At 73.5% G+C, this 111355-nt stretch carries 105 protein-coding genes, 6 tRNA genes and 1 pseudogene (1 of these 112 cut by a window edge); 43 read left to right on the top strand and 69 right to left on the bottom strand.

The genetic code is table 11. The features are described 5' to 3' along the window. The 5 genes from ACFWP2_RS00560 to ACFWP2_RS00540 all read right to left on the bottom strand — a co-directional run. Positions 1 to 149, bottom strand: the beginning of a protein-coding gene (locus tag ACFWP2_RS00560) for a 1-aminocyclopropane-1-carboxylate deaminase/D-cysteine desulfhydrase (RefSeq protein ID WP_380446737.1). Its footprint begins 763 nt before the window's first position; 149 of the gene's 912 nt are visible here — the first part of the coding sequence; its start codon is at positions 147 to 149; the stop codon falls past the left edge of the window. Positions 150 to 255: 106 nt separating this feature from the next. Continuing rightward, a complete protein-coding gene (locus ACFWP2_RS00555; protein ID WP_380446735.1) occupies positions 256 to 948 on the bottom strand; it encodes a GPP34 family phosphoprotein in 693 nt (230 codons plus the stop codon). 40 nt (positions 949 to 988) lie between these two features. Continuing rightward, complete coding sequence (locus ACFWP2_RS00550) at positions 989 to 1261, bottom strand: hypothetical protein (RefSeq protein ID WP_380446732.1); 273 nt, start codon at positions 1259 to 1261, stop codon at positions 989 to 991. Between the two features lie 9 nt (positions 1262 to 1270). After that, complete coding sequence (locus tag ACFWP2_RS00545) at positions 1271 to 2218, bottom strand: SPFH domain-containing protein (RefSeq protein WP_380446729.1); 948 nt, start codon at positions 2216 to 2218, stop codon at positions 1271 to 1273. Positions 2219 to 2521: 303 nt separating this feature from the next. After that, positions 2522 to 2595 (bottom strand) — tRNA-Ile (locus ACFWP2_RS00540). Between the two features lie 352 nt (positions 2596 to 2947). Between ACFWP2_RS00540 and ACFWP2_RS00535 the strand changes: the two genes are divergently transcribed. Further along, positions 2948 to 3697, top strand: coding sequence for a trypsin-like serine peptidase (locus ACFWP2_RS00535; RefSeq protein ID WP_380446726.1), 750 nt, complete (start codon positions 2948 to 2950; stop codon positions 3695 to 3697). Between the two features lie 195 nt (positions 3698 to 3892). On the opposite strand, the gene ACFWP2_RS00530 is transcribed toward ACFWP2_RS00535, so the two are convergent. After that, positions 3893 to 3965 (bottom strand) — tRNA-Asn (locus ACFWP2_RS00530). Between the two features lie 61 nt (positions 3966 to 4026). Next, positions 4027 to 4099 (bottom strand) — tRNA-Asn (locus tag ACFWP2_RS00525). Positions 4100 to 4340: 241 nt separating this feature from the next. Between ACFWP2_RS00525 and ACFWP2_RS00520 the strand changes: the two genes are divergently transcribed. The 4 genes from ACFWP2_RS00520 to ACFWP2_RS00505 all read left to right on the top strand — a co-directional run bounded on the left by ACFWP2_RS00520 (position 4341) and on the right by ACFWP2_RS00505 (position 9434). Further along, complete coding sequence (locus tag ACFWP2_RS00520) at positions 4341 to 4646, top strand: hypothetical protein (protein WP_380446723.1); 306 nt, start codon at positions 4341 to 4343, stop codon at positions 4644 to 4646. Positions 4647 to 4858: 212 nt separating this feature from the next. After that, positions 4859 to 6289: an FGGY family carbohydrate kinase gene (locus tag ACFWP2_RS00515; protein ID WP_380446721.1), complete on the top strand. Its 1431-nt coding sequence runs from the start codon at positions 4859 to 4861 to the stop codon at positions 6287 to 6289. A gap of 100 nt (positions 6290 to 6389) precedes the next feature. Further along, complete coding sequence (locus ACFWP2_RS00510; protein ID WP_380446718.1) at positions 6390 to 7793, top strand: glutamate decarboxylase; 1404 nt, start codon at positions 6390 to 6392, stop codon at positions 7791 to 7793. Between the two features lie 435 nt (positions 7794 to 8228). Beyond that, complete coding sequence (locus tag ACFWP2_RS00505) at positions 8229 to 9434, top strand: DUF2690 domain-containing protein (protein ID WP_380446716.1); 1206 nt, start codon at positions 8229 to 8231, stop codon at positions 9432 to 9434. A 26-nt stretch (positions 9435 to 9460) separates the two neighbouring features. Here ACFWP2_RS00505 and ACFWP2_RS00500 read toward each other — a convergent pair whose 3' ends face one another. The 5 genes from ACFWP2_RS00500 to ACFWP2_RS00480 form a co-directional block, all read right to left on the bottom strand. Beyond that, complete coding sequence (locus ACFWP2_RS00500; RefSeq protein WP_380446713.1) at positions 9461 to 10672, bottom strand: RNA polymerase sigma factor; 1212 nt, start codon at positions 10670 to 10672, stop codon at positions 9461 to 9463. Between the two features lie 144 nt (positions 10673 to 10816). Continuing rightward, positions 10817 to 12724, bottom strand: coding sequence for a DNA primase (gene dnaG, locus ACFWP2_RS00495; RefSeq protein WP_380446711.1), 1908 nt, complete (start codon positions 12722 to 12724; stop codon positions 10817 to 10819). A 70-nt stretch (positions 12725 to 12794) separates the two neighbouring features. Further along, the gene (locus ACFWP2_RS00490; protein ID WP_380446709.1) at positions 12795 to 14105 is read right to left on the bottom strand and encodes a deoxyguanosinetriphosphate triphosphohydrolase; all 1311 of its coding nucleotides are present in this window, start codon (positions 14103 to 14105) and stop codon (positions 12795 to 12797) included. Between the two features lie 208 nt (positions 14106 to 14313). Further along, the gene (locus ACFWP2_RS00485; protein WP_380446707.1) at positions 14314 to 15321 is read right to left on the bottom strand and encodes an SGNH/GDSL hydrolase family protein; all 1008 of its coding nucleotides are present in this window, start codon (positions 15319 to 15321) and stop codon (positions 14314 to 14316) included. A gap of 223 nt (positions 15322 to 15544) precedes the next feature. Then, positions 15545 to 16489, bottom strand: coding sequence for a PAC2 family protein (locus ACFWP2_RS00480; protein ID WP_380446705.1), 945 nt, complete (start codon positions 16487 to 16489; stop codon positions 15545 to 15547). Between the two features lie 737 nt (positions 16490 to 17226). On the opposite strand from ACFWP2_RS00480, the gene ACFWP2_RS00475 reads away from it, so the two are divergent. After that, positions 17227 to 17961 carry a GNAT family protein gene (locus tag ACFWP2_RS00475; RefSeq protein WP_355251450.1) on the top strand — a complete coding sequence of 245 codons (735 nt, stop codon included), beginning with the start codon at positions 17227 to 17229 and terminating at the stop codon, positions 17959 to 17961. A 7-nt stretch (positions 17962 to 17968) separates the two neighbouring features. On the opposite strand, the gene ACFWP2_RS00470 is transcribed toward ACFWP2_RS00475, so the two are convergent. Continuing rightward, positions 17969 to 19222 (bottom strand): ADP-ribosylglycohydrolase family protein, encoded by a 1254-nt coding sequence (locus ACFWP2_RS00470; RefSeq protein ID WP_380446702.1) that lies wholly within the window; start codon positions 19220 to 19222, stop codon positions 17969 to 17971. Between the two features lie 111 nt (positions 19223 to 19333). Here ACFWP2_RS00470 and ACFWP2_RS00465 point away from each other — a divergent pair, with 111 nt between their 5' ends. Next, on the top strand, positions 19334 to 20329 hold the full coding sequence (locus tag ACFWP2_RS00465) for a hypothetical protein (RefSeq protein ID WP_380446699.1): 996 nt from the start codon (positions 19334 to 19336) through the stop codon (positions 20327 to 20329). 57 nt (positions 20330 to 20386) lie between these two features. On the opposite strand, the gene ACFWP2_RS00460 is transcribed toward ACFWP2_RS00465, so the two are convergent. From ACFWP2_RS00460 to ACFWP2_RS00435, 6 genes are all read right to left on the bottom strand, one after another. After that, a complete protein-coding gene (locus tag ACFWP2_RS00460; protein ID WP_380446697.1) occupies positions 20387 to 20926 on the bottom strand; it encodes a ribonuclease in 540 nt (179 codons plus the stop codon). Positions 20927 to 21207: 281 nt separating this feature from the next. Beyond that, positions 21208 to 23916, bottom strand: a complete 2709-nt coding sequence (gene ppdK, locus ACFWP2_RS00455) for a pyruvate, phosphate dikinase (RefSeq protein WP_380446695.1) — start codon at positions 23914 to 23916, stop codon at positions 21208 to 21210. Between the two features lie 564 nt (positions 23917 to 24480). After that, entirely contained in the window at positions 24481 to 25650 is a 1170-nt protein-coding gene (gene dusB, locus ACFWP2_RS00450) for a tRNA dihydrouridine synthase DusB (protein WP_380446692.1), read from the bottom strand. Positions 25651 to 25773: 123 nt separating this feature from the next. Further along, positions 25774 to 26622, bottom strand: a complete 849-nt coding sequence (locus tag ACFWP2_RS00445) for a DUF4097 family beta strand repeat-containing protein (RefSeq protein ID WP_380446689.1) — start codon at positions 26620 to 26622, stop codon at positions 25774 to 25776. Beyond that, complete coding sequence (locus tag ACFWP2_RS00440) at positions 26619 to 27263, bottom strand: response regulator (protein WP_380446686.1); 645 nt, start codon at positions 27261 to 27263, stop codon at positions 26619 to 26621. Before ACFWP2_RS00440 ends, ACFWP2_RS00445 begins: the two co-directional genes overlap by 4 nt. Beyond that, a complete protein-coding gene (locus ACFWP2_RS00435; RefSeq protein WP_380446684.1) occupies positions 27251 to 28465 on the bottom strand; it encodes a sensor histidine kinase in 1215 nt (404 codons plus the stop codon). Before ACFWP2_RS00435 ends, ACFWP2_RS00440 begins: the two co-directional genes overlap by 13 nt. A 135-nt stretch (positions 28466 to 28600) precedes the next feature. Here ACFWP2_RS00435 and ACFWP2_RS00430 point away from each other — a divergent pair, with 135 nt between their 5' ends. Together ACFWP2_RS00430 and ACFWP2_RS00425 are read left to right on the top strand one after the other, a co-directional pair. Beyond that, positions 28601 to 29191 (top strand): hypothetical protein, encoded by a 591-nt coding sequence (locus ACFWP2_RS00430; protein ID WP_380446681.1) that lies wholly within the window; start codon positions 28601 to 28603, stop codon positions 29189 to 29191. After that, complete coding sequence (locus ACFWP2_RS00425; RefSeq protein ID WP_380446679.1) at positions 29188 to 29577, top strand: hypothetical protein; 390 nt, start codon at positions 29188 to 29190, stop codon at positions 29575 to 29577. The genes ACFWP2_RS00430 and ACFWP2_RS00425 overlap by 4 nt, the downstream gene beginning before the upstream one ends. Here the strand turns inward: ACFWP2_RS00425 and ACFWP2_RS00420 are convergent. Beyond that, positions 29574 to 30479, bottom strand: a complete 906-nt coding sequence (locus ACFWP2_RS00420; protein ID WP_380446676.1) for a helix-turn-helix transcriptional regulator — start codon at positions 30477 to 30479, stop codon at positions 29574 to 29576. The genes ACFWP2_RS00425 and ACFWP2_RS00420 overlap by 4 nt on opposite strands. 102 nt (positions 30480 to 30581) lie before the next feature. Between ACFWP2_RS00420 and ACFWP2_RS00415 the strand changes: the two genes are divergently transcribed. Continuing rightward, complete coding sequence (locus tag ACFWP2_RS00415; protein ID WP_380446674.1) at positions 30582 to 32087, top strand: MFS transporter; 1506 nt, start codon at positions 30582 to 30584, stop codon at positions 32085 to 32087. Between the two features lie 158 nt (positions 32088 to 32245). Here ACFWP2_RS00415 and ACFWP2_RS00410 read toward each other — a convergent pair whose 3' ends face one another. Both ACFWP2_RS00410 and ACFWP2_RS00405 read right to left on the bottom strand, forming a co-directional pair. Then, positions 32246 to 33043 (bottom strand): alpha/beta fold hydrolase, encoded by a 798-nt coding sequence (locus ACFWP2_RS00410; RefSeq protein ID WP_380446671.1) that lies wholly within the window; start codon positions 33041 to 33043, stop codon positions 32246 to 32248. A 93-nt stretch (positions 33044 to 33136) separates the two neighbouring features. Next, positions 33137 to 33523, bottom strand: a complete 387-nt coding sequence (locus ACFWP2_RS00405) for a MerR family transcriptional regulator (protein WP_380446669.1) — start codon at positions 33521 to 33523, stop codon at positions 33137 to 33139. Between the two features lie 78 nt (positions 33524 to 33601). Here ACFWP2_RS00405 and ACFWP2_RS00400 point away from each other — a divergent pair, with 78 nt between their 5' ends. From ACFWP2_RS00400 to ACFWP2_RS00390, 3 genes are all read left to right on the top strand, one after another. Next, positions 33602 to 34807 (top strand): MFS transporter, encoded by a 1206-nt coding sequence (locus tag ACFWP2_RS00400; protein WP_380446665.1) that lies wholly within the window; start codon positions 33602 to 33604, stop codon positions 34805 to 34807. A gap of 69 nt (positions 34808 to 34876) precedes the next feature. Next, positions 34877 to 35170, top strand: a complete 294-nt coding sequence (locus ACFWP2_RS00395) for a type II toxin-antitoxin system Phd/YefM family antitoxin (protein ID WP_380446662.1) — start codon at positions 34877 to 34879, stop codon at positions 35168 to 35170. Beyond that, a complete protein-coding gene (locus tag ACFWP2_RS00390) occupies positions 35167 to 35583 on the top strand; it encodes a type II toxin-antitoxin system VapC family toxin (RefSeq protein ID WP_380446659.1) in 417 nt (138 codons plus the stop codon). Before ACFWP2_RS00395 ends, ACFWP2_RS00390 begins: the two co-directional genes overlap by 4 nt. 32 nt (positions 35584 to 35615) lie before the next feature. Here ACFWP2_RS00390 and ACFWP2_RS00385 read toward each other — a convergent pair whose 3' ends face one another. Next, on the bottom strand, positions 35616 to 35867 hold the full coding sequence (locus ACFWP2_RS00385) for a hypothetical protein (RefSeq protein WP_380446657.1): 252 nt from the start codon (positions 35865 to 35867) through the stop codon (positions 35616 to 35618). Between the two features lie 300 nt (positions 35868 to 36167). Next, on the bottom strand, positions 36168 to 36347 hold the full coding sequence (locus ACFWP2_RS00380; RefSeq protein ID WP_380447520.1) for a hypothetical protein: 180 nt from the start codon (positions 36345 to 36347) through the stop codon (positions 36168 to 36170). Here ACFWP2_RS00380 and ACFWP2_RS00375 point away from each other — a divergent pair. After that, positions 36313 to 36606 (top strand): annotated as a pseudogene (locus ACFWP2_RS00375) (phosphatase PAP2 family protein); the annotation flags it as partial. The gene ACFWP2_RS00380 and the pseudogene ACFWP2_RS00375 overlap by 35 nt on opposite strands. A 207-nt stretch (positions 36607 to 36813) precedes the next feature. On the opposite strand, the gene ACFWP2_RS00370 reads toward ACFWP2_RS00375, so the two are convergent. Beyond that, positions 36814 to 37518, bottom strand: coding sequence for a response regulator (locus tag ACFWP2_RS00370; RefSeq protein ID WP_380446655.1), 705 nt, complete (start codon positions 37516 to 37518; stop codon positions 36814 to 36816). Positions 37519 to 37625: 107 nt separating this feature from the next. Then, complete coding sequence (locus ACFWP2_RS00365) at positions 37626 to 39119, bottom strand: sensor histidine kinase (RefSeq protein WP_380446653.1); 1494 nt, start codon at positions 39117 to 39119, stop codon at positions 37626 to 37628. Positions 39120 to 39167: 48 nt separating this feature from the next. Between ACFWP2_RS00365 and ACFWP2_RS00360 the strand changes: the two genes are divergently transcribed. After that, the gene (locus ACFWP2_RS00360) at positions 39168 to 39290 is read left to right on the top strand and encodes a hypothetical protein (RefSeq protein WP_380446651.1); all 123 of its coding nucleotides are present in this window, start codon (positions 39168 to 39170) and stop codon (positions 39288 to 39290) included. A gap of 97 nt (positions 39291 to 39387) precedes the next feature. After that, positions 39388 to 39621: a hypothetical protein gene (locus ACFWP2_RS00355; RefSeq protein WP_380446648.1), complete on the top strand. Its 234-nt coding sequence runs from the start codon at positions 39388 to 39390 to the stop codon at positions 39619 to 39621. A 33-nt stretch (positions 39622 to 39654) separates the two neighbouring features. Here the strand turns inward: ACFWP2_RS00355 and ACFWP2_RS00350 are convergent, their stop codons facing one another. Together ACFWP2_RS00350 and ACFWP2_RS00345 are read right to left on the bottom strand one after the other, a co-directional pair. After that, the gene (locus tag ACFWP2_RS00350) at positions 39655 to 40791 is read right to left on the bottom strand and encodes a serine hydrolase domain-containing protein (protein WP_380446645.1); all 1137 of its coding nucleotides are present in this window, start codon (positions 40789 to 40791) and stop codon (positions 39655 to 39657) included. A 170-nt stretch (positions 40792 to 40961) separates the two neighbouring features. Next, positions 40962 to 41408, bottom strand: coding sequence for an Lrp/AsnC family transcriptional regulator (locus tag ACFWP2_RS00345; RefSeq protein WP_380446642.1), 447 nt, complete (start codon positions 41406 to 41408; stop codon positions 40962 to 40964). A 93-nt stretch (positions 41409 to 41501) separates the two neighbouring features. Here ACFWP2_RS00345 and ACFWP2_RS00340 point away from each other — a divergent pair, with 93 nt between their 5' ends. Then, positions 41502 to 42311 (top strand): LLM class flavin-dependent oxidoreductase, encoded by an 810-nt coding sequence (locus tag ACFWP2_RS00340; RefSeq protein WP_380446639.1) that lies wholly within the window; start codon positions 41502 to 41504, stop codon positions 42309 to 42311. Then, the gene (locus ACFWP2_RS00335) at positions 42308 to 42745 is read left to right on the top strand and encodes a nucleoside deaminase (RefSeq protein ID WP_380446636.1); all 438 of its coding nucleotides are present in this window, start codon (positions 42308 to 42310) and stop codon (positions 42743 to 42745) included. The genes ACFWP2_RS00340 and ACFWP2_RS00335 overlap by 4 nt, the downstream gene beginning before the upstream one ends. Positions 42746 to 42842: 97 nt before the next feature. On the opposite strand, the gene ACFWP2_RS00330 is transcribed toward ACFWP2_RS00335, so the two are convergent. After that, positions 42843 to 43283: a hypothetical protein gene (locus tag ACFWP2_RS00330; RefSeq protein WP_380446633.1), complete on the bottom strand. Its 441-nt coding sequence runs from the start codon at positions 43281 to 43283 to the stop codon at positions 42843 to 42845. A 170-nt stretch (positions 43284 to 43453) separates the two neighbouring features. On the opposite strand from ACFWP2_RS00330, the gene ACFWP2_RS00325 reads away from it, so the two are divergent. From ACFWP2_RS00325 to ACFWP2_RS00305, 5 genes are all read left to right on the top strand, one after another. Continuing rightward, the gene (locus ACFWP2_RS00325) at positions 43454 to 44023 is read left to right on the top strand and encodes a DUF6939 family protein (protein WP_380446630.1); all 570 of its coding nucleotides are present in this window, start codon (positions 43454 to 43456) and stop codon (positions 44021 to 44023) included. A gap of 215 nt (positions 44024 to 44238) precedes the next feature. Continuing rightward, the gene (locus ACFWP2_RS00320) at positions 44239 to 45348 is read left to right on the top strand and encodes a threonine aldolase family protein (RefSeq protein ID WP_380446627.1); all 1110 of its coding nucleotides are present in this window, start codon (positions 44239 to 44241) and stop codon (positions 45346 to 45348) included. A 114-nt stretch (positions 45349 to 45462) separates the two neighbouring features. Further along, complete coding sequence (locus tag ACFWP2_RS00315) at positions 45463 to 46041, top strand: NADAR family protein (protein ID WP_380446624.1); 579 nt, start codon at positions 45463 to 45465, stop codon at positions 46039 to 46041. Then, positions 46038 to 47162 (top strand): hypothetical protein, encoded by a 1125-nt coding sequence (locus ACFWP2_RS00310; RefSeq protein WP_380446622.1) that lies wholly within the window; start codon positions 46038 to 46040, stop codon positions 47160 to 47162. Before ACFWP2_RS00315 ends, ACFWP2_RS00310 begins: the two co-directional genes overlap by 4 nt. Positions 47163 to 47230: 68 nt before the next feature. Further along, on the top strand, positions 47231 to 48391 hold the full coding sequence (locus tag ACFWP2_RS00305) for a hypothetical protein (RefSeq protein ID WP_380446620.1): 1161 nt from the start codon (positions 47231 to 47233) through the stop codon (positions 48389 to 48391). A gap of 155 nt (positions 48392 to 48546) precedes the next feature. Here the strand turns inward: ACFWP2_RS00305 and ACFWP2_RS00300 are convergent, their stop codons facing one another. Next, positions 48547 to 49929 (bottom strand): glycine--tRNA ligase, encoded by a 1383-nt coding sequence (locus ACFWP2_RS00300; protein ID WP_030233601.1) that lies wholly within the window; start codon positions 49927 to 49929, stop codon positions 48547 to 48549. A 191-nt stretch (positions 49930 to 50120) separates the two neighbouring features. Between ACFWP2_RS00300 and ACFWP2_RS00295 the strand changes: the two genes are divergently transcribed. From ACFWP2_RS00295 to ACFWP2_RS00280, 4 genes are read left to right on the top strand one after another with little or no spacing between them, the layout of a single operon-like run. Beyond that, positions 50121 to 51227 (top strand): metal ABC transporter substrate-binding protein, encoded by a 1107-nt coding sequence (locus tag ACFWP2_RS00295; protein ID WP_380446619.1) that lies wholly within the window; start codon positions 50121 to 50123, stop codon positions 51225 to 51227. 14 nt (positions 51228 to 51241) lie between these two features. After that, positions 51242 to 52006 carry a metal ABC transporter ATP-binding protein gene (locus tag ACFWP2_RS00290; RefSeq protein ID WP_224279480.1) on the top strand — a complete coding sequence of 255 codons (765 nt, stop codon included), beginning with the start codon at positions 51242 to 51244 and terminating at the stop codon, positions 52004 to 52006. Next, positions 52003 to 52932 (top strand): metal ABC transporter permease, encoded by a 930-nt coding sequence (locus ACFWP2_RS00285; protein WP_380446615.1) that lies wholly within the window; start codon positions 52003 to 52005, stop codon positions 52930 to 52932. Before ACFWP2_RS00290 ends, ACFWP2_RS00285 begins: the two co-directional genes overlap by 4 nt. A gap of 35 nt (positions 52933 to 52967) precedes the next feature. Next, the gene (locus ACFWP2_RS00280; RefSeq protein ID WP_189918013.1) at positions 52968 to 53378 is read left to right on the top strand and encodes a Fur family transcriptional regulator; all 411 of its coding nucleotides are present in this window, start codon (positions 52968 to 52970) and stop codon (positions 53376 to 53378) included. A gap of 82 nt (positions 53379 to 53460) precedes the next feature. Here the strand turns inward: ACFWP2_RS00280 and ACFWP2_RS00275 are convergent, their stop codons facing one another. From ACFWP2_RS00275 to leuA, 4 genes are all read right to left on the bottom strand, one after another. Beyond that, positions 53461 to 54294 (bottom strand): isoprenyl transferase, encoded by an 834-nt coding sequence (locus tag ACFWP2_RS00275; protein ID WP_380446612.1) that lies wholly within the window; start codon positions 54292 to 54294, stop codon positions 53461 to 53463. Between the two features lie 4 nt (positions 54295 to 54298). After that, positions 54299 to 55045 (bottom strand): DNA repair protein RecO, encoded by a 747-nt coding sequence (recO, locus tag ACFWP2_RS00270; RefSeq protein WP_380446610.1) that lies wholly within the window; start codon positions 55043 to 55045, stop codon positions 54299 to 54301. Between the two features lie 260 nt (positions 55046 to 55305). After that, a complete protein-coding gene (locus ACFWP2_RS00265; RefSeq protein WP_380446607.1) occupies positions 55306 to 55971 on the bottom strand; it encodes a TerB family tellurite resistance protein in 666 nt (221 codons plus the stop codon). Positions 55972 to 56210: 239 nt separating this feature from the next. Next, entirely contained in the window at positions 56211 to 58007 is a 1797-nt protein-coding gene (leuA, locus tag ACFWP2_RS00260; protein ID WP_380446604.1) for a 2-isopropylmalate synthase, read from the bottom strand. A gap of 340 nt (positions 58008 to 58347) precedes the next feature. Here leuA and ACFWP2_RS00255 point away from each other — a divergent pair, with 340 nt between their 5' ends. Together ACFWP2_RS00255 and ACFWP2_RS00250 are read left to right on the top strand one after the other, a co-directional pair. Next, a complete protein-coding gene (locus ACFWP2_RS00255) occupies positions 58348 to 59370 on the top strand; it encodes a M4 family metallopeptidase (protein WP_380446602.1) in 1023 nt (340 codons plus the stop codon). Positions 59371 to 59539: 169 nt separating this feature from the next. Continuing rightward, positions 59540 to 59806, top strand: coding sequence for a protealysin inhibitor emfourin (locus ACFWP2_RS00250; RefSeq protein WP_360340422.1), 267 nt, complete (start codon positions 59540 to 59542; stop codon positions 59804 to 59806). A 104-nt stretch (positions 59807 to 59910) separates the two neighbouring features. Here the strand turns inward: ACFWP2_RS00250 and era are convergent, their stop codons facing one another. The 15 genes from era to hrcA form a co-directional block, all read right to left on the bottom strand. Next, positions 59911 to 60840 (bottom strand): GTPase Era, encoded by a 930-nt coding sequence (gene era / locus ACFWP2_RS00245; protein ID WP_380446599.1) that lies wholly within the window; start codon positions 60838 to 60840, stop codon positions 59911 to 59913. Between the two features lie 70 nt (positions 60841 to 60910). Then, positions 60911 to 61096 carry a hypothetical protein gene (locus tag ACFWP2_RS00240; RefSeq protein WP_380446596.1) on the bottom strand — a complete coding sequence of 62 codons (186 nt, stop codon included), beginning with the start codon at positions 61094 to 61096 and terminating at the stop codon, positions 60911 to 60913. Between the two features lie 159 nt (positions 61097 to 61255). Further along, complete coding sequence (locus ACFWP2_RS00235) at positions 61256 to 61609, bottom strand: cytidine deaminase (RefSeq protein WP_380446594.1); 354 nt, start codon at positions 61607 to 61609, stop codon at positions 61256 to 61258. A 28-nt stretch (positions 61610 to 61637) separates the two neighbouring features. Then, complete coding sequence (locus ACFWP2_RS00230) at positions 61638 to 62183, bottom strand: DUF4383 domain-containing protein (protein WP_380446591.1); 546 nt, start codon at positions 62181 to 62183, stop codon at positions 61638 to 61640. A 39-nt stretch (positions 62184 to 62222) separates the two neighbouring features. Next, positions 62223 to 62459, bottom strand: a complete 237-nt coding sequence (locus ACFWP2_RS00225) for a hypothetical protein (protein ID WP_360340407.1) — start codon at positions 62457 to 62459, stop codon at positions 62223 to 62225. A 33-nt stretch (positions 62460 to 62492) separates the two neighbouring features. Beyond that, on the bottom strand, positions 62493 to 63818 hold the full coding sequence (locus ACFWP2_RS00220; protein WP_380446588.1) for a hemolysin family protein: 1326 nt from the start codon (positions 63816 to 63818) through the stop codon (positions 62493 to 62495). Between the two features lie 19 nt (positions 63819 to 63837). Beyond that, positions 63838 to 64332 carry an rRNA maturation RNase YbeY gene (gene ybeY, locus ACFWP2_RS00215; RefSeq protein ID WP_380446585.1) on the bottom strand — a complete coding sequence of 165 codons (495 nt, stop codon included), beginning with the start codon at positions 64330 to 64332 and terminating at the stop codon, positions 63838 to 63840. A gap of 14 nt (positions 64333 to 64346) precedes the next feature. Beyond that, complete coding sequence (locus ACFWP2_RS00210) at positions 64347 to 65378, bottom strand: PhoH family protein (RefSeq protein ID WP_380447471.1); 1032 nt, start codon at positions 65376 to 65378, stop codon at positions 64347 to 64349. 297 nt (positions 65379 to 65675) lie between these two features. After that, a complete protein-coding gene (locus ACFWP2_RS00205; RefSeq protein WP_380446582.1) occupies positions 65676 to 66599 on the bottom strand; it encodes a ribonuclease Z in 924 nt (307 codons plus the stop codon). A gap of 6 nt (positions 66600 to 66605) precedes the next feature. Beyond that, complete coding sequence (locus tag ACFWP2_RS00200; RefSeq protein WP_224279444.1) at positions 66606 to 66959, bottom strand: histidine triad nucleotide-binding protein; 354 nt, start codon at positions 66957 to 66959, stop codon at positions 66606 to 66608. 53 nt (positions 66960 to 67012) lie between these two features. Then, entirely contained in the window at positions 67013 to 67741 is a 729-nt protein-coding gene (locus ACFWP2_RS00195; protein WP_380446579.1) for an RDD family protein, read from the bottom strand. Between the two features lie 140 nt (positions 67742 to 67881). Further along, positions 67882 to 71145 carry a PDZ domain-containing protein gene (locus ACFWP2_RS00190; protein WP_380446576.1) on the bottom strand — a complete coding sequence of 1088 codons (3264 nt, stop codon included), beginning with the start codon at positions 71143 to 71145 and terminating at the stop codon, positions 67882 to 67884. 131 nt (positions 71146 to 71276) lie between these two features. Further along, positions 71277 to 72026, bottom strand: coding sequence for a 16S rRNA (uracil(1498)-N(3))-methyltransferase (locus tag ACFWP2_RS00185; protein ID WP_380446573.1), 750 nt, complete (start codon positions 72024 to 72026; stop codon positions 71277 to 71279). Between the two features lie 79 nt (positions 72027 to 72105). Beyond that, complete coding sequence (gene dnaJ / locus ACFWP2_RS00180; protein WP_380446571.1) at positions 72106 to 73245, bottom strand: molecular chaperone DnaJ; 1140 nt, start codon at positions 73243 to 73245, stop codon at positions 72106 to 72108. A 76-nt stretch (positions 73246 to 73321) separates the two neighbouring features. Continuing rightward, positions 73322 to 74356 (bottom strand): heat-inducible transcriptional repressor HrcA, encoded by a 1035-nt coding sequence (gene hrcA, locus ACFWP2_RS00175; RefSeq protein ID WP_380446569.1) that lies wholly within the window; start codon positions 74354 to 74356, stop codon positions 73322 to 73324. Between the two features lie 289 nt (positions 74357 to 74645). On the opposite strand from hrcA, the gene htpX reads away from it, so the two are divergent. The 3 genes from htpX to ACFWP2_RS00160 are packed head-to-tail and all read left to right on the top strand — an operon-like array spanning position 74646 to position 77039. Then, a complete protein-coding gene (gene htpX / locus ACFWP2_RS00170; protein ID WP_380446567.1) occupies positions 74646 to 75566 on the top strand; it encodes a zinc metalloprotease HtpX in 921 nt (306 codons plus the stop codon). A gap of 23 nt (positions 75567 to 75589) precedes the next feature. Beyond that, complete coding sequence (locus tag ACFWP2_RS00165; RefSeq protein WP_380446564.1) at positions 75590 to 76174, top strand: hypothetical protein; 585 nt, start codon at positions 75590 to 75592, stop codon at positions 76172 to 76174. 31 nt (positions 76175 to 76205) lie between these two features. Further along, positions 76206 to 77039, top strand: coding sequence for a DUF3097 domain-containing protein (locus tag ACFWP2_RS00160; RefSeq protein WP_380446562.1), 834 nt, complete (start codon positions 76206 to 76208; stop codon positions 77037 to 77039). On the opposite strand, the gene ACFWP2_RS00155 is transcribed toward ACFWP2_RS00160, so the two are convergent. The 3 genes from ACFWP2_RS00155 to ACFWP2_RS00145 all read right to left on the bottom strand — a co-directional run bounded on the left by ACFWP2_RS00155 (position 77030) and on the right by ACFWP2_RS00145 (position 80850). Next, a complete protein-coding gene (locus tag ACFWP2_RS00155) occupies positions 77030 to 77587 on the bottom strand; it encodes a Uma2 family endonuclease (RefSeq protein WP_380446559.1) in 558 nt (185 codons plus the stop codon). The two genes, ACFWP2_RS00160 and ACFWP2_RS00155, sit on opposite strands and share 10 nt — an antisense overlap. A gap of 40 nt (positions 77588 to 77627) precedes the next feature. Continuing rightward, on the bottom strand, positions 77628 to 78857 hold the full coding sequence (gene hemW / locus ACFWP2_RS00150; RefSeq protein WP_380446556.1) for a radical SAM family heme chaperone HemW: 1230 nt from the start codon (positions 78855 to 78857) through the stop codon (positions 77628 to 77630). Positions 78858 to 78927: 70 nt separating this feature from the next. After that, entirely contained in the window at positions 78928 to 80850 is a 1923-nt protein-coding gene (locus tag ACFWP2_RS00145; protein ID WP_380446554.1) for an AMP-dependent synthetase/ligase, read from the bottom strand. A 309-nt stretch (positions 80851 to 81159) separates the two neighbouring features. Between ACFWP2_RS00145 and ACFWP2_RS00140 the strand changes: the two genes are divergently transcribed. The 4 genes from ACFWP2_RS00140 to ACFWP2_RS00125 all read left to right on the top strand — a co-directional run bounded on the left by ACFWP2_RS00140 (position 81160) and on the right by ACFWP2_RS00125 (position 87308). Then, positions 81160 to 82893, top strand: a complete 1734-nt coding sequence (locus tag ACFWP2_RS00140) for an ABC transporter ATP-binding protein (RefSeq protein ID WP_380446551.1) — start codon at positions 81160 to 81162, stop codon at positions 82891 to 82893. A 185-nt stretch (positions 82894 to 83078) separates the two neighbouring features. Next, positions 83079 to 84977: an ABC transporter ATP-binding protein gene (locus tag ACFWP2_RS00135; protein ID WP_380447469.1), complete on the top strand. Its 1899-nt coding sequence runs from the start codon at positions 83079 to 83081 to the stop codon at positions 84975 to 84977. Positions 84978 to 85123: 146 nt separating this feature from the next. After that, positions 85124 to 86140 carry an RNA polymerase sigma factor SigJ gene (sigJ, locus tag ACFWP2_RS00130; RefSeq protein WP_380446548.1) on the top strand — a complete coding sequence of 339 codons (1017 nt, stop codon included), beginning with the start codon at positions 85124 to 85126 and terminating at the stop codon, positions 86138 to 86140. Positions 86141 to 86228: 88 nt separating this feature from the next. Continuing rightward, positions 86229 to 87308, top strand: a complete 1080-nt coding sequence (locus ACFWP2_RS00125; protein WP_380446545.1) for an NAD(P)/FAD-dependent oxidoreductase — start codon at positions 86229 to 86231, stop codon at positions 87306 to 87308. Positions 87309 to 87376: 68 nt separating this feature from the next. On the opposite strand, the gene lepA is transcribed toward ACFWP2_RS00125, so the two are convergent. Then, positions 87377 to 89245 carry a translation elongation factor 4 gene (gene lepA / locus ACFWP2_RS00120; protein ID WP_380446543.1) on the bottom strand — a complete coding sequence of 623 codons (1869 nt, stop codon included), beginning with the start codon at positions 89243 to 89245 and terminating at the stop codon, positions 87377 to 87379. A 371-nt stretch (positions 89246 to 89616) separates the two neighbouring features. Here lepA and rpsT point away from each other — a divergent pair, with 371 nt between their 5' ends. Continuing rightward, entirely contained in the window at positions 89617 to 89886 is a 270-nt protein-coding gene (rpsT, locus tag ACFWP2_RS00115) for a 30S ribosomal protein S20 (protein ID WP_030309778.1), read from the top strand. A 266-nt stretch (positions 89887 to 90152) separates the two neighbouring features. Then, positions 90153 to 91001 carry a hypothetical protein gene (locus ACFWP2_RS00110; protein ID WP_380446540.1) on the top strand — a complete coding sequence of 283 codons (849 nt, stop codon included), beginning with the start codon at positions 90153 to 90155 and terminating at the stop codon, positions 90999 to 91001. 137 nt (positions 91002 to 91138) lie between these two features. Here the strand turns inward: ACFWP2_RS00110 and holA are convergent, their stop codons facing one another. Then, entirely contained in the window at positions 91139 to 92137 is a 999-nt protein-coding gene (gene holA / locus ACFWP2_RS00105; protein WP_380446538.1) for a DNA polymerase III subunit delta, read from the bottom strand. A 74-nt stretch (positions 92138 to 92211) separates the two neighbouring features. Here holA and ACFWP2_RS00100 point away from each other — a divergent pair, with 74 nt between their 5' ends. Then, entirely contained in the window at positions 92212 to 92505 is a 294-nt protein-coding gene (locus ACFWP2_RS00100; RefSeq protein ID WP_380446535.1) for a hypothetical protein, read from the top strand. A 265-nt stretch (positions 92506 to 92770) separates the two neighbouring features. Here the strand turns inward: ACFWP2_RS00100 and ACFWP2_RS00095 are convergent, their stop codons facing one another. Further along, positions 92771 to 93238, bottom strand: a complete 468-nt coding sequence (locus ACFWP2_RS00095) for an ArsI/CadI family heavy metal resistance metalloenzyme (protein ID WP_380446532.1) — start codon at positions 93236 to 93238, stop codon at positions 92771 to 92773. Between the two features lie 90 nt (positions 93239 to 93328). Between ACFWP2_RS00095 and ACFWP2_RS00090 the strand changes: the two genes are divergently transcribed. From ACFWP2_RS00090 to ACFWP2_RS00080, 3 genes are read left to right on the top strand one after another with little or no spacing between them, the layout of a single operon-like run. Next, complete coding sequence (locus ACFWP2_RS00090; protein WP_380446529.1) at positions 93329 to 93700, top strand: ArsR/SmtB family transcription factor; 372 nt, start codon at positions 93329 to 93331, stop codon at positions 93698 to 93700. Next, positions 93697 to 94443 carry an aquaporin gene (locus ACFWP2_RS00085; protein WP_380446526.1) on the top strand — a complete coding sequence of 249 codons (747 nt, stop codon included), beginning with the start codon at positions 93697 to 93699 and terminating at the stop codon, positions 94441 to 94443. Before ACFWP2_RS00090 ends, ACFWP2_RS00085 begins: the two co-directional genes overlap by 4 nt. A gap of 48 nt (positions 94444 to 94491) precedes the next feature. Next, positions 94492 to 94911 carry an arsenate reductase ArsC gene (locus tag ACFWP2_RS00080; protein WP_380446523.1) on the top strand — a complete coding sequence of 140 codons (420 nt, stop codon included), beginning with the start codon at positions 94492 to 94494 and terminating at the stop codon, positions 94909 to 94911. Between the two features lie 305 nt (positions 94912 to 95216). Here ACFWP2_RS00080 and ACFWP2_RS00075 read toward each other — a convergent pair whose 3' ends face one another. From ACFWP2_RS00075 to ACFWP2_RS00035, 9 genes are all read right to left on the bottom strand, one after another. Then, positions 95217 to 97877 carry a ComEC/Rec2 family competence protein gene (locus ACFWP2_RS00075; protein WP_380446520.1) on the bottom strand — a complete coding sequence of 887 codons (2661 nt, stop codon included), beginning with the start codon at positions 97875 to 97877 and terminating at the stop codon, positions 95217 to 95219. Positions 97878 to 97938: 61 nt separating this feature from the next. Then, entirely contained in the window at positions 97939 to 98958 is a 1020-nt protein-coding gene (locus tag ACFWP2_RS00070; RefSeq protein ID WP_380446517.1) for a helix-hairpin-helix domain-containing protein, read from the bottom strand. Positions 98959 to 99204: 246 nt separating this feature from the next. After that, a complete protein-coding gene (locus ACFWP2_RS00065; RefSeq protein WP_380446514.1) occupies positions 99205 to 100050 on the bottom strand; it encodes a DegV family protein in 846 nt (281 codons plus the stop codon). Positions 100051 to 100207: 157 nt separating this feature from the next. Then, complete coding sequence (locus ACFWP2_RS00060) at positions 100208 to 101017, bottom strand: hypothetical protein (RefSeq protein WP_380446511.1); 810 nt, start codon at positions 101015 to 101017, stop codon at positions 100208 to 100210. Positions 101018 to 101438: 421 nt separating this feature from the next. Beyond that, entirely contained in the window at positions 101439 to 104327 is a 2889-nt protein-coding gene (gene leuS / locus ACFWP2_RS00055) for a leucine--tRNA ligase (protein WP_380446508.1), read from the bottom strand. Between the two features lie 371 nt (positions 104328 to 104698). Then, entirely contained in the window at positions 104699 to 105994 is a 1296-nt protein-coding gene (locus ACFWP2_RS00050; protein WP_380446505.1) for a hypothetical protein, read from the bottom strand. A 98-nt stretch (positions 105995 to 106092) separates the two neighbouring features. Further along, positions 106093 to 106165, bottom strand: a tRNA-Ala gene (locus ACFWP2_RS00045). Positions 106166 to 106417: 252 nt separating this feature from the next. Then, positions 106418 to 106972, bottom strand: coding sequence for a hypothetical protein (locus ACFWP2_RS00040; protein ID WP_380446502.1), 555 nt, complete (start codon positions 106970 to 106972; stop codon positions 106418 to 106420). Continuing rightward, a complete protein-coding gene (locus ACFWP2_RS00035; RefSeq protein WP_380446500.1) occupies positions 106900 to 107883 on the bottom strand; it encodes an MFS transporter in 984 nt (327 codons plus the stop codon). The genes ACFWP2_RS00040 and ACFWP2_RS00035 overlap by 73 nt, the downstream gene beginning before the upstream one ends. A gap of 121 nt (positions 107884 to 108004) precedes the next feature. On the opposite strand from ACFWP2_RS00035, the gene ACFWP2_RS00030 reads away from it, so the two are divergent. Beyond that, a complete protein-coding gene (locus tag ACFWP2_RS00030) occupies positions 108005 to 108256 on the top strand; it encodes a hypothetical protein (RefSeq protein WP_380446497.1) in 252 nt (83 codons plus the stop codon). Between the two features lie 54 nt (positions 108257 to 108310). Here the strand turns inward: ACFWP2_RS00030 and ACFWP2_RS00025 are convergent. From ACFWP2_RS00025 to ACFWP2_RS00005, 5 genes are all read right to left on the bottom strand, one after another. Next, positions 108311 to 108383: transfer RNA gene (locus tag ACFWP2_RS00025), tRNA-Ala, on the bottom strand. Positions 108384 to 108426: 43 nt separating this feature from the next. Then, a tRNA-Ala gene (locus tag ACFWP2_RS00020) sits at positions 108427 to 108499 on the bottom strand. Between the two features lie 175 nt (positions 108500 to 108674). Further along, on the bottom strand, positions 108675 to 109325 hold the full coding sequence (locus tag ACFWP2_RS00015) for a histidine phosphatase family protein (RefSeq protein WP_380447467.1): 651 nt from the start codon (positions 109323 to 109325) through the stop codon (positions 108675 to 108677). Further along, a complete protein-coding gene (gene rsfS / locus ACFWP2_RS00010) occupies positions 109322 to 109780 on the bottom strand; it encodes a ribosome silencing factor (protein WP_224284631.1) in 459 nt (152 codons plus the stop codon). The genes ACFWP2_RS00015 and rsfS overlap by 4 nt, the downstream gene beginning before the upstream one ends. A 155-nt stretch (positions 109781 to 109935) precedes the next feature. Beyond that, positions 109936 to 111355 (bottom strand): LytR C-terminal domain-containing protein (locus tag ACFWP2_RS00005; RefSeq protein WP_380446494.1); only part of this gene is annotated, 1420 nt, incomplete at its 5' end.

The following is a 111355-nucleotide window of genomic DNA, read 5'->3' as shown; positions in this document are numbered from 1 at the left end:
AGGTTGGGCGCCAGCTTGCGCCACTTGTTGCCGGGGACGGTCGGGTGCAGCAGGTCGTCCCGCTTCAGTCGCAGCTCCACCCCGGCCCGGGCGAAGGCCTCGTCGGTGCAGTCCACCAGGGGGGTCGGCAGCAGGGCGGGTTCGAGCATCCGGCCAGCTTACGGGCCCCGGACGGCCGGGAGCCCGGACGGCCGACCGGCGTCCGGGCTCCGGGCTACGTCTCCCAGGACTGAGCCACCCCCCGTGGACGGTCCGTCAGCCCAGGGCCGCGCTCTCCGCCGCGTGGCCCGCCATCCGCCAGGCCAGGGCCGTGCCGAGCGCCTTCGGGACGGGGCCGGCCGCCGGGCTCAGCTTCTCGATCCGGCCGCGGTGCTCCCTGCGCTGCCTGGGGGTCAGCACCGTGCGCAGCCTCCCGGCGGCGGCCAGGGCCACCAGCGCCGCGTCCGCCGGGTCCACCCGGCTGAGGGGGCTCTTCAGCGCGGCGGTGACGGAGGCCGCCAGTGCCTGGCGCACCCCGGGGTCGCCCAGGGTGACCCGGGTGACCGGGAACACCCCGGCCGCCCGGCCCTGGTCGAGGCCGATCCAGCCCGCCTCCGCCAGGCCGTCCCGGACCCGCCGGGCCGGCTGGTCGCGCCCGACGGAGTGGGCGCGACCGACCCACCAGTTCCAGCTGTGCGGCCGCTTCTCCTGGATCCGGCCCAGCAGGTGGGCGCTGTACGGGTCGAGGCCGGCCGAGGCGGCGGCGTCACGGACCCGGGCGACGGCCGTCCGGCCCTCCTCGCGCACCAGTCCGCGGCGCAGCAGTTCGGTCAGCGCCGCCGCCTGCAGCAGCAGGTGGAGGCTGGACTGCCGGGTGACCCGCCCGCGCCGCGGATCGTAGGCGAGCAGGTACAGCCGCTCGGGCAGGTTGGCCGGCAGTTCGGCGGGCAGCTTGGTGAGCAGGTCCATCTCGTTCTCCGGTCCTTCTGTGCGTGCCCGGCCGCCGCGGTCAGTCCTGGTCGGGACTTCCGCTCTCCGGGTTCTCCGTGGGCGGGTTCTCCGTGGGCGGGCTCTCCTTGGGAGGGCTCTCCTTGGGCGGGCGCCCGCGCCGGGGAAGCCGGGCCGCGCCGCCGGGCATCCGGCCCGCGTCGGTCAGGGCGCGGCGGAGCAGGAACTCGATCTGCGCGTTGGTGCTGCGCAGGTCGTCCGCGGCCCATCGGGCGAGTGCGTCGTGAACCGAAGGATCCAGTCGCAACAGGAGCTTCTTCCGTTCCGTCGCCAAGGCCTCGCCTTACTGGTAGAGGGAGCCCGTGTTCACGACGGGCTGGGTGCCGCGGTCGCCGCAGAGCACCACCAGGAGGTTGCTCACCATGGCGGCCTTGCGCTCCTCGTCCAGCTCCACGACATCGCGTTCGGCGAGCCGTTCCAGCGCCTCCTCGACCATACCGACGGCGCCCTCGACGATCAGCCTGCGCGCCGCGACCACGGCCCCGGCCTGCTGGCGCTGGAGCATCACCTGGGCGACCTCCGGAGCGTACGCGAGTCTGGTGATCCGGGACTCGACGACCCGCACACCGGCCGAGGCGACCCGGGCGGCGATCTCGGCGGAGAGCTTGCGGGCGATCTCGTCGGCCCCGTCGCGCAGCGACAACTGGCCCTCGTGGTGGGCGTCGTACGGGTAGCTGGTGGCGATGTGCCGCACGGCCGTCTCGGTCTGGATGGCGACGAAGTCGGCGTAGTCGTCCACCTCGAAGACCGCCATCGCGGTGTCCTCGACCTGCCAGACCACCACGGCGGCCATCTCGATCGGGTTGCCGTCCGCGTCGTTGACCTTGGCGGTCTCGGTCTCGTGGTTGCGGATCCGGGTGGATATCCGGCGCCGGCTGGTGAACGGGTTCAGCCAGGTCAGGCCCTCGGCGCGGACGGTGCCCCGGTAGCGCCCGAGCAGCTGGACCACCCGGGCCTGGCCGGGCGAGACCACGGTCAGCCCGAACGTCGTGAGCAGCGAGGCGAGCGCCAGCAGCGGCCCGGCGACCGCCAGTGCGATGCCCAACCCGCTGGTCTTGGAGGCCAGTTGGGTCGCGCCGGCGATGGTCGCGCCGACCCCGGCGAGCAGCCCGAGCAGCGCGCCGGCGAGCACCGGCAGGCCGGCCGCCCCGGTGATGGCCCGTTCGGTGATCCGGGGGACCGGGAGGTCCAGCGCGGGGCTGTCCTCGACGGTGGAACGCGGTGTGGTCATGGGGGCGACTCCTTCGGCGAGCATGCGCATCCGATGGCAAAGTGATATCACTTTTTCGACGCACCGCGCCAGGGACCGGCAAACGGGAACGAGGGGACGGCGGCCGCCGGGCGGCAGGGGACAGCCACCGGGGACGGCTCGGGCCGATGGCCACGGGTGGGTGAATTCCGGCGCGCCACACGGGGAAGGGAGGTGGCCGCGGCCTAGACTCTGCGACGTCGCAGGCGGTGGGAAGGCGGCGGGCGCCGACTCGGCGGCCCGCCCGCGAAGGGGTCGTACGACACTCGTCGCACATCGAGAAGGTGGGGCGGGTGGGACTCGAACCCACGACCAAGGGATTATGAGTCCCCTGCTCTAACCGGCTGAGCTACCGCCCCGGTTCACCGCACGCGCCGGTCGTCGGCACGGCAGCAGCAGACGGCCCCAGCGAGGCCGTCCCGGGCAGCATAGCCGGTCGATCACCCGTGGTGCGCGCCGGGGGCGCACCTGGGTGCGCGACGATGCCCACCTCCCGGGCGGCGCAGCCCCGGTGGCGCCCGGACACCCGTACGGGCAGCCTGGCCGGATGACGACGCGGCGTCAGCCGCGGCTGCGACCGCGCCGCCGGCCGACCGCGCGGCGGACCGGCACCCGGCGGTGGCGTCGCCGGGCACGGCCTGGTAGATCTTCCTCACGAACGGCGGAACGCACGGCCCCGGTGCCCGCCCCGAGGAACGAGACGGAGCCCCGATGGCCCCCCGCCCGGCACGGCCCTCGCGCACGGCACGAACGGCCGCGCTGGCCGCCCTGCTGCTGGCCGCCGGCACCGCGTGCGGCGGGCAGGGCGGGGCACCGACCGCCGAGGTCGCGCAGCCGAGCCCCGCCCGGGACCGGATCGGCACCCTCTCCATCCACACCGCCCAGGGGCCGCGGGCCTGCACCGCGAGCGTGGTGAACAGTCCCCGGCGCAACCTGCTGGTCACCGCGGCGCACTGCGTGCAGAGCCGCCGGATCGGCCTGCTGGACGGCCTGGTGTTCACCCCCGGCTACCGCAACGGGTCCACGCCGTACGGGACTTGGCCGGTCCAGGCGATCACCGTGGACCCGCGCTGGGCGGCCGACGACGACCCCGAGTACGACGTGGCGTTCGTCACGGTGGGCCCGGTGGGCGGCCGGCAGGTCGAGGACGCCGTCGGCGGCAACCCGGTCGGCACCGGCCAGGGCTTCGGGCTGCCCGTCTCGGTCACCGGCTACCCGAACGAGAGCGACGAGCCGATCACCTGCGCGGCCCGGACCAGCTCGCAGAGCGCCACCCAGGAGCGCTTCGACTGCGGCGGCTACACCGACGGCACCAGCGGCAGCCCGTGGGTCGCCGCGGACGGCGGCGCGGTGATCGGCGTGATCGGCGGCTACCAGGAGGGCGGGAACACCCCCGGCACCTCGTACAGCATCGCCTTCGACCAGCGGGTCGCCGACCTCTACCGGAAGGCGACCGCCTGACCCGGGAGCCGGGAACCGGGAACCGGCGCGGATCCGGGAACGGGCACGGTCCGGGCACGGATCCGGAGAGGACGGGCGGGCGGGCGGGCGGTGTCGCGTACGTCACGTCACCGAACCCGGCGGGGACAACACGAAGGCCCCCCGGTCGACCGAGGGGCCTTCGCTCTGAGCAGTCACCGGGCAGGCCCGGTGCAGCTCCCGCAATTGGACTCGAACCAATAACCTGCCGATTAACAGTCGGCTGCTCTGCCAATTGAGCTATGCGGGATCGCGGTACAGAACTTCCGCACCACGGACGGGATCGGGGACCCGAAGGACCTCCTCCCGAGCTCCCCCAATTGGACTCGAACCAATAACCTGCCGATTAACAGTCGGCTGCTCTGCCAATTGAGCTATGGGGGATCGGCTTCCGCCTCGGGCCCCGGTTTCCCCGGGCTCCTCGGCGCTCGCTGCGGGACATACATTAGCGCACTCGGGGGGGTGGTCCGCCAATCGCTTTCCCCGGTTGCCCCCCGGTTGCCGCCCGACTGCCGCCCGGCGTGCCCGGCGCGCGCCCGGCGACGAGGCCGGGGATGCTGGGGCGCGGACGGTTCGCCGTCCCGACGGACGGGTAGGGCAATGCGGCAGAAGCCGCCAGGAGAGGGTGGATCCGACCATGTGGAAGCTGTCGTTGGCCGCGGGTTTCGCGGCCGGCTACGTCCTGGGCTCGCGGGCCGGGCGCCGGCGCTACGAACAGATCGCCAAGGTCACCCGGCAGATCGCCCGGAACCCCACGGTCCAGGGCGCGACCGACCGGGCCCGGCAGCAGGCCGGGGCGGTGGCCGGGAAGGCGGCCGGCGCGGTCGCGGACCGGGTCGGCGACCGACTGCCGAACGCCGTCACCGACCGGGTGCCGTACTTCAACCGCTCCCGGACCGGGGACGACGGCTGGGGCACCTTCCGGCCGTGACGGGCGGAAACCGGCCTGCCGGTGGCGCTCCCGCCGCCACGCCGGTCCGGGCCGCGTGACACGTGGCACGTGACACGCGGCCCGGCGGTTACCCCCCGTCCGTGACGGGACGGTGACGCCGGAGCCAAGCGCACCCCAACCCGGGGTCGCGAACCGGCAACGCCCCACCCGGCCCGGACGCGTCCCGGGCCGGGCTGAGGCATGATCTCGGCATGGCCATCGTCGCGGGGATAGACAGCTCGACCAACCGCACCCGGATCGTCGCGTGCGACGCCGACACCGGCGCCGTCCTGCGCTCCGGCAAGGCGCCCCATCCCGTCCCCGAGGACCAGGACCTGCGCCCGGGCGAGGCCGACCCCCAGGTCTGGCTGCACTCGCTCGGCGACGCCGCGACCGGCGGCCTGCTGGAGGGCGTCCGGGCGATCGGGGTCAGCGCCCAGCAGCACGGGATGATCGGCCTGGACGCCGGCGGGGTGCAGGTCCGCCCGGCGATCCTGTGGAACGACCCGCGCTCCAGCGGGGCCGCCGCCAAGCTGCTGGACGCCTTCGGCGGCCCGGCCGCCTGGACCGCCGCGATCGGCGCCGTGCCCGCCGCCACGTACACCATCGCCAAGCTGCGCTGGCTGGCCGAGTTCGAGCCGGCCAACGCCCGGCGGATCGCCGAGGTGCTGCTGCCGCACGACTGGCTGGTCTGGCAGCTGCTCGGCCACCCCAAGCGCCGCACCACCGACCGCGGCGACGCCTCCGGCACCGGCTACTGGTCGCCGATCACCGGCGAGTACCGGCAGGACCTGGTCGAGCTGGCGATCGGCCACCGGCTCAGGCTGCCCGACGTCCTGCCCCCGGCCGAGCCCGCCGGGCACACCCCCGAGGGCCTGCTGATCTCCGCCGGCACCGGGGACAACATGGCCGCCGCGCTGGGCCTGGGCCTCGGCCCGGGCGACGCGGTGGTCTCGCTCGGCAGCGCCGGAACGATCTTCGCCGTGCACGAGGAGGCCGTGGTGGACGCCTCCGGCCTGGTCTCCTCCTTCGCCGACGCCACCGGCCGGCACCTGCCGATGGTCGCCACCCTCAACGCCGCCCAGGTGCTGCGCTCCACCGCCGCCCTGCTCGGCCGGGACCTGGAGGGCCTGAGCGACCTCGCCCTGCACTCCTCCCCCGGCGCCTACGGCCTGGTGCTGCTGCCCTACCTGGACGGCGAGCGCACCCCCGCGCTGCCGCACGCGGCCGGCACCCTGACCGGACTGCGGGCCGAGGCGATGACCCCTCAGCACCTGGCCCGGGCCGCCGTCGAGGGCATGCTGTGCAACATCGCCGACGCCCTCGACGTGCTGCGCGCCCAGGGCGTCGCGGTGAAGCGGGTGTTCCTGCTCGGCACGGCCGGGCGGCTGCCCGCCGTCCGGCACATCGCGCCGATGCTGTTCGGCGTCCCCGTCGTGGTGCCGCCGCCGGGCGCCCACGCCGCCCGCGGGGCCGCCCGGCAGGCCGCCTGGGCCCTGGCCGGCACTCCGGCGCCGCCGGAGTGGGAGCTGCCGGACGCCGAGACCGTCGAACCCGACGGGGAGCAGGACCTGGCGATCGGCTCGGCGGTGCGCCAGCAGTACCGGGCCGCCCGCGACCAGATCCACCCGGAGGTGGCCTGACCCCGGCCCGGACGTGACGGACCGTGCGGATGCGTCGCCCGGCACCCGGTGGCAGCGTGGAACGGGACACGGCCACCGACGCGAAGGGCGGCAGGACGCCATGGCGCTGCACAAGGGGGCCGGCGGCGACCGCCGGCTGAGCATCAGCCCGTACCCGACCGTCGCCGACCCGCTGGGCGCGATGAAGCTGGCCCCGCCGCTGCACCGGCTCGGCGAAAGCCCCGTCGCGGCCGACACCACGTACCAGCTGATCCACGACGAGCTGATGCTGGACGGCAACGCGAAGCTCAACCTGGCGACCTTCGTCACCACCTCGATGGAGGCCCAGGCCACCCGGCTGATGACCGAGTGCCTCGACAAGAACATGATCGACAAGGACGAGTACCCGCAGACCGCCGAACTGGAGCGGCGCTGCGTGGCGATCCTCGCCGACCTCTGGCACGCCCCCGACCCGGACGCCGCGGTCGGCTGCTCCACCACCGGCTCCAGCGAGGCCTGCATGCTGGCCGGCATGGCGCTCAAGCGCCGCTGGATGCGCCGCAACCCCGACCGCTATGCCGCCGGGGCCCGGCCGAACCTGGTGATGGGCGTCAACGTCCAGGTGTGCTGGGAGAAGTTCTGCAACTTCTGGGAGATCGAGGCGCGCACCGCGCCGATGGAGGGCACCCGCTTCCACCTGGACGCCGAGCGGGCGGTCGCGCTGTGCGACGAGAACACCATCGGTGTGGTCGCCGTGCTCGGCTCCACCTTCGACGGCTCGTACGAGCCGGTCGCGGAGATCTGCGCCGCCCTGGACGCCTTCCAGGAGCGCACCGGCACCGACGTCCCGGTCCACGTGGACGGCGCCTCCGGCGGCATGGTGGCGCCCTTCCTCGACCCGGACCTGCTCTGGGACTTCCGGCTGCCCCGGGTCGCCTCGATCAACACCTCCGGCCACAAGTACGGCCTGGTGTACCCGGGCGTCGGCTGGGCGCTCTGGCGCGACAAGGAGGCGCTGCCGGAGGAGCTGGTCTTCCGGGTCAACTACCTGGGCGGCGAGATGCCGACCTTCGCCCTCAACTTCTCCCGGCCCGGCGCCGAGGTGGTGGCCCAGTACTACGTCTTCGTGCGGCTCGGCCGGGAGGGCTTCCGGGCCGTCCAGGGTGCCTGCCGCGAGGTGGCCACCTACCTGGCGGAACGGATCGGCGCGCTGGACTGCTTCCGGCTGCTGACCCGGGGCGACCAGCTCCCGGTGTTCGCCTTCACCACCGAGGGGGACGTCCCGTTCGACGTGTTCGACGTCTCACGGCGGCTGCGCGAGCGCGGCTGGCAGGTGCCCGCGTACACCTTCCCGGCGAACCGGGAGGACCTGTCGGTGCTCCGGATGGTCTGCCGCAACGGCTTCTCCCGGGACCTCGCCGACCTGCTGCTGGCCGACCTCGACCGGCTGCTGCCGGAACTGCGGCGCCAGCCCGTCCCGCTGCGGGAACTGGGGATCGCCGCCCGGCCGGGCTTCCACCACTGACCGACCCGTTCCGACCGACCCGTTCCTGCCGTCCCCTTCGCGGGCCCGGGAAAGCCTCACGGCGGGGAGGGCGCAGTGAAGCGCCCTCCCCGCCGGAGCATCCCGGGCGGACCGGGGCAGCCTCCCCCCGCGAGGCTGCCCCGGTCCGGTGGGGGGCCGGGAGCGGGTGCGGACCGACGACGGGTGATCGATCGGTGTCCGAACGGTTCCACCGACGGGTGGACCGCACCGGCCAGAGAACTCTGCACGATGACCACGTGAATGTTCGAGCGTCTCCGGGGGTTGTGAGACACTTCCGTCCGTCTCAGGCCCGGGACCTGGGGTTTGGGATGCCAGGCCGCTCAGGTTGGAGAAGCGCGGACACCGAACGGCCCGGGCCGGGACCTGCCGCTCACCCGTTCCCCGTCCCCCGTTTCTCGAGTTTGGAGCGCCGCATTGGGTTCCGCCTGGAAGCCACTGCCCGAGGAGCTGTCCGAGCCCGCCAGACGCCTGGCGGAGGAGCTCCGGGCCATCAAGGACACCGCCGGGCTGTCGCTGTCCGAACTGGCGGCCCGGACGCACTACAGCCGGGCCTCCTGGGAGCGCTGGCTCAACGGCAAGCGGGTCGTCACCGAGCAGGCGCTGGACGCGCTGGCCGGGACGGTCGACTGCGACGGGGCCGCGCTGCGGGCGCTGTGGCGGCGGGCGGTGGCCGGGCCGGAGGCCGCCGGGGCGCCGGGCGTGGGCGCGGGCGCGGGCGGTCACGACGGCGACGGCGAGGGTGTGAAGCGGTCGGCCATCGCCGCCGAGCCCTCGGGCCCCGAGGAGCCCGAGGAACCCGAGGAACCCGTGGAGCCCGAGGAACCCCTGGCCGGGAATCCCGCCCCCGAGGAGGACCCCGTCCCGGAAGCGGGCGCCGACCAGGCGCTGGTGCCCGGGCACGCCCCCGCCGCCTGGTGGCGGCGCCGGGCGGCGCCGGTCTCCGTCGCCGCCGTGCTGGCACTGCTGCTGGTGCTGGTGGGCCTGCGGATCAGCCGGCACGACGGGCAGGCCTCGGCGGCCGAGCCCACCGCGACGCCCGGCGTCTCCGCCGGTGCCAAGTCCGCCCCGGGCACCCCGGCCTGCCAGGCCGTCGGCTGCGCCCACAAGGACCCGAAGACCACCGGCTGCGGCAAGGACGCCCGGACCCTGCAGACCCAGGTGATCGGCAAGGTGGTCGTCTACCTCCGGTACAGCCAGACCTGCCGGGCCGCCTGGGCGGCCATCACCGAGGGCCAGCCGAAGGACTACGCGACGATCACCGACAGCAACGGCGACAGCGAGACGGCACTCATCCACTGGGGCTACGACAACTACTCGTCGATGCTGAACGCGGCGGACCCGACCCTCACCTTCCAGGTCTGCGGCTACCAGTCGGCCGGCCACGACTGCACCGGGGTGGTCTCCGACCTGGCCATGGTGGTGGCCTCCACCCCGATCCCGATCGGGCCCGCCTCTCCCCCGCCGGGCACCGGCGCGGGAGCGCCCACGACCCCCGCCCCGGCCACACCCGCCGCTCCGGCGCCGACCGACCCGGCGCCGACCGACCCGGCGGCGGCCCCGACGGAGCCGGCGCCACCGACCGGTCCGGTCGGTCCGACCGCGTCGCCGGGGCCGTCCTGACCACGGCCGGCCGCTGACCGGTCCGGCTAGTCCAGGTAGCCGCGCAGCTGCTCGGCGCCGGCGTGGTCGCGGAGTTTGACCAGGGTCTTCGACTCGATCTGGCGGATCCGCTCCCGCGTCACGCCGAACACCGCGCCGATCTCCTCCAGCGTGCGCGGGCGGCCGTCGTCCAGCCCGTAGCGGAGCTGGACGACCTGGCGCTCCCGCTCCCCCAGGGTCGCCAGGACGGCCTCCAGGTGCTGGCGCAGCAGCAGGAAGGCCGCGGACTCGGCGGGCGAGGCGGCGTCGGCGTCCTCGATCAGGTCCCCGAGCGCGACGTCCTCCTCCTCGCCGACCGGGGTGTGCAGCGAGATCGGCTCCTGGGCCAGCCGCAGCAGCTCGCGCACCCGCTCCTCGGTCAGCTCCAGGGCGGCGGCGATCTCGGCCGCCGTCGGTTCCAGGCCGCGCTCCTGGAGCAGGACGCGCTTGGCCCGGACCACCCGGTTGATCAGCTCGACCACGTGCACCGGCACCCGGATCGTCCGGGCCTGGTCGGCCAGCGCCCGGCTCATCGCCTGCCGGATCCACCAGGTCGCGTACGTGGAGAACTTGAAGCCGCGGGTGTAGTCGAACTTCTCCACCGCCCGGATCAGTCCCAGGTTGCCCTCCTGGACCAGGTCCAGCAGGGTCAGCCCGCGGCCGACGTAGCGCTTGGCGACGGAGACCACCAGCCGCAGGTTCGCCTCGATCAGCCGGCGCTTGGCGATCCGGCCGCGCACCACCAGGGCGTCCAGCTCCCCGGCCAGCGGGTCGGGCGGCGGCGGGTCCGCGTTCAGCCGCTCCTCGGCGAAGATGCCGGCCTCCACCCGGCGGGCCAGCTCGACCTCCTCCTCCGCGGTGAGCAGGCGGATCCGGCCGATCTCGCGCAGGTACTGGCGCAGCAGGTCGGCGGCCGGCCCTGTGTCCTCGGCGGGGCCCCGGCGCTCCCCCCGCGCCCCGGCCCCGGCCCGCGCACCGGGTCCGGGTCCGGGTCCGAACCCGCGCTCGGGTGCCGGCTCGGGGGGCGGGCCGTCCGGGCCGTCCGGGTGCCCTTCCGGCAGGCCCTGGGCGGGAACCCGGGCACCGTCCGGGGGCGCGGCCCGGGCCCGGCCGTGGTGGGTCTCCTGCTCTCCGGTCTCCTGCTGCCCGGCCGGTCCGGCGGGCTTCACTCTCGTACTGGTGGTGGTGGTCGCTGCGGCGAGGCCTTGCTCCACGGGCATCCCCTCGGGGCGGGCGCGACTCTGGCGGACCCGCGCTGTACGGAGGTGGGACGCCCTCCAGTGTGCGGTACGCCACACTCCGTGGCCGAGACTCGTGCGCCGACTTTCTGCGTGCGGTTCCCGCGGCGGGTGGCGCGGGAGGCGCTACAGCGCCGCGGCGCCCCGGCTGCGCAGCTGCTGCCCGTACTGCTGGAGCTGCCAGAGCTCGGTCTGCACCGCGTGCAGCTGCTCGGCCCCGGCCCGGGGGCCGAGCCGCTGGAGGTAGCCGCGGACCTCGGTGATCCGCCGCTCCACCGCCAGCAGGCGCAGCTTGACCAGGAACTCCCCGGCGTAGATCGCGTCCGCCTTGCGGCGCGAGCGCACCGGCTCGACGGTCAGCTCGGTGACCAGCGAGCGCACCTGGTCGTCCGGGGACGCCTCGCGCACCGCGCTGGTGAAGTCGGGCAGGCCCGCCCCGTACGCGGCGCCGCCGGCCTTGGCGATGGCCTGCCGGACGGCGGTGTACGGCGGGGTCGGGAACTCGTCCTCGCCGTAGTGGTCGAAGGCCGGGCTGACCAGGTCCGGGTGCTGGAGCGCCAGCTTGAGCAGCTCGCGCTCGACGAACTGGGCCGGGTCGCGCGGGTTGAGCCGGAAGGAGGGCTGCGCGGGGCGCTGCGGCTGGGCCGGCTCCGGGCGGCGCTGGGCGGCCGCGCCGCGCGGGTTCTGCTGGCGCTCGCGGTCCCAGCGGGCCAGCTGGGAGATCCGGCGGACGACGAACTGCTCGTCCAGGATGCCGAGCATGCCGGCCAGGCGGACGGCGTACTCGTGCTGGATCGAGCGGTCCTTGATCTTGGCGACGATCGGGGCCGCCTCCTCCAGCGCCGCCGAACGCCCCTCCGGGGTGTCCACCCGGTGCCGGGCCACCACCGAGTTCAGCGCGAACTCGAACAGCGGGACCGGGTTGTCGATCAGGTGCTTGACCGCCTCGTCGCCCTGGGCCAGGCGCAGCTCGCACGGGTCCATGCCGCCGGGGCTGACCGCGATGGAGGTCTTGGCGGCGAACTTCTGGTCGTCCTCGAAGGCGCGCAGGGCGGCCTTCTGGCCGGCCGCGTCGCCGTCGAAGGTGAAGACGGTCTCGCCGCGGTACTGCGAGGTGTCCATCAGCAGCCGGCGGATGATCTTGATGTGGTCCTCGGCGAAGGCGGTGCCGCAGGTGGCCACCGCCGATGTGACCCCGGCCAGGTGGCAGGCCATCACGTCGGTGTAGCCCTCGACCACCACCGCGCGGCCCGACTTGGCGATCTCCTTCTTCGCCAGGTCGATGCCGTACAGCACGTGGGACTTCTTGTAGATCGGGGTCTCGGGGGTGTTGAGGTACTTCGGGCCGTTGTCGTCCTCGCGCAGGCGGCGGGCGCCGAACCCGACCACCTCGCCGGCGATGTCCCGGATCGGCCAGACCAGCCGGCCCCGGAAGCGGTCGATCAGGCCGCCGCGCTGGCCCTGCGAGGCGAGGCCGCCCAGCAGGATCTCCTTGTCGGTGAAGCCCTTGCCGCGCAGGTAGCGGACCAGGTGCTCCCACCCCGCGGGGGCGTAGCCGACGCCGAAGGCCGCGGCGGCCTCCTCGTCGAAGCCGCGCTCGGCCAGGAAGCGGCGGCCGATCTCCGCCTCCGGCGAGGTCAGCTGCTCCCGGTAGTAGGCGGCGGCCACCTTGTGCGCCTCGACCAGCCGGGTGCGCTCACCCTGCTGGTGGCGGGGGCTGTAGCCGCCCTCCTCGTAGCGCAGGGTGATGCCGGCCTGGGCGGCCATCCGCTCGACGGCCTCGGCGAAGGTGAAGTGCTCGATCTTCATCAGGAAGGCGATGGTGTCGCCGTTCTCCTGGCAGCCGAAGCAGTGGAAGACGCCCTTGGCGGGGTTCACGTAGAAGGAGGCGGACTTCTCGTCGTGGAAGGGGCAGACGCCCTTGTACTCGCCACCGCCACCGTTGGTCAGCTGTACGTAGTCGCCGACCACGGCGTCGATCGGCAGTGCGCTGCGCACCGCCTGCACGTCTTCGTCCCTGATCCGCCCGGCCACCCCGGAAGTCTACTGGGGCGGCCGGGCATTCGAGCCGCGGCGGCCGCGGCCGGGCGGCACCGGACGGGCGCTACGCCCAGGCGGCGCCGACGAGCTTGGCGTGCAGGGCCAGGGCCGAGGCGTCCGTGAGGGTGGCGATCTGGTCGATGACCGTGCGCAGGGCGGCGCGGTCGTCCTCGGCCTCGCGGTACATGGCGGCGAACACCGGGTCCAGCCCCTCGGGGGCGCGCTGGGTGAGCACGTACGCCAGCTCGGCGATCACGATCCGCTGGCGGGCCCGCAGCTGGGCCTGCTCGTCGCGCTGCATGACGTAGCGGACGGCGACCGCCTTGAGCACCGCGCACTCCAGCCGGACGTCCCTCGGCACCACCAGCTCGGCGGCGTAGCGGCTGAGCCGGCCGGGCCCGTAGCGGGCACGGGTGGCCTGCTCGGCGGCCAGGCAGAAGCGGCCGATCAGCTGGCTGGTGAGGTCCTTGAGCCCGGCCCGGGCGCGGGCGGTGCCGTCGTAGGAGCTGGGCCACCACTCCTGGGCGAGCAGCCGGTCCAGGGCGGCGGACAGCTCCTCCGGCTCGGCGTCCCGGGCGTAGCGCTCGGCGACCTTGAACAGCTCGGCGCGCTCACCGGGCGCGCGCAGGGCGGCCGGGTCGATGTGGCCGGCCTGGAGGCCGTCCTCGACGTCGTGGGTGGAGTACGCCACGTCGTCGGACCAGTCCATCACGGTGGCCTCGAAGCACTTGCGGCCGGCCGGGGAGCCGGCCCGCAGCCAGCGGAAGACCGCCAGGTCGTCGGCGTAGACGCCGTACTTGGGCGAGGCCGGGTCGGTGGGGTGGGCGCCCTTGGTCCACGGGTACTTGGTGGCGGCGTCAAGGGCGGCCCGGCTCAGGTTGAGGCCGACGCTGCGGCCGGGCCAGGGGGCGAGCCGGGCGGCGGGCTGCTCCTCCTGGGGTGCGAAGCGCTTGGGTTCGAGCCGGGTCAGGATGCGCAGCGACTGGGCGTTGCCCTCGAAGCCGCCGCAGGCCTCGGCGGCCTGGTCGAGGGCCTCCTCGCCGGTGTGGCCGAACGGCGGGTGGCCGATGTCGTGGGCCAGGCAGCCGGTCTCCACGAGGTCCGGGTCGCAGCCCAGGGCGGCGCCCAACTCCCGCCCGACCTGGGCGCATTCGAGGGAGTGGGTGAGCCGGGTGCGCGGGAAGTCGCTGCGCATCGGGGCGACCACCTGGGTGGTGCCTGCCAGCCGGCGCAGTGCGGCCGAGTGCAGCACCCGGGCGCGGTCGCGCTGGAAGGCGGTGCGGCCCGGGCGCTTGTCGGGTTCGGGGACCCAGCGGGCCTCGGCAGCGTGGTCGTACGGGATCGGGGCGGCGAGGCGGTGCGTGGTGTCGTCCATATGCCCTTCACCGTACGCCGGGCCCCCGACACGCGGGGTGTGCCGCGCACGAAGGAGTGCGGGCCGGGGCGTGAACGGTGCGCGGCGCGCGGGTGCCCGCCCCGGCGAGTCGGCCCCACCCGGACGGCGCAGCCCCGCGCGCCCCCTGCGTCCCGTACGTCCCCAGCCCCGGCCCCATCACCGGTACCGCCACCGGCCCCGGCGTCCGTCAGCCCCTGATCGCCTTCAGGACCACGCCGGACACCGCCTCCTGCCCCCTGGCGTTGGGGTGGATCGGCGCCAGCCCCTGGGCCGGCAGGGGCGGCTCCACCCAGCGCCGGTCCTCCCCCGCGCACATGTCGTGCCCGGCCGAGGGCCCGGCGAGGTCCACGAACAGCGCGCCGGCGGCCTCCGCGCGCTTCTTGAGCATGCCGTTGAGCTGCTGCTGCTTCTCCACCAGGAAGCTCAGGTCGGAGGCGGCCACGGCGTTGCCGAGCACCGGCAGGCAGCTCGCCGGGTCGGCCGGGAGCAGGCCCGGGTACCCGATCACGTACACCTCGGCCTTCGGGGAGCGCTTCTTGACGTCCTGGAGCACCTGGCCGATCCGGTCACCGGCCGCGTCCACCTTGCGCTGGACCTCGTCGGTGCCGTTGCCCGCGGCGTAGTGGTCCCGGCAGGGCGAGTCGCTGATCCGGTCCTCGCTGTCGGTGATCACGCCCTTGACGATGTCCACCAGGTTCTCCTTGGCGCACTCCGTCACGACCTCCATGAAGCCGGCGTCGTTGCCGCCGATCCCGAGGGTGACCAGCCGGGTGTCCGCGGTCAGCGCGTCCAGCTGGGCCGGGTTGGTGCCGTCCGCGACCTTCTGCGGGCCGGTGAGGTCCCCGGTACGGGCGCCGCTGCAGCTGACGTCCTTGAACTGCCCGGCGGCGAGCGAGAGCGCCTTCGCCACCAGGGACGGGTAGTTGGCCCCGGAGCGGTAGCAGGCGCCCGGCTCGCCGACCTGCGGGGCGATCTTCATTCCGGCGGTGTACGAGTCGCCGAGCGCGACGTACGGGCCGGTGGGCGGCGCGGCGGCGGTCGGCGACGAGGTCGTCCCGGCCTGCGCGCGGGCGGGCGTCGCGCCCGCGGCGCCGCTCCCCCGGCTGTCCGAACCGGCGTCGTCGGTGCAGCCGGCCAGCAGCGCTGCGGCCAGTCCGACGGTCAGGGCGATGGTCGGGCGTGCGGTCCTCGGCATGGTCTCCCCCCGGGGATACGGGTCACGGTCGGCTCCTTACGGCGGCCCGTCCCCCGGGCACATCAGGGGCCAACGAACGGTCGCGGCCGATGACTCCCGCCCGGGCCCGATCGTCTCCCGGCGCATCGTAACCGGCCGGAATCCGACCCTCGGACCCCGCCCGGCCGACCTGTTCCGGCCGGTTCCGCCCGCTCGAGCGATTCCGCCCGCCGCGCCCGCTCGGCTACTCCGCGCCGCGCTCGTGCTCGGCCAGGAACTGCTCGAAGCGCCGCCCCAGTTCGTCCGCCGAGGGCAGGTCCACCGGCTCGGCCAGCAGGCTCTCCCGGCCCTCCGCGCCCGCCACGGCGTCGTACTGGCCCTCCATGCCGCGGATCGCCGAGCGCAACTCGCCGTCCCCCTGGGCCAGCTGCTCCTCGATGTCGGCGTAGACCTCGGAGACCCGCTCGCGCAGCCCGGTGCCCGGCAGCACCAGCCCGGTGGCGGACTGCACGGACTCCAGGATCTGCACGGCCGCCGCCGGGTAGGCGGAGCGGGCCACGTAGTGCGGGACGTGCACGGCGAAGCCCAGGACGTCGTGCCCGGCCTCGCCCAGGCGGTACTCCACCAGCGCCTGGGCACTGCCCGGGACCTGCGCCTGCTCGAACCACTGCGGGTAGCCCGGGGCGAGGTCCAGCCGGTTGCCGTGCGGCGTCAGGCCGACCGGGCGGGTGTGCGGCACGCCCATCGGGATGCCGTGGAAGTCGATCGAGAGCCGCACCTCGAAGCGCTCCACCAGCGCGCGGACGGCCCGCGCGAAGCGCTCCCACTCGACGTCCGGCTCGGGGCCGGTGAGCAGCAGGAACGGCGCGCCGGCGGCGTCGTGGAGGAGCTGGAGCAGGATCTCCGGCGGGTCGTAGGACGTCCAGCGGTCGTGGTCGAAGACCATCGCCGGGCGGCGGGCCCGGTAGTCCACTAGGCGGTCGTGGTCGAAGCGGGCCACCACCTGCGGCGCGCCCGTCTCCAGCAGGTGGGCCACCACCTGGCCGCCGGCCTCCCCGGCGTCCATGAAGCCCTCGAAGTGCTGCAGCAGCACGAGGCCGGCACCGGTGTCGCGCAACTGCTCGTTGGCCGCGGCAACGGCGGCCACGCCCCGCTGATCCAGCTCGTACAACGCCTGGAAGTCACGCACCGCGCACCCAACCCCGTCCTCAGCTCGTCCCGGTCGACTCCGGCTCGTCCCGGCCGACCGGCTTCTCGTCCTCTCCAGCGTGTCGGGAGCCGCCGGAATTCCCGGCCCCGGCCCCGTCCTGCCCGCATCCCGCCGCGGACCGCCGCGGGACCCGTCCGGCGGCTCCCCCGAGGGCTCGCCCGACGGCCCCGGGAGACCGCTCCGGACCATGATCGCACCCGGCACGAGACCCCCTGGTCACGGCCCTGTCCACGGCCCCGGACGGGGGCCGTCCACGGGGCACGCGAACGGCCCGCGCGGCCATTCGCGTGCCGCGAAGTGACGCACCGCCTTCTGGCGGGTATCGTCCTCTCGCTGCCTCGCATCGTCGCGTCGTCGCCACGTCGTCCGTAACGCCGTCGGCCACGTCCCGGTCCGCTGCTCGGCCAGCCACCCACGACGCATCTTGCCTTCACCTGGCCGCCTGCTTCCCTTCGCGCTCTCGTACCCTTCTCGGCCATCTCGCGGACGCACACTGTCCCCTCGCTCTTCCCGCCGGACCGGTCCGAGGACCCGTGTCCGTTCCGGCACCCCGCGCCGCCCGTTCCGGGCCGCCGCCCCCACCCCGCACGACCGGACCTCCGGCGTGCGCGGGCAACCGGCCGGCGGACCCGGGCCCAGGCGTACCCACCCCAGCGCACCCCGTGCCGTACCCCGGCCCGGGAGGCACCCTCCGACCGATGAAGGACCAAGGTTCCGTGCCCGTACCTGTCATCCTCACCGGCCGCACCGTGCGGCTGGAGCCACTCGCCGCGCACCATGCCGAGGCCATCGCCGAGGCCGGCGCCGAGGACCGTACGACCTACGCCTTCACCCCCGTCCCGCACGGCCTGGAAGCCGCCCGCGACTACGTCGCGCGGGCGCTCGCCGACCAGGCCGCGGGCCGGTCGCTGCCGTTCGCGACGGTGAACGTCGCCGACGGCCGGGTGGTGGGCTCCACCCGGTTCCTGGAACTCGACTACTGGCAGGGCCCGCTGGTCTGGCCGCCCGCGCCCGGGGTCCCGTTCGGCGATCCGGCCACCGCCGTCCCGGACGCGGCCGAGATCGGCAACACCTGGCTCTCGCCGCGCGCCCAGGGCACCGGCATCAACACCGAGGCCAAGCTGCTGATGCTGCGCCACGCCTTCGAGACCTGGGGCGTGCAGCGGATCTCGCTGCGCGCGGACGCCCGCAACCTGCGCTCGCGCACCGCCATCGAGCGGCTCGGCGCGACCTCCGAGGGCGTCCGCCGGGCGCACTCGCGCGGGCTGGACGGCGTGGTGCGCTCCACCGCGTTCTACTCGATCCTGGACGACGAGTGGCCGGCCGTCCGGGACATCATCGAGCTGCGGATCGCCGCCGCCACCTCGCCGAGCGCCCCGGATCCGGCGATCAACCAGGAGTGCCTTAGACAGGGCGGCAGCGGCGCCGGGCAGCTGATGATCACGGCCTGAGGCCGGGCTACGACGGGTCGCACCCCCCGGACACCAGGCGCAGGACGCCCACGAGCGATGCGTGGTCGCCGGTGAAGTGTCCGGGGTGGGCCTCGACCGACGCCGACACCGGCCGCCAGCCGCCACCCGGCGCCGGAGCCACCCGGACGTTCCAGATCGCGGAGCCGGGCCGGCCGCGGTGCAGGTACAGGACTCCGTCGGCGGTGTGGAAGTCCCACCGGCCGTCAGTGTCCCCGGGGATCCGCCCGGACCTGATCCGCTGCCACTGCCCGTCCGTCCAGACCACGTCCGGCACCCGGCACGGACGAGGCAGCACGAGCGGCTCCAGGTGCGGCCCGCCGGCGCGCCGGACTCCGCCCGGCTCGGGGAACGCCCAGCCCGGCAGCGGCTCGCGGGCCGCCAGCCAGGCGGCCGGGATGCCCTCGGTGCCGGTGTGCGCGGCGACCACCCCGCCGGTGATGGCGGCGACGGTGTCCATGTCGCCGCCGGCCGCGACCGCCTCCCACACCGCGGCCCGGTAGTCGGTGAGGTTCCGGGCGGCGCACCAGAGGGCGTACGGGACGGTGTCGACGGCGGAGGTCCGGCTGCCGTTGCCGAGCACCCGCGCGACGGCCCGGAGGTCCGGTGCGGCGAGCAGGTCGACCGCCTCGGTGAGGGCGCTGCGGACGGCGCCGTACGGGGTGAAGCCTGCCACCGCCCGCAGGAAGCCCTTCGGCGCCATCGGCTCGGTCCGCGCCCGGACCGCGAACGCGGCCGCCACCGCGACCGCGACCGCGCCGTCCACCGCCTGCGGGTGGGTGTGCGTGATGACCGCCGTGCGCGCGGCCTGCCGGACCACCTCGTCCAGGTCGTCGGCGAGTGCCGCCCCCAGCGGGGCGACCCGCATCGCGGCGCCGTTGCCGTACGAGCCCTGGCCGTCGAAGAGTTCGGCGGCCGGCCGCTTCGCGTCGCCGCCCTCGCGGACCAGCCGGAGCAGCCGGTTGGCGGCCGGGCCGTAGCCGCGGTCGAAGTCGTGGCGCCGGGCGAAGGCGTGGGTGAGGTCGAAGGTGTCGATCGCGCCGCGCTCGGCGTGGGCGGCGTACACCGAGCAGGCCATCTCGGTGTCGTCGGTCCACGGCCAGGGTCCGGGCGGTTCGGTGCGGGCGGCGAGGTGGGTCCGGGCGGTCTCCGGGACGAAGACCTGGGCGCCGAGGGCGTCGCCCACGGAGAGGCCGTTCAGCGCGTCCAGCGCGGGGCCTGCGTGGGTGGATGGAATGGTCATATGGCATCCAGCTCAGCGGTTCTACCGCCGCCGCGTCAACACCCGTGACCACCGGCCCCACCGACGGGGGATGTTCCGCATACCTCCGATCGCGGCGGGCAGTCACCGGGCATGACCCGCGCTTATCCCCTCGACCCGGTCGCCCTGCTCGGTGCCGACCAGCAGCACATCGCCACCCGGGCGCAACTGCGCCGCCTCGGGGTGCCCTCCGGCACCATCGCCCACCGGCTGCGGCCGGGCGGGCCCTGGCAGCAGGTGCTGCCCCGGGTGATCTGCCTCCAGAGCGGGAGACTGACGATCCATCAGAAGCTGCGGGCCGCCCTGGCGTACGCGACGCCGAAGGGGCGCGAACCACGGTCCGGGGAGGTGCTGCTGACCGGCTTGGCGGTCCTGGCCGAAGCCGGGTTGCCGAGCGCCGGCCACCCGTCCGACCTGAACGCCGTCGACATCCTGATCCCAGGTCAACGGCGGGTCGGCGACAGGGAGTTCGTCCGGATCCACCGGGCCTCCGGGGCGATGCCGGGCGGCTTCGAGCGGCGCGACGGGCTGTGGAGCGCCACGGTCGCCCGGGCGCTGGCGGACCTCGCGCCGAAGGAGACCGGGCAGCGCCGATTCCGGGCGCTGTGCGCGGAGGCCGTCCAGCGGCGCCACTGCGAACTCGGCGAACTGCTCGACCAGTTGCTGTCCCGGCCGGGTGCGCTCGGGCTGCCCCAGGTGGCCAGGGTGGTGGAGGACCTGACGGTCGGGGTGCGCTCGGTGGTGGAGGGCGAGGCCCGTGAACTGCTGGCGCACGCCGGGCTTCCGGACCCGTTGTGGAACCCGGTGCTCTTCCTGGACGGCCGGTTCCTCGCCGTCCCGGACGCCTACTGGCCGCACGCCTGCGTGGCCCTGGAGATCGACTCCCGCGCCTGGCACCTGCGCCCGGCCGAGCACGAACGGGGCCTGGCCCGCGCCAACCGCCTGACCGCCGCCGGCCTCCCGGTGGTCCGCACCACCCCGGCCCAGCTCCGCCGCGATCCGGCCCCGGTGCTCCACGAGCTGACCGCCCTGGTCACCACCGGTCCGCACGCACCGCACCCCCGGATCACCTGGCGGCGGGCGCGGTGAGGGGCGCCGGCGCGGCGCGGGCCGTCCGTGGGGTGCGGGCGGCCCGCGCGGCCGTGCTCAGCAGCGGGAGTCGATCTCCAGGAAGGTGGCGTAGTGGTCGGCGGACCAGTACTGCTCGCCGGAGTCGCCGGTCACCACCCGGCGGGCGCCGCGGTCGTTGGAGCCCGGGGTGACCACGGTGTACTCGTGGTAGTAGCCGTCGGCCTTCTTGGGGAGGCGGCTCTCCCGGTTCTCGAAGACGATGCCGTCGCGGCTGTACGGGTAGGGCCCGCCCTTGGCGATCAGGCCGAGGGTGTCCTGGGCCTGGCCGGGGAGCTTGGTGCGGCAGACGTCGGCCAGGGAGGAGTCGCTGGGGACCCAGGTGCCGGCCGGGGCCGGAGCGGTGCCGGCGCCCCCGGCGGGCGGGGTCGGCTTGGGGGCCGAGGGCTTGGGCGCCGTGGACCCGGCCGCCGCGGGGCCGGCGGTGGCGCTCGCGGCGGGGCTCGCGGCGGCCTTGGGGTGGCTGCTCCCCTTGTCGGTGAGGAGGTAGCCGACCCCGGCCAGGACCGCCAGGATCAGCACGGCCACGACGACGAGCGGGTTTCTGCGGTTGGTCATGCGATCCAGCTTGGCAGGCGGCCGGGCCGTACCGGGCGAGCTACACACGTGGCCGCCGCCACACGGCCCGCCACCCGGGTCCGGGCGCGAGTCCGGGTCCGGGTCAGCGATGTGGCCGGGCGCAGACGTGCGGCCGGGCGGGAACGGACGCCGTTGTCCGTTCCCGCCCGGCCGTGTCACGTACGCCGGTTCTCCTGCGCCGAGCTCCGGTGTACGCCCTCCCGACGGGAGGGTGAGCGGTCAGTCGTACCCGCGCGTGCGGAGGGGATGCCTTCCCTCACTCAGCGCGAGTCGCTGCCCGCCGACTCGATGGCGGCGCGGCCGGCCTCCAGGCGCGCCACCGGGATCCGGAAGGGGGAGCAGGAGACGTAGTCCAGCCCCACCTCGTGGAAGAAGTGGACCGAGTCCGGGTCGCCGCCGTGCTCGCCGCAGACGCCGAGCTTGAGGTCGGGGCGGGTGGCCCGGCCGGCCTCGACGGCGTGCTTGACCAGCGAGCCGACGCCGTCGCGGTCGATGGTCTCGAACGGGGAGACCCCGAAGATGCCCTTCTCCAGGTAGGCGGTGAAGAACGAGGCCTCCACGTCGTCCCGGGAGAAGCCCCAGACCGTCTGGGTCAGGTCGTTGGTGCCGAAGGAGAAGAACTCGGCGGCCTCGGCGATCTGCCCGGCGGTCACCGCGGCGCGCGGCAGCTCGATCATGGTGCCGAGCTTGATGTCCAGCTGGACGCCGGTGGTCTGGGCGACCTCGGCGAGCACCCGCTCGCACTCGTCGCGGACCAGCTCCAGCTCCTGGACGGTGCCGACCAGCGGGATCATCACCTCGGGGCGCGGGTCCCCGCCGGCCAGCTTGCGCTCGGCGGCGGCCTCGGCGATGGCCCGGACCTGCATGCCGAACAGGCCGGGGATGACCAGGCCGAGCCGGACGCCGCGCAGACCCAGCATCGGGTTCTGCTCGTGCAGCTTGTGCACCGCCTGGAGCAGGCGCAGGTCGTTCTCGTTCGGGTCCTTGCGGGCCTCGGCGAGGGCGACGCGCACCGACAGCTCGGTGATGTCCGGCAGGAACTCGTGCAGCGGCGGGTCCAGCAGGCGGACGGTGACGGGCAGGCCGTCCATCGCCTGGAAGAGCTCCAGGAAGTCGCCCTTCTGGAGCGGCAGCAGGGTGGAGAGGGCGAGCTCGCGGTCCTTGTCGTTGTCCGCCAGGATCAGGTGCTCGACCTCCTTGCGGCGCTCCTCGCCGAGGAACATGTGCTCGGTGCGGCACAGACCGATGCCCTGGGCGCCGTAGCGGCGGGCGCGCGAGCCGTCCTCGGCGTTGTCGGCGTTGGCGCGCACGGCCAGCCGGCGGCGGCCGTCGGCGTGCGACATCAGCCGGTGCACGGCCTGGACCAGCCCGCCCTGGACGTCGGCGCCGGCGTGCAGGGTGCCCTCGAAGTACTCGACCACGGGGGACGGCAGGACGGGCACCTCGCCGAGGTAGACCTTGCCGGTGGCGCCGTCGATGGAGACGACGTCGCCCTCGTGGATCACCTGGCCGTCGGCGGTGGTGAACTTGCGGGCCTTGGTGTCGACCTCCAGCTCCTCGGCGCCGCAGACACAGGTCTTGCCCATGCCGCGGGCGACGACGGCGGCGTGCGAGGTCTTGCCGCCGCGCGAGGTGAGGATGCCCTCGGCGGCGATCATGCCGTCCAGGTCGTCCGGGTTGGTCTCGCGGCGGACGAGGATGACCTTCTCGCCGGAGCGGGACCACTTGACGGCGGTGTACGAGTCGAAGACGACCTTGCCGATCGCGGCGCCCGGCGAGGCGGCCAGGCCCCAGGCGATCTGCTGCGACTCGGTGTTGGGGGCGAAGCGGGGGAACATCAGCTGCGAGAGCTGGCCGCCGGTGACCCGCATCAGGGCCTCGTCCAGGTCGATCAGGCCCTGGTCGACCAGCTGGACGGCGATCCGGAAGGCGGCCGCGGCGGTGCGCTTGCCCACGCGGGTCTGGAGCATCCAGAGCTTGCCGCGCTCGATGGTGAACTCGATGTCGCAGAGGTCGCGGTAGTGGTTCTCGAGCTTCTGCATGATCGCCATGAGCTCGTCGTACGACTTCTTGTCGAGCTTCTCCAGCTCGGCCAGCGGCAGGGTGTTGCGGATGCCGGCGACGACGTCCTCGCCCTGGGCGTTGGACAGGTAGTCGCCGTAGACGCCCTGGGTGCCGGTGGAGGGGTCGCGGGTGAAGGCGACGCCGGTGCCGGAGTCCTCGCCGAGGTTGCCGAAGACCATGGTGCAGACGTTGACCGCGGTGCCCAGGTCGTTCGGGATGCGCTCCTGGCGGCGGTACAGCCGGGCGCGGTCGCCGTTCCAGGAGTGGAAGACGGCGTGGATCGCGAGGTCCATCTGCTCGCGCGGGTCCTGCGGGAAGGCCCGGCCGGTCTCGCGCTCGACGATGCCCTTGAACACCTCGACCAGTTCCCGGAGGTCGGAGGCGTCCAGGTCCAGGTCGTTGGTGGTGCCCTTGGCGTGCTTGGCCTCGTCCAGGGCCTCCTCGAACAGCTCGCCGTCGACGCCCAGCACGGTCTTGCCGAACATCTGGACCAGGCGGCGGTAGGAGTCCCAGGCGAAGCGCTCGTTGCCGGACTGGGCGACGAGGCCGGTCACCGAGACGTCGGAGAGGCCGATGTTGAGGACGGTGTCCATCATGCCGGGCATGGAGAACTTGGCACCGGAGCGCACCGAGACCAGGAGGGGGTTGTCGGCCTGGCCGAGCTTCTTGCCCATCTCCTGCTCGAGGGCGTCCAGGTGGGCGCTGATCTCCTCGTGGAGGGAGGACGGCTCGCTACCGGTCTCCAGGAAGACCTTGCAGGCCTCGGTGGTGATGGTGAACCCCGGAGGGACGGGGAGGCCCAGGTTGGTCATCTCGGCCAGGTTCGCGCCCTTGCCGCCGAGAAGGTCCTTGAGGTCCTTGTTTCCTTCGGTGAAGGAGTAAACAAACTTCTGCTGGGACGTCACGGGATGGTCTCCTCGTAAGCGGTTGCCCTGACGCCGGAGAACATACCCATTTCGAAGGCACTTCTCTGCCCTGAATAGGCCACCCGAGGCTGGTACCCAGCGGTAACCCGCTAGATCGAATGCGCATAAAGGCGTTCACCTCTGTTGGTGAAATCGTCCGCCTGACGCGAGCAAGTGTTCAACTCTTGAACGCAAGCCACTCCGAAGATCGTACGATCCGGACGCACCGTAACGATTGCGAGTCCATGGCGTTGCCCCGGCTTGATTTCCTGCACCCGGATCGCCCGATCACCGGCCGACCGACTTCGGGAAGCGTTTCACAGCCGACCTGTCCATTTCGTCCACTGACCGGCCGTCAGCCCCCACCCTATGTGGCAAGCGTCACCAGCGCATCTCACGGGTCGAACGTAGAGCGCCTCCGCCGATCGTCGCACATCGTCCAGAAATGTGCTCTCTCCGTGACATTCGAGCGCCGAAAAGGAGCCCTCTTGTCCAGGATGGACAAGAGGGCTGGGACTTGGTGGCAGTCGGTCCCTCAGGGGCGTTTTTGCCGGTCCGTATAGATCATCCGCCGGAGGTGTCCGATTCGGCGTCCGCGCCCGGTCGGGCGCAGTCGTACGGATCGTCCAACCAGCCCTCGGGCAGGACCACCCGGTTGTTGCCGCTGGTCCGCCCGCGCGGGCCGTCCGCACCGTCCGGCCAGCCCTGGGACTGCTCCACCTGGGAGAGGGTTTCGGCCAGTTCGGCCAACGAGGAGGAGCCGGCCAGCCTCACCCGCAGCTCGGAGCCGACCGAGAAGCCCTTGGTGTACCAGGCGACGTGCTTGCGGAAGTCGATCACGCCGCGCGTCTCGTCGCCCAGCCACTCCCCGAGCAGCTGCGCGTGCCGCACCATCGCCTCGGCCACGTAGCCGAAGTCGGGGCGGGCGTAGTCCACGTCGCCCTCGAAGATCGCGACCAGGTCCTTGAACAGCCACGGCCGGCCCAGGCAGCCGCGGCCCACCACCACGCCGTCGCAGCCGGTCTCGCGCATCATCCGCACCGCGTCGTCGGCCGACCAGATGTCCCCGTTGCCCAGCACCGGGATGTGCGCCGGGACGGACTCGCGCAGCCGGGCGATCGCCGACCAGTCGGCCGTCCCGCCGTAGTGCTGGGCGGCGGTGCGCCCGTGCAGGGCGATCGCCGCCACGCCCTCCTCGGCGCCGATCCGGCCGGCGTCCAGGTAGGTGAGGTGGTCGTCGTCGATGCCCTTGCGCATCTTCATGGTCACCGGCAGGTCGCCCGCGTTGGCGACGGCCTCGCGCAGGATCTCGCGCAGCAGGTTGCGCTTGTACGGCAGGGCCGAGCCGCCGCCCTTGCGGGTGACCTTGGGGACGGGGCAGCCGAAGTTGAGGTCGATGTGGTCGGCCAGGCCCTCCTCGGAGATCATCCGGGCGGCCTTGCCGACGGTCACCGGGTCCACCCCGTACAGCTGGATCGAGCGCGGCTTCTCGCTCGGGTCGAACTTGATCAGCTGCATGGTCTTGGCGTTGCGCTCGACCAGCGCCCGGGTGGTGATCATCTCCGAGACGTACAGGCCCCGGCCGCCGCTCTGCTCACGGCACAGGGTGCGGAACGGCGCGTTGGTGATGCCGGCCATCGGCGCCAGCACGACGGGCGGCCACACCTGGATCGGGCCGATGTCGAGCGGCGCGAAGTCGGTGTCGGACGCGGTGGGTGCGGGCGTGGCTGTCATGCGCGGCTGACCTCGGGTGATGGGGACGGGACTCTCCATTGTCCCCCACCCGTCCCCCGCCCGGACGAGCGGCCGCCGCCCGCACCACTCCCGCCACGGAGCCGACGGCGGCACGGGCGCCGACTACTGCGCGGGCTGCTCCGTCGGAACCGGCCTCACCGGCTGCTCCTGCGGCTCCGACGCCGACGCCGACGGGACGACGGTGATCGATCCGGAGGTGACCGCGGCGTGCACCCGGTTCGGGCCGGCCGGGTCCGCCAGCTGCGGGTCGATCCGGCCGTTGCCGCTGCCGATCTCGCTGGAGACGACGTACCGGCTGCCCTTGGGCACGGTCAGCTCCACCGAACCGGAGGTGGCCGTGGCGTCCACGTCGCGCGGGGCCTTCGCGAAGCCCAGGTTCACCGAGCCCGAGCCGACCTTCGCCGTCACCCGCCGCATGCTCAGGCCGGTCCCCCGCACCTGGCCGGAGGTGGCGTGCGCGGACACGTCTCCGGAGGTGTCGAACAGCAGCAGCTGCCCGGAGGTCAACTCCATCCGCACGTCCCCGCTCAGGCCCTCCACCTGGACGGAGCCGGAGCCCACCGAGCCGGACAGCTCCGTCGCGGCCGGCACCTCCAGCTCGATCTCGGCGCCGCAGCCGAAGTCCGCGAACGGCAGGACCTGCCGGCAGCGCATGGAGACGTTGAGCACCCCGTCGACGACGATGGCGGACACCACCGGCTTGCGCACCAGCCAGTCCAGACTCTGGTGGACCACCACAGGGCCGTCCCGGCCGGCCCGCACCCTGACCGAGGCGCTGCCCGTCTCCAGGTGGACCCCGTGGATCGCCACGTCGTACGGCCGGGTGGTGCTGGTGCGCTGCTGCACCGCCATCGCCCAGGTCTGCAGTCCGGCCCCCAGCATGACCAGCACGATCACGACCGTCCCGGTGAGCCGCCAGCCCTTCACCCCCGTCGCCCCCTTCACCGTCACCCGACCTCCAGGAAGCGCAGCACCGCCATCACCCGGCGGTGGCTGTCCTCGGCCGGCGGCAGGTCGAGCTTGGTGAAGATCGAGTTGATGTGCTTGGCCACCGCGCTGTCGCTGACCACCAGCGAGCCCGCGATCGCGGCGTTGGACCGGCCCTCCGCCATCAGGGAGAGCACGTCGCGCTCGCGCGGGGTCAGCTTCTCCAGCGGGTCCCGGTGGCGGCGCACCAGCAGCTGGGCGACCACCTCGGGGTCCAGCGCGGTGCCGCCCTCGGCGACCCGCTGGAGCGCGTCCACGAAGTCGTCGACATTGGCCACCCGCTGCTTGAGCAGGTAGCCGACGCCGCTGGTGTTGGTCGCCAGCAGGTCCGCGGCGTAGCGCTCCTCCACGTACTGGGAGAGCAGCAGGACGGCGGTGTCCGGCCACTGCCGGCGGATCACCATCGCCGCCTTCACCCCCTCGTCGCTGAAATCCGGGGGCATCCGGACGTCGGCCACCACCACCTTCGGACGGTGCTCCTCGACGGCGGCCAGCAGTTCGGTGGCGTCCCCGACGGCGGCCACGACCTCGAAGCCCACCGCCTCCAGGACCTTGACCAGACCGACCCTCAGCAGGACCGAGTCCTCGGCGATCACAGCGCGCACGGCAACTCCACGGTGATGGTGGTGGGGCCCCCGAGGGGGCTGAGAACGGACAGCGTGCCGTCGACCGAGGCGGCGCGCTTGCGCAGACCGGTGAGCCCGGTACCGCGCGAGGGGTCCGCGCCGCCGACGCCGTCGTCGCTGATGACCAGGCGCAGCCGGCCGCCGGACGTCCGCACCGAGAGGTCGACCCGGCCGGCCCTGGCGTGCTTGGCCACGTTGGTGAGCGCCTCGGAGACGGTGAAGTAGGCCACCGCCTCCACGGTCGGGGCGACCCGCTCGGAGAGGTCGACGTCCAGGCGCACCGGCAGCGGGGCGCGGGCGGCGACGCCGGACAGCGCCGCGTCCAGGCCGCGGTCCTCCAGGACGGCCGGGTGCAGACCGCGGACCAGGTCGCGCAGCTCGTCGATGGCCGCCTGGGCCTCCTCGTGCGCGTCGACGATCACCTGCATCACCTCGGGCCGCACGTCCTTGAGGGTGCGCCGGGCCAGGCCGAGGTTCATCGCGAGGGAGGTGAGCCGCTGCTGGGCGCCGTCGTGCAGGTCGCGTTCGATCCGGCGGCGCTCGGCGTCCACCGCGTCGACCAGCCCGGCCCGGCTCTCGGCGATCTCCTCGACCCGCCGCTCCAGCGCCTCCGCCCGGTCCGGGCCGAGCAACCGCCGGGCCACCCACACCTCCAGCCGGGCCAGCTGGGTGCCCGCCGGCGGGAGGGCCACCAGCAGCAGCAACCCGCCGAGGGTGAGCAGCACGTCCTCCCCGGCCAAGCCGGAGCGCGGCGCCGTGCCGGCGGGCAGCAGCCACATCCAGCCGTACACGGTGGCCAGCACCACGGCGGCCGCCCAGGCGTACAGCACCGCCAACGCGCCCGCGGCCAGCAGCGGGCCGGCCACCAGGTGGTGGAGCACCTGGCGCCAGGTCATCCCCAGCCACCAGACCTGGCGCCCCGTAGGCGGACGCAGCGGCGGCACCTCCACCCCGTGCAGGGCGCGCAGCCGGCCGCGCTGGACGGCGGTCAGCGGGCGGGCGCAGAGCAGGACGGCGACGAGCACCGGGAGGAGCAGCGTCGAATCGGTGACGGCCAGCCAGACCGGCAGCGCCATGGGTATTCCGGCGGCGAGGAAGCGGACGTCCCGCCAGACCCCGGGCGACCACGGTGGGCGCCGGAGGCTCCTGACGAGCGCTCGGCGCAACGTGGTGGAGGACATGGCCGACAGCGTAGGGCCCGGTGATCACGAGCCGCCATGAAGGGGGGTTCCGGGTGGGGGTGTAGCTAGATACACCCCCGATTCGGTGTGGGGCACCACCGACAGGAAGGGGGTCCCGACGGAAGGCTTGGGGGCATGACGAGCACTGCATCGCACTCCGCCACTCCGCCGCACGGGCGGCCCGGCCCCGGGAGTGCTTCCGGAGAGCCGGCGGGGGCGCCGGCGCTGTTCGAGGGCGCGATGTCCGAGGGCGCGATGTCCGGGGGCGCGATGTCCGGGGCGACGCTGTTCGACGGAGCGCTGCCGGAGGACGCGCTGCCGGCCGGGGCCGGGCCGTGGTCGGTCCGCAGCGTCGGGTCCGGCCGTGGCCGGGCCGCCCTGGAGCTCTACCAGTACGGGGAGTTGGCCGACGTCGTGGTCGCCTCCCGGCTCACCCCGTACCTGCTGCGCGGGGCCCGGCGCTGTCCGTCCACCGGGCGGAGCCGGCACGTGCTGGCCTGGGGCCGGCTGGCGGCCGACGGCGGCGCGCCCACGGTGGTGTTCACCGGGCGGCGGCCGTTGCGCCGGGTGCGGTCGACGGCCGAGGTGGTCCCGGTGGTCGGCCGGTTCTGGATCGCCTGGGCCGAGGGCCCCTTCGACGCGGTACGGGTCGAACACCCGGCGGGCGGGACGGCCGAACGGCTGCCGCTGGAGCGGGTGCGCGACCGGAACCGGGGTGCCGCATGAGCACCGCCGTCCTCGCCGCCCGTCCCGCCTCCACCTACGTCCCGCCCCCGCGCCTCGCCCGGCTCCCGCTCCTGGCCGCGATCGCGCTGCTGCCCTGGCTGGCGGTCCTCGCCGTCTGCCACGAGACCCCCTGGGTCGTGCTCGACCTCACCGAGTTCGCCGCCCTGCTCTCGCTGGACGCGCTGCTGCGCCGGCGCAGCCCCGCCGCCCTCTGGGCCGGCGCGGCGGTGGCCCTGCTGCTCACCGGGGACGCGCTGGCCGACATCGCCTGCGCCGGGCCCGGCGTCGCGATGCTCGCCGCGCTGGTCATGGCCTCCTGCATCGAACTGCCGCTCGCCGTGGTGTGCCTGTGGCTCGGCCGGGACGCGGCGGTTCGGGCCGCCTAGGCCGTTTCCGAGAGGTCCCGCCGCGTCGGCAGCCGGTCCATCAGCGCGCGGGTCTCGTCGTCCAGCGGGGTGTACGTGATCAACCGGGTCCCCAGCCGCGGGCTGAGCCAGAAGTTGGTGTACTCGCAGCGCAACAGCCCGACGCCCGGCACCTGGAAGCGCTTGATCCCGTTGCCCGGCCGCATCACGTCGTGCCGCTGCCAGAGCTCCGCGAAGTCCGGCGAGGCCTTGAGCATCCGGGCCAGCAGCGCCTTCCGGGCCGGATCCGAGCTGTGGTCGGCCATCCCCGAGCGGAACCGGGCCACGATGCCGAGGCGCTCGGTGCGGTGGTCGACCAGCACGTCCCGGAAGCGCGAGGGCGTGAACGCCATCCACATCAGGTTCCGGTCCTCGGGCGCCATGCGGTCGAGGTCGCCGACGATCGCGGCGTACTGGTCGTTGTACGCCAGCACGTCATAGCGGGAGTTGAGCACCAGGGCGGGGAACGGCGCCAGGTGGTCCAGCAGCAGCCGCACGCTCGGGGTCACCGAGGGGCACTCCTTCAGCGGCGCCGGGTCGTCCGCGCCGGCCAGGGTGAACAGGTGGGCGCGCTCGCTCGGGTCCAGCAGCAGCGCCCGGGCCACCGAGTCCAGCACCTGGGTGGACACCTGGATGTCCCGCCCCTGCTCCAGCCACGTGTACCAGGTCACCCCGACCGCGGCGAGCTGCGCGACCTCCTCCCGGCGCAGCCCCGGCGTCCGGCGGCGGCCGGTCATCGGCAGGCCCACCTGCTCGGGCGTCAGACGCTCGCGGCGGCTGCGCAGGAACGCGGCCAGCTCGTGCCGGCGGGCGTCGTCGGGAGTGGCCGGACGCGGACCGGTCGAACCGGTGCGGGCTTGCGCGGGGGGCGTGGCGAGACTCATGCTCCCCAGCATGCGTCAGCCGTCAGCCTGTTGCCAGGTACTTCTTATACCCGGATAACCACACTCTGGTACCAGGGTAAAGCGCGGCGGATCGTAGGACCCGTGACCCAACAACTCGCCGTCGCCCCCGCATCGGGCCGCACCGCCACCACCCCGGGCACCGCGGCCGCCCCTACGACCGCCCCCGGACCGGCCGGCCCCACCGGTCCCGCCGCCCCCCTCGGCACCGCCACCCTCGGTACCGCCGGGCTGGTCACCGTCCTGCTCGGCGCCTTCCTGCCGATGCTCGACTTCTTCATCGTCAACGTCGCCCTGCCCACCGTCGGCCACGACCTGGCCGCCGGGCCCGCCGTCCTGGAACTGATCGCCGCCGGCTACGGCATCGCCTTCGCCGTACTGCTCGTCCTCGGCGGGCGCCTCGGCGACAGCTACGGCCGCCGACGGCTCTTCGTCACCGGCGCCGTCGCCTTCGCCCTCACCTCGCTGGCCTGCGGCCTCGCCCCCGACGCCTGGTCACTGGTCGCCGCCCGGGCCGCCCAGGGCGCCTCGGCCGCGCTGCTGATCCCCCAGGTGCTCGGCACCATCACCGCCGCCACCGAGGGCGCCCGGCGCGGCCGCGCGCTCAGCGTCTACGGCGCGGTCGGCGGGATCGCGGTGGTGATCGGGCAGGTGCTCGGCGGCATGCTGGTCGCCGCCGACCTGTTCGGCACCGGCTGGCGCTCGGTGTTCCTGCTGAACACGCCGTTCGCCCTGCTCGCCGTGGTGCTCGCGGCCCGCTACGTCCCGGAAAGCAGGGCCACCACGGCCGCCCGGGTCGACGTCCCCGGCACCGCCCTGCTCACCGCCACGCTGCTCTCCCTGCTCATCCCGCTGATGGAGGGCCGGGCCGCCGGCTGGCCGCTCTGGTCCTGGGTGCTGCTCGCGCTGTTCCCCGTCCTCGCCATCGCCTTCACCGCCGTCGAGCGCCGGGCCGAGCGGCGCGGGGACACCCCGCTGCTACCACCGTCCCTGCTGCGCATCCCCGAGATGCGCCGCGGTCTCGGCATCGCCCTCCCCTACTTCGCGGGCTTCGGCGGCTTCATGTTCGTCATCGCGGTCGCCCTCCAGCAGGGCCTGCGGCTCGGCCCGGTCGCGGCCGGCTGGGCGCTCGTCCCGATGGCGGTCGGCTACTTCTCCGCCTCGCTCTCCGGCCCCCGGCTGATCGGCCGCTGGGGCAGCCGGGTGCTCAGCGCGGGCGCCGTCGTCCAGGCCACCGGCCTCGCCACCCTCGCCCTGACCGTCCTGGCCGACTGGTCGCACCTGTCTCCGCTGCGGATGGCCCCGGGCGTCGCCCTCGCCGGCATCGGGCAGGGCCTGATCGGCACCCCGCTGTTCCGGGTCGTCCTCTCCAAGGTGCCCGCCGCCCGGGCCGGCGTCGGCAGCGGCGTCCTGGCCACCGGCCAGCAGTCCAGCCTCGCCCTCGGCGTCGCCACCCTCGGCACTCTCTACCTCTCGCTCTCCCCCGTGCTCGGCATGGACCGCGCCCTCGCCCTGTGCCTGGGCGTCCAGCTCCTCGGCTCCTTCACCGTCCTCTACCTGACCACCCGTCTTCCCCGGTCCATCGGCTGAGCCCGGGTCCGCCGGGGCCGGGTCCGGGGCCCCGGGTCGGCGGCGACCTCGGCGGCGCCTACCGCTGCGACGGCGGCGACCGCTGCGACGGCGGGTGGTGAACGGCCCCGCGACCGGAACGACCGGTCGCGGGGCCGTCGGCCTTCCCGGGCCGGGCGTCAGCTTCGGAGTGCGTCGAGCCAGTGGCCGAACAGGGTGCGGACGGTCCCGGCGGCCTCGACCTGGGGGTTGTGGCCGACACCGTCCAGGACGGCGGCGGCCATCCGGGGGTAGTGGTCGAGCAGGGCGAGCTGGTCGCGCCAGCCGACCAGGGCGTCCTGCCGGGTGGTGACCAGCAGGTGGTGGCCGCGGTGCGGCGGTGCGGCCCGGTGCTCGGGCCACTGCGGCAACAGGAAGTCGCCTTCGAGCTCGGCGGCGGCCGCCCGGTCGTGCGCCTGCCAGCCCGGCCGGACGTAGCGCTCGAAGAGCTCCCAACTCTCCGTGGTGTGGCGGGCCATGACGTACCGGAACAGCTCGCGGTCGGCCGCCGGGAGGCGGGCGAGGAGGTCCTCGTCGCGTTCGACCACGGACTCCTCGGGCAGGGACCGGTCGGCTCCCCAGCGCACCACCGGCACCAGCAGCGCCGAGCCCAGCACCTGCTCGCCGAACCGCGCGGTCACCGCCCGGGCCAGCTGGCCGCCGAAGGACTGCCCGACCACGGCGAAGGGCCGCCGGCCGACCCGCTCCCCGATCCATCCGGAGACGGCCTCGGCGAGCGCGCCGGCCGAGGCCCGGCCCGGCAGCCGGGGGCTGGCGCCGTGGCCGGGGAGGTCGAGGTAGAGGCGCTGCCAGCCGGGGCGGTCGGCGAAGGCGGGTTCGAGCGGGAGCAGCACGCGGTGGTCGACGGTGTAGCCGTGGATCAGGACGATCGGGGTGCCGTCACCGAAGGCGGTGTGGCGGATCGGGGATTCGTTCATGACGACAGGGTCCGACCATGACACCGATGGCAAGGTCAAGCGGCGGCTTCCGGGCGGGCGGTCAACCGGTCGGCTGCCCAGCTGCCCAGCCCGTCAGCCCGTCAGTTGATCAGCCGGGCAGGAGAGGCCCCTGACCACGTCCAGGTACTCCCGGATGGCATCCCGGTTGCGCGTCAGGCACTGGATCCGGCGGGTCATCCGGTCCGTCTCGGACTCCAGGGTTTCGAGCATGTCCGGTGTGGCGTCGGCGAAGTGGATCGTCCGCGGGGTGTCCAGACAGGGCAGGACCTGCTTGATGATCCGGGTCGGCAGCCCCGCGTCCAGCAGCCCGCGGATCTGCAGCACCCGGTCCACGAGGTACTCCTCGTACTCGCGGTAGCCGTTGGCCTCCCGGCGCGGCGTGATCAGCCCCTGCTGCTCGTAGTAGCGCAGCAGGCGCGGAGTGGTCTCCGCCCGCCGGGCGAGTTCGCCGATGCGCATGTGTGACCACCCTCACCCCGGGCCGGTGCCGTCCCGGCTAGACCTTGACACGTATGTCAACGATAGACGATCGGGCCCATGCCCACCTCTGAACTCCGCACCCCCGACCGGCCGGCGGCCGCCACAGCGAGGCTGCCCTGGCCCGCACTCCTGGCCATGAGCACCGGCGGATTCGTCACGATCATGACCGAGGCCCTCCCCGCGGGGGTGCTGCCCGCGATGAGCGCCGACCTCGGCGTCAGCCAGTCCGCCGCCGGGCAGTCCGTCACCGTCTACGCGGTCGGCTCCATCGCGGCCGCCATCCCACTGACCGCCGTCACCAGCCGCCTGCCGCGCAAGCGCCTGCTGCTCGTCGCCGTCGGCGGCTTCGCCGCGGCGAACGCCGTCACCGCCGTCTCGCCGAGCTACCCGCTCACCATGGCCGCCCGGTTCGCGGCCGGTCTGGTCGCGGGGCTGCTCTGGGCACTGCTGGCCGGGTACGCGCGGGGCATCGTCGCACCGGAGCAGCGCGGACGGGCGATGGCCGTCGCCATGGCCGGCTCGACGGTGGCCCTGTCGGTGGGCGTGCCCGCCGGCACCCTGCTCGCCGACCTGGTGGGCTGGCGGGTCACCTTCGGGCTGATGAGCCTGATCGCCGCGGCACTGACCGGCTGGATGCTGCTCGTGCTCCCGCAACTGCCCGGCCCGGCCGACCAGGCCCGCACCCCCGTCCTGCGGGTGCTGCGGATGCCCGGCGTGACCGCCGTCCTGGCCGTCACGGCGACCTTCGTCCTCGCCCACAACGTCCTCTACACGTACGTCGCCGCGCTGCTCGAACCGCTGGGGCTCGACGGCCGGACGGACACCGTCCTGCTCGTCATCGGGCTGTCCTCGCTGCTGAGCATCCTCGGCACCGGCGTCCTGATCGACCGGCACCTGCGGCCCCTGACCATCACCGCCTCCGTCCTGCTCGCCGTCGCGGCCCTGCTGCTCGCCGCCGCCCTGCTCGGCTCGACCGGCCGGCCCGTCTACGCCGCCGCCGCGCTCTGGGGCCTCGGCTTCGGCGGCGCCGCCACCCTCCTCCAGACCGCCGTCGCCGACGCGGCCGGCCCGGCCGGGGACATCGCCCAGTCGCTGCTCGTCACCTGCTGGAACCTCGGCATCGCCGCCGGCGGCCTGGCCGGCGGCCTCCTCCTCGACCACGCCGGCCCGACCGCCCTGCCCTGGTCCGCCCTCGTCCTCCTGGCCGCCTCCCTGGCCGCCACCCTCGGCGGGCGGCGCCACGGGTTCCCGCGGCGGGGATGACCACTCTTCCGCGTGAACCCGCCGCACGTTCCTCGCAATCGCCGCACAGTCCGCTCTACCGTGAGTCGTATGACAGCCAGAGTCCCCATCCGACAGCTCCAGCAACACGCCAGCGAGTTGATCGACCGGGTCGCGGCCGGCGAGCGCGTGGAGATCACCCGCAACGGCCGACTGATCGCCGTCCTCGCGCCGCCCGACCCCGAGCAGCGAGTGCTGGAGGACCTCGTCCGCGACGGCACCATCGACCCGGAGAATGCCGCCACCGCGCGCGGTCTGGCCGACTGGACGTTGCCCGAGTCCGGCGTCGGACTCGAGTCGGCCGCTGACGCCCTGCACGCCATGCGGGAGGAGGAGGACCGTTGATCTACCTCGACTCATGCGCGATCCTCAAGCTCCTGATCCCTGAGAACGAATCCACCGCTCTACGCACATTTCTCTCCTCGCACGGGTCCGAGGGGCATGCGACCAGCGCACTGGCCCAGGTCGAGGTGCCACGCGCATTGATCCGGGTCGGCGCACCGCAGGATTTGCTGGACACGTCGACCGATCTGCTCGACCGGTTGCTTCGCGTCCGGCTCTCCGATGCCGTCCTCCGAGCCGCCTGCCAGTTCCCCACCCGGCACCTCCGCACCCTCGACGCCATTCACCTCGCCAGCGCCGAACACCTGGAGCACGCGCTCACCGCCTTCGTCACCTACGACAAGCGCCTGGCCGACGCGGCGGAGGAGCGCGACCTGCCGGTGGTCGCGCCTGGTCAGCCGACCGGCTCACAGTAGGCGGAAGTCCGGGCCGGACCGCCGGATCCGGGCTACCTCCCCGCCGCCAGGGAGGCCACGAAGCGGTCCAGGCGGGCGGCGACCCGCCGAAGGACGTCGATCGAGCCCAGGGGGTCGTCCGGCAGTTCGAGGCCGTGGTCGGCGGCGGGCACGTCCAGGACCTCGTGCCCGGTCGACTCGGCGATCCGGCGGTCCCACAGCTGGTCGGCTCCGCCGCCGAGAAGCGGGTGGGGAAGGCGAGCGGGGAGGAAGCCGGCATGGCCGCAGGCCACTTGGCCGGTCATCGCGCTGTGATGTGCTGTCAACCCTGACCATCGTCAGGGGTGCTGCTTGACTTTCGGGTCGGGCGGCAAGGGGGTCTCGGCTTCTACCGTCCGGACCATGACGTACACGGACGGGAATTCGAGGAAGAACAGCACACCGAGGAAGGCGGGCGCGCGAGAGGCCACCACCAGACCCAGGCCCAGGCCCGTCCTGGCCGCGGCCCTGCTCTGTGCGGGGGCCGGGGTGGTGGCGTGGCTGGCGCCCGAGCGGGGTGGCGGGGCGGAGCCGGTGCGGGTCTCGGCCGGGTGGTCGGCCGGCGGCTACCGGCGGGTGGCGGAGGCCGTCGGCGACGCCCCGCACGCGGTGGCCTCGCTGCTGGAGCCTGCCACCGAGGTCGGGTTGCTGGTGCTGGGGCTCCTGCTGGCGTTCTGCTGGTGGACGGCCCGGGCCCGGCGGGCCACCGGGGTGGTCGCGGGGGTGGCGCTGGTGGGGCTCGGCACGGTGCTGGCCTACGGGGCGAGCGAGGTGCTGAAGGTGTTCCTCGACGAGGAACGGCCCTGCCGGGCGCTGGCCGGACTGCCGGGCACGGCGGTCGCCGACTGTCCTCCGCCGGGTGACTGGTCGTTCCCGAGCAACCACGCCACCCTGGCGGTCGCGCTGGCGACGGGGCTGGTGCTGCTGCGCCCGCGTTGGGCGCTGCTGGTCATACCCGTCGGCGGTGCCACGGCCGCGCTGCGGGTGGCGGCCGGGGTGCACTACCCGCACGACGTGCTCGCCGGTGCCGCACTCGGCGGCACGGTCACCGCGGCGGCGGTCCTCGCCCTGCGGCCTGCGGCCACTGCCCTCGTGACGGCCCTGACCGGGGTGCCCGTCCTCGGACGGCTGCTGTCGGCGCCGCCGGCACCGTCGATACCGCCGGCACCGGGCGCGGGCTCGGGCTCCGGCACGGCCCCGGGCGCGGCGGGCTCAGTCCCGCGGGCCGCCCGCGCAGTTCGCGCCGAGGGTCAGCCCGGCCTCGTGCGCGAGGACGGCGGCGGCCGCCCGGTTGGCCACGCCCAGCCTCGCCAGGATGGAGCTCACATGGGCCTTCACGGTGCCTTCCACCACCCCCAGCCGACGGGCGATCTGACCGTTGGACAGCCCGGCGGCGATCAGCGTCAGTACGTCCCGTTCCCGGGTGGTCAGGGCGGCCACCTGTTCCCGGGCGCCGGCGCGCCGGTCGGCGGGGCCGCCGGCCCCGGTGGCGGCCAGGTGGGCGACCACCCGGGCGGCCACCTTGGGTGAGAGGTAGGCGGCCCCTCCCGCCACCGCGTGCACCCCGGCGAGCAGCTCCTCGGGCTCGCCGGATTTGATCAGGAAGCCGTTCGCGCCGCCGCTGAGCGCGCGCAGGATGTAGTCGTCCTCACCGAAGGTGGTCAGCATGAGTACTCCGGTGGCCAGGCCGTTCCGGCGGATCTCGGCGGCGGCCGTGATGCCGTCCGTCCCGGGCATCCGGATGTCCAGCACGGCGACGTCCGGCCGGTGGCGCCGGACCAGTTCGACGGCCTCCCGGCCGTCCCCGGTCTCGGCGACGATCTCGATGCCCGGGTCGGTGGCGAGCACCGCGCGCAGTCCCGCGCGGATCATGGGCTCGTCGTCGGCGAGCAGCACCCGGATCGGTGCGGTGGTCATCGGTGGCTCCTGTCGGTCGCTCGGTACGGCGGTGGTGGTGGAGGTGGTCTGCGGAGGGAGGTGCTGCGGCGGGTGGGTGCTTCGGCGGGTGGCGCCGCGGCGGGCGATCAGGAGACGAGCACGTCGCGCGAGACCAGGCGGGAGTCCCGGAAGCAGAGCCGGTAGGCGTCGCCGGCCCGGTCCACGAACAGCTGGGAGGTGATGGCGTAGTGCACGCAGGAAACCCCTTCCCCCGTCGGCGGCGCGGGCGTCGACGGCCCGCTCGGCGGACGGTACGGCAGCCGGTGGCCCGGCAGCAGTCGCTCGACCGAGGCCTGGTCCTGCCCCACCTGGAGGGAGGCGTAGGCCTCCGGGTCCAGGACCGACAGGCTGACCACGTAGAACGTCCATACTCGCAGGGCCACGGTCAGCAGCACGGCCGTCGCCAGCGGGACGAGCACCACGGCGGCCAGCGTCCGCCCCACCCTGCGCCGCGCCCGGCGCAGCTCGCGCACCGGCGACGGCGGGGCGGCGGCCGCCGGCGGGACGGGCCCGACGGCCCGGCGCGGCAGGTCGGCCACGACCTCGAACCCGCCGTCCGGGCGGGCCCCGTGGGCAAAGGTGCCGCCCGCGAGCCGGACGCGCTCGGCCAGCCCGACCAGGCCGCGGCCTCCGGTGGGCGTTGCGCCGCGCGGGGTTGACGCGGGTACCGGAGAAGCCGCTCCGGCGACGGTGGCCGCGGGCGGGGCCATGGGTGGGACCGTGCGCGGGGCCGTAGGTGGGGCCGTGGGGCCGTTGGCTACCCGGAGGCGGGCGCCATCCGCCGAGTAGGCCACCTCCACGGTGACGGCCGCTCGCGGCGCGTGCTTGGTGGCGTTGGTCAGGGCCTCCTGCACCACCCGGAACGCGGCGTGCTCGGTGGCGCGCGGGAGCCCGTCCGGCTCCCCCGTGATCTCCGCGCGGACGTCCAGACCGGCCGCGGCCGCCTCGGCGACCAGGTGCGGGATGTCCGAGTCGGCCGGCCCGCGGGCCGCGGAGGTGCCGCCGCCGTTCTCGTCCCCGTCCCGCAGGATGCCGATCACCTCGCCGAGCCGCTCGACGGCGGCGGCCGCCCCCGCACGGATCTCCTGGGCGGCCTCCCGGTGGGGCTGGGCCAGGTCGGGGGCGAGTTTGAGGGCCCCGGCGCGCAGGGCGATCAGGCTGAGGTCGTGCCCGAGGGCGTCGTGCATGTCCTGGGCGATCCGGGCCCGTTCGCGCAGCCGGGCCTGCTCGGCGACGAGCCTCTGCTCGCGCTCCAGCCGCTCGGCCCGCTCCCACCCGGCGCGCACGAGTTCCTGCGACTGCCGCCAGAACCGGCCCAGCAGCCACGGGCCCATCCCGGTACTCACCGCGAGCGCGACGAACCGCAGTCCCAGGACGATCCAGGAGGGCACCGACCCGACCACCAGCACCCCGACCGCCACCAGGACGGCGAACACCACCGCCGCCGGCCGTACCCGCTCCGTCCGCAGCCCGGCCAGGAAGGAGAGCCCGATCGCGGGCAGCGCCCACCAGAGGCTCGTGACACCGAGCCCGATACACACCGCCGCCACCACGGGCAGCGCCACTCCACTCATCCGCATGCCCACGACCCTAGGAGGAGCGCCGTCGAACCGGATCTGTCGAAAGTCATGCCCGAGCCGCTCGGCGGCCAGGACAGCCCCCGCGCGGGGGAGTTCACCCGCGAACTGACCGCCCCGGTCGACGCACCCCTTGATCCGCCGCACGCCGAGAACGACGAGGAGCCGACATGACCACCACCGCCACCACCGCCGACCCCCGCCGCCACCACCACCGCCACCGCCCGCCGTCCGGCGGTTCGACGTACTCGAACCGGGGGAAGGTGACGTCATGGGTCTCGTCACGGTGTTCCTGCTCGCACTCCTCGGCACCGTGGTCGGCGCCACGGCCTTCCTGGTGCTCCGGGAACGCGCGCGGAGGCACCGGTTCGACGACGCCGAGGGCCTGCTGATCGAACAGCAGCGGACCGCCCAGGCCGCGCGCATGCGGGCGACGTACTCCAGCCTGTCCGTCCACCAGGGCAACGGTGTGATCGGCGACGAGGGGAACCACTTCCACTCCTGACCGCTCGCGGGCCCGGCGGGCCCGGCGGGCCGCTCAGCGGCAGAGGGCGGCGTCCACGACGTCTTCGACGTGCCGGGTGACGGCGTAGTCGGTCGGGATGGTGGTCACCGCGACGTTCACGGCGCGCCCGTCCTCGGTGACGCCGCCCCGGGTCTCGTAGCCCGGAATGTCGCCGCCGTGCCCCCAGTAGACCCCGCCGCAGGAGAGCGGTCGGCTGAAGACGCCCAGTCCGGCGCCCATACCGCCGTCCCCGACCGGCACGGTGGTGCGCATCTGGGCGAGCTGGGCCGCGGGCACCAGGCGGTCCGGGACCAGCAGTTCGGTGAAGAAGCGGTCGAGGTCCGAGTTGGTGGAGATCATCTGCCCGGCCGCCCAGCCCGCCGACGGGTCCAGCTCCGTGAAGTCGGCCGGCGGCCCGCCGGCGGAGTCCCTGCGGTAGCCGTGGGGGTGGGCTTCCCTGATGGTCCGGTCGCCCGCCGCCGGGAAGTAGGTGTGCCGCAGCCCGATGCGCCGGATGATCCTCCGGTCGATCTCCTCGGCGAGCGGCCGGCCGGTCACCCGCTGGACGATCAGCCCGGCCAGGACGTAGTTGGTGCTGCTGTAGCCGAACCTCGCGCCGGGCGCGAAGGCGGACTCCTGCCGCAGGGCCAGGTCCAGCAGCTCCCGGGGCTCGAAGTACCGGTGGCGGAGGGAGGCTTCGTCCAGCAGCCCCTCGTAGTCGGGCAGGCCGCTGGTGTGCTGGAGGAGCTGCCGGACGGTGATGCCGCGCCCGTCCCCGCCCACGCCGCGGACCAGGCCGGGAAGGTAGGTGTCGACGAAGCCGTCGAGGTCGACCTTCCCCTCGCCCACCAGCTGGAGCGCGACGACGGCGGTGAAGGTCTTGGTGTTGCTGCCGATCCGCACCTGCCCGTCGACGGGGACCTTGGCGCCGGTGGCCAGGTCCCCCACCCCTGCCGTGTGGTCACGGGTTCGGCCCTGCCGGTCCCGGACGGTCGCGAGCGCGGCGGGCACCCCGTCCGTCCGCACCAGCGCGTCCAGTCCCCGCTGCACGACGTCCGGCGGGGCGGCGGCGGACGCGGCCGGCGCAGCGGACGGTGTCAGCACCCCGACGGCGGCGGCGGTCGAGAGGGTGAGGGCGAGTGCCACGTGGCGGACACGCGAACGACGCACGAGTCAACTCCTCTGGAATCGTGGGGAGCAGGAGAACCCCCGGTCACGATCGCCAGTCTGGTCGCGCCACGAACGGCCGGCCTCCCCCGATCGAGGGAGCGCCTTCGTCGCCTTCGCCCTCCCTGCCTTCGCCCTCGCCGCCCTCTCCACCGTCTCCCTCGCCCTCGCCCTCAGGGCCGGCCGGGCCCCCGCAGGGGCAGCGTCCGGCTGTAGACGACGCTCGTGGTGGTGCTGCCGAAGCCGGCCAGTTCGTCCACCAGGCTCTCCAGGTGCTCCATGGAGGTCGCCGCCACTTTGAGGGTGTAGCAGTCGTCGCCGGTGGTGCGCAGGCACTCCAGGATCTCCCGCCGCTCGGCGAGCAGCCGCCGCAGCGGCTCGTGCCGGTTGCCCGGGTACTTCAGCCGGACGACGGCGAGCACCGGGTAGCCGACCTTCGCCAGGTCCACCGTCGCGTGGTAGCCGGTGATGACGCCCAGCGACTCCAGGTTCCGCACCCGTTCCGTGGTCGCCGACGCGCTCAGGGACACCCGCCGCCCCAGCTCGCTCAGCGAGATGCGGGCCTCCCGTTGCAGCTGCTCGATGATCGCCCAGTCGGTGTCGTCAAGATTCACGGCCATGACGCGAATCTACCGGGAGAACCACGGCGATCAGAAGGTCACAGCGGGAGAAGTCCGTTCCCTCCGCCATGATCACGGGGATAGCCTCGGATCATGCAACTTGGCGTCAACGTACCGAACTTCGGCCCCGGCACCGACCCCGGCGTGCTGCGCGAGTGGGCCCGGACCGCGGAGGGCCTCGGCCTCGGCCTCCTCATGGTGTCCGACCACGTGGCGGTGACCCCGGAGGTGGCCGAGCGGTACCCGGAGCCGTTCTACGAGCCGTTCACCACGCTGTCCTGGCTCGCCGCGACCGCCCCCGGTCTGCGGCTCGGCACGACCGTCCTCGTCCTGCCCTACCGCAACCCCCTGCTGGTGGCGCGGATGGCGAGCACCCTCGACCGGCTCAGCGGCGGCCGGTTCGTCCTGGGCGTGGGGGTCGGCTGGTCCCGCCAGGAATACGCCGCCCTCGGCGTGCCGTTCGGCGCCCGCGGCCGGCTGACCGACGAGTACCTGAGCACCCTGCGGGACGCCCGCGCGGAGGAACCCGGCCACCGGTCCGTCCCGGTCTGGGTCGGCGGCCACAGCGACGCCGCGCTCCGGCGGGCGGTCCGCTTCGGCGACGCCTGGCACCCGCTGCGGCTCCCCGTCGCCCGGATGCGGTCGGTCCTGGCCGACCATCCGATGCCGGGGTTCGCGCCCCGGATCGCCCTGCGCCCGACCACCGCACCGGTCGACGACCCCGAGCGGCCCGCCGGCGTCGGCACCGTCGACCAGATCCTCGACGACCTCCGCCGGCTGCGCGATCTCGGCGCCGAGACCGTCGTCCTCGACCCGTACCACGGCGATCCGGAGGAGACCCGCCGGCCGCAGCGGGCCTGGCAGGCCCTCACCACCGTCGCCACCGAGTGGAGGAACGCGTGATCACCGAAGCCGACGAGGCCCTGCTGCGCCGCGCCATCGCCATCGCCGCCCAGGCGATCGCCCTGGGCGACGCCCCGTACGGCTCCCTGCTGGCCGGCCCCGACGGCGAGATCCTCGCCGAGGCCCACAACACCGTCCGGCGCGACGACGACATCACGGCCCACCCCGAACTGAAGCTGGCCCGCTGGGCCGCCCGCGAACTGCCCCCGGACACCGCCGCACGCACCACGCTGTACACCAGCTGCCAGCCCTGCGGCATGTGCGAAGGAGGCATCCTCCGCTCCGGCATCGGCCGGGTCGTCTACGCGCTCTCCACGGAGCAACTCGTCGCCCTCAACCCCGACTCGGGCGCCTGGCCGGCGGTGCCGGCCGACGGCCCGGCCCTGTCCGAAGAGGCCCGGGCCCCGATCGCGGCCTACTACCGGCCGCACTGAGCACCGGCCCCGACCGGCCCGCTCCCACCGGAACGACCGAGCGGTGAGCGGCCGAGCCACCGGGCGGCCGCGTCCCCAACCTCACGGGCCAGAACACCTAGCCGAAGATCAGCAGGAGCCAGCCGACGCCCGAGAGCCCGGCCGCCGACCAGCCGACCACGGCCAGGCCGCGGCCGTACTCGACGCCATCGGCCCTCCGGTAGGCGGCGGCCAGTGGGGCGACCGCCGCGACCGGCAGCGTGAACCCGAGCAGGACCCCCGCCGCCGTGCCGAACTCCGCTCCGAGCACGAGAAGCCCCAGTGCGGCGGGCGCCGCCACGACCCCCACCGCACACCCGGCGACGACGGTGGCGATCCGGAAGCCCCTCGGGTGGGCACAGAGCAGCGCCACCGCGCAGGGGACGAGGCAGGCCGCCACGGCCACGTGCACGGGCGCGGGGCGGTAGCCGAACCTCACGATGAAGACCGCCACCGGCCAGACGCACACCGCGACCGCCAGCCCGACGAGCCCTCGGGCACTCACAGGAACCACCGCCATGGTTCTCCCCCTCCTGGCGCAATATATTTGAACGCGTTCAACTTAGCAGGGATCCCCCGCCGCCGCCCCCGATCGCGCCCGCTCCGCAGCGGGACCGGTTCCGGCGCCGCGGTGTCAGTGGCCTCGGGGAGACTCGGTGGCCCGCACCGCCGACGAGAAGGAGCCCCTGGATGCCGATCCACGTCGCGAGCCGCCGCCGTACGACGGCCTCGCTGACCGCCGCGTTCCCCGGCGCGGAGATCATCGACGTCACCTCGAAGGCGCCGGACCCGTGGGTGCGGCTGAGCCCGTTCCATCCGCACGGCGGCATCCCGGTCCCCGGCGGCGACGGCGTGACCAGCCAGTCCGTGGAAGGCATCTGGCAGGCCCTCAAGGTCTTCCAGGACGCCGATGTCGACCCCGCGAAGTTGTGCGTCACCTCGATGAAGGGCCTCAAGCGGACGGTGCGCCGGTACGGCCCCGTCCGGGGCCACCGAGCCGGCCTGCACGGCGACCGGCTCCTGCCCTACGAGACGGCCCGCCGCCGGATCTACCTTCCGGCCTACCGCTGGGTCCTCGAACACCGCGTCGCCGACCTGGTCGAGCGGCTCCGGGAGAAGGACGAGGTGGTGCTCCTCGACTACACCACCAACGGCGACGTCGCCGACCCCACCAGCCCGCTCTCCCATGCCGCGCTCATCCGGCTGCACCTGGAAGGCCGTTGGCCCGATGAGGACGCCCCGGACGAACACACCCGATGACGCCGGGCGCGCCGGCCCCCACCCGCGGGGGAGTTCGTCGAGGTGCTCGCGCGCCCAGCCGCAGGCCACGTCCATCGGGGCCACCTTCCCCAGCACCCGCCCGCGCGAGGGAAAAGCCTCCGCGAGCTCCTCCGCCCGCTCGTCCCCGCCCCAGCACCCGCCCGCGCGAGGGAAAAGCAGTTGGTCCGACCGCGTCCGGGTTCGACAATCGCCGGATGACCGATGACCAGAACGAGGTCCAGCGGCGCCGTGCGGCCCGGATGACCTGCAAGCGCTTCCTCTCCGGCGACCGCCTCCTGAGCATCCGCGAGCGCCTCGCCCAGCTCTCCGCCCTGGACGGCCTGGACGTTCCCCACGACTTCTACGGCAACGACGGTCCGGTGCGGCAGCTGGAGGAACGGACCGCCGAGCTGCTCGGCAAGGACGACGCCGTCTTCTTCCCCACCGGGACGATGGCCCAGCAGGTCGCCCTCCGCTACCACGCCGAACGCACCGGCAACCCGGCCGTGGCGCTGCACCCGCTCAGCCACATCGAGCGGCACGAGCGCCACGCCCACACCCAGCTCACCGGCCTGCGCGGCCTCTGGCCCACCACCGAACAGCGCCACCCCACACCCGAGGAACTCCACGCGCTCGGCGAGCCGTTCGGCACCCTGACCGTCGAACTCCCGCTGCGCGACCCCGGCTACCTCCTCCCCGGCTGGGACGAGCTGACCGCCCTCGTCGCCGCCGCCCGCGAGGCCGGCGCCCGGGTGCACTTCGACGGCGCCCGGCTCTGGAACACCACCGTCCACTTCGACAGGCGGCTCGACGAGATCGCCGCCCTCGCCGACAGCGTCTACGTCTCCTACTACAAGGACCTCGGGGGCATCAGCGGCGCGGCCCTCGCCGGCGACTCCGCTCTCGTCTCCTACGCCCGCACCTGGCGCCACCGCTACGGCGGGCAGGTCTTCCAGCAGTGGCCGGCCGCCGTCGCCGCCCTCCACGGCCTGGACACCGTACTGCCCCGCATCCCGGACCTCGTCCGGCACGCCGCGACCACCCTCACCCCCGCCCTGGCCGCCCTCCCCGGCGCCCGCCTCCACCCGGAGGTCCCGCCCACCCACGAGTACCAACTCTGGCTCCCCCACCCGGCCGAGGCCCTCAACGCCGCCCACCTGGCACTGGCCGAACAGGAGGGCATCTGGTTCGTCTCCCACTGGGAGGACGCCGCCCCCGGCCTCGCCATGGCCGAGGTCAGCCTCGGCGAACCGGCCCGGGCGTGGACGGCCGACGAGGTGACGGAGGTCGGCCTGCGCTTCCTGGAGCTGGCCGCCACCGCCTGACGGAGACGACGGACCGTCCGACGCGGAGCGGGCGCCCGACGCGGAGCCACCGGCCGCAAGGCGCCGCGATCAAACGGTTAGCGGGCACCGAACCCTTTGTGTCAGACTGACGATATGAGCGAGATGCACGTGGGGGACCTGGCCGCCGTCCGCAGCCGCGAGGAGCTGGTCGCGGCTATGGCCGACGGGGTGCGGCCGAAGTGGGTGATGTTCTGGGGGCACACCGAGCGCAAGGGCGGCGGGACGCGGCAGGAGTGCCTGAGCCAGTGGTGGCCGGGCGAGTTCACCGTGGACGGGGTCACGTACGCCTCCGCCGAGCACTGGATGATGGCCGGCAAGGCCCGGATGTTCGGTGACGAGGAGATCGTGCGGCGGGTGCTCGCGGCCCGGACGCCCGCCGAGGCGAAGAAGCTGGGGCGGCTGGTCGAGGGCTTCGACAACGAGGTCTGGGCGGCCGGCCGCTTCGAGCTGGTGGTGGCGGGCAACGTCGCGAAGTTCGGGCAGGACGAGGCGCTGCGCGGCTACCTGCTGAGCACGGGTGACCGGGTGCTGATCGAGGCCAGCCCGCTGGACCGGATCTGGGGCATCGGGCTGGCCGCCGACGACATCCGGGCCCAACAGCCCACCGAGTGGCGCGGGTTGAACCTGCTCGGCTTCGCGCTGATGGAGGCGCGGGCGCGGCTGGCCGCGTGAGCGGGATCGCTCCGCTGCTGGACGGGACGGTGGTGGCCTCGGCCGCTGCCGCCCTGCTCGTCGCCCCGAGGGTGCTGCGCCGGACGGCCCCGGCCGGGCGCGACGGCGGCACGCCGGGGCCGGAGCCGGTGCTGGCGGCCGTCGTCGCGCTGATCTACCTCAACCAGGTGCTCGTCGCGGTCTACGTGAACCGGGTGCACCACGGGGACGTCTCCTTCATCGCCCGCCACCTGCCGCCGGGGTGGTTCGACGTCCCGCGCCTGGACTCCCTCGCCGCCCGCTTCCCGGCCCCGGAGCTGCTGGCCCCCTCGGTGCTCCGGGTGCAGGCGTTCCTCGAACTGCCGCTGGTGCTGCTGGCGTTCGTCGCCGTCGTCCGGCGGCTGGACCGCGCGCTGTACGTCCGGCTGGCCCGTTCGCCGCTGATCCCGCTCGCCGCCGCCTCGTACACGGTGGCGTTCTGCGCGGTGGAGTGGGACCTGCGGAACCCGTACACGGTGGACGATCTCGTGCTGCGCGTGCTCGCGGCCTGCCTCACACCGCCCCTGATCGCCCGGCTGGCCCGGCGCGAGCCCGCAGCCGGCACCGCAGCCGACACCGCGCCCGCCCGCGGCCCGTTCCGCTTCGCGCTCGACCTGTGGGCGTACGGCCAGCTGATGCTGGTGCTGTACGACACCGCGCTGCTCTACAACCTCGCCCGGATCGGCGAGCATCTGCCCTCCGCAGCAGCCGCGTTGGCGGTGCTCGTCGCCACCCGCACCGTCCCGTCCCGGGACCCGCGGCCCGGCCCGTACACCGCCGCACTCACCGGAACGGTCGGCCGGGCGCTCGCGTTGTTCCTCGTCCCCGCCCTGTCGATCCGCTACGCGGAGAGCTTCGGCACGCCCGAACTCGCCGCCCTGGCCGGGCTCCTGGTGATCGGGGCGGCGGTCCGCCGGGACGCGCCGCGCCTCCTGCTTCCCGCTCTCGGGGGCGCGGTGGTCGGATACGCCGTCGCGGCCCTCGCGCCCGGCCCGTACTACGAGGCGACCCTCCTACGGAGCGCGACCGGCGCACTTCTCGCAACGACCGCCGTCTGCGCGCTCCTTGACATCACTCGGACACGACTGGTCGTGCACTCTTAACTCCCACGCCACATACTGACGCCAGGATGTCACACAGTCAGGGTGCAGATGGACAGGTTGGGGCGATCATGCGCATGCGGCCGACGGCACAATCCGCAGGCCAGCAGCCGGAAGGCGAGCGGCAGGCCGAGGAACTCCGCGCAGAACTGGACGAGTTACTCCGTGCGAGCCGCTACGCGAGCCAGCGCGAGCGGCGCCTGAACGAGGCGATCCGGGCCACCCCGGGGCGCCAGCGGCCGGACGGGGAGTTGCTGCGCCAGCTCGCCCAGGCCCGCACCCTCCGCGAGGGCTTGGGTACCCGATGCCTCCAACTCAGCGACCAGCTGGAGGAGTTGGAGAGCCTCATCAGACAGCGGCAACAGCCGCCGCCCCCGGCTCCGCAGCAATACCCGCAACACCCACAACAGCAGCAGCCATACGAACAGCAGGCCTCGCGGCACCACCAGCAGCCACCGTGGCAGCCGGCGCCGCCGACGCCCGCCCGTCCCGACCTCGGCGCCCTCACCGAGCGGATCACCACCCTCCACCGGGCCGGCTCCCTCGCCGAGGCCACCGAGGTGATCGACGCGGCCGCCGCCCGCCTCACCCCCACCGACGCCGCGCTGCTGGTCGGCAGGCTCGCCCGGTCCGGCCCGGCCGGCGGCTCGCTCCTCCTCGCCCGCAGCATCGCCCGGTCCGCGCCCGACCACTGCGTCACCGTGCTCACCGAGCTGCGCGAACTGGGCCTGGCCGAGGAGGCGGCGGAGGTGTTCCACACCTTCTGGAGCTACCCGGCCGTCTCCGTCCCCGGCCTGCTCTCCGCACTGGACCGGGCCGGGCTGGCCGCCGACAGCGCGACACTGCTCTGGGAGTGGGGGTCGGCGCCGGTGCCCGAGCTGACCTCCCTGGCCGCCTGCCTCCAGCAGCACGGCCGGTCCGCCGACGTCCGGACCCTGCTGCGCCAGGCCGCCGGCCGCTCCAGCGCCGACCTCGCCGACCTCGCGGCCGGGCTGCCGCCGGCGCTCGCCACCCTCCTGCTGAACGAGCTGGCCGTCCTGCGCCCGCCCGTCGAGGTGGCCCGGCTGGCCGCCGCCCTGGACGGCGCCGGCCGTTCCGAGCTCTACGCCCAGCTGCTGGCCGCACTGCTCGCCGACGAGGCCCGCCACCGCACCACGCTCGCGGCCCTGCGCACCGCCGGCCTCCCGACCCGCCCGCCCGCGGCCCCGCGCTCGCGCTGGGGACGGCGGTAGCGGCGGCCCCACGGAAGAGCGGCACCACGGAAAAGCGGCCCCACGGGAAGGCCGCCCGAGGCAACCCGGCGCCCCCGCCCCCGAACGGCAAGGAGCCCCCGCCCGCCCCACCAGGGCGGACGAGGGCTCCCGAGCCGTGCGGGGGCGGGAGGCTGCTAGCAGCCGATCAGCCGCGCGCCCAGGTACGCCTTGACCTGGTCCAGCGAGACGCGCTCCTGCGACATGGTGTCGCGGTCGCGGACGGTCACCGCGTTGTCCTCGAGGGTGTCGAAGTCGACGGTGACGCAGAACGGCGTGCCGATCTCGTCCTGGCGGCGGTAGCGCTTGCCGATGGCGCCGGCGTCGTCGAACTCGACGTTCCACGCGGTGCGCAGGTCGGCGGCCAGGCCGCGGGCCTTCGGGGACAGGTCGGCGTTGCGCGACAGCGGCAGGACGGCGACCTTGACCGGGGCCAGGCGCGGGTCGAGCCGCATGCCGACGCGCTTCTCCATGACGCCCTTGGCGTTCGGCGCCTCGTCCTCGAAGTAGGCGTCGATCAGGAAGGCCAGCATGGCGCGGTTGAGGCCGGCCGCCGGCTCGATGACGTACGGGAAGTACCGCTCGCCGGACTCCTGGTCGAAGTACTTCAGGTCCTGGCCCGAAGCCTCGCTGTGCACCCGCAGGTCGTAGTCGGTGCGGTTGGCGACGCCCTCCAGCTCGGAGAACTCGCTGCCGCCGAAGTTGAAGCGGTACTCGATGTCCACCGTGCGCTTGGCGTAGTGGGAGAGCTTCTCCTTCGGGTGCTCGAAGAAGCGCATGTTCTCGGTGCGCAGGCCGAGGCCGACGTACCAGTCCCAGCGCTGCTGGAGCCAGTACTCGTGCCACTGCTCGTCCTCGCCCGGCTTGACGAAGAACTCCATCTCCATCTGCTCGAACTCGCGGGTCCGGAAGATGAAGTTGCCGGGGGTGATCTCGTTGCGGAAGCTCTTGCCGGTCTGGGCGATGCCGAACGGCGGCTTCTTGCGCGAAGTGGTCTGGACGGCCTTGAAGTTGGTGAAGATGCCCTGGGCGGTCTCCGGGCGCAGGAACGCCAGGCCGCTCGCCTCCTCGGTGACGCCGAGGTGGGTCTTCAGCATGCCCGAGAAGTCCTTGGGCTCGGTGAACTGGCCCTTGGTGCCGCAGTCGGGGCAGTTGACGTCCTTGAGGCCGTTCGGCGGCGGGAAGCCGTGCTTGGCCTCGTACTTCTCCTCCAGGTGGTCGGCCCGGTGGCGCTTGTGGCAGGAGAGGCACTCGGTCAGCGGGTCGTTGAAGGTGGCGACGTGGCCGGAGGCCTCCCAGACCTCGCGGGCGAGGATCACCGACGAGTCGAGTCCGACGACGTCCTCACGGGCCTGGACCATCGCGCGCCACCACTGGCGCTTGATGTTCTCCTTGAGCTCGACGCCCAGCGGCCCGTAGTCCCAGGCGGCACGCGTGCCACCGTAGATCTCGCTGCAGGGGTAGACGAAGCCACGGCGCTTGCTCAGGCTGACGATCGTGTCGATCTTGTCGGCGGCCACAGTGCTCTCTTCAGTACGTACGGCACGGTCAGGGCACGGCTGGTTACGCGTACCCGAATACCTCAGGTTACCGGCCATACGGGTACGTGGTTCAAATCGGTATCGTCCGCCGGCCCCCGCCCTCCGCCACCCTCCGTTCACCCGCCCGAGTGATTTGACAATCATTTCCATGTGAGATGAGAATGATTGTCATGATGATCGGACTGCCTCGACTCGGACTGTCTCGCCGGACCCGCCGTTCCATCGCCGTCGGCACCGCCGCCCTCGCCGCCTCCCTCGCCCTCACCGCCTGCGGAGGCAGCAGCAGCGCCGACAGCGGCAAGGGCAGGCTGAAGGTCGTCGCGTCCTTCTACCCGATGGAGTTCCTGGCCCAGCAGATCGGCAAGGAGCACGTCGCGGTCACCGATCTGACCGCCGCCGGCGTCGAGCCGCACGACCTGGAGCTCACCGCCAAGCAGGTCGGCACGGTCCAGAAGGCCGACGCGATCGTCTACCTCAAGGGCCTTCAGCCCACCGTCGACCAGGCCGTCGCGCAGTCGTCCAGCAAGCACAAGATCGACGCCACCGCCGCCGGCCCGCTGGTCGACCACCACCTCGACGAGGGCACCGAGGACGGGGCCCACGGCGCCGAGGCCCACGGGGGCGACGGCCACCAGCACGAGGGCCCGGCCGGCGACCCGCACATCTGGCTCGACCCGACCCGCTACGCGGCCGTCGCCAAGAACGTCGGCGAGGAGTTCGCCAAGGCCGACCCGGCCCACGCCGAGGACTACCGGAAGAACACCGACGAGCTGGTCACCAAGCTCACCGCGCTCGACCAGGAGTTCCGGGCCGGCCTGGAGTCCGCCACGACCAGGACCTTCGTCACCAGCCACGCCGCGTTCGGCTACCTCGCCGACCACTACGGCCTCACCCAGGTCGCGATCAACGGCGTCGACCCGGAGTCCGAGCCCACCCCGGCCCGCCTCGCCGCGGTGCAGAAGGCCGCCAAGGACAACGGCGTCACCACGGTCTTCTTCGAGACCCTGGTCAGCCCCAAGCTCGCCGAGACCGTCGCCAAGGACCTCGGCCTCAAGACCTCCGTCCTGGACCCGCTGGAAGGCGTCAAGGACACCTCCAAGGACGACTACCTGACCGTGATGAAGCGGAACCTGGCCAACCTCCAGGCTGCCCTCGGCACCCCGGGCACAACCGCCTCGGGCGCAACCGCCCCGGCCACGACCGCTGCGACCGCGACCGCCCCGGCCGGCACCACCCCCGCCGGGACCGACGTCACCACCCCCGCCCCCGCGAACTGACGGGACCGAGCACCATGACCGACCCGATACCCCCGGCCGTCCGCCTCCGTGACGCCGTCGCCTCGCGCGGCGGCCGGCCGGTGCTGCGCGGCGTCGACCTCACCGTCCGGCCCGGCGAGGTCGTCGCCCTGCTGGGCGCCAACGGCTCCGGCAAGTCGACCACCGTCAAGGCCGTGATCGGCTCCGTCCCGCTGGAGCAGGGCACCCTGGAGCTGTTCGGCACCCCGTACGGCTCCTTCCGCGCCTGGCACCGGATCGGGTACGTCCCGCAGCGCACCACCGCCGCCTCCGGCGTCCCCGCCACCGTGCGCGAGGTGGTCTCCACCGGGCGGCTCCCGCAGCACCGGCTGCTGCCCTTCCGGCGCAAGGACCGCGAGGCGGTGGACCGCGCGCTGGCCGCCGTCGGCATGCTGGAGCGGGCCGGGGACGGCGTGGCCGACCTGTCCGGCGGCCAGCAGCAGCGGGTGCTGATCGCCCGCGCCCTGGTCGGCTCCCCCGACCTGCTGATCATGGACGAGCCGATGGCCGGCGTGGACGCCGCCAGCCAGCAGGTGCTCGCCGACACGCTGCGCGCCGAGGTCGGGCGCGGCGCCTCCGTCCTCCTCGTGCTGCACGAACTCGGGCCGCTGGAGCCGCTGATCGACCGCGCCGTGGTGCTGCGGGACGGCTGCGTCGCCCACGACGGCCCGCCCGTGCCCAACACCGGCCTGCACGCGCTGCCCGGCCACGACCACGTCCACCCGCACGCCGACCTGACCCCGCCGAGGCTGCTCGCATGACCGAGATGCTGTCCTACGACTTCATGCAGCGGGCGCTGCTCGCCGCCGTCCTGGTCGGGATCACCGCCCCGGCCGTCGGCATCTACCTGGTGCAGCGCCGCCAGGCACTGATGGGCGACGGCATGGGCCACGTCGCGATGACCGGCGTCGGCCTCGGCTTCATCTTCCAGACCAGCCCGGTCTGGATGGCCGTCCTGGTCTGCGTGCTCGGCGCCGTCACCATGGAGCTGGTCCGCTCGCGCGGCAACCAGCGCGGCGACATCGCCCTCGCGATGCTCTTCTACGGCGGCATGGCCTGCGGCAAGCTGCTGGTCTCGCTCTCCGCCCAGGCCGGGTCCGGCTCCCTGGAGAGCTACCTCTGGGGCTCGATCCTCACCGTCGCCCCCGCCGACCTGGCCGCCATCGCGGTGCTCGGCGCGGTGGTCATCGCGGTCACCGTCGGGCTGCGCCGCCAGCTCTTCGCGATCTGCCAGGACGAGGACTTCGCCCGGGTCACCGGCCTGCCGGTGCGCACCCTGAACCTGCTGCTCGCGGTGATGGCCGCGGTCACCGTCACGGTCGCCATGCGGGTGGTCGGGCTGCTGCTGGTCAGCGCGCTGATGGTGGTCCCGGTGGTCGCCGCCCAGCAGCTCACCCGCTCCTTCGCCGCCACCCAGGCCGCCTCGATCGCACTCGGCGTGGTCGTCTCGACGGCCGGCGTCACCGGCTCCTACCACCTCGACGTGCCCTCCGGCCCGGCCATCGTGCTGCTCGCCATCGCGGTCTTCGCGGTGTTCAGCCTGCTCGCCGCGCCACTGGCCCGACGGCGCCACCGCGGCGCGGGCGAACAGGGACCGAAGGTCTGCGACGTCGAACTGCCGGAGCAGGCCGTCTCCGGGCCCGCCGACACGACCACCCCTGGGCGACGGGCCGGGCTGGCACAATGATGTGCGAGACGCCCACGACCCCAGGAGGACCCACGGTGACCACCGCAGGCCCGTCGCCGCGCGCCCGATCGACCCGGCAGCGTGCCGCCGTCTCGGCGGCCCTGGACGAGATCGCGGACTTCCGCAGCGCACAGGAGCTCCACGACCTGCTCAAGCACCGCGGGGACTCCGTCGGTCTGACCACCGTCTACCGCACGCTCCAGTCGCTCGCGGACGCCGGTGAGGTGGACGTGCTGCGCACCGCCGACGGCGAGGCGGTCTACCGCCGGTGCAGCAGCGGGCACCACCACCACCTGGTCTGCCGGCACTGCGGCGCGACCGTCGAGGTGGAGGGCCCCGCGGTGGAGCGCTGGGCCAACTCGGTCGCCGCCGAGCACGGCTTCAGCGACATCGCGCACACCCTGGAGATCTTCGGGACCTGCGCGGAGTGCGCCAAGAAGGCCTGAGCCGCGGACCCGCGCGTGCGCGACGGAAACGGAGAAGGACCCACCGGGCAGCCGGTGGGTCCTTCCCGGTCGGGTACGCCCGTCAGCGCTGGGACGGCACCGGCGCGCCGACCTCGTTGGGGATGGCCCCGCCGAAGCGCCGGTCGCGCATCGCGAACTGCTCGCAGGCGCGCCACAGGTCACGGCGGTCGAAGTCCGGCCAGAGCACGTCCTGGAACACGAACTCGGCGTAAGCCGACTGCCAGAGCAGGAAGTTGGAGGTGCGCTGCTCGCCGCTGGGACGCAGGAACAGGTCCACGTCCGGCATGTCCGGGTGGTACATGTACTTGGCCAGGGTCTTCTCGTTGACCTTCTTCGGGTCGAGCTTCCCGGCCGCGACGTCCTGGGCGATCGCCTGCGCCGCGTCAGCGAGTTCGGCCCGGCCGCCGTAGTTGACGCACATGTAGAGCGTGACGGCGTCGTTGTCCTTGGTCTGCTCCTCGGCGACCTGGAGCTCCTGGACGACGCTCTTCCACAGCTTGGGCATCCGGCCCGCCCAGCGGATCCGCACGCCCATCGCGTCCATCTCGTCGCGCCGGCGGGCGATGACGTCCCGGTTGAAGTTCATCAGGAACTTCACCTCGTCGGGCGAGCGCTTCCAGTTCTCGGTGGAGAACGCGTACAGCGAGATGTTCTTGACCCCGAGCTCGATGGCGCCCTTGAGGACGTCCAGCACCACGGACTCGCCGACCTTGTGGCCCTCGGTGCGGGGCAGCCCGCGCTCCTTGGCCCAACGGCCGTTGCCGTCCATCACGATGGCGACGTGGTCGGGGACCAGCTCGCCGGGGAGCTTCGGGGGCTGTGCGCCGCTGGGGTGCGGGGTCGGGGGGACGTACGTCCTCTGCTTGCCGCCGCCGAAGAGCCGTCGCGCTGCCATGTGCTCACTTCTCCACGTATCTCATCGAGCGGATGCCCCGCTCCAGGTGCCACTGCAGATAGGCCGCGACCAGGCCGCTGCCCTCCCGCCAGTACCGCGGCTCGCAGGCATCGGCCGTCTGCCAGTCCCCTGACAGCAGCGCCCCGAGCAGTACCAGTGTCTCAGGGGAGGGTACGGCACATCCGGGCACTCGGCAGTCCCCGCAGAGCACCCCGCCCGCGGGGAGGGAGAAGAAGCGGTTCGGCCCCTCCAGGCCGCATTTGGCGCAGTCGGTGAAGCTCGCGCCGTACCCGTTCACCGCGAGCGAGCGCAGCAGGAAGGCGTCCAGCACCAGGTGCGACTCGTGCAGCCCGGCCGCCAGCGTGCGCAGCCCGCCGACCAGCAGCAGGTACTGCTGGACGGCCGGCTCGCCCTCGTTCTCGGCGAACCGCTCGGCGGTCTCCAGCATCGCGGTGCCGGCCGTGTAGCGGCCGTAGTCGGCGACGATCGGGCCGCCGTACGGCGCGATGGTCTCCACCTGGGTGCAGAGCGGCAATCCGCGGCCGATCAGCTCACTCCCCCGGCTGAAGAACTGCACGTCCACATGCGAGAACGGCTCCAGGCGGGCGCCGAACTTGGACTTGGTCTTCCGCACCCCGCGCGCCACCGCCCGCACCTTGCCGTGGTGGCGGGTCAGCAGGGTGATGATCCGATCGGCCTCGCCGAGCTTCTGCGCCCGCAGCACGACGCCGTCGTCCCGGAAAAGACTCATGGGGACCATTGTCCCCCACCGGTCCCCGGCGCCGGACAGCCGTGTTGCCCGCACCGGCGGCCGTGGGGGAGACCGCTGCGGTGCGGGTCACGGCGGGCCCGGGGTGGGGGATCCAAGGCCCGTTGTGGGGGATTCGGAGGTGGTCTGCGGATTCCGGAGGTCCGGACGGCGCTCGGCGGCGAGCACTGAGGGGCGGGCGATGAGGTGCGGGCGGTGCTTCGAGCGGTGCTTCGGACGAGCGGGCGGACGAAGGGGCCGCGCTACTTGTACGGGGCCCTGGCCGCCGCCTCCAGCAGCGCCCCGACCCGGGACTTCGGCAGGTCCAGGCAGCCCCCGACCGCGGCGAGCGCGTCGCGCTCCTGCGGCAGGTAGCGCCCGTCCGCGAGCGCGATCGCCGCGCCCTGCAGCAGCAGCCTCTCCCGGCCGTGCTGGGCCAGGTGCGGGGTGAGCGGTTCGAGCACCGCGTGCAGTTCGACGGCCAGGCCGCCGGACAGCCCGCGGGCGTCGTGGAGTTCGTCGCCGAGCCCGGAGAGCGCGGCGAGCGCGGCCAGCACCTGGGCCTCGCCGCAGTCCTCGAACCCGGCCTCGCGCACCGCCGCGCAGGCGGCGTCGCGGGCCGCCCGGTGGGCGGTGCCGCCGGCCGCGAGCAGGGCCAGCGCGACGGTGTACTGGGCGTCCCGCAGCATCGCGCCGAGGCGCACGCTGGTGGGCTGCTCCAGGCTCTCGACGCCGTACCGGCCGTGGCAGCTGGTGCACTGCACGCTGCCGATCACGGGACCGAGCGGGACCACCGGGGTCCCCAGCAACCGCAGCCACCGCCGGCCGTGCTGCCGACGGTAGTTGCGGTCCCCGCCACAGCCCGGGCAGAAGAAGTCACCGAGAACGTCAGTCCGCCACCGCGGGCGAACACCCCACAACCTGGTCACGGCGCCACTCCCCAGACATGGCAGGCGGCCTGCTCGACAATGGGCAGGTCACGCGACCGGACACCGAGGCCGTCCCACCGACCCGGCTTTCCGGTGGATCGATGTTGCCACGGTTACCGGCACGTGTCAGTACCTCGAACGGCTTCCGATCCGAAAAAATGTGGCGCAGGACACAACGCCAGGCTGACGCGGCGAAGGGCCGTCCCACGGGACGGCCCTTCGCACACCACCCGTTCGAATTAGCCGCGCTGCGAGCGGTTGACCGCGCTGATCATCGCCTTCAGCGAGGCCAGCACGGTGTTGCCGTCGATGCCCACGCCCCACAGCACCTTGCCGTCCACCGCGCACTCCACGTACGCGGCGGCCTGGGCGTCGCCGCCCTCGCTCAGCGCGTGCTCGGCGTAGTCCAGGACGCGCACGTCCACGCCGATCCGGGCCAGCGCGTCGGCGAAGGCCGAGACCGGGCCGTTGCCGGCCCCGGCCAGGGTCACCGGGGCGCCGTCCAGCAGGGCCTCCGCGGTCAGCGCGTCCCGGCCGTCCTCGGTGGTCAGGGTGCGCGAACCGCTCAGCGCGATCCGGCCCCACGGGTTGTCGGGGGTCGGCAGGTACTCGTCCTCGAAGACCCGCCAGATCTCGGCCGGGCTGACCTCGCCGCCCTCGGCGTCGGTCTTGGCCTGGATGATCCGGGAGAACTCGATCTGCATCCGGCGCGGCAGGTCCAGCTTGTGGTCGTTCTTCAGCACGTACGCCACGCCGCCCTTGCCGGACTGGCTGTTGACCCGGATGACCGCCTCGTAGGTGCGGCCGACGTCCTTCGGGTCGATCGGCAGGTACGGCACGCCCCAGGTGTGCTCGCCCACCGGTACGCCCGCCGCCGCGGCGTCCGCCTCCAGGACGTCGAAGCCCTTCTTGATGGCGTCCTGGTGCGAGCCGGAGAAGGAGGTGTACACCAGGTCGCCGGCGTACGGGTGGCGCGGGTGCACCTCCATCTGGTTGCAGTACTCGGCGGTGCGGCGCACCTCGTCGATGTCGGAGAAGTCGATCTGCGGGTCGATGCCCTGCGAGAACAGGTTCATCCCCAGCGTCACCAGGTCGACGTTGCCGGTCCGCTCGCCCTGGCCGAACAGGCAGCCCTCGATGCGGTCGGCGCCCGCCATGTAGGACAGCTCGGCGGAGGCGACGGCGGTGCCGCGGTCGTTGTGCGGGTGCACCGACAGGCAGACGAACTCGCGGCGGGACAGGTTGCGCGACATCCACTCGAACTGGTCGGCCTGGACGTTCGGGGTGGCCCGCTCGACGGTGGCGGGCAGGTTCAGGATGATCTCGCGGCCCTCGCCCGGCTGCCAGACGTCCATGACCGCCTCGCAGACCTCCAGCGCGAAGTCCAGCTCGGTGTCGACGAAGATCTCCGGCGAGTACTGGTAGCCGAAGACGGTGTCGTCGCCCAGCAGCTTCTCCGCGTACTCCATCACCAGCCGGGTGCCGTCGGTGGCGATCGCCTTGGTGGCCGCCCGGTCGTTGCGGAACACCACCCGGCGGAACAGCGGCGCGGTCGCGTTGTACAGGTGGACGGTCGCCCGCGGGGCGCCGACCAGCGCCTCCACGGTCTTCTCGATCAGCTCCTCGCGGGCCTGCGTCAGCACCGAGATGGTGACGTCCTCGGGGATCGCCCCCTCCTCGATCAGCGACCGCACGAAGGCGTGGTCGGTGGCCCCGGAGGAGGGGAAGCCGACCTCGATCTCCTTGTAGCCCATCTTCACCAGCAGGTCGAACATCATGCGCTTGCGGGCCGGCGACATCGGGTCGATCAGCGCCTGGTTGCCGTCCCGCAGGTCGGTGGACAGCCAGCGCGGCGCCTTGGTGATCACCTTCTGCGGCCAGGTGCGGTCCGGCAGGTCGACGGTGCCGAACGGCACGTAGCGCCCGTACCGCATGCCCGAGGGCCGCTGGCGCACCGAGGCGGCGGTGATCGGGGTGGGGCGGTCGACGAAGGGACGGCCGGCGGGAACGGACGCGGCGGAGTTCTGCTCGGTCATGGAGGTGACTCGGCTTCCTGTGATGCGTGATGCGGGCGGGTCGGGAGTGGTCGACACTGGTCGACACCGACTGGCCGGCCTCGGCTGCCGCTCGCGATACACCGTCGGATCGCCGATCGCGCGCACAGTCCGTTCCCCGCGGCGAGGGTGCCGGCCCGGTGGACTACAGGCCCTCGACGCGGCAGCTAAGAAGAAGCAGCCCGTTGCGCATGATGGCCCCAGCGTAACCCAGCGCCGCGCGCCCCCGAAGTGATCCGGGCTTCCGTTCCACCCCTTGAGACGTCGACCGGTCACGTCGAGGGAGGTGACAACCGGTCATCGAGGCCTCACCCTGGGCCACATGACTGCAGCAGTACCGCTCTGCACGATCGTCCCGCCGTACGTCCTGGACCACCTCGCCGAGGCCGGTCACGAACCCGCCGTCCACTCCCTGGCCCTCGACGCGGCGCACCGCGCGGCCCGGCTCTCCCCGCCCCCGCCCGTCGCCGCCGCCCCGGGCCTCGACCGGCGGATCTACGACGCCGGCCACGGCCAGCGGCTGCCCGGGCGCAGCGTGCGCACCGAGGGCCACGGCGCGTCCTCCGACGGCTCCGTCAACCACGCCTACGACGGCCTCGGCGCCACCTTCGCGCTCTACGCCGACGTCTTCGGCCGGCACTCGATCGACGACCGGAACCTGCGGCTGGACGCCAGCGTCCACTACGGCCGCAACTACGACAACGCCTTCTGGAACGGCCACCAGATGGTCTTCGGCGACGGCGACAACGTGGTGTTCGGCGACTTCACCGCCTGCATCGACGTCATCGGCCACGAACTCACCCACGGCGTCACCCAGTTCACCGCCGGGCTGGACTACCAGGACCAGCCCGGCGCGCTCAACGAGTCGGTCTCCGACGTCTTCGGCTCGCTGGTCAAGCAGTACTCGCTGCACCAGGGCGCCGCCGACGCCGACTGGCTGATCGGCGCCGGGCTGCTCGCCCCGGGCGTGCAGGGCGTGGCGCTGCGCTCGATGAAGGCGCCCGGCACCGCCTACGACGACCCCCGGCTCGGCAAGGACCCGCAGCCCGCGCACATGCGGGACTACGTGCACACCTCCCAGGACAACGGCGGGGTGCACATCAACTCCGGCATCCCCAACCACGCGTTCTACCTGCTGGCCACCGCGCTCGGCGGCTCGGCCTGGGAGCGCGCGGGGCGGATCTGGTACGACGCGCTGACCGGGCGCACGCTGCCCGCCGACGCCGACTTCACCGCCTTCGCCCGGGCCACCGTGGCCGCCGCCAAAGCCCGCTACCCCGACGACCGGTCGGTCGTGGACACCGTCACGGCCTCCTGGGCGCAGGTCGGGGTCAGCCCGGGGTGACCCGCCGTCCGGGGCCGGTCCGGGGTCGGCCCGGGTCGGCCCTCCGGGGCCCGCCCGGAGCCGCGGGCGGCGCGCCTGAAGGGTGGTTGAGACCGGGTTGAGGCGGGCTTAAGGTCACGGTCCGGGAAAAGCCCGGCAAACCCCCTCCCCGCGTAGCACCATGGACACCATGCGCATCCAGGTGACCAGGACCGGCGGATTCGCCGGGCTCGTCCGCCAGGCGGAGATCGACACCGCCGACCGCACGGACGCCCCGCACGTGCACGCACTCGCCCGCGAGGCCGTCGCGGGCGGGCTGCGCACGCCCTCGTACGGGGTGCCGGACGGCTTCCACTACGAGATCACCGTCGACGGCCGGTCGGTGTACTGCGCCGACCCGAAGCTCACCGACTCGCAGCGCGAGCTGGTCTCCCTGGTGCTGCGCGAGGGCGCGTAGCACGCCGCGTACGGCCGGAGACGACGGGGGCCCGCCCGGACGCGCGACGTCCGAACGGGCCCCGGGCCTCCCGAAGGCTCGAACTCCCCTGCGGGAGCCCGGAGTCAGAAGCCCAGCTTGCGCAGCTGCTTGGGGTCGCGCTGCCAGTCCTTGGCCACCTTGACGTGCAGGTCCAGGTAGACCGGCGTGCCGAGCAGGGCCTCGATGTGCTTGCGGGCGGTGGTGCCGACGTGCTTGAGCCGCGAGCCCTTGGCGCCGATCACGATCGCCTTCTGGCTCTGCCGCTCGATGTAGACGTTGGCGTGGATGTCCAACAGCGGGCGGTCCGCCGGGCGGCCCTCGCGCGGCAGCATCTCCTCGACCACCACGGCCAGCGAGTGCGGCAGTTCGTCGCGCACGCCCTCCAGCGCGGCCTCGCGGATCAGCTCGGCGACCATGATCTGCTCGGGCTCGTCGGTGAGGTCGCCGTCCGGGTAGAGCTGGTCGCCCTCCGGCAGCAGCTTGGTGAGCAGGTCGGCGACCAGTTCCACCTGCTTGTCGCCGACGGCGGAGACCGGGATGATCTCGGCCCACTCGAAGCCCAGCTCGACGCCGAGCTGGTGGATGGCGATCAGCTGCTCGGCGAGGCGCTTGGAGTCGACCAGGTCGGTCTTGGTGACGATGGCGACCTTCGGGGTCTTCTTGATCCCGGCGATCTCCTTGGCGATGAACTTGTCGCCGGGGCCGATCTTCTGGTCGGCGGGCAGGCAGAAGCCGATCACGTCGACCTCGGCCCAGGTGGTGCGGACCAGGTCGTTGAGGCGTTCGCCGAGCAGGGTGCGCGGCTTGTGCAGGCCGGGGGTGTCGACCAGGACGAGCTGGGCGTCCGGGCGGTGCACGATGCCGCGCACGGTGTGCCGGGTGGTCTGCGGGCGATCGGAGGTGATCGCGACCTTCGTCCCCACCAGGGCGTTGGTCAGGGTCGACTTGCCCGCGTTGGGCCGGCCGACGAAGCACGCGAACCCGGAGCGGTACGAGGAGGAAGGGGCATTCATGGGCTCCATTCTCCCTGATCACCGGAGCCCCGCCGTCCGGGCCCACCCGCGGGGGCGCCCGAGGGCTCGCTCAGCCCTTCCTGCCGCTCTTCCCGCCCTTGCCGCCCTTGCCGTCGGTGGGGATCAGCGAGACCACCACCAGCACCAGCAGGAAGCCGAGCGAGCCGAACAGCCAGACCTCGGACCCGGTCTCCTGCCACTTGCCCAGCCCCATCACGAACAGCACCAGCCCGGCGAAGAACGCCACCGCCCCCATGCCCCAGCCCCCTCACCGCATCCACTCCCCCGGTGAGATTATCTGCCGGGCGCGGGCCGGGACCATGGCGGCCGAGGCCCCTCGACGGGACCCCGGCGGGACCACCCCGACGGGACCCGGCGAGCCCCTCGACGGGACCCCGACGAGCCCCGGCGGGCCTCAGCGCGCCTCGGCGGACACCCGCAGCGCCCCGTCCGGCCCGGCCAGCAGCACCGGCGTCCCGGCCCCGCCCAGGTCCCGTACGGCCGCCAGGTCCGCCTCCGCCGGCTGCTCCGCCTCGCTCACCACGGCCGCCGCCTCCAGCGACCTGGCGCCGCTGGCCACCGCCATCGCCACCGCCGTCTGGAGGGCGCTCAGCCGCAGCGACTCCAGTGCGACCGTCCCGGCCACGTAGGTGCGTCCGGTCTCGTCACGCACCGCGGCCCCCTCGGCCACGCCGTTGCGGGCGCGGACCGAGCGGGCCAGGGTGATGATCTTCTTGTCTTCGGGGTCGAGCTCGACGATGTCACTCATGCCGCCGAGCATAGGCACCCGGCGCCGCTCAGTGGCCGACCGGGTGGGTCCGGCCCGGGTTCGGGTTCATCACCTTCACGAACGTCTTCGGCCCGGACGGCAGCGGCTCCTCCTCCTCGGCGCGCTTGCGCCAGTACGGGTTGTCGTGCGGCAGGTGGCTGCTCACCCGTCCGTACATCCCGAAGGTCGTCAGGACGACCCCGAAGATGAACGCGAACAGCACGTTCGACATCCGGAAGTTGAGGATGTTGGCGTCCGGCCGCCCGAGCACCGTCAGACCGTAGAAGCCGGACAGGACGAACAGCAGGCCCACCACCAGGTTCAGGTTGGCCGCGAAGTTCCCGCCGATCACCGCCCCGATCACCAGGATCGCGCCCACCACGATGGACAGCGTGGCCAGCGCGCCGTTGGTCGACAGCCCCGCGATCCGGTCGCCCTCCGTGTCCAGGAAGCCCGGGTGGTCGGCCAGCCCCAGGCTGCCGAACACGATCAGGAAGATCCCCCCGAGCCCCGCCCCGATCCGCCACACCGTGACGAGCTTGTGATCGACGGGTAGTTCGTCTTGCAGCTTCATGGCGACCTCCAGAGCCCGGCCATGGTCCAAGCCGTTTGCCTAGCTGTAGGGATGGCTCCCCTGCATGTGCGGCACCTCGTGCATGTAGAGCGAGCCGCACTGCTGGCAGCAGCGCAGCCCGGTGCCCCACTCCTCCTCGGGCCGCGTCTCGGCGTCGTCAGGCATCGTCCGGCCGCAGAGCGCCACCGACAGGTCCTCGTCCCGCACCACGTGCCAGGACTTGACTCCGCCGGCCGCCCCCTGCGGGCCGTACTCCGCGCGAAGTTTGTGCGTCATGCCCTCCATGGTCGCGCGGCGACCGCCCACCCGCTACTCGCCCGCCGGCGCCCCGGCGTCCTCGGTGCGGCCGACGGGGGCGGCGACCATGGAGCCGATCCGGTTGCGGCGGCCGGCCGAGGACTCGGCGGTCAGCAGGATGCCGGTCAGGCCGCCCCCGACCGGCTCGGGCAGCGGGATCTCGCAGGAGGAGCCGGGGATCGGCACCCGGCCCAGGTGCTTGGCCAGCAGGCCGCCGACGGTCTCGACGTCCTCGTCCTCCAGCTCGATGCCGAACAGCTCGCCCAGGTCCTCCACCAGCAGCCGGGCGGTGATCCGGTACGAACCGTCGCCGAGGTCCTCCACCGGGGCGATCTCCCGGTCGTACTCGTCGGTGATCTCGCCGACGATCTCCTCCAGGATGTCCTCGATGGTGACCAGGCCGGCCGTGCCGCCGTACTCGTCGATCACGATCGCCACGTGCGAACGGCGCTGCTGCATCTCGCGCAGCAGGTCGCCGGCCGGCTTGGAGTCCGGGACGAAGACGGCCGGGCGCATCACCGCGCCGACCTCCTCGGACTCCGCCTCCCGGTTGATGTGGGTGCGCCGCACCAGGTCCTTGAGGTAGACGATGCCGACCACGTCGTCCTCGCTGTCACCGACCACCGGGATGCGCGAGAAGCCCGAACGCAGCGCCAGGGTGAGCGCCTGCCGGACGGTCTTGTGCCGCTCGATCATCACCAGGTCGGTGCGCGGCACCATCACCTCGCGCACGATGGTGTCGCCCAGCTCGAAGACCGAGTGCACCATCCGGCGCTCCTCGTCCTCGATCACGTCGTCCTTCTCGGCGAGGTCCACCAGGGCCCGCAGCTCCGCCTCCGAGGCGAACGGACCCTCCCGGTAGCCCTTGCCCGGGGTCAGCGCGTTGCCGAGCAGGATCAGCAGCCGCGGGATCGGGCCCAGCACCGCGGCCAGCGGCAGCAGCACGAAGGAGGCCGCGGTCGCGGTGGTCAGCGGGTGCTGGCGCCCGATCGTGCGCGGCGAGACCCCCATCGCGACGAAGGACACCAGCACCATCACCCCGAACGCCAGCAGCACGGCCTGCCAGGTCGGACTGACGTTGCGCACGCACACCACGGTGACCAGGACGGCCGCCGCCATCTCGCTGGCCACCCGGATCAGGGTGGCCAGGTTGAGGTAGCGGATCGGGTCGGAGGCGACGGTCAGCAGCCGCGCGGAACCGCGCCGGCCGCTGCGCACCGCCTCCTCCGCCCGGAACCGGGAGACCCGGGAGATGCCCGCCTCGGCGCACGCGGCCAGCCAGCCGAGCACGACGAGCAGAACGGCACCGAGGATGAAGCTCGTACTCTCACCACTCACAGGGGTTCGGGCTCCGCGCTCAGTGGGTGGTGGGCGCCGGGGAGATGCCGCCGAGGCCCCGGCCCGCCCGCCAGTCGTCCAGGATGCGCTTCTGGAGGGCGAACATCTCCTCCTCTTCCTCCGGCTCCTCGTGGTCGTAGCCGAGGACGTGCAGCACCCCGTGCACGGTGAGCAGCTGCAGCTCCTCGTCCATCGAGTGCTTGGAGGGGGCCGCCAGGCCCTGCTGCTCGGCGACCTCGGGGCAGAGCACGATGTCGCCGAGCAGGCCCTGCGGCAGCTCCTCGCCCTCCTTGCCGGGACGCAGTTCGTCCATCGGGAAGGACATCACGTCGGTGGGCCCGGGCAGGTCCATCCACTGGATGTGCAGCTCCTCCATCGCCGCACTGTCCACCAGGATCACGGACAGTTCGGACTGCGGGTGGATCCGCATCTTGTCCAGTGCGAAGCGGGCGACGTCGAGGATGGCTTCCTCGTCGGCGTCCCAACCGGACTCATTGGCGATGTCGATCGACATGACGGGCTGTGTGCTCAGCTTTCGGTGCGATGGGACTGTCGGGGAGCGCGGGGCGCGACGGTCTTGCCGGGGCGCCGCTGGGCGGGCTTGCGGGGGGCCGGGGAGCTCTCCTCGGCCTCCTGCCGGGCGTCCCAGCGCTCGTAGGCGTCCACGATCCGGCCGACCAGCTTGTGGCGGACCACGTCGGTGCTGGTGAGGACGGAGAAGTGGATGTCGGGCACGTCGGCCAGGATCTCCTGGACGACCTTGAGTCCGCTGCGGGTGCCGCCCGGGAGGTCGATCTGGCTGGTGTCGCCGGTGACCACCACCCGGGAGTTGAACCCGAGGCGGGTGAGGAACATCTTCATCTGCTCGGGCGAGGTGTTCTGGGCCTCGTCGAGGATGATGAAGGCGTCGTTGAGGGTGCGGCCGCGCATGTAGGCGAGCGGGGCGACCTCGATGGTGCCGGCCGCCATCAGGCGCGGGATGGAGTCCGGGTCCATCATGTCGTGCAGCGCGTCGTACAGCGGGCGCAGGTAGGGGTCGATCTTCTCGTAGAGGGTGCCGGGCAGGAAGCCCAGCCGCTCCCCCGCCTCGACCGCCGGGCGGGTCAGGATGATCCGGTTGACCTCCTTGGCCTGGAGGGCCTGGACGGCCTTGGCCATCGCCAGGTAGGTCTTGCCGGTGCCGGCCGGGCCGAGGCCGAAGACGATCGTGTGCCTGTCGATCGCCTCGACGTAGCGCTGCTGGTTGAGGGTCTTCGGGCGGATCGTGCGGCCCCGGTTGGACAGGATGTTCGCGGTGAACACCTGGGACGGCGCCGGGCTGTCCGGGTCCTGCTCCTGGCTGCGGAGCATGGCGATGGAGCGCTCCACGGAGTCCTCCGTCAGAGGCTGGCCGGTGCGCAGCACCAGCATCATCTCGTTGAAGAGCCGCTGCACGAGGGCGACCTCGGCCCGGGCCCCGGTGGCGGTCACCTCGTTGCCGCGGACGTGGATGTCGGCGGCGGGGAAGCCCTGCTCGATCACGCGCAGCAGCGAGTCCGCGGTGCCGAGCAGGGTGACCATCGGGTGCTTCTCGGGGATGACGATCCGGGCGCTGACGCGGCCGTCCTCGGCCGGTTCGGGGCGCGACTGTCCGTTGGTACGGGTCTGCGATGTGTCACTCATAGGTCGGCGCTGGGGCCTGCCTCATCCCATCCGTGGTGTCGGGTGCCGCTCGGTGTCTCCGGGGCACCAGGGTACGCCGCGAGCGTGATCGTCGTGGCGGGCGGCGGGGCCGCACCCGACGATGCTGCGGCAGATCGAAGGCCGATGCGAGCGCATTTTCCGCCGAAGGCCGCGGCTCGGGGTCCTCCGGGCCGTTCACGAGGGGCGGCGGGCCGGGACGGGCACCCGGTCGAGGTCGGCGGCCAGCACCAGTTCCCCGTCGAAGTGCTTGCGGGCGTCGGCCAGGTGCTGGCCGAGGTCCGGGTAGCGCTGGGAGAAGTGGGTCAGCACCAGGGTGCGCACCCCGGCCTCGGCCGCGACCTTGGCGGCCTGCCCGGCGGTGAGGTGGCCGTGCTCCTCGGCGAGGCGGGCGTCGGCGTCGGTGAAGGTCGCCTCGACGACCAGCAGGTCGGCGCCCTCGGCGAGGGTGTGCACGCCCTCGCACAGCCGGGTGTCCATCACGAAGGCGAACTTCTGGCCCGGCCGCGGCTCGCTGACCTCGCCCAGCGTGACGGTCCGGCCGTCCACCTCGATCGCGCCCTCGTGCTGGAGCCGGCCGACCGCCGGGCCGCGCACGCCGAGCGCGGCGAGCCGCTCCGGCACCAGCCGGCGGCCGTCCGGCTCGGACAGCCGGTAGCCGAAGGACTCCACCGGATGGTCCAGCCGGACGGCGTCCAGCGCGAAGCGGGCGCCGGGCGCGGGCAGCGGCCCGGGCTCGTCGATCGGCCGGGGCCGCAGCACGGCCGTCTCGTGGTAGGCGGTGGAGTGCCGCAGCCGCTCGAAGTAGACCTCGCCGGAGGCCGGGAAGTAGACGTCCACCGGGTGCGGGACCCGGTCGAGGTTGATCCGCTGGATCACCCCGGCCAGGCCCAGGCAGTGGTCCCCGTGGAAGTGGGTGACCGCGATCCGGGTGATCTGGGTGGCGGTGACCCCGGCGTGCAGCATCTGGCGCTGGGTGCCCTCGCCGGGGTCGAACAGCAGGCCCTCGCCGTCCCAGCGCAGCAGGTAGCCGTTGTGGTTGCGGTGCCGGGTGGGCACCTGGCTGGCGGTGCCGAGGACGACGAGTTCGCGCTGGGACACCTGCGGTCAGACCATGCGCTCGGTCATCGACATGCCGCCGAGCACGTGGACGTGGGCGTGGAAGACGGTCTGCCCGGCGCCCGCTCCGGTGTTGAAGATCAGCCGGTAGTCCTCGATGCCCTCGTCCCTGGCCACCGCGCCCGCCTCGGCGAGCAGTTCGCCGGCGATCTCCGGCTCGGCGGCGGCCAGCGCGGCCGCGTTCGGGTAGTGCACGTGCGGGATCACCAGCACGTGCACGGGCGCCTTGGGGGCGATGTCGCGGAAGGCGAGGGTGCGCTCGGTCTTGCGCACCACGGTCGCCGGGATCTCGCCCGCCACGATCTTGCAGAACAGGCAGTCGGGCTGCGGCTCGCCGGCCATGGAGTCCCTCCTCGGGATCGGTACGTCGGGTGGTGGGGCCGTACGGGCGCAGCCTAGCCGAGCGCGGCGACGGCCTGCCGGTACTCCTGGAGGTGCTTCCAGCGCACCGAGCGCATGCCGACGACGTCGCCCTCGTCGGTGTCGAAGTCCTCGGTGAGGAAGGCGACCGCGAGGATGACGAAGCCGATCAGCCAGCGCCTGGTGAGCCGCCAGGTGTTGGGCCGCGTCACGCCCTTGCGGCGCACCACCCGCATCGCCATGATCCCCTTGCCGACGCTGAAGCCGGTCAGCCGGGCGAGCACCACCTGGTTGAGGAAGGACGCGGCGAGGCCGACGACCAGCAGCGCCACGAAGTAGGGCACCACCGGCCCGCCGCTCTGCACGGCGTGGCCTGCCACGTACCGGGTCTTCGGGCGGCTCGCGGCGTTGGCGGCGACGAAGCCGAGGCCGATCGCGAACAGCCAGTCCAGCACGATCGCCAGGAACCGCCGGCCGCCGCCCGCCTCCTTGGGGCACGGCGGCAGCGCCCGCCGCTGCTGCTCGGGCCGCGGGTAGGGGCCCGGGTACGGCTGGGCGTACGCCTGCGGGGCCTGCCCCTGCGGCGGGTGGGGCTGCGGCGGTGCGTACCCCTGCGGCGGGTGGGGCTGCTGCGGGTACCCCTGCGGCGCGTACGGCTGCTGCGGGTACCCCTGCGGCGGGTACGGCTGCGCCGGCGGGTGGGGCTGCTGCTGCGGTGCGTAAGGATTCTGGCCGTACTGCGGCGGCGGGTAGCCCTGCGCCATGTGGTTCCCCCGTGAGCTGTGGATCAAGAAGCAGCCCCGCATCCTACCCACGCCCCCACGCACCGGAGCGGGAAGTCGGCCCGTCCGGCCTCCCGCTCCGACCCACCGCTGCGACCTCCCGCTCCGCGGGCCGCGCCCCGCTACCGCCAGGGCAGCGGCGGCGCCGTCCGGGCCGGGGTCTCGGCGAGCCGCGCCAGGGCGAGCCGGACGCCCTCGGACAGCTGGGGGTCCTCGCCGGCCGCCCAGTGGTGCGGGGCGAACGGCACCTCGACGTCCGGGTCGACGCCGTGGTTCTCCAGGCCCCAGCCGTAGTTCTCGATCCAGAGCGCGTACTTGGGCTGGGTGACCAGGGTGCCGTCGACCAGCCGGTAGCGGCTGTCGATGCCGATCACCCCGCCCCAGGTGCGGGTGCCGACCACCGGGCCGATCCCGAGCGCCTGGACGGCGGCGTTGACCACGTCGCCGTCCGAGCCGGTGAACTCGTCGGCGAGCGCGACCACCGGACCGCGCGGGGCGTCCGCCGGGTAGGGCACCGGGTGGTCGGTGTCCCGGATGACGTCCCAGCCGATGATCCGGCGGGTCAGCTTCTCGATCACCAGCTGCGAGGTGTGGCCGCCCCGGTTCCCGCGGACGTCGACGACCAGGCCCTCCCTGGCCATCTCGCTGCTCAGGTCGCGGTGCAGCTGGGCCCAGCCGGCCGTCTGCATGTCGGGCAGGTGCAGGTAGCCCAGCCGTCCGCCGGACAGCTCGCGCACCGCGGCCCGCCGCCCCGCCACCCAGTCGTGGTAGCGCAGCGCCTCCTCGTCGGCGAGCGGGACGACCACCGGGTGGCGCCGGTCGGTGCCGTCCTTCCCGGCCACGGTCAGCTCGACCGGCTGGCCCGCCGTGCCGGCCAGCAGCGGGGCCGGGCCGGTGACCGGGTCCACCGGGCGGCCGTTGACGGCCAGCACCGCGTCGCCCGGGCGGATCGCCACGCCGGGCGCGGCCAGCGGCGAGCGGGCCCTGGGGTCGGAGGACTCCCCGGGCAGGATCCGGGCGATCCGCCACCGCTCGCCGTCCCGGACCAGGTCGGCGCCGAGCAGGCCCTGGCGCCGGGCGGGCTCGGTGTACCGGCCGTAGGGCAGCACGTAGGCGTGCGAGGTGCCGAGTTCGCCGTGCACCTCCCAGAGCAGGTCGACGAGTTCGTCGTGCGAGCCGACCCGCTCGACCAGCGGCCGGTAGCGCTCCAGCACCCCGTCCCAGTCGACGCCGGAGAGGTCGGGGCGCCAGAAGTTGTCCCGCATCAGCCGGCCGTTCTCGGCGTACATCTGCCGCCACTCGGCGGCCGGGTCGACGGTCACCCGCAGCCGGGCGAGGTCGACGGTGGTCTCCTCGTCGTCGCCGCCCTTGTGGTCGGCCGGGACGACCCGCAGCTCGCCCTCGTCCAGCACCGCCACCCGGGTGCCGTCCGCGCTGACCGCGAAGTCGTCCAGGCCGTGCACCAGCTGCTCGACCCGGCGCTTGCGCAGGTCGAAGCGCTCCAGCACCGGGCGCGGGCGGTCGTCGTCCAACGAGGCGGCCTCGTCGCCGAGTTCGCCCATCAGCGGGGCCCTGGTCCAGAGCACGCCGTCCTTGGCGGCGGCCAGCTCCTCGAAGCGGCCGCCCTCGACCGGGAAGGCGACGATCCGGTCGGCGATGCCGTCCAGGTCCACCCTGGTCACCGGCGCGGCGTCGGCCGCCGCCTCCTCGCCGTCCGCCTTGCGGGCCTTCGGCTCGTCCTCCTCGCCGCCGAGCGGGCGCCCGGCCCGCTGCGGCCCGAACGGGGAGGGCGTGTCGGCGGCCAGGGTGACCAGGTAGGGGCGGCAGCCGTTCGGGAAGGACAGGTCGAAGACGTGCGCGTCGTAGACCGGGTCGAAGTTGCGCACCGACAGGAAGGCCAGGTAGCGCCCGTCCGCGGTGAAGGCGGGCGAGGTGTCCACGAAGCGCGGCTGGGTGACCTCGCCGATCGTCCGGGTGGCCAGGTTGGCCAGCACGATCTGGCGCAGCGCGTGGGGGCCCATCCCGCGCACCGGGCGCGACCAGGCCAGCCAGGCCGAGTCCGGACTGAAGGCCGGCCCGCCGGCCTCGCCGTCGGCGCTGCGGTCCAGCTCGTGCACGGCGCCGTCGGCCAGCGAGACCAGCAGCACCCGGCCGTCGTGCGCACCGATCGCGGCCTGCTTGCCGTCCGGGGAGACCGTCAGCGAGTTGACCCGGCCGAGCTGCCCCGCGGCCAGCCGGCGGCGCTCGGCGCCGTGCAGGTCGGGGGCGAACTCCAGGGCGTCCTCGCCCTCGGCGTCGGACACCCACAGCACGCCCTGGGCGCCGTCCTCGCCCGGCGCCACCCGCACCAGCCGTCCGCGCACCCCCGGGGTCTCGTCCAGCACCCGGGCCGGGCCCTCCCGGTGGGTCAGCCAGTGCACGCTGCCGCGCACCACCACGGCGCTGCCCCGGCCGGTGCGGTCCGGGGCGACGGAGTCCAGCCAGTGCGCGGCGGGCACCGGGCGGGGGCGGCGCCCGGCCCGCGGACCGGCGAGGCGGACGTCCAGCCGGCGCGGCTCGGCGCCGTCCAGGTCGTCCAGCAGCCAGAGGTCGCCGGCCCGGTGGAAGACCACCCGGGTGCCGTCGGTGGTGGCACCCCGGGCGTAGAAGCCGTCCGGGTCGGCGGTGTGGCGGCGCAGGTCGGTGCCGTCCGGGCCGCTGGACCACAGCTCGCCGACGCCCTCGTGGTCGGACAGGAAGGCGATCCGGCCGCCTCCCCCGCCCTCCCCGGTCACCCAGAGCGGCGAGTCCAGCTGCCCGTCCAGTTCCGCGTGGACGCGCGTGAACTCGTCCCGGCCCAGCCACAGCTTGCCGGCCCGCCCGCCCCGGTACCGCTTCCACCAGGCCGGATCGCGGCCGTTGACGCTGCTCAGCAGCACCCGGTCCCCGCCCGGCTCGAAGGCGAGCCCGCCGACCGGCCCGTACGGCAGCCGCTGCGGCTCGCCGCCGTCCAGCGGCACGGCGTGCGCCCAGGTGCGGCGGGAACTGGCCTCGCCGGCCGCGGTGGCGGCGATCGGGCGGCCGTCGGCGCTCCAGCCGAGCACCCGGGTCTGGTGGCTGCCCCAGTGGGTGAGCCGGCGCGAGGGGCCGCCGTCCACCGGCACCACGTGCACCTCGGGGGCGCCGTCCCGGGTGGAGGTGAAGGCGAGGTGCCGCCCGTCCGGGGAGAACCTCGGGTGGTGGACCGGCAGGTGGTCCGCCGTCAGCCGCCAGGCCCGGCCGCCGTCCAGCGGGGCGAGCCAGAGGTCGTCCTCGGCGACGAAGGCGACCAGGTCGCCGTGCAGGTGGGGATGGCGCAGGTAGGCGCCCGCCGAGCTGTTCGAGGAGGTGCTCAGGGAGTCCGTCACCCGGCCAGCCTAAGCAGGTGCGCGTACGATCCGCGCCGATTTTCCCAGAGTCCCGGCGCCGCCCGCGCAGGGCTGTTACAGGCTCCCGGGAACCGTCCGGGAAGCCGCTGCGCGAGCCGCCCCGGAGGCCGTCACGACCAGCGGCCGGTGCGCCCGAGCAGCAGCGCGCCGGCGGCCACCCCGGCGGTGGAGGTGCGCAGCACCGAGGGCCCCAGCCGGTACGGCTTGGCCCCCGCCTCGGCGAAGGCGGCCAGCTCCTCCGGGGAGACCCCGCCCTCCGGGCCGACCACCAGCACGATGTCCCCGCCCCGCGGCAGCCCGGCGTGCGCCAGCGGCTCGGCGCCCTCCTCGTGCAGCACGGCGGCGAACGCGGCCTGCGCCAGCACCGGCGTCAGCTGCCGGGTGGTCATCACGTCCCGGACCTCGGGGAAGCGCAGCCGGCGGGACTGCTTGCCCGCCTCCCGGGCGGTGGCCCGCCACTTGGCGAGCGCCTTGGCGCCGCGGTCGCCCTTCCACTGGGTGATGCAGCGCGAGGCGGACCACGGGATCACCACGTCCACGCCGACCTCGGTCATGGTCTCCACGGCCAGCTCGCCCCGGTCGCCCTTGGGCAGCGCCTGGACGACCACGATCCGCGGCGCGGGCTCCGGCTCCCGGCGCACGGCGGCGACCGTCACGTCGATCCCGTCCTTGCCGAGCACCTCGGCGACCGTGCCGTCCACCCCGAGCCCCAGCCCGTCGGCCAGGGTCACCGCCTCGCCCGGCTGCAGCCGCTTCACCGCGGCCGCGTGCCGCCCCTCCGGACCGTCCAGGCGCACCACGGCCCCGGGCGCGGCGGCGGCGATCCGCTCGGTCTCGACGAGGAAGACGGGCGCGGTCATGACGGGGAACCTCCAGGAGTGGGACGAGAACACCGAAAGGGGTGCCGGGGAGCTTCCCCCGGCACCCCTCCACGGACGACTACCGGCCGTTGAAGGCGTCCTTCAGCCGGGAGAACAGGCCCTGCTGGCCCGGCGCGAACTGGCCGGACGGCCGCTCCTCGCCGCGCAGCACCGCGAGGCGGCGCAGCAGCTCCTCCTGTTCGGCGTCGAGCTTGCTGGGCGTCTTCACCTCGACGTGCACTATCAGGTCGCCCCGGCCGCCGCCGCGCAGGTGGGTGATGCCCCGGCCGTGCAGCGGGATCGACTGGCCGGACTGGGTGCCGGGCCGGATGTCGACCTCCTCCAGGCCGTCCAGGGTCTGCAGCGGCACCTGGGTGCCGAGCGCGGCCGCCGTCATCGGGATGGTGACGGTGCAGTGCAGGTCGTCCCCGCGCCGCTGGAAGATGGTGTGGCTGGTCTCGGCGATCTCGACGTACAGGTCGCCGGCCGGGCCGCCGCCGGGGCCGACCTCGCCCTCGCCGGCCAGCTGGATCCGGGTGCCGTTGTCGACACCGGCCGGGATCTTGACCGTCAGGGTGCGGCGGGCGCGCACGCGGCCGTCGCCGGCGCACTCCGGGCACGGGGTCGGCACGACGGTGCCGAAGCCCTGGCACTGCGGGCACGGGCGGGAGGTCATGACCTGGCCCAGGAAGGACCGGGTGACCTGGGAGACCTCGCCCTTGCCGCGGCACATGTCACAGGTCTGCGCCGAGGTGCCGGGGGCCGCGCCCTCGCCACTGCAGGTGGTGCAGGTGACGGCGGTGTCGACCTGGAGTTCCTTGGTGGTGCCGAAGGCGGCCTCCTCCAGGGTGATCTCCAGCCGGATCATGGCGTCCTGGCCGCGGCGGGTGCGCGAGCGCGGGCCGCGCTGGCCGGCCGCGGCGCCGAAGAAGGCGTCCATGATGTCGGAGAAGCCGAAGCCCGCCGCGCCGGCGCCGAAGCCGCCCGCGCCGCCGCCGCCCGGGGACAGCGGGTCCCCGCCGAGGTCGTAGACCTGACGCTTCTGCGGGTCGGAGAGCACCTCGTAAGCGGCGTTGATCTCCTTGAACCGCTCCTGCGTCTTCGGGTCCGGGTTGACGTCCGGGTGCAGTTCGCGTGCCAGGCGCCGGAACGCCTTCTTGATCTCGTCCTGCCCCGCATCCCGTCGGACGCCGAGTACCGCGTAGTAGTCCGTGGCCACCAAATGCTCCGCTTGTTCCGCCTGTAGTAGTGCTGCGACTGGACGCCACCGTTAAATCTTTTAACGGTGACCTTTGCTAGGACTCGGCCAGGATCTGGCCCACGTACCGCGCCACCGCTCGCACCGCCCCCATTGTGCCCGGGTAGTCCATCCGGGTCGGACCGATCACACCCAGTTTCGCCACGCTCTCGTCGCCCGAACCGTAGCCGACCGAAACGATCGAGGTGGAATTCAGCCCTTCATAGGCGTTCTCCCGCCCGATCCGGACCGTCATCGCGGCGTCCGCGGTCTCACCCAGGAGGCGGAGCAGGACGACCTGCTCCTCCAGGGCCTCCAGCACCGGCTGGATGGTGAGCGGGAAGTCGTGCCCGAAGCGGGTCAGGTTGGCCGTGCCGGCCAGCATGATCCGCTCCTCGTTCTGCTCGGCGAGCGTCTCGAACAGGGTCGCCAGGACGGTGCTGACGGTCGGCCGGTCGACCTGCTCGAACAGCGCCGGCAGCTCCTCCAGCAGCCCCGGGACCTCCGGGAGGCGCCGGCCGGCGGCCCTCGCGTTGATCCGGGCCCGCAGGTCCGCCAGCACCGTCTCGCCGACCGTGCCCGGGCAGTCGACCATCCGCTGCTCGACCCGGCCGGTGTTGGTGATCAGCACCAGCATCACCTTGGCCGGGGCCAGCGCCACCAGCTCGATGTGCCGGACGGTGGAGCGCGACAGCGAGGGGTACTGCACCACCGCGACCTGCCGGGTCAGCTGGGCGAGCAGCCGCACGGTGCGGGCGACCACGTCGTCCAGGTCGACCGCGCCGTCCAGGAAGTGCCGGATGGCCCGGCGCTCGGGAGCGCTCATCGGCTTGATCTCGGCGAGCTTGTCGACGAAGAGGCGGTACCCCTTGTCGGTCGGGATGCGGCCGGCGCTGGTGTGCGGCTGGTGGATGTAGCCCTCCTCCTCCAGCGCCGCCATGTCGTTGCGGACGGTCGCCGGCGAGACCCCGAGGTTGTGCCGCTCCACCAGGGCCTTGGAGCCGACCGGCTCCTCGGTGCCCACGTAGTCCTGCACGATCGCGCGCAGTACGGCGAGCTTGCGTTCGTCCAGCTGGCGGACCTCACCGGCCATGGGGCGCGCACCTCCGTCCTCGCACGTCGTCCGACTGTGTCCCTTGCTGCCGCGGGCCGTTCCGGGAGGCCCTCGGCCTTGGCACTCTGAACGTACGAGTGCCAGAACCGTACCTGCCAGTGTAAGGCCCGGGTCCTACGGCAGGAACGGCCCGAGCGGGGTGATCCTCCCCGCAGTTCCGGACACGGCCCGCGGGGCGCCGCCGGTTCGATCCTCCCGGCACCGGGGTGGTGCCGGGAGGCCGTCCGGGTGGCAGCATCGAAAGCGACGGCGAACGGAGGAGCAAGCGATGTCGAGCTCGGGCCAGCACACCCGTTTCGCGCCCGACCGCGGCCTGACCGGCCGCATGGTCGCGACGATGTTCGTGATCGGGCTGCTGTACGTCGGTTTCACCGGCCTGCTGATCGCGCTGCTGCGCGGCGCCTGGCCACTGATCGTCCTGATCTCCGGCGGGCTGTTCGTGGCCCAGTTCTGGTTCAGCGACAAGATCACCGAACGGGCGATGGGCGCCCACCAGGTGTCCCCGGAACAGTTCCCCCAGCTGCACGGCACCGTCGACCGGCTCTGCGCGCTGGCCGACATGCCCAAACCCCGGGTGGCGGTCGCCGACAACGACATGCCGAACGCCTTCGCCACCGGCCGCAACCCGCAGAACGCGGTGATCTGCGTGACCACCGGGCTGCTGCGCCGGCTGGAGCCGGAGGAGCTGGAGGGCGTCCTCGCGCACGAGCTGTCGCACGTCGCCCACCGGGACGTCGCGGTGATGACGATCGCCGGCTTCCTCGGCGTCCTCGCCGGGGCGATGACCCGGATCGCCGTGTACGGCGGGTTCATGGGCGGCGGGCGCAACAACAACGACCAGAACGCCGCCATCCTGGCGCTGATCATCCCGCTGGTGTCGATGGTCGTCTACGCGATCAGCTTCCTGCTCACCCGGCTGCTCTCCCGCTACCGCGAGCTGGCCGCCGACCGGGCCGCCGCCCAGCTCACCGGCCGGCCCAGCGCCCTCGCCTCGGCGCTCACCAAGGTGACCGGGCAGATCGCGGCCATCCCCAGCAAGGACCTGCGCCAGGCGCAGCCGTACAACGCCTTCTACTTCGCCCCCGCGCTGGGCGCCCGGGAGGCCGCCACGCAGCTGTTCTCCACCCACCCGAGCCTGGAGAAGCGGCTGGCGCAGCTGGCGAGGATCTCCGAGCAGCTCGGCCGCTGAGCCCCTGACGCGAAAGGACCGCCGTGGGAATCCTGGACGCCCTCTTCGGCCGCACCAAGCCCGTCAAGCCCGACCTCGACCAGCTGTTCGGCGTGCCGTCCGCCGCGCTCACCCTGGAGGCCGGGGCCGGGTTCACCCCCACCGGGCTCGGCTCGGTCTGCTTCGCGGCCGTCGAGGGCGCGGCCTTCGTGCAGGTCGAGCAGCAGGTCCGGGCGCTGCTGGACGCCGACACCGAACGCGGCGGCGTCCCGGTGGAGGCCTCCAAGGACGACTACGGCTACTCCTGGCTGCTCGCCCGGCACCGGCCCGAGGAGCTGCCGGAGCTGGTCAACGACCTGCACGCGGTCAACAGCGAACTGGAGGCGAACGGCTTCGGGCCGCAGCTGCTCTGCTCGCTGGTGGCCTTCCGCGACGGGCAGGGGCAGTCGCTGGCCCTGGTCTACCTCTACAAGCGGGGGACGTTCTACCCCTTCGCCCCGATGCCCGGCGGCGGGGAGAAGCGCAACAGCCCGCTGGAGCTGCAGGTCAACGCGATGCTGGGGAACGACCTGCGGCTGGAGAAGGACCTGAGCCGCTGGTTCCCGGTCTGGGGCGCGCCGGGCCTCTGACGCGCCGTCCGCCCTCCCTATGATCACCCGTATGCGCAGTCGCCCGTACGGACCCGACCTGACCCCGCCGTGGAAGAAGCAGGCCCCCGCCCCGGAGGTGCCCGCCGAGCGGGACCTGGTGGTCGAGGAGGCGGCGACCGGCTTCTGCGGGGCGGTGGTGCGCTGCGAGAAGACCGCCGAGGGGTTCACCGTCACCCTGGAGGACCGGTTCGGCAAGCACCGGGTGTTCCCGCTGGTGCCGCGCGGCTTCCTGCTGGAGGGCGGGGTCGTCACCCTGGTCCGGCCCGCGGCGCCGTCCGCCCCCCGTACGCCCGGCCGCACCGCCTCCGGCTCGGTCGCCGTCCCGAACGCCCGCGCCCGGATCGCCCGGGAGTCCCGCATCTACGTCGAGGGCCGGCACGACGCCGAGCTGGTCGAGCGGGTCTGGGGCGACGACCTGCGGATCGAGGGCGTCGTCGTCGAGTACCTGCGCGGCATCGACGACCTGCCCGCGATCGTCGCCGACTTCGCCCCCGGCCCCGGCCGCCGCCTCGGCGTCCTGGTCGACCACCTGCTCCCGGGGACGAAGGAGCACCGCATCGCCGCCCGGGTCACCGGGGAGTCGGTGCTGGTCGTCGGCCACCCCTACATCGACATCTGGCAGGCCGTGAAGCCCGCGTCCGTCGGCATCCCCGCCTGGCCCGCCGTCCCGAGGGACGAGGACTGGAAGGAGGGCACCTGCCGCCGCCTCGGCTGGCCGGTGGACACCCCGGCGGCCTGGAAGCACATCCTGTCGAAGGTGAACAGCTACAAGGACCTGGAGCCCGAACTGCTGGGCCGGGTGGAGGAATTGATCGACTTCACGGCCCTGCCGGGTCAGGAGTAGGTCCGGAACTCCGAGGTGTCCAGCGTGATGCCCAGCAGGTCGAGCTGAATCGGATCACCGAACTTGGTGGTCCGCTCGGACCAGTACACCGGGGTACCCGTAGCGGTGTCGGTGGTCAGATCGGTGAGGAGCACACACAGGCCCTTGAGCGGATCGACGATGAGGTACACCGGAATCCCACCCTGGGCGTACATCTCACGCTTGATCCGGTAGTCCCGGTGCACGCTGGTCTTGGAAACCACCTCGACCACGACGGTCACCACGGAGGCGGGCAACAGACGGCCCGCCTCCGGGACGGCACCGCGCTCGAAGACGACAAGGTCCGGCTGCGGTTCGCTGGCCTCGCCGGAGATGATCAGATCCTGGGTCTGAAGCGCCCGCCACCTGGCGTAGGGGGTCTGGTGCTGGATCCCGGAGACGATGAGGTTGTGGACCATGTCCGGCCCGGCCATCATCACGATTTCCCCCCTGATGAGCTCGGCCTTGACGCCTTCCGGCACCTCCAGGTTCTCGAAGATCCCGGTCATCCGATCATCGATGGCGGTCATCGCGCGCTCCCTCCGACGGCTGACACCACGTTAACGACACTCAGTCCACCAAGTCACGTACGACGGCGTCCGCCAGGAGGCGGCCCCGGAGGGTGAGGGCGGCGCGGCCCCGCGCGTAGGGCCCGGCGGCGAGGAGGCCGTCGGCGAGGTGGCGGTCCGCCGCCTCGCGGCCGGTGTCCGTCAGCAGGTCGAGGGGGATGCCGTCGACCAGGCGCAGCTCCAGGAGGATGCGCTCGACGCGGCGGTCCTCGTCCTCCAGCACCTCGCGGGCCAGGGCCGGGGTGCGGTGTTCGGCGAGGGCCCGGGCGTAGGCGGCGGGGTGCTTGGCGTTCCACCAGCGGACGCCGCCGACGTGGCTGTGGGCGCCGGGGCCCGCACCCCACCAGTCGGCGCCGGTCCAGTACAGCTCGTTGTGGCGGCAGCGGCCCTCGGGGGTGGTGGCCCAGTTGGAGACCTCGTACCAGGAGTAGCCGGCGGCGCTGAGGGCCTCCTCGGCGATCAGGTAGCGGTCGGCGTGCACGTCGTCGTCGATCATCGGCAGTTCGCCGCGCTTGACCCGGGCGGCGAGCCGGGTGCCCTCCTCGACGATCAGCGAGTACGCGGAGACGTGGTCGGGCCCGGCGCCGATGGCGGCGTCCAGGGAGGCCCGCCAGTCGTCGTCGGACTCGCCCGGGGTGCCGTAGATGAGGTCGAGGTTGACGTGCTCGAAGCCGGCCGCGCGGGCCTCGGCCACGCAGGCCTCGGGGCGGCCCGGGGTGTGGTGGCGGTCCAGCAGCTTCAGGACGTGCGGGCGGGCGCTCTGCATGCCGAAGGAGAGCCGGTTGTAGCCGCCCTCGCGCAGTTCGGCCAGGTAGGCCGGGTCGACCGACTCCGGGTTGGCCTCGGTGGTGACCTCGGCGTCCTCGGCGAGCCCGAACTCCTCGCGGATCGCGGCGAGCATCTTCACCAGGTCGCGGGCGGGCAGCAGGGTCGGGGTGCCGCCGCCGAGGAAGACGGTCCGCACCGGGAGGTCGGCGTCCCCGAGCACCTCGCGGGCGTGGCGGATCTCGGCGACCACGTTGTCCGCGTAGGTCTCCTGCGAGGCGACGGCCCCGGAGGAGCGCAGCTCGGTGGCGGTGTAGGTGTTGAAGTCGCAGTAGCCGCAGCGGCTGGCGCAGTAGGGCACGTGCAGGTAGAAGCCGAACGGCCGCGAACCCAGCCCGTCGAGGGCGTGCGCGGGCAGGGAACCGTCGGACGGCACCGGTTCGCCGTCGGGAAGTGCGGAGGGCATGAGCCCATTGTCCCGTACGGCCCACCCGTTCGGGTGAGCCGTACGGGAGCGGGCGGCTCAGGGCCCGCCGTTACGCCTCGTTGGCACCCGCGTACATGGCGGTCACGGCGTCCGCGTACTCCCGCTCGACCACCGGGCGCTTGATCTTCAGGCTGGGCGTGAGCTCGCCGTGCTCGATGTCGAGGTCGCGCGGCAGCAGGTGGAACTTCTTGATCGTCTGCCAGCGCTGGAGGTCGCCGTTGACCCGCTTGACGAAGCCCCCGATCAGCTCGTGCACGGCCGGCTCGGCGGCCAGCTCGGCGTAGGACCGGCCGGCCAGGCCGTGCTCGGCGGCCCAGGGCATGAGGACCGCCTCGTCCAGGCCGATCAGCGCGGTACAGAAGTTGCGGCCGTTGCCGATCACCAGGATGTTGCTGACGAACGGGCAGACCGCCTTGAACTTGCCCTCGACCTCGCTGGGCGCCACGTACTTGCCGCCGGAGGTCTTGAACAGGTCCTTCTTGCGGTCGGTGATCCGCAGGAAGCCGTCCGCGCTGAGCTCGCCGATGTCCTCGGTGTGGAACCAGCCGTCCGGCTCCAGCACCTCGGCGGTCTTCTCGGGCAGGTTGTGGTAGCCGCGCATGACGCCCGGGCCGCGCAGCAGGATCTCGCCGTCCTCGGCGATCCGCACCTCGGTGCCGGGCAGCGGGCGGCCCACCGTGCCGATCCGCACGTCCTCCGCGCGGTTGACGCAGGAGCCCGCGCTGGTCTCGCTCAGGCCGTAGCCCTCCAGGATGGGCACCCCGGCGCCGATGAAGAAGTAGCCGATCTCCGGGGCGAGCGCGGCGCTGCCGGAGACCGCGCCGCGCAGCCGGCCGCCGAAGGCCGCCCGGATCTTCGCGTAGACCAGCTTGTCGGCGAGCGCGTGCTGCACCCGCAGGCCCAGCGGGGCCGACTCGGCGCCGGTGGCCACCCGGCTCTCCTGGACGGCCCGGGCGTACTCGCGGGCGACCTTGGCCGCCCACATGAAGATCTTGTACTTGGCGCCGCCCTCGGCCCGGGCCCGGCCCGCGATGCCGTTGTAGACCTTCTCGAAGATGCGCGGCGCCGAAGCCATCACGGTCGGCCGGATCGCCGGCAGGTTGTGGATGATCCGGTCCACCCGGCCGTCCAGCGCCATCACGTGCCCGGTGGCGATCTGCCCGGAGATCAGCGTCTTGCCGAACACGTGCGACAGCGGCAGCCACATGAAGTGCACGTCGTCGGCGCCCAGCAGCCCGCTGGCCTCCTGCGCCCGGCCCTCGTACGCCCAGCAGTCGTGCACCAGGCGCACGCCCTTGGGGCGGCCGGTGGTGCCGGAGGTGTAGATGAGGGTGGCCAGCTGCTCCTTGCCGAGCCCGTCGACGGCCTTCTCCACCGCGTCCGGGTGCTCCGCCAGGTACCGGGAGCCGCGCTCCTCCAGCTCGGCGAGGGTGAGCACCTCCAGGCCGGCGCTCTCGGGGGCCTCGGCGGGCGCGTCGAAGAGGATCACGGTGCGCAGCTCGGGCAGCTGGTCGATCTGCCCGACGGCCTTGGCCAGCTGGGCCGCGTTCTCGGCGAACAGGGCCCGGGAGCCGGAGTCGGAGAGGATGAAGGCGGTCTCGTCGGCGTTGGTGCTCGGGTAGACGGTGGTGATCGCGGCGCCCGCGCACATGGCGCCGAGGTCGGCGAGGATCCATTCGAGCCGGGTCGAGGAGGCCAGGGCCACCCGGTCCTCGGAACGGATGCCGAGGGCCATCAGGCCGGCGGCCACCGCCTTGACCCGGGTCGCGGTCTGCGCCCAGGTGAGCGAGCGCCACTGCTCGGCGCCGGGCGCGCCGTCGGCGGCCTGCTCGTCCACGGGCGAGGGGTACCGGTAGGCCTCGGCGTTCGGGGTCAGGGCGACCCGCTCCAGGAACAGGTGGGCGACGGAGGCGGGACGCCCGGCGACGAGGTCGGGCCTGCCGGAGTCGATCAGGGACTGCGCGGAACTCAACGAGGACCTCCGGTGGCGGGTGGCCGTCTGAGGGATTGTCGCGGCGTCCGTGGGGGCGGCCGCCGGGCCCCGGTTCACCTGGGCGGTACCGGTCGGTAACAAAGGGGCAATCAGCAGCCTAGGGGGAAACCGGTCATTCCGTAAGAGGGCAGCGCCCGACGGCACGCGGCCGAGCCACCGGTGCCGGACCCGGCCGTTCGGCAAAGGCCCGGCAAACCTACGGCTCCCGCACGCCGAATGGCCTGTACGACGCTACAGAACACCCAGAATTGGGGTGCGAACCCGTCCGGCGACGACAAGAGTGTGCTAGTGCTGATCAGACTGCTGAGGGCGTACCTGCGCCCGTACTCCCGACCGATCACCCTGCTGGTACTGCTCCAGCTGGTGTCCACCCTGGCGGCGCTCTATCTGCCGACCCTCAACGCCGACATCATCGACGACGGCGTGGTCAAGGGCGACACCGGCTACATCCTGCGCGTCGGCGGGGTGATGATCGCGGTCACCGTCCTCCAGGCCCTGTGCTCCATCGGCGCCGTCCTCCTCGGCGCGCGCACCGCCATGGCCTTCGGCCGGGACGTCCGCGCCGCCGTCTTCGACCGGGTGCAGAGCTTCTCCGCCCGCGAGGTCGGCCAGTTCGGCGCCCCCTCGCTGATCACCCGCACCACCAACGACGTCCAGCAGGTCCAGATGCTCGCCCTGATGAGCTTCACGCTCATGGTCGCCGCACCGATCATGTGCGTCGGCGGCATCATCATGGCGCTCAACCAGGACGTCCCGCTGTCCGGCCTGCTGCTCGCCGTCATCCCCGTGCTCGGCGTCGTCGTGCTCCTGCTGGTCCGCGCGCTGCGCCCCAAGTTCCGCAGCATGCAGGAGCAGATCGACACCGTGAACCGGGTCCTGCGCGAGCAGATCACCGGCATCCGGGTCATCCGCGCCTTCGTCAAGGACGACCAGGAGCAGGCCCGCTTCGCCGGCGCCAACGAGGACCTCACCCACGTCGCCCGCCAGGTCGGCCGGCTGATGTCCGTCATGTTCCCCGCCGTCATGCTGGTCGTGAACGTCTCCAGCGTCGCCGTGCTCTGGTTCGGCGCCCACCGCATCGACAGCGGCGCCATGGAGATCGGCGCGCTCACCGCGTTCCTCTCCTACCTGATGCAGATCCTGATGAGCGTCATGATGGCCACCTTCATGTTCATGATGGTGCCGCGCGCCGAGGTCTGCGCCGAACGCATCCAGGACGTCCTCGGCACCCACAGCAGCGTCGTCCCGCCCGCCGCCCCCGTCGACGAGGTGCTGAGCCGCGGCAACCTGGAACTGCGCGACGTCGACTTCCGCTACCCCGGCGCCGAGGCCTCGGTGCTGCGCGGCATCGACCTCACCGCCCGCCCCGGCGAGACCACCGCGATCATCGGCTCCACCGGCAGCGGCAAGTCCACCCTGCTCGGCCTCGTCCCCCGGCTCTTCGACGCCACCTCCGGCCAGGTCCTGCTCGACGGCGTGGACGTCCGCGAACTCGCCCCCGCCGTGATCGCCGAGAACGTCGGCATCGTCCCCCAGAAGCCCTACCTCTTCTCCGGCACCGTCGCCAGCAACCTCCGCTACGGCCGGCCCGACGCCACCGACGAGGAACTCTGGCACGCCCTGGAGATCGCCCAGGCCAAGGAGTTCGTCGAGAAGCTGCCCGAAGGCCTGGACGCCCCCATCGCCCAGGGCGGCGGCAACGTCTCCGGCGGCCAGCGCCAACGCCTGGCCATCGCCCGGACCCTGGTCCGCCGACCCTCCGTCTACCTCTTCGACGACTCCTTCTCCGCACTCGACTACGCCACCGACGCCAAGCTCCGCAAGGCCCTCGCCCGCGAGACCTCCGACGCCACCGTCCTGATCGTCGCCCAGCGCGTGTCCACCATCCGCGACGCCGACCGGATCATCGTCCTCGACGAAGGCGCCGTCGTCGGCACCGGAACCCACCACGAACTGATGGCCGACAACCCGACGTACCGGGAGATCGTGCTCTCCCAGCTCACCGAGCAGGAGGCGGCATGACCACCCCCGGAAAGCCCGAACTGGACAAGGGGCGGGCACCGAGAGACGCCGCCCCCGCGGACGCCCTCGGGAAAGACGCTCCCGAGAAGGACTCCCCCACCAGGGACACCGCGCAGCGCCCCGGACTGCCCAGCGACTCGCAGGCCGCCGCCGCCCGCCGCGGCCCGGCCGGCCCCGGCCGCTTCATGGGCGGCCAGGGCACCGAGAAGTCCATGGACTTCAAGGGCTCCGGCAAGCGCGTCCTCGGCCTGCTGCGCCCCGAACGCAACACCCTGATCGGCGTCCTGCTCCTCGGCGTGCTCGGCATCGGCTGCGCCGTCATCGGCCCCAAGATCCTCGGCACCGCCACCGACCTGATCTTCGCCGGAGTCGTCGGCGCCCGCTTCCCGGCCGGCGCCTCCAAGGAGCAGGTCGTCGAGGGCCTGCGCGCCCACGGCGAGGGCGGCGTCGCCGACCTGCTCTCCGCCGTCGACTTCACCCCCGGCCAGGGCATGGACTTCGGCGCCATCGGCACCATCCTGCTCTGGGTGCTCGGCGTCTACGTCGCCTCCGCCCTCTTCGGCGTCGTCCAGGGCCGGCTGGCCACCCAGGCCATCCAGGCCGCCAGCTACCGGCTGCGCCAGGACGTCGAGGCCAAGCTCTCCCGGCTGCCGCTCAGCTACTTCGACAAGCAGCCGCGCGGCGAGGTGCTCAGCCGGGTCACCAACGACATCGACAACATCGGCCAGTCCATGCAGCAGACCCTGGGACAGGTCGTCAACTCGCTGCTCACCGTGGTCGGCGTGCTCGCGATGATGTTCTGGATCTCCCCGCTGCTCGCCGTGATCGCCCTGGTCTCGGTGCCCGCCTCGGTGGTCGTCGCCACCAAGGTCGGCAAGCGCGCCCAGCCGCAGTTCGTCCAGCAGTGGAAGTCCACCGGTCAACTCAACGCCCACATCGAGGAGATGTACACCGGCCACACCCTGGTCAAGGTGTTCGGGCGGCAGCAGGAGTCCGCGGAGACCTTCCGCGAGCACAACGAGGCGCTCTACCAGGCCAGTTACAAGGCCCAGTTCATCTCCGGCGTCATCCAGCCCGCGATGATGCTGATCGGCAACCTCCAGTACGTGCTGGTCGCCGTCGTCGGCGGCCTGCGGGTGGCCAGCGGCTCGCTGTCCATCGGCGACGTCCAGGCGTTCATCCAGTACTCGCGGCAGTTCAGCCAGCCGCTCACCCAGGTCGCCAGCATGGCCAACCTGGTGCAGTCCGGCGTCGCCTCCGCCGAGCGCGTCTTCGAGCTGCTGGACGCCCCCGAGCAGAGCCCCGAACCCGCCATGCCCGAACGGCCCGACGCGGTGCGCGGCCGGGTCGCCTTCCAGGACGTGTCCTTCCGCTACGACCCCGAGAAGCCGCTCATCGAGGACCTCTCGCTCAAGGTCGAACCGGGGCAGACCGTCGCCATCGTCGGCCCCACCGGCGCCGGCAAGACCACCCTGGTCAACCTGCTGATGCGGTTCTACGAGGTCAGCTCCGGACGGATCACCCTCGACGGCGTGGACATCGCCGCGATGTCCCGCGAGGAACTGCGCTCCGGCATCGGCATGGTGCTCCAGGACACCTGGCTGTTCGGCGGCAGCATCGCCGACAACATCGCCTACGGCGCCGAGTCCGCCACCCGCGAACAGGTCGTCGAGGCCGCCAGGGCCGCCCACGTCGACCGCTTCGTGCGCACCCTGCCGGACGGCTACGACACCGTCATCGACGACGAGGGCACCGGCGTCAGCACCGGCGAGAAGCAGCTGATCACCATCGCCCGGGCCTTCCTCGCCCAGCCGTCCATCCTGGTCCTGGACGAGGCGACCAGCTCCGTCGACACCCGCACCGAGGTGCTGATCCAGCGGGCCATGGCCCGGCTGCGCACCGGCCGCACCAGCTTCGTGATCGCCCACCGGCTCTCCACCATCCGGGACGCCGACGTGATCCTGGTGATGGAGAACGGCTCGATCGTCGAGCAGGGCTCGCACGAGCAGCTGATCGCCGCCGACGGCGCCTACGCCCGGCTCTACCAGGCGCAGTTCGCCGAGGCCGCGGTCGAGGTGGACTGACGTGGTGGACCGGCGCGGTGAACTGGCGCGGTGGACGGACGCGGTGGACTGACACAGTGGACTGACGCCCGGCCGGCGAGCGGGCCGGGGCGGGGACTTCCCGCCCCGGCCCTTCGCTTTCGCCACACCCGCGCTACCTTGGGCCCGTGATCGACGACCAGGACCCGGGCCGCCCGGACGCCACCGCCACCCCTGGCACCCCTGGCACCCCTGGCACCGCTGGCACCCCCGGCACCCCCGGGACCGCTGGCATCCCTGGCACCGCTGACGCCGCGAAGACCCCGGACGCCTTCGAGGCGAACCGCCGCTACCTGGGCTCGGTCGCCTACCGGCTGCTCGGCTCGTTCACCGACGCCGAGGACGTCCTCCAGGACGCCTGGCTGCGCTGGCAGGCCGCCGACCGCACCGCCGTCGCCGACCCGCGCGCCTTCCTCACCACCGTCGTCACCCGGCTCTGCTACGACCAGCTGGGCTCCGCCCGGGCCCGCCGCGAGGCCTACTACGGCGAGTGGCTGCCCGAGCCGGCCGTCTCCTACACCGCCGGCCCCGCCTCCCCCGACGAGCTGGCCGAACGCGGCGAGTCCGTCTCGCTCGCCCTGCTCGCCGTGCTGGAACAGCTCACCCCCGCCGAGCGGGCCGCCTTCGTGCTGCACGACGTCTTCGCGGTCGGCTTCGAGGAGATCGCCGCCTCCCTGGAGCGCACCCCCGACGCCGCCCGCCAGCTCGCCTCCCGGGCCCGCCGCCGGGTCAGGGCCGGCGGCCAGCACACCGGCGACACCGACCCGGGCGAGCACCGGCGGGCCGTCGAGGCCTTCGCCGCCGCCAGCACCCGGGGCGACATCCTGGGCCTGATGGACGTCCTCGACCCGGACGTGGTCTGGCACGCCGACGGCGGCGGCATCGTCCGCGCCGCCGCCCGCCCGGTGCACGGCGCCGACAAGGTGGCCCGGCTGGTGGCCGGCCTGGTCGGCAAGTGGTTCACCCCCGAGTACGCGCTGGACCTCGCACTGGTCAACGACGAGCCCGGACTGGTCTGGTACGAGCGGGCCACCGGCACCGTCACCGGGGTGGTGGGCTTCGCCGTCACGGACGGGCGGATCACCGCGGCGTACACCGTCGTCAACCCCGAGAAGCTCGCCCGGATCAGCCCGATCACGCTGTGACGCGGGTCACCGTCACACCCTGACCGGCCGCGTCGTCCCCTTCCCGAACAGCGCTCCACCGGAGCGCCCTCGCGAGGAGGCGGACGAGATGAGCAGCACCACCAGCGGTCGGCGGATCGTCGTACTGGGCGCCGGGTACGCCGGGCTCACCGCGGCCAAGGGCGCCGGACGGCACCACGCCGTCACCCTGGTCGCCCCCGAGGAGCGGATCCTGCACCGCATCCGCCAGCACGAGACCGCGGCCGGCCGCGGCCGCGACTGGCCCACCATCGGCGAACTCACCCGCGGCAGCCGGGTCACCCACCGCCGGGCCCGGGCCGTCGGACTCGACCCGGACGCGCACGAGGTCCGGCTGGACGACGGCACCACCCTGGCATACGACACCCTGGTCCACGCCCTCGGCAGCCGCACCGCCTGGCACGGCGTCCCCGGCGCCGAACAGCTCGCCCACTCGGCGGAGCGCGCCGCCGAGCTGCGCCGCCGGATCGAGACGGCCGGACAGCCCGGCACCCTGGCCGTGGTCGGCGGCGGCGCCACCGGCATCGAACTGGCCACCGAACTCGCCGAGGCCCACCCCGCCTGGGAGGTGCGGATCGTCGCGTCCGGCCTGGTCGGCGGCGTCTACTCGGCCAAGGGCCGGGCCCACGTCCTGCGCGTCCTCGCCCGGCTCGGCGCGAGCGTCCACGAGAACACCACCGTCACCGAGGTCACCCCGGACGGGCTGCGCACCACCGCCGGCCCGATCGCGGCCGACCTCGTCGTCTGGGCCGCCTCGCTGGAGCCGCACCCGCTGGCCGCCGAGGCCGGACTGGCCGTGGACGAGCGCGGCCGGGCCCTGGTGGACGACCACCTGCGGTCGGTCTCCCACCCGGACGTCCATGTGGTCGGCGACGCCGCCGCGGTCACCGTCCCCGGCGTCGGCACCCTGCGGATGGGCTGCGCCACCGCCCTGCCGCAGGGCCAGTACCTCGGCAAGCTGCTGGACGGGCGCACCGACAGGCCGTTCTCGTTCCGGTACCAGGTGCAGTGCGTGAGCCTCGGCCGGCGGGACGGACTGCTCCAGGTGGTCCGTCCGGACGACTCGATGCGGCCCACCGTGTTCACCGGCACCGCCGGGCGGCTGGCGAAGGCGGCGATCGTCGGCGTGGTCCTCAGCAGCCTGAAGTAGGCCGCCGGAACGCCGGAAGGGCCCGGGCGGGTGCCCGGGCCCTTCCGGCGTGCGTCGCCGCCGTGCCGCTACTTCTTGTCCTTCGGCGTCTCGGCGTCGGTGGACAGCGCGGCGATGAAGGCCTCCTGCGGGACCTCCACGCTGCCGACCATCTTCATCCGCTTCTTGCCTTCCTTCTGCTTCTCCAGCAGCTTCCGCTTACGGGAGATGTCACCGCCGTAGCACTTGGCGAGGACGTCCTTGCGGATCGCGCGGACCGTCTCGCGGGCGATCACCCGGGAGCCGATGGCCGCCTGGATCGGCACCTCGAACTGCTGGCGGGGGATGAGCTTCTGGAGCTTGCCCGCCATCATCACGCCGTAGCTGTAGGCCTTGTCCTTGTGGACGATCGCGGAGAAGGCGTCGACCGCGTCGCCGTGCAGCAGGATGTCGACCTTGACCAGCTGGGCGGCCTGCTCGCCGATGGGCTCGTAGTCCAGCGAGGCGTAGCCGCGGGTCTTGGACTTCAGCTGGTCGAAGAAGTCGAAGACGATCTCCGCGAGCGGCAGGGTGTAGCGCAGCTCGACGCGGTCCTCGGACAGGTAGTCCATGCCCTGGAGGCTGCCGCGGCGGGACTGGCAGAGCTCCATGATCGCGCCGACGAACTCGTTGGGCGCGAGGATGGTGCCGCGCACGACCGGCTCGAACACCTCGGAGATCTTGCCCGACGGGAACTCGCTCGGGTTGGTGACGGTGTGCTCGGTGCCGTCCTCCATGACCACCCGGTAGACCACGTTGGGGGCGGTGGAGATCAGGTCGAGGTTGAACTCGCGCTCCAGGCGCTCCCGGATGATCTCCAGGTGCAGCAGGCCGAGGAAGCCACAGCGGTAGCCGAAGCCGAGTGCGACCGAGGTCTCCGGCTCGTACACCAGCGCGGCGTCGTTGAGCCTCAGCTTGTCGAGGGCGTCGCGCAGCAGCGGGTAGTCCGAGCCGTCCAGCGGGTAGAGGCCGGAGAACACCATCGGGCGCGGGTCCTTGTAGCCGCCCAGCGGCTCGGTGGCGCCCTTGTGCATCGAGGTGATCGTGTCACCGACCTTGGACTGCCGGACGTCCTTCACACCGGTGATGATGTAGCCCACCTCGCCGACGCCCAGGCCGTCGGCGACCTTCGGCTCGGGCGAGATGACGCCGATCTCCAGCAGCTCGTGGGTCGCGCCGGTGGACATCATCTGGATGCGCTCGCGCTTGTTCAGCTGGCCGTCCACGACCCGGACGTAGGTGACCACGCCGCGGTAGGAGTCGTACACCGAGTCGAAGATCATCGCGCGGGCCGGGGCCTCCGCGACGCCGACCGGGGCCGGGATGGTGTCGACGATGTGGTCCAGCAGGTCCTCGACGCCCAGGCCGGTCTTGGCGCTGACCTTGAGCACGTCGTCCGGGTCGCAGCCGATGATGTGGGCGATCTCGGCCGCGTACTTCTCCGGCTGGGCGGCCGGGAGGTCGATCTTGTTGAGGACCGGGACGATCGTGAGGTCGTTCTCCAGCGCCAGGTACAGGTTGGCGAGGGTCTGCGCCTCGATGCCCTGGGCCGCGTCGACCACCAGGATGGTGCCCTCGCACGCGGCGAGGGAGCGGGACACCTCGTACGTGAAGTCCACGTGGCCGGGGGTGTCGATCATGTTGAGGATGTGCGTCGCCCCGGCGTTCGGCCCGGTCTTCGGCGCCCACGGGAGGCGGACCGCCTGCGACTTGATGGTGATGCCGCGCTCACGCTCGATGTCCATGCGGTCGAGGTACTGGGCACGCATCTGCCGGGGGTCGACGACGCCGGTGATCTGCAGCATCCGGTCTGCGAGCGTCGACTTGCCGTGGTCGATGTGGGCGATGATGCAGAAGTTGCGGATCAGCGCCGGGTCGGTACGGCTGGGCTCTGGCACATTGCTGGGGGTCGCGGGCACCTTGGTCCGATTCTCCGTTGGTCCGGGGCCGGGGTGTCCGGATCATCGCTGACCGGTTTCCCGGGGACCGGACAGTCTCGTCCGATCGAAATAGTTCCTCCCATCTTCCCACGACCGCGGCCCATGGCACCGTCCGGGAGCATCGCGGGCGGCGGGGGCGATCCTCACGGGCCGCGGGAACGGTACGCGCGGGCGGCGAGGACGGGTCCTCGCGGGCGCCCGGGGCCGGTCCTCGCGGGCGCCCGGTTTGGGGCGGGCGGCGGGCCCCTGGTAGCGTGGGCTGCTGCACCTGGCCTCGGCATGCCCTCTCAGCAGGACGAAGGCCGCCGGTGCGAACCCGTTCAGACCTTTAGACAGACTGAGGCTCCTTCGTGGCGAACATCAAGTCCCAGATCAAGCGCAACAAGACCAACGAGAAGGCGCGCCTGCGCAACAAGGCCGTCAAGTCCTCGCTGAAGACCGCTCTGCGCAAGGCCCGTGAGGCCGCTGCCGCCGGCGAGACCGAGAAGGCCACCGAGCTGGCCCGCGCCGCCTCCAAGGCGCTGGACAAGGCCGTGAGCAAGGGCGTCATCCACGCCAACCAGGCCGCCAACAAGAAGTCGGCCATCACCAAGCGCGTCAACACGGCCGTCCAGGCCTGACGCCCCCGGGGGCGGTGACCCCCCACCGCTTCGGGACGACCCGGCCCTCTACCCGGACCCCCGAGGCGCGCAAGACTCGCACCGTACGCGGCCTGCGTTCGCCACGCGGGTGCGGTGCACAGGAGCAGTGCGACAGGCGTCGCAGTCGGCCTCTTCCCCGAGGCCACTGCGGCGCCTGTCGCGTTCCACGGTCCGGCCGCTATGGTCGGTCGGGTCCGTTCGGGGTGCGGGGAGCACCCCGACGCCAGGTCCAGGGGGGAACTTCCATGACGACGCCACCGCCGCCACCGGCACCGAACGGACCGGGGTACGGCTTCCCGCAGCAGCCGGGCGGGGGCGCGCAGCCCGTACCGGGCGCTCCGGGCCCGGCGGGTGCGGCCGGTACGGCCGGCTTCGGGCCGCCGCCGGGGCTGCCCACCGCCCCGGGCCTGGCCCCGGTCCTCAGCCCGGGCACCTCGATTCCGCCGGGCTCCGGGAGGAGCGGGAACCTGCGGCGCAACGCCGTCTGGGCGTTCGTCGGCGCGTTGATCGTCTCCGCCGGCTGGGCCGCCGCCGTGATGACCGTCCCCGGCCTGGTGACCAGCGAGTCCTCGCCGCGCGGCCTGCACGGCTACCACCTCTCCGACGACTTCTGCACCACCGGGAAGCCCACGAAGATCCTCCAGACGTACTCCGTCTCGGACACCTCCGCGCCGACCCACCACGCCGACCGGCACCCGGCCCTGGACACCATGAGCTGCTCGATGTCGCTCAAGCGCACCGGCGGCAACAACGACAGCGAGTACGCCACCCTCTTCTTCCGCACCGACCTCCACAAGGCGATCAACCCGGAGCCCGAGATGGAGGCCAACAAGGAGCTCTACCGGGGGCGCGGCTACCAGGTCACCGACATCGCGGGACTCGGCGAGCAGGCGTACTACCTGTACAAGGACGACGGCTCGGACCAATACCACAGCGTCTACGCCGAACTGGACATCCGCGACGGCGGGATGACGTACTACATCAACTACACGGCGAGCTACACCCAGGGGAAGGGCAAGCCGCCGTCCAAGGACGAGCTGCGCAGCACCCTGCAGTCCGACGCGCAGGACGCCCTCCGGGCGATGAAGAAGTAGGCCGGGACCCGCTCGCGCTGCCGCGCACTGACAGCAGGCGGGACGGTGTCAGGAGGCGCCGCCAGTCAGCGGCGTCAGTAGGCGGGCCGTCAGCAGGCGGGACGGTCAGTAGGCGGGCCGGTCAGTAGGCGGGCCGGTCAGTAGGCGGGCCGGGAGCCGGCCCGGGCGGCCCGGGCGACGGCGACCACCGCGCGCTCCAGGGCGAAGGCCGGGTCGTCCGACCCGCCCTTGACGGCGGCGTCGGCCTGGGCGATCGCGGTCAGCGCGGTGGCCACCCCGTTGCCCGTCCAGCCGCGCATCTGCTGACGGACCCGGTCGACCTTCCACGGCGGCATGCCCAGCTCGCGGGCCAGGTCGCCCGGGCGCATGTTCCGCCCAGCGCTCGCCAGCCGGCCGATGCTGCGCACGCCCGAGGCCAGCGCGTAGGTGATGCCGGTCGGCGGCTGGCCGACGGCCAGCGCCCAGCGCAGCCGCTCCAGCGCCTCCGCGGCCCGGCCGGTGACCGCCAGGTCCGCCACCTCGAAGCCGGTCGCCTCGGCCCGGCCGCTGTAGTAGCGGGCCACCACCGTCTCGTCGATCGTGCCCTCGACGTCCGAGGTCAGCTGGTGGCAGGCGGCGGCCAGCTCGCGCAGGTCGCTGCCGAGCGCGTCCAGCAGCGCCTGGCAGGCCTCCGGGGTCGCGGAGCGGCCCAGGGTGCGGAACTCGCCCTTGACGAAGGCCAGCCGCTCGCTCGCCTTGGCCAGCTTGGCGCAGGCCACCTCGCGCCCGCCGGCCTTGCGCCCGGCGTCCAGCAGGCCCTTGCCCTTGGCGCCGCCGGCGTGCACCAGCACCATGATCACTTCGTCGGCCGGCGCCTCGATGTACGCCTTGACCTCCTTCACCGAGTCGGCGGAGAGGTCCTGGGCGGCCCGGACCACGATCACCTTGCGCTCGGCGAACAGCGACGGCGTGGTCAGCTCGGCCAGGCTGCCGGGCTGCAGACCGCCGGGCGGCAGGTCCCGCACGTCGGTGTCCGGGTCCGCCGCCTTCGCCGCCGCCACCACCTGGGCGACCGCGCGGTCCAGCAGCAGCTCCTCCTGGCCGACCGCGAGGGTCAGCGGGGCGAGCAGGTCGTCGGGTGCACTCTTCCTGGCCATCGCCTACCAGCATCCCACGGGCCGCGGACACTCCCGCCCGACGGAGCGGACGGCCCGACCTGGACAATGGCCGGGTGAGCGAGAACCAGACCACCGACCTCCCGGACGTCGACGACCCGTACGCCCGGCAGCTGCTCGTCCTGCCCGACCGTGACACCGCCCAGGAGGCGGCCGAGGAACTCGGCGCCACCCAGCCCGACCTCGGCGAGCTCGAAGTCGTCCGCGACGCCCTCGCGGGCGAGGACGACGCCGAGGACGCCCAGTGGCTGATCGTCGCCGAGGCCCCGGAGACCGGCTGGACCCCCACCCTGCTGCACGCCCTCGACACCCTCGCGGCCGGCTACGAGGGCTGGCGCGAGGAGGCCTGAGAGCCCTCGGCCGTACCCGACGACTGCCGGACCGGCCGCACCGAGCCCCCACCGCCCGCCCCTGCGGCGCGCTCCGGAGCCGGCCCGGCATCGATCACCACCGCGCTGTCCGGTTCCCCCGCCGCCAGGGCCGGCACGTCCCCCTGACCGACGCCTTCCCCGTCAAGTTCTTCGTGTTGAAGTTCCGCCCCCGTTCGGCTGTCTTCGCCGGGCAGCGTGATGGCCTCGCCCTCGTCAGGGGCGAGGCCATCGGTGTCGGTGAGGGTCAGCCGCAGGCGCATCCGGTGGCAGCGGCCGGTTCGGCGGTCCGCTCGGTGCTGGTGCAGCAGGTGCCGGGGGCGCCGTCGGCGCTCTTGCCGAGGGTGTCGGCATCGGCCTTGACGACATAGACCTCCCAGGGCTCCTTGCCGGGGCCGTGGACCCAGACCTTGTCCTGGAGGGCGTAGCAGCAGGAGGTGTCGCTCTCCTCGAAGGTGGCCAAGCCGGCGTCCTTGAGGCGGGTGGCGGCGGCGGTGACCTGCTCAGCGCTCTCGACCTCGACGCCAAGGTGGTCCAGGCGGGTGTCCTCGCCGTCCCCGCCCTCGATGAGGACGAGCTTGAGCGGCGGGGTGGCGATGGCGAAGTTCGCGTAACCGGGCCGGCGCTTGGCGGGCTCGGTGCCGAACAGTTTGGAGTAGAAGGCGATCGAGCCTTCGAGGTCGGCGACGCGCAGGGCGAGCTGAACGCGGGACATGGCGGTTCTCCCAGGGACCGAGGCCTTGATTCGACAACTGTCGATATGGACGACGTTGCCACTTGAATCAATGGCTGTCAATATAGACATATGTCGAATCTGGAACATGAGGTGCTCGACCGGGACGACGCGGCCGCGTGCTGCTCGCCGATGGTCCACGAGCCCCTGGGCGAGGACGCCGCCGCCGACCTGGCGAAGATGTTCAAGGCCCTCTCCGACCCGGTGCGCCTGCGGCTGCTGTCGCTGATCGCCTCGCACGAGGGCGGCGAAGCCTGCGTCTGCGACCTGACCGGCCCGTTCGACGTGTCCCAGCCGACGATCTCCCACCACCTCAAGGTCCTGCGCGAGGCCGGCCTGGTCGGCTCCGAGCGCCGCGGGACGTGGGTCTATTACTGGGTGCTGCCCGCCGCGCTGGCCAAGCTCTCCGCCCTGCTCCAGGCCCCCACCGGGGAGTCCGGATGACCGGGACAGCGCCGCTCGGCCGCCGGGCCGCCGTCGAGTTCGTCGGGACCGGCGCGCTCGTGGCCGTCGTGGTCGGCTCCGGCATCCAGGCCGCCGAGCTGTCCCAGGACGTCGGCGTCCAGCTGCTGGCCAACTCGCTCGCGACCGTGTTCGGCCTCGGCGCGCTGATCCTGCTGCTCGGCCCGGTCTCCGGCGCCCACTTCAACCCGGCCGTGACCCTGGCCGCCTGGTGGAGTGGCCGCAGCCACGGGAACGGGCCCGGGCTGCGGGACGTCGCGGCCTATGTCCCCGCGCAGACCGTCGGCGCGATCGGCGGGGCGGTGCTCGCGGACGCGATGTTCGCCGAGCCGCTCGTGTCCTGGTCGACGCATGACCGCTGGGCGCCGCATCTGTGGCTGGGCGAGGTCGTCGCGACCGCCGGCCTGATCCTGCTGATCTTCGGCCTGGCCCGCATCGGCCGCGCGCACTTCACCCCGGTCGCGGTCGCCTCGTTCATCGGCGCCGCCTACTGGTTCACGTCCTCGACCAGCTTCGCCAACCCCGCGGTGACGATCGGCCGGGCGTTCACCGACACCTTCGCCGGCATCGCCCCCGCCTCGGTGCTGCCGTTCATCGCCGCCCAGCTCGTCGGCCTGGCCGTCGGCATCGTCCTGGTGGTGGTGCTGTTCGGCCGCCCGACCCCGGCCGCCGAGGACGCAGCCGTCCCGCATGGCGACCACCACCGAGCCGAAGCCGCCCGCTGACCTGCTGCCCTCCGCCCGTCCCGCCTCGAAGACCAAGGACCCACTTCCGTGAGCACTCCCGCCGTCCCGTCCGTGCTGTTCGTCTGCGTGCACAACGCCGGCCGGTCCCAGATGGCCGCCGCCTTCCTCACCCGCCTCGGCGGCGACCGGGTCCAGGTCCGCTCCGCCGGCTCCGCCCCGACCGAGACCGTGAACCCCGCGGTGGTCGAGGCGCTGGCCGAGGTCGGGATCGACATCTCCGCCGAGATCCCGAAGGTCCTGACCGCCGAGGCGGTCCAGGCCTCCGACGTGGTGATCACCATGGGCTGCGGCGACGCCTGCCCGTTCTTCCCCGGCAAGACCTATCTCGACTGGAAGCTGGAGGACCCGGCCGGCCAGGGCGTCGACGCCGTGCGCCCGATCCGCGACCAGATCGAACAGCGCATCCGCGGCCTCCTCGCCGACCTCGGTGTCGAAGCTGCCGCCTGAGCATCACCCGGAGGACCGTGGACAGCCCCCCAGGTCGTCGTACACGGCTACGGGGCGTGAGGCTTTTCGCGGCGCGCTGCGGGCCCGCCCGGAGCGCGCCGCAACCGCCTTCGGGCCCTCGACACCCCGCGGCACGATGCTGCGGGCCGCCCTCGGCCCCGAGCCCGTGGTTTTCTTCCGGCGCGCTCCGGGCTGGGCCCGGAGCGCGCCGGAACGTTTCTGCTTGCTCTGCTCCGCCTCCTCCCACCACCCCCTTCTACTTTCCATGCCCCCACGTGATGGGTGGGAGGAGGAGAGCGCGGGGGTCACACGGGCGGGGCCCGCGGGTCGGCGGAGGTCCGCCCGGGGTGGGCGTGGGCTGTGGAGGTGTACCCGGCGTGCCCCGCGGGCCCGCCGGGCCCGCCGTGGGGGCGGGGGTGGCGGGCGTTGTGGGCGGGCTGGGGGTGGACGGCCACGCCGAGAGTGGCCGGGGAGTCGCCCGTCACCGCGATGTCTCCCTCGCGGTCGGTGCGCAGGACGGTGGCGCCGAGTGCGCGCAGGTGGTCGACCGTCTTCGGGGACGGGTGCCCGTACGGGTTGCCCTCGCCGCAGGAGATGAGGGCCAGCCGGGGACGCAGGGCACCCGCCAAGTCCCAGTCCTGGTGGGCCGATCCGTGGTGCGCCACCTTCACGACGTCGGCCCTTCCCAGCCGGCCCAGCAGCGCCGACTGGGCCTGCGGTTCGAGATCTCCGAGCAGTGCCATCCGTAGTCCTCCTGTCAGTGACACCATCAGCGCCACACTCGCGTTGTTCGGTCCCGGTGCCTCGACCGCCGCACCGGGGACGGGCCACACCACGTCCCAGGCCAACTCCGCTCCCGCCGAACGCCGTTCACCCCGACCGGCTCTCAGCAGCGGGAGGCCCACACCTGCGGCCCAGCCCGTCACCCTGGCCGCCTCGCCCGGCGGGTCGTCCAGCGTGGTGCCCTCGACCGCACCGACCCTGCGGCCCCGCAACACCCCCGGCACGCCCTCGACGTGATCGGCGTGGAAGTGCGTCAGCAGCAGTAAGGGGACCGTCCGGATGCCGAGGTCGCGCAGGCATCTGTCGGCGGCGTTCGGATCCGGCCCGGCATCGATCACCACCGCGCTGTCCGGCTCCCCCGTCGCCAGGGCCAGCATGTCCCCCTGCCCGACGTCGCACATCACCAGTCGCCACCCCGTCGGTGGCCAGCCGGTGGCGATCCGGGCGAGCTGTGGCGGGCGCAGCAGCACGGCCAGCAGGACCACCACCAGGGCCCCCGTCACCAGGGCCCGGGCCCAGCGCCGCCGCCCGGGTGCCGGCCGCGGACCGCCCGACTCTGCCCGTCGGGGCAGCAGCAGCGGCGCCGCCCAGCAGCCGGCCAGGACGGCCAGCGCGACCGTCGCCGTGCCGAACCACCCTCCCGGCCAGGCCAGTTGTCCGCCAGGCAGCTCGGCGCCACGGCGTGCCACCAGGGCGAGCCAGCCCGCCGGCACTCCGGCCGCTTCCGCGAGCAGGCCGGCCGGGGCCGGGAGGAGCGGGTGCAGGACGAGTACCCCGAAGCCGAGCAGCGTCGCCGGGGCCACCGCCGGCTCGGCCAGCAGGTTGCAGGGGATGCCGACCAGACTGATGTGCCCGGACAGCACCACCGTCACGGGCGCGCACAGCGCCTGGGCGGCCGCCGTCGCCGCGAGCGCGCCTGCCAGGTGGTACGGCCAGCGGCGGGCCCGCAGGGCCTCGGCCCAGTGCGGTCCGAGGACGAGCAGCCCGGCGGTGGCGAGCACCGACAGCAGGAAGCCGAACGAGCGCGCCAGGAACGGGTCCAGCAGGACCAGTGCCAGGACCGCCCCGGCGAGCGCGGGCACCGCCTTGCGAGGTCGGCCGACGGCCAGGGCCAGCATGCCGATCAGACCCGTCCCGGCCGCCCGCAGCACGCTGGGTTCGGGCCGGCAGACGGTGACGAAGGCCAGTGTCAGCGCGGTGCCGAGCAGGGCGCCGGTGCGCAGCGACAGCCCCAGCACCGCGGCCAGCCCGCGCCGTTCCGGGGTGCCGGCCTGCCCGGGCGCGCCCAGCAGCGCCCCGAGGACGATCGCCAGGTTGGCCCCGCTGACCGCCACCAGGTGGACCAGGTCGGTGGCCCGGAAGGCGTCGTCGAGGTCGTCGGGCAGCCGAGAGGTGTCGCCGACCACCAGCCCCGGGAGCAGCCCGCGCGCGTCCGCCGGCAGCCCGTCGGTGGCCGAGCGCAGGCCTTCGCGCAGCCGGCCGGCGATCCGCTGCGGCAGGCTCGGCGGCGCCAGCTGCCGGGGCGGCCCGTGGACGACCAGCAGCGCGGCGGACTCGGTGTCATGCCCCTCCCCCGCCGGCCGTACCTCGGCCTCCGCCGTCAGCCGCTGGGAGGGCAGCAGCCGCTGCCAGGGCTCGCTCTCCGCCCCTCGGGCCATGACGGTCACGGGCGTGCGCGTGCGGGTGCTCCGCCCGTCCGGGAGCAGGGTGACGCGGTCGGCCACCGCGTCCACGGTGACGAGCGCCTGCCCGCCGGTGAGGCCGCCCCGGGAGGTGTGGGTCTTCGGATCCCCCGCGACGGTCAGCTCCACCTCCACCAGTGGGGAAGGGGTTCTCGGCTCGGCGGCCACGGACGCGCGGGCGAGCTCCGGCAGCGGGCCCCGGTGCAGGTCGGAGGTGTGCAGCGGGGTGGCGATCGCGGCCGCCGCGCCGGTGAGCAGGACGGCGGACAGCGTCGCCGCGGCACCGCGCCGGCGCAGGACCCCCGGCCGGGTGAGCAGGACGACGGCCGCGAGCACGGCAAGGCCGGCGACGGTGAACGCGACGGCCTCGTACCCCGGTTCCAGGCGCAGGAGCGCCGCCGTGACCGCCCAGGCCGAAACGGCGGGCAGCAGTAGCCGGAAGTCGGCCCCGGGAGAGCGGGGCGCAGCGGCCGGATCGACCGGCGTGGTGGCGACGGCCATGGCGGTACCTCCCTTCGATGGCCGAGGAAGCGGACAGGGATGACAGCGGTGGGGGCGGGCGTCAGAGGGTGAGGAGCGGTCGGAGTTCCGCGTACGTCCGGGCGCCGATGCCGCTGACCTGCCGGAGTTGGTCGAGGGAGCGGAAGGAGCCGTGAGAGGCGCGGTAGGCGAGGATGCGCTGGGCGAGGGTGGGACCGACGCCGGGGAGGGTGTCGAGCTGTTCGAGCGTGGCGTGGTTGAGGCTGACGGGTGGCCGGGGCATGGCGGGGCCCGGAGGTCCGTTCCCGCTCCCGACGACGGCCGGAGCGGGGGCGGGCGCCGGTTCACCGACCAGGATCTGCTCACCGTCCGTCAGGACGCGGGCCAGGTTGAGGTTCCTGGTGTCCGTGTCCGGCAGCGGACCGCCTGCCGCCTGCAGGGCGTCGGCCACCCGGGAGCCGGCGGGCAGGGTGTGCAGGCCAGGGAGGTGGACCCGCCCGCCGATGTCCACGACGACGGCCGCTGTCCCGCCGCCGACGCCGGACTCGGCACCGGCGCCGGGCCCGGCTCGGGACGCAGCGGCGGTGACGTCGGCGGGGACGGACGGATCGGCCCCCGCCGGGGCCGCGACCGCCGCCAGCGCGGGGACGGGGATCGTCTCCGGCCGGGACAGCCAGAAGTGCTGCACGGCGTATCCGACGGCGAACAGCAGCAGGACGGCCAGCCCGGCCACCGCGCGCCGGTCGAGCGCCAGCGCCGAGGCGAACGAACGGGTTGAGGGGGGTGAAGGGAACGAGGGAGAGGAGGGGAGCGGCGGCCGTGCCCCGGCCTCCAGTGGATCCGCGAAGTCGCCCGGATCCGGCGCAGCACCTGTATCCGGCGCCGTCGGCATCACTGCCGCCGCCGCTGCCGCCATCGGCAACGGCGGCGGCCCGGTGGCAGGCGCCGCCCGGTCCCCCGCCCGCGACGCGGCCGGTGCCGGGAAAGCCTCGCCCGAGCCGCCTTCCGGCTCGTCACCCGTCGGCAGCAGCGCGGCCATCCGCAGCCGCACCGTCTCGTTGATCGCATGGCGCTTCGCCGCGCCCAGGCCCATGGTCGTCATGCCGAGGACGGTAGGAGTCCTCCGGCGGCAGCGCGGAAATCAACGAAACCCTGTGGATAACCCAGGGGTTGTGGACAAAATGCGTCACTCACAAGAGTGGACGAGGCTGTCTGAAGTTGACCCATCTCCTGACAGACACCAGCTCGACCGACAACGAACCGGTCGCCTTCGGGCCGGCCACCCCGAGGCCGGCGACCCCGAGGCTGACCACCCCAAGGCCGTCCACCACGGGGCCGCCCGCGCTCCTCAGCGCGGCGCGACCACCACCGCCAGCAGCCCCGGCCCGACGTGCGCGCCGATCACCGCCCCCACCTCCCCCACGTACAGCTCCCGAAGCCCCGGCACCCGGGCCCGCAGCCGCTCCGCGAGCGGTTCGGCCCGGTCCCCGGCCGCCAGGTGGTGCACGGTGATGTCGACCTCCTGCTCCCCCGACCGCTCGACCGCGATCTCCTCCAGCCGCGCAATCGCCCGCGACGCCGTCCGCACCTTCTCCAGCGGCTCGATCCGCCCGCCGTCCAGGTGCAGCAGTGGCTTGACCGCCAGGGCCGAGCCGAGCAGCGCCCGCGCCGCCCCGATCCGGCCGCCCCGCCGCAGGTGCTCCAGGGTGTCGACGTAGAAGAACCCGCTGGTCCCGGCCATTCGCCGGGCGGCCGCCTCGGCCGCCTCGGCCAGGCCCTGCCCGGCCGCGATGGCCTCGGCCGCCGACAGCACCCCGTACCCGAGCGCCATCCCGACCAGTCGGCTGTCCACCACCCGCACCGGTACGGGTGCCTCGGCGGCGGCCAGCCGGGCGGCCTCGACGGTGCCGGACAGTTCGCCGGAGATGTGCACCGAGACGATCCCCTTCGCCCCGGCCTCGGCGGCCGCCCGGTAGGTGGCGGCGAAGGTCTCCGGGTTCGGCCGGGAGGTGGTCACCCGCTGCTTGCCGCGCAGCGCCTCGGCGACGTCCTTCGGGGAGATCTCGACGCCCTCGCTCAGGACCGAGTCACCGACCGCGACGCTCAGCGGGACCACCGTGATCCCGTGCCGGTCGAGGGTCTCCTGCGGCAGATAGGCCGTGGAATCGGTGACAAGCGCGAGGTCGGAGGGCATGAGCCGGAGGTTACTCCCCGTCGGTCCGGGACGACAGCGCCTGGTCCGGGCACCAACCGAAGGCCCCGCCCCGCGCCTCGCCCCTCCCTCGCCTCGCCCCTCGACCCGCGCCGCGCCTCGCCGCGCCTCGCCCCTCGACTCGCGCCGCACCACCGGCTCAGCCCGCCGAGGGCCCCGTCGAAGGCCCGGCCGAGGGCTTGCGCAGCCGCTGCGCCAGCTTGGTCAGCGGATCGGCGAGACCGAGCAGCTCCTCCGCGCTCGGACGCCCCTTACCGTCGGTCAGCCCGGCCCGAGCCGCACTCCGGGCCGCGCCCCCGGACCCGGCCGAACCGGAGGAACCAGCCGAACCGGAGGAACCGGAAGAACCGGCGGAACCCGAGGCACCCGCAGCGCCCCCGGAGGAAGCACCTCCCGCGGCGTCCCAGTGCCGCAGCGCCCCCGCCTCGCTCTCGCACTCCTGGCTCAGCCGGCTCAGCTCGTCGTCCGCGAACCGCTGCATCCGGTCCTGCGCCGCCCAGCGCATGGTCTCCGCCGAGTGCGTGATCCGCTCGGCCCGCTCGCGCAGCTCGGGCAGCTTGGCGGCGATCCGCCCGGTGTCCGGCTCGCGCTCCAGCATCCGCAGCTCGCCGTCGAGCTCGGCGGCGTGCTCGTCGAGCCGCTTCAGCAGGGCGAGCGCCTCACCGAGCTGGCCGTCCTGTGCGAGGCCGCTCTCCAGCACCTGCCGGGTGCCGTCGAGCGAGGTCCGCAGGCCGAGCCGGACGGAGGCGATCTGCGCGGGCGGGCCGACCTTGGTGTACGTCTTCGCCTTGAGGGTGGCGGTCTCCACGGCCCGACGGGCGCTGGCCTCGTGCTTCTCGATCTTCGCGCCGACGGCCTTGGCGGCCTTGACCGTGCCGACCACGGCCAGCACCATCACCGCGACCCCGAAGAGCAGGACCAGTCCGATCATCACGCCGAACACGTCCATCGCGCGCCACCTTCCGCCGTCGTTCCGGCCCCCACCGGGCCCAACGCGGGCCGCATCGCCGAGGGTTCCACGGTAGCCGCCGGGAGCCGTCCGAGGGCAGCCCGAGCGGCCCCCGCGAACGGAGATCAGGGTCAGATCCGGGATCTCCCCGAGGGCCCCCGACCATCCCCGAAACGCCCCGCGGGCACCCTCCGGCCCCGCAGAACGCGCCGGCGGGCACCGCGAGCACGCCCCGAAACCGCCGCAGCACGCCGAGCGAGCACCGCCCGGAGCCCCCCGCAAAACGCCGGACGGGCGCCCCGAAGGACGCCCGCCCGATCACTCCGCGCTCACGCCGCGGTGCGGCGGCGCTCACTCCACGCTGCCGCGGTCACGCCACGCTGCCGCGCTCACGCCGCGGGGCCACCCGCGGCAGCCGCACTCAGCCGGTGACGATGTTCACCAGCTTCGGCGCCCGCGCGATCACCTTCCGCACCTCGGCCCCGCCGATCGCCGCGACGACCGCCGGCTCCGCCAGCGCCAGCGCCTCCAGCTCGGCGTCGGAGATGCCCGGCGCGACCTCCAGCCGCGCCTTGACCTTGCCCTTGATCTGGACCACGCAGGTCACCGTCTCGTCCACCACGTACGCCGGGTCGGCGACCGGGTAGTCGGTGTGCGCCAGCGAGTCGCCGTGGCCCAGTCGGCGCCACAGCTCCTCGGCGATGTGCGGGGCCAGCGGCGCGACCATCAGCACCAGCTGCTCGGCCACCGTCCGCGGCGTGGAGCCGCGCTTGACCAGGTGGTTGTTCAGCTCGATGGCCTTGGCGACGGCCGTGTTGAAGCGCAGCGCGGCCATGTCGCCGCGGATGCCGTCGATCGCCTTGTGCAGGGCGCGCAGCGTCGCGTCGTCGGGCTCGTCCTCGGTGACGACCAGCTCGCCGGTGGTCTCCGAGACGACGTTGCGCCACAGGCGCTGCAGGAAGCGGTACGAGCCGACGACGGCGCGGGTGTCCCACGGGCGGGAGACGTCCAGCGGGCCCATCGACATCTCGTACAGGCGCAGCGTGTCGGCGCCGTACTCGTCGGCGATGTCGTCCGGCGCGACGGCGTTCTTCAGGGACTTGCCCATCTTCCCGGCCTCGCGCTTGACCGGCTCGCCCTGCCAGAAGTACTGGCCGTCGCGCTCCTCGATCTCGGCGGCTGGCACCGGGAAGCCGCGCTCGTCGCGGTAGACGTCGGCGGTGATCATGCCCTGGTTGAACAGCTTGTGGAACGGCTCGACGGACGAGACGTGGCCCAGGTCGTGCAGCACCTTGTGCCAGAAGCGCGCGTACAGCAGGTGCAGCACGGCGTGCTCGGCGCCGCCGACGTACAGGTCGGCGCCGCCGGCCGGCTTGGTCGCCGTGGGGCCCAGCCAGTACTGCTCGTTGGCCGGGTCGACGACCGCCGAGGAGTTCGACGGGTCGACGTAGCGCAGCTCGTACCAGCAGGAACCGGCCCAGTTGGGCATGGTGTTGGTCTCGCGGCGGTACTTCTTGACGCCGTCGCCCAGGTCCAGTTCGACGTTGACCCAGGCCTCGTTGCGCGACAGCGGGGTCTCCGGCGAGGAGGCGGCGTCGTACGCGTCGTAGGTGCGCGGCGAGTAGTCGTCGACCTCGGGGACCTCGACCGGCAGCATCGACTCGGGCAGCGCGTGCATGACGCCGTCCTCGTCGTAGACGATCGGGAAGGGCTCGCCCCAGTACCGCTGGCGGCTGAACAGCCAGTCGCGCAGGCGGTAGTTGACGGTGCCCTCGCCGATGCCGCGCTCGGCCAGCCAGGCGGTGACGGCGGCCTTGGCGTCGACGACGCTCAGCCCGTTCAGCGACAGGTCGCCTTCGGCGCGGGCGGAGTTGACGATGACGGAGTCGTAGGTGTCGAAGGCGTCGTCCCACTCGGCCGGGTCGGAGCCGCGCCCGTCGGTCGGCTCGACGACGCAGCGCATCGGCAGCGCGAAGGCGCGGGCGAAGGCGAAGTCGCGGTGGTCGTGGGCGGGGACGGCCATGATGGCGCCGGTGCCGTAGCCCATCAGCACGTAGTCGGCGATGAAGACCGGCACGGACGCGCCGCTGACCGGGTTGACGGCGTAGGCGCCGGTGAAGACGCCGGTCTTGACCTTGGCCTCGACCTGGCGCTCGACGTCCGACTTGGCGGCGGCGGTGGCGCGGTAGGCGGCGACGGCCTCGGCGGGGGTGGCGGCGCCGCCGGTCCACTCGGCGGGCACGCCCTCCGGCCAGGCGGCGGGGACGATGGAGTCGACCAGGCCGTGCTCGGGGGCCAGCACCATGTAGGTGGCGCCGAACAGGGTGTCGGGGCGGGTGGTGAAGACGGTGATCTTCTGGTCGCCGGGAGCCGCGAAGTCGACCCGGGCGCCCTCGGAGCGCCCGATCCAGTTGCGCTGCTGCAGCTTGATGGCCTCGGGCCAGTCCAGCAGGTCCAGGTCCTCGATCAGCCGGTCCGAGTACGCGGTGATGCGCATCATCCACTGGCGCAGGTTGGACTTGAACACCGGGAAGTTGCCGCGCTCGGAGCGGCCGTCCGCGGTGACCTCCTCGTTGGCCAGCACGGTGCCCAGGCCCGGGCACCAGTTGACCGGCACCTCCTTGGCGTAGGCCAGGCGGTACTCGCCCAGCACCTCGTCGCGCTCGGCGACGGACAGCTCGGCCCAGGCGCGCCCGCCCGGCAGCTCGCGCGCGCCGGACTCGAACTCGGCGACCAGCTCGGTGATCGGACGGGCCTTGCGGGCGTCCGCGTCGTACCAGGAGTTGAAGATCTGCAGGAAGATCCACTGGGTCCAGCGGTAGTACTCCGGGTCGATCGTGGAGATCGAGCGGCGCGGGTCGTGGCCCAGGCCCAGCCGGCGCAGCTGCTGGCGCATGTTGGCGATGTTGGCCTCGGTGGAGACCCGCGGGTGGGTGCCGGTCTGCACCGCGTACTGCTCGGCGGGCAGGCCGAAGGCGTCGTAGCCCAGCGTGTGCAGCACGTTGTGGCCGGTCATCCGCTGGTAGCGGGCGAAGACGTCGGTGGCGATGTAGCCCAGCGGGTGGCCGACGTGCAGGCCCGCGCCCGAGGGGTACGGGAACATGTCCATGATGAAGCTGTGCGGCTTCGCGGCGACGTCTCCGGCCGCCGGGTCGGCCAGCGCACCGGTGGGGTTGGGGGCGTGGAAGGTGCCCTCCTTCTCCCAGATGTCCTGCCAGCGGGACTCGATCTCGGCCGCCAGCGCGGCGCTGTACCGGAACGGCTCGGTCGCGGTCTCGGCCGCGCCGGACGCAGGGGTCGTCTCGCTCATGGTCCTTCAAGCTCCATCGGTGTCAGTTGGCGAACCGCGCAGGCGGCCGGCCCGTTGACCCGGCCCGGGACGGGGTCGGGGGCGGAAAACAAAAAATCCCCTCGCAGGAGGGGACGCCACGCCGACTCCGGCACCGCCCGGGGGCGCAGCCGGTCCTGGTCAGCGCGGCCGGCTAAGGAGCAGGCGCACGGTTCGCATGGGCTCAGGGTACCGCAAGCGGGTCGGCGGGCCGCGGGGCATACCCGCGGGGCGGCCGCGCGCACGCGGGGCCGCGCGGGCCGGAGGACGCGGGCAGGACCGAGCGGGGCCGCACAGGACCGCACGGGACCGAGCGGGACCGCACGGGCCGCCCTACCGCGCCGCCACCCGCCCTACCGCGCGGCCGCCCGCCCCGCCGCGTCGAACTCCCGCAGTGCCTTCGCCAGCCGCTCGGACTGCATCCCCGCCGCGAGCGAGCGCGCCAGCGAGGCGGTGCGGGCGGCCTCCCGCTGGTCGCCGAGCCTGCGGTGGGCCTCGGCGAGGCGCACCATCAGCAGCGCCTTGGAGCGGGCCCGCCCCGGCCCGAGTCCGGCCACGGCCTCGGCGAGCAGCACCTTCGCCATCCGGTGCCGGCCGAGCGCCAGCCGGCCCTCCCCCACCATCCCGGCGACGCCGGCCCGGGTCTCCTCGGCGCCGGGCAGGCCGTCCAGTTCGGCGAAGGCCCGGGCGGCGGCCTCGTCGGCCCGCTCGGCCTCGTCCCGGCGGCCGTACGCGCGGGCGAGCCGGCCGTACTGGCGGGCCCGGGAGGTGGGGCTGAGGACGGCGCCGTGGGTTTCCAGGGCGGTCACGAGCGCGGAGACGGCGTCCAGTCCGCGCCCGCCGGAGCCCTGGGTGGCGAGCACGACCAGCGCGCCGAGCACCGCGACCCCGAGCCGGGGGTCGCCGCTGACGTGGGCGGCGCGCAGCGCGGCGACGAAGGCGCGTTGGGCGGCCGCGTCGTGGCCGAGGTCGTACGCGGCCCAGCCGGCCAGCCGGGCGAGTCTGCTGGCCGTGCCGTACAGCTCGCGGCCGAGCCGTTCGTCGTACGCGCCGAGTTCCAGCAGCTTGGCCAGCATGGCGAGTTCGGCCCGGACGGGGCCGAGGACGAGGCCGCCGCCGCAGGCCCGTTCGAGCTTCTGCTTGCTGCGGTAGGACAGGCCGAGCTCGCCGGCCAGCCCGGGTTCGACGCGCAGCGCGCCCTCGCCGCCGCCGACGGGCGGGGGCGGGGAGTCGAGGCGGGCGGCGGCCTGGTCGAGGTCGGAGCTGCGGAACAGGTCGGTGAGCCGGACGGGTCCGGCGTCGGTGGCGGCCTCGCGCAGCGCGGTCTGGGCGGTGTCGGCGGTCCACGGGTCGGTGAGCAGCCGGGGCGAGAGGATCTTGGCGCCGCGGTGGCCGCCCATCCGGCCCCAGAGCTGTTCGTAGGTGACGGCGATGCCGAGGGTGCGGCTGAGCACCTCGCAGACCGCCTGGTCGTGCGGGCTGCGCGGCACCATGCCGCGGTCGCGCCACTTGTACGGGGCGGTGGAGCTGATGGCGAGGCCCGGCGGCAGGGCGAGGCTCACCTCGCGGGCGAGCCGTTCCGGACTCCAGCCGAGCTGGTGGAGTATCCGGGCCAGTTCCTCGTTCCGCCTTCGCTCCAGATCGGCCATGGCACGACGGTAGCGGGATTCCGGGCTCCGCGACCGGTGGCGCGGGCAGAACGGCGAAGAGCCGCCTCCCGTTTCCGGGAGGCGGCTCTCGACTGCTGTGGAGCTATGGGGAATTGAACCCCAGACCTCTTGCATGCCATGCAAGCGCTCTACCAACTGAGCTATAGCCCCTTGACCTGCGATGTCACCGTGGTTCCCGGTTGTTTCCGGCCGTTTCCCTCGGCGACATCGACTACTTTACACGGTCCTGGGGGTGCTCCTGAAATCCGTTTCCCGAGGTCCGCACCACGCGCCCCGGGAGCCCCGCTTCCAGAGCCCCGGGGCGCGGGAAGCCGCGCACGCGCCCGGCCGTCACGCACGCGCCCACCACGCCACTCGTCCGGCTACCGCACCACGCGCTCGCCTCCCGCGACACGCGCCCGGCTACCGCGCCACCCGCCGGCCGCGCGCCGCGAAGCCGGCGGCCACCAGCACCGCCGCGGCGTCGAGCAGCAGGGCGGTCCGCAGCGCCTCCCCCGACTCGGCGGCCGGCGCCGGCAGGTCGACCTGGCCGAGGAACACCGAGCCCAGCACCGCGACGCCGATCACCTGGCCGAGCTGGATGACCGTCACCAGCACGCCGCTGGCGTCGGCCGCGTCCCCGGGCGCCACCCCCGCGAGCGCCCGGGCGACCAGCGGTGAGTACGCGCAGCCCGCGACCAGGCCGAGCGCGGCCATCTCCACCAGCGGCCCGGCGCCGATGTCCGCCCCGCCGCCGAGCATCAGCCCGAGCAGCAGGTAGCCGCCGCCGAGCAGCGCCCCGGCGAGCGCCGGCAGGATCCGGTGCAGCCGGCCCGGCAGCCGGTGCCAGTGCAGGCTGGACAGGCCGAAGCCGACGGCGACGGGCGCCGAGCAGAGCCCGGCCTTCAGCGCGGTGTGGCCGAGCGCGGCCTGCTGGTGCAGGGCGAAGGTGAACATGAAGCCCGCGAGGGCCGCCATGATCGCGAACAGTCCGGCGGCCGCGGGGCGCAGCCCGGGGGCGCAGCCCGGGGGCGCAGCCCGGGGGCGCGCAGCACCCGGCCGGAGATCAGCGGCTGCCCGCCGCGCCGGGCGGTCCGGCGTTCGACGGCCACGAAGAGGCCGAACAGCAGCACGGCGGCCGCGATCATCGCCCAGCCCCAGACGGGCCAGCCCAGCTCGTGGCCGAGGACGAGCGGGACCACCAGCAGGCCGAGGGCCATGCCGAGCACCACCAGGCCGGGGAGGTCGAAGCCCCGGGTGGCGTCCCCGGGCAGCCGGGTCAGCAGCCGGGCGCCGGCCGCGAGCAGCACCACACCGATCGGCAGGTTGACCAGGAACACCGGCCGCCAGCCGCTGCCGAACAGGTCGGCGCTGACCAGGACGCCGCCGAGCACCTGGCCGAGTGCCATGCCGCCGGCCAGCACCGCCGAGTAGAGGCCGAGCGCCCGGATCCGGGCGGCTCCGGTCAAGGTGTGCTGGAGCAGGCTCATCACCTGGGGCACCATCAGGGCCGAGCCGGCCCCCTGGAACAGCCGGAAGGCGATCAGCCAGCCGGTGGCCGGGGCGAGGCCGCAGGCCAGCGAGGCGGCGGTGAAGGCGGCCAGGCCGAGCTGGAAGAGCCGGCTGTAGCCGTACCGGGCGCCGAGCCGGGCGCCGGTGATGAGCAGGACGGCGTAGCTGATGGTGTAGCCGGCGATGACCAGCTGGAGGGCGGCCCCGGAGGCGCCCAGGTCGGTTCGGATGGTGGGGACCGCGACGTTGACGATGGAGACGTCGAGCACGGCCATGAACTGCCCGCACAGGACGAGCGCGAGGAGCAGCCCGGGCCGGGCCGTCGGGGCCCGGGTGGTGCGTCCGGCGGGGCGGGGCCGGCTCTGAAGGTCCGTCATGGCAGCCAGCCTGGGCCCGTCCCGGTACTGGTGGTTAGAGCCTGCCGATCCTGGTACCGGCAGCACCTGTATCGGCGGCCCGGGCTGCGGCACCATGGGGCCATGACCGTCCTGGAGGCGGATGTCGGCGCGCAGCGAGCTGTTCCGGGAGCTGTGGGACCGCCAGGAGGTCGCGCCGCCGGAGGCCTGGCTGCGGGTGTTCCGCCACCCGGAGGTCGGGGTGCTGCGGCTGAACGCCACCTGTCTGACGATGCCGGGCGTGACCGAGTGCTACATCGTGGTGTACGTGCCGGCCGGCCCGGAGGACCGGGAGCGGGTGGAGCGGCTCGACTCGCTGCCGCCGGGCGGCTGGGCCCACACCTGCGAAGCGTGAGGCCGGAACGCCGGAAGGCCGCCACCCCTTGGGTGACGGCCTTCCCAACCACTGTGGAGCTATGGGGAATTGAACCCCAGACCTCTTGCATGCCATGCAAGCGCTCTACCAACTGAGCTATAGCCCCGCGACACGGGCGACCCTGGCTGACCACGACCGCCGATGCGGAGTGGAGCTATGGGGAATTGAACCCCAGACCTCTTGCATGCCATGCAAGCGCTCTACCAACTGAGCTATAGCCCCGCACTCACCGGATCTCCCGCTTCCCTTCCGGGCCGCGTTCCTTCCCTGCGAACGAGGAAGACTCTAGCTGGTCAGGGCCGGAACTGCGAAATCCGCTCCTCCAGAGCCCCGCCGAGGGCCCCGCCGAGGGCCCCGAGAGGCCCCCGGCGCCCGGTGCCGCCCGCACCGGTACCGCTCAGGTGTCGTCGCCGATGACCGGCTGCGGGAGCGTGCCCGCGTTGTGCTCCAGCAGGCGCCAGCCGCGCGACCCGTGGCCGAGCACCGACCAGCAGCAGTTGGACAGCCCGCCGAAGCGCTCCCACTGGGCCGGCTCCAGGTCGAGCAGCCGCCCGAGCATGGTGCGGATCGTCCCGCCGTGGCTGACCACCACCAGCGTGCCGTTCTCCGGGAGCTTGCCGACGGCCTCCAGGACCACCGGCACCGAGCGGTCGGCGACCTCGGTGGCCAGCTCGCCGCCACCGCCGCGCCGCACCGGCTCGCCGGCCGCCCAGGCCTCGTACTCCTCCGGGAAGCGCGCGCGGATCTCGGCGTTGGTCAGGCCCTGCCAGGAGCCCGCGAAGGTCTCCCGCAGGCCCTCGTGGTGCTGCACGTCCAGCCCGGTGACCTCGGCGAGCTCCGCGGCGGTGCGCCGGGCCCGCTTGAGGTCCGAGGAGATCAGCAGGTCGGGACGGAGCCCGGAGAGCAGCCGGGCCGCCCGCTGGGCCTGCAGGACGCCCTGGCCGGTCAGCTCGATGTCCGTGGTGCCCTGGAAGCGCGATTCGAGGTTCCAGGAGGTCTGGCCGTGCCGCCAGAAGACGATGCGCGGGCCGCGCGCGCCGCGGCTCAGTGCAGGTCCTCGGGCTTGCCGAAGTCGTCGGCGGGGGCGACGGCGTTGCCGGCCTCGTCGGTGTGGGCGTCCGGACGGTTGCGCGAGGCCAGGGCGTCCTCGGGCAGCGGCAGCTCGGGGCAGTCCTTCCAGAGCCGGTCCAGCGAGTAGAAGGAGCGCTCCTCGGAGTGCTGGACGTGCACGACGATGTCCAGGTAGTCGAGCAGGATCCAGCGGCCCTCGCGCTCGCCCTCGCGGCGCACCGGCTTGATGTCCAGCTGCTCGCGCAGCTGGTCCTCGATCTCCTCGGCGATCGAGCGGACCTGGCGGTCGTTGTTCGCGGAGGCGATCAGGAAGGCGTCGGTGATCGACAGCACCTCGCTGACGTCGAACGCGATGATGTTGTGCGCGAGCTTGTCGGCCGCCGCCTGCGCGGCGACGGTGATGAGCTGCTGGCTGTGGTCGGTGACGGTCACGGTGTTCTTCCGGCTAGGCGGCTTGGGGCGCCCCGGCGCGGGCCGGGGTCGCCTTCCAGGATCTCACGCCGCCCGGGCGGGCCCGGAACCGATTTCCGGGCCCGCCCGGGCCACCGCGCCGCGATCACCGGACCGCGCGGGCCCGGGCCGTCGTCCTACGGGTTCTTCGGCGGCTGGTAGTCCTTGCCGAGCACGACCAGCAGGTCCGCGTTCTGGGTGTCGCCGGTCACCTTCTTCACCGCCGTGTCGGGCAGCCCGAGGCTGGTCGCCAGCGACTTCGCCGCGCCCTGCCGGGCGTCGTCGGTGTAGCGGATCTCACTGGCCGGCTGCGGGGCCGCCTTGGCGCCGCCCGGGATGAAGGTCAGGCCGGAGTTGACGATCTGGACCTGCGCGGCGGCCGCCGACGCGTCGTTGCCGCTGGCGTCCTGGAGCGCGACCCGGGCCGGGGCGTCGCCGACGGCCGCGGACTTCACGGTGCCGCCCAGCACGTCCTTGACCTGCTTGCCCGCGGTCGCCTCGTCCAGGCTGCCGTCCGGCTTGACGGTCAGCGCGGTGGTGCCGAGGTGGCCGTCCTTCGCCTGCTGGGCGAGCTGGACGAGCACCCCGGCGAGGGCGTCCTCGGGCAGCGAGGGGTCGAGCACCGCGTTCATCCGGTGCACGTCGTCCTTGGCGTCCTTGAACTCGGTCGGCATGGTGCGCACCACCGCGTCCAGGACCTGCCCGAACCGGGCCAGCTGGGCGTCCCGGTTCTCGCCGGGCGCCTGCAGGGTCGCGTACGCCACCGCGGCCTTCCCGCTGAGCATGGTGTTCTTCCCGGCCGCGGAGAGCAGCTTGCCGTCCGGCTTGCCGCCCTCGTGGGTCTCGGCGTTGGTGTCCACCCGGACGCCGCCGAGCTGGGAGACCAGCAGTTCCAGGTACGGGGTGTCCAGCCGCCAGGTGCCGGCCACCGGGGCGCCCAGCACGGTGGACAGGCCCTCGCGGGTCGCCGAGGCGCCGATGCCGTCCATGGACTGGCCGACCGTGGTGACCGGCGGGTCCCCCGGGCCGGGCAGCCGCAGGTTGTCGGGCAGCAGCAGCACCGTGCCCTTCTTCCCGGAGGCGTCGTTGACCAGCAGCGCGCTGGACACCTTGCCCTGGAGGTCGCGCAGGTGGACGACGTTGACCTGGCGCCCGCCGGCGGCGGCGGCCGCGGTCGGCTTGTCGCCGGCCAGGAAGAGGTACCCGCCGACGCCGCCGGCCGCGAGCGCCACCACCACACCGAGGCCGATCAGCCGGTTGCGCAGCTTGCGGCGGCGCTCGGCGCGCACCTCGCTGCGGGACTCGGCGAACTTCAGCCAGTCGATGACGTCCTCGGTCTCCTCCGCTTCCTCGTCGACGAAGGTGAACTCGCCCGTGGTGTAGCTGTCCTTGGGCGCCTTGCTCCCGGCCTTCCCGCCCTTTCCGGCCCGCGCCCCGGCGACCTGCTCGGACGGCGGCGCGGCCTTGGCCGGCACCGCCTCCTCGGCGGGCCGGGGCACCCGCGGCCGCGGCGGCGCGGCGACGGGGGCCGCAGCGGCGGCCGGGGCCGGAGCCGGG

The sequence above is a fragment of the Kitasatospora sp. NPDC058444 genome, assembly GCF_042721415.1.
Lineage (GTDB): Bacteria > Actinomycetota > Actinomycetes > Streptomycetales > Streptomycetaceae > Kitasatospora.
Note: the sequence above shows the minus strand (reverse complement) of the source record. Positions and strands in the feature narration are given on the sequence as shown.

Coding starts and splice junctions, on each gene's coding strand:
- ACFWP2_RS00405 (WP_380446669.1), bottom strand. CDS start 33,523: ATGCGCATCGGCGAACTCGCCCGGCGGGCGGAGACCACTCCGCGCCTG.
- ACFWP2_RS00515 (WP_380446721.1), top strand. CDS start 4,859: ATGGCCATCGTCGCGGGGATAGACAGCTCGACCAACCGCACCCGGATC.
- leuS (WP_380446508.1), bottom strand. CDS start 104,327: ATGAGCGAGACGACCCCTGCGTCCGGCGCGGCCGAGACCGCGACCGAG.
- leuA (WP_380446604.1), bottom strand. CDS start 58,007: ATGACCGAGCAGAACTCCGCCGCGTCCGTTCCCGCCGGCCGTCCCTTC.
- ACFWP2_RS00110 (WP_380446540.1), top strand. CDS start 90,153: ATGACGACGCCACCGCCGCCACCGGCACCGAACGGACCGGGGTACGGC.
- ybeY (WP_380446585.1), bottom strand. CDS start 64,332: ATGTCGATCGACATCGCCAATGAGTCCGGTTGGGACGCCGACGAGGAA.
- ACFWP2_RS00285 (WP_380446615.1), top strand. CDS start 52,003: ATGACCGAGATGCTGTCCTACGACTTCATGCAGCGGGCGCTGCTCGCC.
- ACFWP2_RS00090 (WP_380446529.1), top strand. CDS start 93,329: ATGTCGAATCTGGAACATGAGGTGCTCGACCGGGACGACGCGGCCGCG.
- ACFWP2_RS00050 (WP_380446505.1), bottom strand. CDS start 105,994: ATGGCCGATCTGGAGCGAAGGCGGAACGAGGAACTGGCCCGGATACTC.
- ACFWP2_RS00345 (WP_380446642.1), bottom strand. CDS start 41,408: ATGGCCGTGAATCTTGACGACACCGACTGGGCGATCATCGAGCAGCTG.
- ACFWP2_RS00355 (WP_380446648.1), top strand. CDS start 39,388: ATGGGTCTCGTCACGGTGTTCCTGCTCGCACTCCTCGGCACCGTGGTC.
- ACFWP2_RS00395 (WP_380446662.1), top strand. CDS start 34,877: ATGACAGCCAGAGTCCCCATCCGACAGCTCCAGCAACACGCCAGCGAG.
- ACFWP2_RS00030 (WP_380446497.1), top strand. CDS start 108,005: ATGTCGGCGCGCAGCGAGCTGTTCCGGGAGCTGTGGGACCGCCAGGAG.
- ACFWP2_RS00255 (WP_380446602.1), top strand. CDS start 58,348: ATGACTGCAGCAGTACCGCTCTGCACGATCGTCCCGCCGTACGTCCTG.
- ACFWP2_RS00035 (WP_380446500.1), bottom strand. CDS start 107,883: ATGACGGACCTTCAGAGCCGGCCCCGCCCCGCCGGACGCACCACCCGG.
- ACFWP2_RS00320 (WP_380446627.1), top strand. CDS start 44,239: ATGACCGATGACCAGAACGAGGTCCAGCGGCGCCGTGCGGCCCGGATG.
- ACFWP2_RS00325 (WP_380446630.1), top strand. CDS start 43,454: ATGCCGATCCACGTCGCGAGCCGCCGCCGTACGACGGCCTCGCTGACC.
- ACFWP2_RS00225 (WP_360340407.1), bottom strand. CDS start 62,459: ATGACGCACAAACTTCGCGCGGAGTACGGCCCGCAGGGGGCGGCCGGC.
- ACFWP2_RS00510 (WP_380446718.1), top strand. CDS start 6,390: ATGGCGCTGCACAAGGGGGCCGGCGGCGACCGCCGGCTGAGCATCAGC.
- ACFWP2_RS00040 (WP_380446502.1), bottom strand. CDS start 106,972: ATGGCGGCCCTCGCGGGCTTCATGTTCACCTTCGCCCTGCACCAGCAG.
- ACFWP2_RS00435 (WP_380446684.1), bottom strand. CDS start 28,465: ATGTCCTCCACCACGTTGCGCCGAGCGCTCGTCAGGAGCCTCCGGCGC.
- ACFWP2_RS00555 (WP_380446735.1), bottom strand. CDS start 948: ATGGACCTGCTCACCAAGCTGCCCGCCGAACTGCCGGCCAACCTGCCC.
- holA (WP_380446538.1), bottom strand. CDS start 92,137: ATGGCCAGGAAGAGTGCACCCGACGACCTGCTCGCCCCGCTGACCCTC.
- ACFWP2_RS00385 (WP_380446657.1), bottom strand. CDS start 35,867: ATGACCGGCCAAGTGGCCTGCGGCCATGCCGGCTTCCTCCCCGCTCGC.
- ACFWP2_RS00155 (WP_380446559.1), bottom strand. CDS start 77,587: ATGACCGCCATCGATGATCGGATGACCGGGATCTTCGAGAACCTGGAG.
- ACFWP2_RS00340 (WP_380446639.1), top strand. CDS start 41,502: ATGCAACTTGGCGTCAACGTACCGAACTTCGGCCCCGGCACCGACCCC.
- ACFWP2_RS00460 (WP_380446697.1), bottom strand. CDS start 20,926: ATGACCAACCGCAGAAACCCGCTCGTCGTCGTGGCCGTGCTGATCCTG.
- ACFWP2_RS00210 (WP_380447471.1), bottom strand. CDS start 65,378: ATGGTCACCCTGCTCGGCACCGCGGACTCGCTGCTGCGCGTGATCGAG.
- hemW (WP_380446556.1), bottom strand. CDS start 78,857: ATGCCCTCCGCACTTCCCGACGGCGAACCGGTGCCGTCCGACGGTTCC.
- ACFWP2_RS00135 (WP_380447469.1), top strand. CDS start 83,079: ATGGGCGGCCAGGGCACCGAGAAGTCCATGGACTTCAAGGGCTCCGGC.
- ACFWP2_RS00490 (WP_380446709.1), bottom strand. CDS start 14,105: ATGGACGACACCACGCACCGCCTCGCCGCCCCGATCCCGTACGACCAC.
- ACFWP2_RS00500 (WP_380446713.1), bottom strand. CDS start 10,672: ATGCCCGTGGAGCAAGGCCTCGCCGCAGCGACCACCACCACCAGTACG.
- ACFWP2_RS00425 (WP_380446679.1), top strand. CDS start 29,188: ATGAGCACCGCCGTCCTCGCCGCCCGTCCCGCCTCCACCTACGTCCCG.
- ACFWP2_RS00295 (WP_380446619.1), top strand. CDS start 50,121: ATGATGATCGGACTGCCTCGACTCGGACTGTCTCGCCGGACCCGCCGT.
- ACFWP2_RS00240 (WP_380446596.1), bottom strand. CDS start 61,096: ATGGGGGCGGTGGCGTTCTTCGCCGGGCTGGTGCTGTTCGTGATGGGG.
- ACFWP2_RS00230 (WP_380446591.1), bottom strand. CDS start 62,183: ATGAAGCTGCAAGACGAACTACCCGTCGATCACAAGCTCGTCACGGTG.
- ACFWP2_RS00545 (WP_380446729.1), bottom strand. CDS start 2,218: ATGACCACACCGCGTTCCACCGTCGAGGACAGCCCCGCGCTGGACCTC.
- ACFWP2_RS00125 (WP_380446545.1), top strand. CDS start 86,229: ATGAGCAGCACCACCAGCGGTCGGCGGATCGTCGTACTGGGCGCCGGG.
- ACFWP2_RS00095 (WP_380446532.1), bottom strand. CDS start 93,238: ATGTCCCGCGTTCAGCTCGCCCTGCGCGTCGCCGACCTCGAAGGCTCG.
- ACFWP2_RS00365 (WP_380446653.1), bottom strand. CDS start 39,119: ATGCGGATGAGTGGAGTGGCGCTGCCCGTGGTGGCGGCGGTGTGTATC.
- ACFWP2_RS00275 (WP_380446612.1), bottom strand. CDS start 54,294: ATGGCAGCGCGACGGCTCTTCGGCGGCGGCAAGCAGAGGACGTACGTC.
- ACFWP2_RS00160 (WP_380446562.1), top strand. CDS start 76,206: ATGCGCAGTCGCCCGTACGGACCCGACCTGACCCCGCCGTGGAAGAAG.
- ACFWP2_RS00420 (WP_380446676.1), bottom strand. CDS start 30,479: ATGAGTCTCGCCACGCCCCCCGCGCAAGCCCGCACCGGTTCGACCGGT.
- ACFWP2_RS00085 (WP_380446526.1), top strand. CDS start 93,697: ATGACCGGGACAGCGCCGCTCGGCCGCCGGGCCGCCGTCGAGTTCGTC.
- ACFWP2_RS00315 (WP_380446624.1), top strand. CDS start 45,463: ATGAGCGAGATGCACGTGGGGGACCTGGCCGCCGTCCGCAGCCGCGAG.
- htpX (WP_380446567.1), top strand. CDS start 74,646: ATGTCGAGCTCGGGCCAGCACACCCGTTTCGCGCCCGACCGCGGCCTG.
- ACFWP2_RS00250 (WP_360340422.1), top strand. CDS start 59,540: ATGCGCATCCAGGTGACCAGGACCGGCGGATTCGCCGGGCTCGTCCGC.
- ACFWP2_RS00535 (WP_380446726.1), top strand. CDS start 2,948: ATGGCCCCCCGCCCGGCACGGCCCTCGCGCACGGCACGAACGGCCGCG.
- ACFWP2_RS00065 (WP_380446514.1), bottom strand. CDS start 100,050: ATGCCCTCCGACCTCGCGCTTGTCACCGATTCCACGGCCTATCTGCCG.
- ACFWP2_RS00200 (WP_224279444.1), bottom strand. CDS start 66,959: ATGGCCGGCGAGCCGCAGCCCGACTGCCTGTTCTGCAAGATCGTGGCG.
- ACFWP2_RS00305 (WP_380446620.1), top strand. CDS start 47,231: ATGCGCATGCGGCCGACGGCACAATCCGCAGGCCAGCAGCCGGAAGGC.
- ACFWP2_RS00360 (WP_380446651.1), top strand. CDS start 39,168: ATGCCCGAGCCGCTCGGCGGCCAGGACAGCCCCCGCGCGGGGGAGTTC.
- ACFWP2_RS00400 (WP_380446665.1), top strand. CDS start 33,602: ATGCCCACCTCTGAACTCCGCACCCCCGACCGGCCGGCGGCCGCCACA.
- ACFWP2_RS00195 (WP_380446579.1), bottom strand. CDS start 67,741: ATGGCGCAGGGCTACCCGCCGCCGCAGTACGGCCAGAATCCTTACGCA.
- ACFWP2_RS00330 (WP_380446633.1), bottom strand. CDS start 43,283: ATGGCGGTGGTTCCTGTGAGTGCCCGAGGGCTCGTCGGGCTGGCGGTC.
- ACFWP2_RS00410 (WP_380446671.1), bottom strand. CDS start 33,043: ATGAACGAATCCCCGATCCGCCACACCGCCTTCGGTGACGGCACCCCG.
- ACFWP2_RS00235 (WP_380446594.1), bottom strand. CDS start 61,609: ATGAGTGACATCGTCGAGCTCGACCCCGAAGACAAGAAGATCATCACC.
- ACFWP2_RS00465 (WP_380446699.1), top strand. CDS start 19,334: ATGACCCGCGCTTATCCCCTCGACCCGGTCGCCCTGCTCGGTGCCGAC.
- era (WP_380446599.1), bottom strand. CDS start 60,840: ATGAATGCCCCTTCCTCCTCGTACCGCTCCGGGTTCGCGTGCTTCGTC.
- dusB (WP_380446692.1), bottom strand. CDS start 25,650: ATGACAGCCACGCCCGCACCCACCGCGTCCGACACCGACTTCGCGCCG.
- ACFWP2_RS00060 (WP_380446511.1), bottom strand. CDS start 101,017: ATGGACGTGTTCGGCGTGATGATCGGACTGGTCCTGCTCTTCGGGGTC.
- ACFWP2_RS00290 (WP_224279480.1), top strand. CDS start 51,242: ATGACCGACCCGATACCCCCGGCCGTCCGCCTCCGTGACGCCGTCGCC.
- recO (WP_380446610.1), bottom strand. CDS start 55,045: ATGAGTCTTTTCCGGGACGACGGCGTCGTGCTGCGGGCGCAGAAGCTC.
- ACFWP2_RS00470 (WP_380446702.1), bottom strand. CDS start 19,222: ATGACCATTCCATCCACCCACGCAGGCCCCGCGCTGGACGCGCTGAAC.
- hrcA (WP_380446569.1), bottom strand. CDS start 74,356: ATGGCCGGTGAGGTCCGCCAGCTGGACGAACGCAAGCTCGCCGTACTG.
- ACFWP2_RS00070 (WP_380446517.1), bottom strand. CDS start 98,958: ATGACGACCATGGGCCTGGGCGCGGCGAAGCGCCATGCGATCAACGAG.
- ACFWP2_RS00185 (WP_380446573.1), bottom strand. CDS start 72,026: ATGACCGCGCCCGTCTTCCTCGTCGAGACCGAGCGGATCGCCGCCGCC.
- ACFWP2_RS00370 (WP_380446655.1), bottom strand. CDS start 37,518: ATGACCACCGCACCGATCCGGGTGCTGCTCGCCGACGACGAGCCCATG.
- ACFWP2_RS00430 (WP_380446681.1), top strand. CDS start 28,601: ATGACGAGCACTGCATCGCACTCCGCCACTCCGCCGCACGGGCGGCCC.
- ACFWP2_RS00075 (WP_380446520.1), bottom strand. CDS start 97,877: ATGGCCGTCGCCACCACGCCGGTCGATCCGGCCGCTGCGCCCCGCTCT.
- ACFWP2_RS00485 (WP_380446707.1), bottom strand. CDS start 15,321: ATGCCGAGGACCGCACGCCCGACCATCGCCCTGACCGTCGGACTGGCC.